Below are 115,343 nucleotides of genomic sequence, written 5' to 3' on the forward strand. Positions count from 1 at the left end.
TAAAAATACACCCCCTAAAATTTTCATCGGATAACCACAAGGGTTTTTCCAATGTCTACTTTAAGGGGTGCACTTCAGGTCGGAGAGGTTTTTTTCATCGAAACCTTATGCAAATTCTGCAACCAGTTTGTCGAAGTCTTCTTGGGACAGACGGATGTCTTGGTTCGCCAAGCCTTCTTCTTTGAAGCCTTTTACGAGCGCTTCGTACGGTTTTTGCTCGGTATTTTGATAGATCAGACCGGTAATCAGGCCTTTGTACTGCATGGAAGTAGACATCGCTTTGATGCGGTCATGCGGATCGTAGCCTTCGATGGTGTCTACCGGCACGATGTTCTCCTTGAACCAGTCGTAGGTGTTCACTTTGTTGTAGGTAACACAAGGGCTGAATACGTTGATCAGGGAGAAGCCTTCGTGTTTGATTCCTTTTTCGATCAGCTCCGTCAAGCCTTTCAGGTCGCTGGAGAACGATTGGGCAACGAAGGTTGCACCAACAGACAGCGCCAACTCCACTGGAGTGATGGAGGACTCGATGGAACCTTGCGGCGTAGACTTGGTCACGAAACCAGTCGCGGAACGCGGGGAGGTTTGACCTTTTGTCAGACCGTAAATTTGGTTGTCCATCACGATGTAGGTGATGTTCATGTTGCGACGGATCGCGTGAACGGTATGACCCATCCCGATCGCGAATCCATCCCCGTCACCGCCAGCCGCGATAACAGTCAGCTCGCGGTTTGCCATTTTCACACCTTGTGCGATTGGCAGGGCACGTCCGTGAATACCGTGGAAACCATAGCAGTTGATGTAGCCGGAAATACGCCCGGAACACCCGATACCAGAAATAACCGCCAGATTCTCAGGCTCCAGACCTACGTTCGCTGCGGCGCGTTGAATCGCCGCCTGGATGGAGAAGTCTCCACAGCCTGGGCACCAGTTAGGCTTTACGTTATTTCGAAACTCTTTCATAGTCGCCATGTTTTACCAGCTCCTTCACTTCAGCATAGATTTCCTTCGGCAGGAATGGGTTACCGTCATATTTCAGCACAGATTGGATTTTTTCAGCGCTTCCTACGTGTTGTTTGATGAGGTTCGTAACTTGTGCCTGGATGTTATGCTCAACAACAATCACTTTTTTCGCTTTGTCCACAAGTGCTTTGATTTGTTCGGTCGGGAATGGATGCAGCAAACGGATTTGTGCATGGTTGACCTTGATTCCCTCTTTTTCCAGACGGCCTTTTGCTTCTTGAATCGTACCGATGGTGGAGTTGATTCCCACTACCAGAACATCCGCATCAGCATGAGGAGCATCGACTGCTACAGGGTTTTTGAACGTTTTCAGAATGCCATCCAGTTTGCGCATACGTTTATCCATTTGTTGGATACGGTTAGCAGCATTCTCGGAAGGACGGCCGGTTTGATCGTGCTCAACCCCTGTTACGTGGTGCAAACCGTATTTTTGACCAGGAATCACGCGTGGAGAAATACCATCTTCGGTTACTTCATAGCGCTTGAACAGGTCGTTTTGCTCTTTTTCCGGCAATTCTTGTCCAGCGAGCAACTTCCCGCGACGGATTTCTACTTTGCTGTAGTCAAATGGCGTAACGGTTTGTTTGCCCAAGGAAAGGGTCAGGTCGGTCATGAGAATAACTGGAAGCTGATATTCTTCCGCAATGTTAAACGCTTCAACCGTATCATAGAAGCACTCTTCTACGGTGCTTGGCGTGATGACGACTTTTGGAATGTCGCCGTGTGTACCATAAATCATCGCATTCACGTCGGATTGCTCGATTTTGGTCGGCATACCGGTGGATGGGCCGCCACGCTGGGTGTTTACGATCACAACCGGCGTTTCCGTAATACCCGCCAGACCGATTGCTTCCATCATCAGAGACAGACCAGGACCTGCAGAAGCTGTCATGGAACGCGCCCCTGCGTAGTTAGCGCCGATTGCCATCGTAATCGCAGCGATCTCATCTTCTGTCTGGATAACGGTTCCGCCGAATTTCGGCAGTTTTTTAATCAGGTATTCCATCACTTCGGAAGCAGGTGTGATCGGATAAGCTGGCATGAAGCGGCAGCCTGCTGCTACAGCACCCAAAGCGATCGCATCGTTCCCGATCATAAACAGTTGTTTTTGCGGGTCAGCCTTTTCCATTTGGAACTCAGGCAGTTGGCCGCCTGTCAGTTCATTTACATAATCAAAACCGCGGCGAATGGCTTCCATGTTCTTTTCGACCACTTTTTCGCCTTTGCGGAGAAACATATCTTCAACGATAGCTCGGTAACTTTCCACTGGAATGCCGAGGATTGCACTGGACGCACCAATCGACACCATGTTTTTCATCAGGGAAGTTCCCAGTTCATCAGCGATCTCAGTTAGTGGTACAGTGAAGAAGCGAACTGGCTTCAACCCGTCCGGCAACTTTGGATTGAATTTCGCATCAGCAATAATGATGCCACCTTCGCGAAGCTCATGCGCGTTAAAATCGATTGTCTCCTGGTCAAATGCTACGAGAATGTCCAGATCGTCGGAGATCGCACGCATTGGCGTTGTACTCACGCGAATCTTGTTGTTCGTGTGTCCACCCTTGATACGGGAAGAGAAGTGACGATAGCTGTACAGATGGTAACCCATCCGGTTCATCGCCATCGAGAAAATTTCACCGGTACTCTCGATGCCTTCCCCTTGCTGTCCTCCAACTTTCCAGGAAAGTTGACTAATCATTCAGATTCCACCCTTTCAGTGACTGTGAGCAAGCTGCCCATCTTATCGGAGAAAGATTGATAAGATGTGACAATTCTGTGCATAGACAGTAACAATTGTAGTCCTGTCCCTGTCAAATTGCAAGTGCTTTTACTCCACTTACTTTTGACCTGAATTTTAATGTTGAACTTGGTACATTAATATCCTCATGTATTATTGTAGCACGTTTCCGAAAACACGCAACCAGTTTCCTTGCACAATTTGCATTGCTTTCGCCGCTTTTTCATCTCTGGGCAGCGCTTATCGCAACCGGGAATGCCTCGCTGCTTCTACAAACAGAATAGCCCCTTTCTTCTCCTTTCATACGCGCTCGTCCCAATCCGCTCTGGTGCAAATCGGGCGGCATAGCTTCGCGCCCCCCTTCTCCTCACACCTCTCGCTCATTCTCGTCTTTTCTAGTATCGTATGAACGCACCGATCATCCGGCATGCGAACGGGAGCAAAACAGGCAAGCACCTGTCTGTCTATCCGATTCCCTCTTTCGCAGTCCGGAAAACCTGCTTGTCGCGCATCGTCTTTTCTATGAAGAAGAAAACAAGGAGCCACGCGTCGGCTTTGGGAAAGCTGGTCCACTCCGGCACCAGCCGCTTCCCAGCTTTTCGCGCCCCGCGTGTGGCCGCCTTTTTTACACACGAAAAAACCTGTTCATTCTTCGAACAAACAGGCAGGCGATTCGTTTGCAGCTTTTATTATCTGGGTTCTACGATTAGCTTGATTGCTGTACGCTCTTCTCCATCAATCACGATGTCCGTAAAGGCTGGAATACAAATGAGGTCAACACCACTCGGCGCTACGAACCCTCGTGCGATTGCTACGGCCTTCACAGCTTGATTAAGCGCCCCAGCGCCAATGGCTTGGATTTCGGCTGCACCGCGTTCCCGCAGAACGCCGGCAAGGGCACCAGCAACGGAATTGGGGTTAGACTTTGCTGAAACTTTTAATACTTCCATCCTTTTTGAACCTCCCGTCTGATAGGAATCCTGTCATCATTAGAATGATATTCGCATAACCCCTAAAAATTCCTCCTAACCCACTTGAAAGATTCAAAAAATTCTAATCTTATGTCCATTATTCCATAAACGGATGGTCTTCGTCAATTCTGATTCGCTCCAATTTTTTCGCATGCCCCGTGGCCTTGTCGAGCGTAATCAGGACGGCGTTCAACTGCGCAGGATCAGGCGCTACTTCAAAACGGACAGGCAGCTGAGTCAAAAATTTGCGGATGACCGCCTCGCGTTCCATCCCGAGAATGCCATTGCGCGGACCGCACATTCCCACATCGCACAAAAATCCGGTCCCTTGTGGCAAAATCCGTTCATCCGCGGTCTGGACGTGCGTGTGTGTACCGACTACAGCCGTGACGCGTCCGTCGAGATACCAGGCCATTGCCTGTTTCTCGGATGTGGCTTCGGCATGGAAGTCGACAAAAATCAGCTTCGTGCGCTTACGGGCCTGTTCCACCAGTTTGTCGGCCATCTGGAATGGGCAGTCGAGCGGCGGAAGAAACGTTCTTCCCATCAAGTTGATGACAGCCAGCTCTCCTTCCGGCTGCTTGATGTATGTAATGCCTTTGCCTGGCGCTCCCGCAGGAAAATTCGCCGGACGAATCAGCCGCGGCTCCCCGTCGATAAAATCGAAAATCTCCCGCTGGTCCCACGCATGGTTTCCCAGCGTAATCGCCTGAACACCGATCTCGAACAGCTCTTTGGTGATCTTCTCGGTAATCCCTCGGCCATGCGCCGCATTTTCCCCGTTGGCGACAAGAAACGTCGGGTTGTATTTTCTTTTCAGCAGCGGCAAGTACGTTTTGACGATTTCCCTGCCGGGCGATCCCATAATGTCTCCGATAAACAAAAGCTTCATGTACGATTCACCTCATTGCTAGTATACACAACTGCTTTGCGATTAGAAAACGTGGCTGCCACGCTTATTGGCGGAGCCCTCATCTGTAGCAGAAAAAAAGTAAAGTGGCCGTCAGCCACTTTACTTTGCATACTCGACCGCCCTTGTTTCACGAATGACTGTCACTTTGATGTGACCAGGGTAGTCCAGTTCATTTTCGATTCGCTTCGTAATCTCCCGTGCCAGACGGGTAGCTTCCGCATCATCAATCTTGTCAGGTTGAACCATTACGCGAATTTCACGTCCTGCTTGAATCGCATAAGACTTTTCTACGCCATCGAACGACTCAGAGATTTCTTCGAGTTTCTCCAAACGTCGGATATAGGTTTCCAAGGTCTCACGGCGTGCTCCCGGGCGTGCTGCAGACAGCGCATCTGCCGCTCCCACGAGCATAGCAATGACGGAAGTTGGTTCGGTATCACCGTGATGAGAAGCAATACTGTTGACAACCACGTGATGCTCGTTGTATTTCTTGGCCAGCTCCACACCGATCTCCACGTGGGAGCCTTCGACTTCATGGTCAATCGCTTTTCCGATATCATGCAGAAGTCCTGCACGTTTGGCCAGCTTCACATCTTCTTTCAGTTCGGCTGCCATCAAGCCGGCAAGATGAGCCACTTCCATCGAGTGCTTCAACACGTTCTGACCATAGCTGGTACGGTAACGCAGTCGTCCCAAAATCTTGATCAGGTCCGGATGCAAGCCGTGCACACCGGTTTCAAATGTCGCTTGCTCTCCGTATTCCCGGATTCGCTCGTCTACTTCCCGGCGTGCTTTTTCCACCATTTCTTCGATACGAGCAGGGTGGATACGACCATCCGCTACGAGCTTATCAAGCGCTGTTTTGGCGATTTCCCGGCGGACCGGATCAAAGCCAGACAGGATGACGGCTTCTGGTGTGTCGTCGATAATCAGATCGATACCGGTTAACGTCTCAAGCGCGCGAATGTTTCGGCCTTCCCGTCCGATAATCCGGCCCTTCATCTCATCGTTTGGCAACGTCACGACAGAAACGGTGGTTTCTGCGACGTGATCGGCTGCACAGCGTTGAATGGAGGTGGTAATGATTTCGCGAGCACGCTTGTCCGCCTCTTCCTTGGCTTGCGTCTCTATTTCTTTAATCATGACGGCCATTTCGTGGCGAACGGTATTTTCCACATCGGTCAGAATGATCGTTTTGGCCTCATCCTGCGTCAACCCGGAAATGCGCTCCAGCTCGGAAACTTGTTCTTTATATAAGTGCTCTACCTTGCTTTGCAATTCTGCGATGGTACGGTCGCGCTCAGCCAGTTCTTCCTCTTTGCGCTCCAACTGTTCCATCTTGCGGTCCAGCGTCTCCTCTTTTTGAAGAATACGCCGTTCCTGACGCTGGATCTCGTTGCGTCTCTCACGCAACTCGATTTCTGCTTCGGAACGAAGCTTGAACACCTCATCCTTCGCTTCCAGCACCTTTTCCTTTTTAACGGCTTCGGCGTCCCGTTTCGCTTCCTCGACGATCTGGCGCGCAGCTTCCTCCGCACTGGAGATCTTTGCTTCCGCAATCGATTTGCGAATGAAGTAGCCAGCACCCAAGCCGATGAGCAGGGCGACGAGCACGATGACAACTGTTACAATTGGATCCATAGGCTTTTTCGTTTCACCTCCTTATGGTAAAAAATCTCCCCGCTTTCCAAGCATTCGTTTTTCATGGAGTGTCGCTTTCGTTTTGCTCTCGCATTCGAACTTTCCCTAAAAAACAAGACCGATTTTACTCGGTCCGCTGAATCCGTACAGCTATCGCACGGTTGTTCAGTTGTTTCATAGGCAACGAGTGAGCAAAGCGCAAAAAGTTATGATACACCAAGTAAATACAAACCTATTTTATTATTTGTGAACAAGAATTGTCAAGATCATGCAAATAGAGTCAATGCTCTCCATCCCTTCTCTGGCGCAATTCTCCCCGAATCTGCTGGACGATGGAATGCGAGAAGCCTTTGCGCATCAGCATGGCCAAGAGTTTTCTCTCCTCGTCAGGAGTCGGCGCGCCCTCGATGCGGCGCGCTTTCTTCTCTACCAAAGCACGCGCCGCTTCCAGTTCAGCCTCTCTGGAAACGCCCTGCACAGCATCCTCTGCGATCGCCTTGTCCACGCCGCGCTGCGCCAGCTCCATCCGCAGCATGTACGAGCTTCGCGGCTTCAGCCGCAGTCTCTCCTCCACCCATTGCTTGGCAAACGCTTCATCGTCTATGTATCCCTGCTCCTCGCAGCGCTGGCAGACTTCATCCGCAACCTGGGCGTCGAAACCTTTTTCCAGCAAGTACGCGTGCAGTTGATGACGCGTACGCGGGCGTATCCCCAAATACTTCAACGCACCCAGATACGCCTTGTGCTTCTCTTCTGCGGCCAGCACCTCGCGATAAAATGCTTCGTCCACCTGCGTACCTTTCAACAGGCTGTACTTTACCAGTATGTCTTCATGTACCGTAAACGCATACTCTCCGTCCACATCTATATGGTAACGCTGCTTTTGCTTGTGATCGCGGTGAACGGCAGTGATTGGGCCGCCCTTCATGGGCTCTCGCTCCTCTCCGACGCTTCCTTTTCAATGTGATAGAACCTGGCAAAACGGCATGGGCTGCAAACGTTTTTTACAGAAAACAGCCTGTCTTATCGACAGGCTGTTGACTTTTCGCTCATCAATCGAGGTCAAATGTTGGCTCTTCCTCTTGCTCCGGATCGAGCACCGGCTCTGCTTCTGGAACCGAACCAGGGTTGAGGCTGAAGTACTCGCGAACTTTTGCCTCAATCTGCGCTGCAATATGCGGGTTTTCTTTGAGGAAGATTTTCGAGTTTTCCCGTCCTTGGCCGAGGCGCTCTTCGTTGAAGGAGTACCACGCACCGCTTTTTTGCACGACGTCGATTTCGGAACCGATATCGAGAATGCTGCCCTCTTTGGAGATCCCTTCCCCGTACATGATATCCACTTCCGCGACCTTGAACGGTGGTGCTACTTTGTTTTTCACGACTTTGATCTTGGTCTTGCTGCCCATGATGTCGTTGCCGACTTTGATCGCTTCGGCTTTGCGGACATCCAGACGCACGCTCGCGTAAAATTTCAAAGCGCGTCCACCAGGCGTCGTTTCCGGGTTGCCGAACATCACGCCTACTTTTTCGCGCAGTTGGTTGATGAAGATGGCGATCGTCTTGGACTTGTTGATCGCACCGGACAGCTTGCGCAGAGCTTGCGACATGAGGCGGGCTTGCAAGCCTACGTGGGAATCTCCCATTTCGCCCTCAATCTCGGCTTTGGGAACGAGCGCCGCTACCGAGTCCACGACAATGATATCGACTGCACCGGAGCGCACCAGCGCCTCGGCAATTTCCAATGCTTGCTCCCCTGTATCCGGCTGGGAGAGCAGCAGTTCATCAATATTCACGCCCAGCTTGGATGCATAGACAGGGTCCAGCGCGTGCTCGGCATCGATGAAGGCTGCTTGTCCGCCTTGTCTTTGCACTTCTGCGATGGCATGCAGAGCTACGGTTGTTTTACCGGATGACTCCGGACCATAGATCTCGACGATCCGACCGCGCGGGAATCCACCTACCCCCAATGCGATATCCAACGCTAACGCACCACTGGAAACGGTAGAAATCTGAACGTTGGACACTTCCCCCAACTTCATGATGGAGCCTTTTCCAAATTGCTTTTCTATTTGACGCAATGCACTTTCCAAAGCTGCGCGACGATCTGACAAATGGTACACACCCTTTCACTTTTCGCATCTCTTTTTGCTTGTCTTCATCATACATCGAGATAGAACCGTTTGCCAAGCATTTTTTACGAACAAATATTCGCATTGAAAAACAGCCATTTCCTGGAGACTTCCAGCGAAATGGCTGTCTGTTTTTCACCTGAAAATGAGAAGCGGCTTAGGAGCGCTTCGCACCGCGCGGTTTTGCCGGCTCCAGGTTGATGCGCTTGCCGTTGATCCGGGTTTGACGGAGCGATTCATAAACGAACGCCGCCACTTCCTCCGGCACTTCCACAAACGTGAAGTTTTCGAAAATGTCGATGCGGCCCACCGCTTTGCCCGGGATGCCTACAGACTCGGAAATCTCGCGAACGAGGTCCTGCGGCTTGATGTTCGCATTGCGGCCTACGTTCAGGAAGAAACGCACCATGCCTTTTGCAGCACCCGTTTCTCCGAAGTTGTACGCTTCTGTCTCCTGCACATGGCCCGCTTCGGTATGGAATGCCAGGTGCAGCGCCGCAGCGGCCACCTTCTCAGCCGGATACTGACCCACGAGCGCTTCCGCTACCTTTTGGTACATATCCGCGATCGCATCGCTTTCCAACAGGCTGGTCAGTTGCTCGCGAAGCTGCTCCTGCTTGCGCTCAGCCACTTCCTCCAGCGACGGAACGTTGCGGGACAGCACTTGTGCTTTGGTCTGCTTCTGGATAAACATCATCTGTCTGACTTCACGCGGAGTCACCAGCGTCATGGCGATTCCCTTGCGTCCGGCCCGGCCTGTACGTCCGATCCGGTGCACGTAGCTCTCCGAGTCTTGCGGAATGTCGTAGTTGATGACGTGGGACACGTTGCCTACGTCGATCCCGCGCGCCGCTACGTCGGTGGCGATCAAAAACTCGATGGAACCTTCGCGGAAAGCGTTCATGACTTTGTCGCGCTGCGCTTGGGAAAGGTCTCCGTGCAAGCCGTCCGCCAAATACCCGCGGGATTGCAGCACTTCGGTCAGCTCATCCACCCCGCGCTTGGTGCGGCAAAAGATGATGCCAAGCTCCACATCCTCGCTGTCGATAATGCGGCACAGGCTCTCTACTTTGTTTCGGTCAAACACTTTGTAATACACCTGTTCGATCAATGGCGCTGTCACTTCCTCGCGGCTGACCGCGATCGTTTGCGGCTGCTTCATGTAGCGGGTAGCCAGGCGCTTGATTTCAGGCGGCATGGTGGCGGAGAAGAGCAGAGTCTGACGCTCTTCCGGCATATGGGTGATGATCGTTTCGATATCTTCGATGAAGCCCATGTCCAGCATTTCGTCCGCTTCATCCAGAACGAGCGTATGTACATGATCCAGCTTCAATGTTTTGCGGCGCAGGTGGTCCATGACGCGGCCAGGCGTCCCCACGACGATCTGTACGCCTTGGCGCAGAGCGCGAATTTGATGGCCGATTGATTGACCGCCGTAGATCGGCAGCGTGCGTACCTTGTTGTATTTGGAAATGCGCAGCAGCTCTCCCGCAACCTGGATGGCAAGCTCGCGCGTCGGAGTCAGCACGATGGCTTGTACCCGGTTGGCCGGAGTAATTTTCTCCACGAGCGGAATCCCGAAGGCCGCAGTTTTCCCGGTTCCGGTTTGTGCCTGACCGATCAGGTCTCCCCCTTCCAGCACTTTCGGGATGCAAGCAGCCTGAATCGGCGATGGCTCTTCGAAGCCCATGTCGTGAATCGCTTGCAAAATGGATTTATGTAAAGGAAAATCAGAAAACATCATCATGAAAACGTCACCTTTCTTTTTGCATTTGCAGCGCGTAAAATAGCGCAAATTTGGCGGCACGCCCCACAATCGCCTGCCGTCTGCCAGCCAGGCGCAATTCTTTTACCACGGTGGGCATCCCTTCTCCCGCAATTCCCACGTAGACAAGGCCAACAGGCTTGCCCTCCGAAGGATCGGGGCCAGCCACACCCGTCACGGACACACCGTATGTGGCTCCCAGCTTCGCCCGCACATTCTCTGCAAGCAGCTGCGCGGTTTGCCGGCTGACCGCGCCGTCCGTATGCAAAACCTCTTCCGGCACGTCAAGCAACTGGTTTTTCACATCGTTTGTGTAGCAGACTACGCCTCCTTGAAAAACAGACGAGCTGCCGGGAACAGACGTAATCAACGAAGCGACCGTGCCGCCTGTACAGCTCTCCGCACATGCGATCGTCTCGTTTCGCTTTTTCAGCTCGCTCACCAATACAGCGTGCAGGGACGAATCCTCTCCCATCCCGTACACATACTCGCCAACACGCTTGCGAATCTCTTCTTCCACCGGCAAAATCAACGCTTCTGCTGCTTCTGCCGTAGCCGCTCTCGCCGTGAGCCTGAGCGTCACTTCAAACTCCTTGGCGTACGGTGCGATCGTCGGGTTGTCCTGCTGTTCGATCAAATCCAGCAGCCGCTCCTCCAGAGCCGATTCCCCGATGCCGTAGAAGCGCAGCACATGGGAATGAAAGACTTGCTTCTCCGGCAACAGGCCCGTCAAGTACGGCATCACATAGCGCTCCACCATCGGGTACAGCTCGCTCGGCGGTCCGGGAAGCAACACGAACGTACAACTGTCATGACGGATCGCCATTCCGGGCGCCATCCCGAAGTCGTTGGAGAAGACATGGCTGCCGGAGAGCACCAGCGCCTGCTTCCGATTGTTCTCCGTCATGACAATCCCACGTTGCAAAAAGAATTGTTCGATTCTCTCCATCGCTTCCTGGTTCGTTTCCAGCCCGACGCCCACGTACGCTGCCACCGTTTCTTTGGTCAAATCATCCTGCGTCGGTCCAAGCCCCCCTGTCAAAATGACGAGATCGGATCGGCCGGATGCGAGCGCAATGACCTGCCGCAATCGCTCTGGGTTATCTCCCACAACCGTATGGAAATAGACTCCCACGCCAATTTCCGCCAGCTTCTGCGAGAGAAACTGGGCATTTGTGTTGGCAATTTGGCCCAGCAAAAGCTCGGTACCTACTGCGATAATCTCCGCTCTCATTTTCCTCATCCATTCTCTTTGAGAGTAGAAAAGCCTCTAACCAAACAGTTTATCACCGATAGTCGCTCCCGAGAAGAGGCTTGTGAAAAAAGAGACCAATACCCGCCATTACGAGTATTGGATGACGTTTCGATTCTTCGCAAAGTAGTCGTACCCGGAATAAAGCGTGATGACAACCATGGCCCACGTGGCCACCTCGTCAAACGGAATCCCGAAAAATTCAAAGGGAAAGTTGCGGATCATGACAGCGGTAATCGCCACAATCTGAACCCATGTCTTCAGTTTACCCAATGCGCTGGCAGCAATTACCTGTCCTTCTGCCGCAGCAACCAGGCGCAAACCTGTTACGGCAAATTCCCTGCTGATGATGACAATCGCGATCCACGCTTCGAGACGCTGCATCTCCACGAGGGAAATCAGCGCTGCCGAGATCAGCAACTTGTCTGCAAGCGGGTCCAGAAATTTCCCCAGATTCGTCACGATCTTGCGTTTGCGAGCGATGTAACCGTCGAGTCCGTCCGTACTGGCTGCTAGGATAAACACCAAAGCCGCAATCAGCTCGTTATACGTCATCGTCAGGCTGCCAATGGAAAATGTCCCGATGTTGTAACGCACCAGCAGAAAAAACATGACTACCGGCACCAGGAAAATCCTGGCGAGGGTGATGCGGTTGGCGAGATTCACCTAGACTACCTCCCCGGCCAAATCGTATTCATAGGAGTGTGTGATCTTGACTTTTACGATAGAGCCTAATTTGCCTTTGAACCCCGATACGAATACCTCCCCGTCAATTTCCGGGGCGTCGTATTGCGTCCGGCCTACATAAATATCGTTGCGTCCCTCGTAGCGTTCAATGAGAACGTCCAGCACCTGGCCGACGAAGCGGCCGTTGCGATCCCCCGCAACCTCGCGCTGAATTTCCATCAGCATGTTCGCGCGCTTTTCCTTGACTGCTTCGTCAACATGATGCGGCAAACGGGAAGCAGGAGTGTCTTCCTCATTGGAATACGTAAACACGCCCAGTCGGTCGAAGCGAATGTCCTTCACAAACTCGCAAAGACGCTCGAAGTCTTCTTCGGTCTCTCCGGGGAAGCCTACGATCAGCGAAGTACGGAGCGCTACATCCGGCACCTGCGCCCGGATTTTCGCCACAAGCTCGCGAATATCCGTTTGTCGGCCCGGACGGCGCATTTTTTTGAGGATATGGTCTTCCGAGTGTTGCAGCGGCATGTCGACGTATTTGCACACTTTTGGATTGGTCGCAAACGTGTGGATCAACTCGTCTGTAAAAAAGCCCGGATAGGCGTAGTGGAGACGAATCCACTCGATTCCATCCACTTCCGCCAGACGGTTCAACAGCTCTGGCAACATCAGCTTTCCATCGTAAATGTCTGTACCGTAGTTCGTGGAATCCTGAGCGATCAGACTCACTTCCACAATCCCCTGTGCAGCCAGATGGCGCGCCTCTTCGACAATGGATTCCATCGTCCGGCTGCGGAAGCCACCGCGCATCAGGGGAATACTACAGAAGGTACAGGCATTGTCACAGCCCTCGGCAATTTTAATGTATGCAGAGTACGTGCCTTTCTTCACCTTCCGCTTTACGACATCTTCGTACGTAAAGATCGGGTTGCCCACAAAAATCGGACGTTTGCCCTCCAGCGATTCCTCGATAATCTCCGTAATCGACATAAAATCGCCTGTTCCGACAATGCCGTCCACTTCGGGAATCTCGTTCAAGATATCCTCTTTGTAGCGTTGCGTGAGACAGCCTGCCACCACAAGCGATTTCAGCTTGCCGGTTTCCTTCAATTCGCCCATTTCCAGAATCTTGTTGACAGATTCCTCTTTGGCCGCATCGATGAAACCACAGGTATTGACGATGACCACGGTTGCTTCTTCCGGATTGTCAACCAGTTCATAGCCTTTTTCATCTATCAGATGAGCCATCATGTCCGAATCGACGAGATTCTTTTCACAGCCCAGCGTAACAATCGCTACTTTTTCTCGCGTACCTACCTTCTCTGCCATCCTTTTTCCTCCAATTGGTCACACCAGCCCATATTACACCTATCCAGTATAATATAAGCCTAAAGGAAGTGTCAAAAGAGACGAAAGTACGAAAGGCAAGCATGATGCTTGCCTACTGCGCTGCTGCTTCTTTCATTTTGATGGTGATGTTCGACGGCATAAACTTCATCTTGGACGTATCGACCACCGCTCCGTTGACCGTCAATTCGACAACGGTCGGCTTTCCGAGACGCACATACGCCGATTTCCCCAATTCAATCGTGATTTCTTCTTTTGCGCCCTTGCGCAGTTCGCCTTCCTCGACGTACTTCTTGCCTTTTCCTTCCGATACCCCGAACCAGCTTCTGTCTTCCTTCACTTTCAGATGAACCGTCATTTTTTCTCCACCCTGCAGAGAGTAATTGTACATGGAACCTTGCTGCGATTCGAACGTGATTGTCGCCTGAGAAGTGCCCTCACCAGGCTCGGGTGTCGTCGTTCCCGGCTCAGGGGGAGGCGTGACAGTAGATGGCGGTTTCGGCTGCTGCGCGATCGGCGAGGTGGAAACCCCTCCACCGTTGTCCGGAGTGACGATTTCCGCTCCAGGAGTGACGGTTCCGCTCGGTACAGGCTGCGTGAAGGTATTACCGTCGTGATTTACCGCTGCGATGTAAATAACGCCGATAATCAAGGCAATGAAGAGCACCAGTAAGGTTTTGGTGACCCATCGTCCCGCCTGCAGCGGATTATTCGCGGATGCCACTCTCCTGCGACGCAGTCTTTCCGCTTGCTCCGTAGGTGGCTGGGCTGGCAAATCGGCCTGAAAATGCGTCAGGATGTGATTCGGGTCGAGACCGACGGCTTCCGCGTAACTTTTTATGAACGCACGCGCGTAAAAGTGGCCAGGAAGTACATGAAAATGACCTCTTTCAATGGCTTCCAAATATCGCCGCTGTATCTTGGTGATTCGTTGGATGTCGTCGAGCGTGATTCCTTTTTCTTCGCGGGCCCTTTGCAGGACTTGACCTAGCTCAGACACAGCTGCCCCTCCTTCATTCATGTCATGTCAAAATTATCAAAGCCGCGATTGTTGATCAGCTCGTATGTAATCTCCTCATCTGGATGGTGGCGAAGTTCAATAATGTAGTGGAAATCAGACATTTCGTACTCCGACTCCCGCACAAAAATATCCGGATGCTCAATGATTTTCGCGGCAGGAAAGTTCATAATCTCCCGAAGCAGGGTGTAATGCTTCTCTGTCGATCGCAGCGTTGAAACAATCCCATCTATCAAATATACATGATCAGGAGACATTTCATCAATGGCTAAGGAGCTACGAACCGTTTGCCGCAACAAGGTCGAGGAAATGAACGTCCAGCGCTTGTTCGCCGAAACACTGGCGGCAATCATCGATTCCGTCTTCCCTACCCGCGGCATTCCCCGGATGCCGATTAACTGATGGCCCTCTTTTTTCAAAATCTCGGCCATGAAGTCTACCAGAAGGCCCAGCTCGTCACGGACGAAGCGGAACGTTTTTTTGTCCTCGCTGTCGCGCTCGATGTACCGGCCATGCCGAACGGCAAGACGGTCGAGCATGGTCGGAGGACGCAGCCTCGTTATGGTTATGTTGTCCATTTTTTGCACAACGTTGCGCAAAACCTCCATCTTTTCATCGTCGTCCGTCAAAAGCAGCATGCCGCGCCGCATCGTATCCACGCCGTTGATCGTCACGATATTGATGTTCAACATCCCCAGAATAGAAGACACGTCCCCCAACAAACCCGGACGGTTGCGGGCAATTTCGTACTCCATGTACCATTCTTTTTTCGCGTCCATATCCAATCCTCTCCGCCACCCAAAATGATCTTCTTCTGTAGTATATCACGTTCGTATCATTCGACAAACGCGAAAAGAAAAATCCCCATGAATAGGGGATTTCAACGTTTAGTTGCCACGATTGACATTATCGGAATTTTGAACGAGCTTCACCATGAGGGAAGCCAGTGCTTGTTGCTGCTGCTGATCGCCCGCGTCCCAAAGCTGCTTCAACAGGCGCTCCTGGTCATTTTTCGGGTCGACCTGCTCTGCCAGATAGCCACCAATCTGGTACGCTACGTTTTCCAGTGTCTGGCTTTCCATACCAGCCTGTTTCGCCTGTTCTACTCGCTCTCCGAGAAACTCTTTCCAGTCGCGAAAGTTGTCCAAAATCGACATTAGGGAATTCCCTCCTTTTTTTCGTTGCGGCAGCGGTCTTCTACCGCCCACACAAGAGGTAGACTTCCACCATTTGTCGGAAATTATTCACGAGCGCGTGAACGGCTCCTAGGTGTACCAGCCGCCGTTCGGACTGATGATCTGGCCTGTCACATAGCTCGCATCTGCGGACAGCAAAAAGCGTACGACAGCCGCCACCTCGCGGGGATCGCCCAAGCGGTTCGCCGGGATTTCGTCGGCGATCATCTCCACCTCGTCCGGGGAAAAGCGCTCCATCATCCCGCCCCGGATCGCTCCGGGGGCAACGGCGTTGACCGTGATGCCGTTTGGCGCCATTTCCTTGGCCAACGCTTTGGTAAACGTGTTGATTGCGCCTTTGGTCAAGGAGTAGAGTACCTCGCAGGAGCCGCCCGTCAGACCCCAGATCGACGAGACATTGACGATCCGCCCGTAGCGCTCGCGCAGCATCGCAGGCAAGGCAGCCTGGCAAACCAAAAAGGCGGAGCGAACGTTCAGCGCCACCAGCTCGTCAAACGTCTCGACAGACACGTCGGTAAACAGGCCGACGTGATCGGCCGAGGCGTTGTTGACAACCAGAAGCGGCGGTGATGGCATCTGGCCGAACATCGCCGCGATTTGCCCCGGATCGCGCAAGTCCGCCTGCAGCTTGACGCAAGGGACAGCGCGTTCCTGGCACAGCTGCACCAGACGATCCAGCTTGTTCTCCGAGCGGTTGTAATGCAGGTACAGGGGCACCCCTGCTTCCGCCAGGCAGGCTGCAATCGCCTGCCCGATCTCTCCAGAGGCCCCCGTCACCAATGCCCAAGGGATGTTTTCCGTCATGCTCATTCCCTACTCCTGCGGCGAAGCGGACCGCACGATGGACACGGCCATCTGCTCCTCCAGAAAATGCTCGTTCAGGCGCGTCTCCACTTCTTCGCGTGTAATCGACTCCAAGGTGGGCACCACGGAAAACAGATCGTTACCGTTGAACTTGAAGCTCGTAAATTGATTCGCGATAAACTCCACCGAGTTGAGGGAACGCAGGAAATGGCCGATTTTTTTCCGCTTGGCCCGCTCGAACTCCTCCTGGCTGATTCCTTTTTGCTTGAGCTGCGCGATTTCTGTCTTGATCGTGGCCACAAGCTTATCCGGGTCAGGCGTATCTCCGCCGATGATCGTATAGGCGTAGTCCTGTTCGCTGCTGTAGTCAAAATCAAAGCTGTCCGTAATCAGTTCATTCTCGTACAGCCGCTCGTAAATGGCTGAGCTGGTGCCAAACGCGATGTCCAATACGAGCTTCGTCGTCAATTCTCTTCGCAGCAACGCTTCTTTCGTCAGCCCGGTTTCCTTTTCCTTGATGCCGATCAGACATTTGGGCAGACCGACCGGGAGAATCGCTTCGATCTTGGCCTCCGCCGGAGCGGCAGGCTCCTCGGGAAATACCCGGGTAATTTGCGGCGCAGGGGGGAATTCCTTCTTTGTCTGGTTCTCGCGGATCAGCTTCATGATCGCCTCCGGTTCAAACGAGCCTACGACCAGAAGCAGCATGTTTGCCGGATGGTAAAACGTTTCATAGCATTGGTAGAGGGATTCTTTGGTGATATGCGAGATGCTTTCGATCGTGCCGGCAATTTCAATGTTGATCGGATATTTTTGGTACATGGCCTTGAGCAGGTTCATGTAGACCTTCCAGTCCGGATTGTCGTCGTACATGGTGATTTCCTGGCCAATGATTCCCTTTTCCTTTTCCACGCTGGCATCCGTGAAGTACGGCTCCTGCACGTAGTCGAGCAGCAGATTCAGGTTGTCGTCCAGCTTGTCTGTGCACGAAAACAGGTACGCGGTACGGTTGAAGCTGGTAAATGCGTTGCAAGAGGCTCCGTTTTTGCTGAACTCGTGCATGACATCGCGGTCTTTTTTCTCAAACATTTTGTGCTCCAGAAAATGGGCGATCCCGTCCGGCACGTTGATCTCTTCGCCGCTGCGCGTTTTGAAATGGCTGTCAATCGAGCCGTAGCGCGTGGTAAATACGGCATACGTCTTGCTGAAGCCTTGTTTGGGCACCAGGAAGACTTGCAGTCCGTTGTCCAGGGTTTCGTGGTAGACGGTTTCGTTTACTTGCTCAAAAACAGTCGTCTGCATGATTACGCCTCTCCCTTCTTGTCGCGAAGCAAGTAAATCGTGTCGATCGCGACCTTGTTTGCTACCCGTTTGATGTCTTCCAGGCTGGTCTGCCGAATCCCGGCAAGGAGTTCATCCAGCTTGCGCTTGCGGCCGCTGATCACGCCGTTGTACGTAAAGTCGATCATGCCGCGGGCGCTGTCCAAAAGCTCGCGAAACTGGTTGGACAGCGTAGCTCGCGTCTGCGTCAGCTCTTCTTCTGAAATGTTGCCGGCCCGCATCTCGTCCAGTTGCTCCTTGATGATCTCTACTGCGCGCTTGTATTTGCCCACGTCGATCCCCGACATAATCATCATGATGCCTTTATGGCTCTCCAGACGCGATACGGCGTAGTAAGCGAGGCTTTCTTTTTCCCGGACATTGACAAACAGCTTGGAGTGCGGGAATCCGCCCAAAATACCGTTGTACAACAGCAAAGCCGGATAGTCGTCATCCTTGTAGGTCACCTGCGTCCGGCAGCCGATATTCAGCTTGGCCTGATTCACGTCGAGGCGATCAATGACTTCTTTTTCTTCCGCCACGGGCTTGGTCGCGCCACCAAGTTGCAGCTCTCCCGCATCTGTGCGCGCAAGCGGGATATGCGTGCGAATGGCATCGGCCACGGTTTGCGGCTCGACATCCCCGACGACGAACATGTTAATCGGGTTGGCCGTAGTGATTTCCTGGAAATAGCGATACAACTCTTCGCCCGTGATCGCCGGCAAGTCTTGTACGCGCCCCTGGACCAGCAGGGAGAACGGCTCTCCCTTGCACATTTCTTCCGTGACGCGCTGATTGGCGTACTTCATCTTGTCGTCAATCAGGCTCTCGATCCGCTTTCGCAGCGCTTCCTTCTCCTGCGTCACGTACTTCTCGGCAAACGCATTGTTTGGCACATGCGGCCGCACCAGCATGTCGCCTACAAACTGAATCGCCTGTTCCAAAAGCGCGTCTTCTTTGGACAGGTACTTTTCGTTCGGCACCTCCATATAGATTTGCAGGATTTGCCGTTCTCCTTTTTTCATCACATCTACATCAAAGATGGCACCGTACAAAAAGTCGAGGTGCGCGCGCAATTGCTTGGTCTCCGGAAACCGGGCGCTTGCCCGCTTCATGACGTTCGCCAGCAGCGCGGTTTTGGTCACGTGTTCCTCCGACAGAGCCTGCTCAATCATCGTTACGATCGTCGTGGTTTTGAATTTGGCGGTCGGAAGAATATGTACGTTCATCCCGTTAATGCGGGAGCTTTGAAACGCGATCTCAAACGCTTGTGCTTTCATGGCAACTTCTCCCTTCTCCATCTGCGTATACTTCTCTATTGTAACCAATTGGCAGGCCATCTTTCATCAGAATCTTCCATTATATTTATTTGCCCTGTTTTCCATCGTATGCGCGTGCAGTCGTCCATAAGACTCCTCGCGTAATCCCTTGCCCCTTGAAAAAAGAAAAGAGCAGGCCCCCTTTTTCAGACGCTTGCTCCCTGCTCCGTACTACAAATCCATATTATCCCAGTCACTCTTGTCATTCGAAATGACATCCTCTTCCACGAACCGACCGCAATCAGCAGACAGGCAAAGCACCCCCGTCAATTGGTCGTCGTGAAACGGCAAGCCGTGATTTCCTCCGCAATACGGACAGACCCACATTGGAAAAGCCCCCTATTTGTCAGGATTCCTCACTGGATAGTCTGCCCCATTTCGCCCACAAGCTTCCCGCTTTCTTTTGTTCTTTTGCTGCACCTCCAGACAAAAAAAGCGCCCGGAAATCCCGGTAGAACGCAAACGGCTGTGCGTACGCAGTCGACCGTTCATGTCTTTCCCTCCCCCGGGCGATCTCCGCAAAAACAGGATCGCGCAGGAAAGGAAACGGGTTCCAGACGCAAAACGATATCCATTTGTCCTTATCGAGAGCCGGTATCGTACGGTTTGCCCAGTGCGGCAGGAGCGTTGGAGCGACCCACCAGACCAGCCATGACCAAAATGGTCAGTACGTACGGCAGCATGAAGATAAACTCGGTCGGAATGAACTTGGTCAGTCCGAAAATCTGTACCAACGACTTGATGGCTTGGGCCACCCCGAAGAACAAGGCCGCTCCCATTGCTCCAGCCGGATGCCATTTTCCGAAAATCAGCGCGGCAATCGCAATAAAGCCTTGGCCGGATACCGTGTTATGGGAAAAGTTGCTCGTCGTCGTCAGCGAGATGGTCGCTCCGCCCAAAGCAGCCAGCGCACCGCTAATCATGACAGCGGTATAGCGCATTTTTTTGACGTTGATCCCGACGGTGTCCGCAGCGCGTGGATGCTCACCGACGGCGCGCAGACGCAATCCGAACGGAGTCTTGAAGATCAAATACCAGGTCAAAGCGACAGCGATGAAGGCCAAATAGCTGGTAGGATACGCTTCAAAAAGCGCATGGCCCAGATACGGAATGTCATGCAAGAGCGGGATTTCCCACTTGCCAAAGACGCTGGTCAAGGTCGTTGTCTGACCAGCCCCGTTAAAGATGATTTTGGTCAGGTACACAGACAGCCCTGCTGCCAAAAAGTTCAAGGCCACGCCGCTGACGGTCTGATCCGCTTTGAAGGTAACGGAAGCGACAGCATGCGGCAGGGCAAAAATCGAACCGGCGATTCCCGCGAGAATAAAGCCGATCCACGGAGCAAGCGCTCCCATCGAATCCTGAAACGCATAGGTAATGACGGCACCCGTGAAGGCACCGATAATCATCATGCCTTCCAGCGCGATATTCACGACACCAGAGCGCTCCGAGTAGAGTCCGCCCAATGCGGCAAAAATCAAGGCAGTGGAAAACACGATGGTATCATGAACGAGGTTGCTAAGAATGACTCCCCAATCCATCAGTTTCCACCTTCCTTTTTCTTCTTCAAGATTGGTTTGACAAAAATTTTCACGATGCCGTGCGCCGCCACAAAAAAGATGACAGAAGCGATGACGACACGGATCAGCTCAACAGGCACGCCAGCGCCAAACTTCATGCCGGCTGCACCAAAGGTGAGAATCCCGAACAAAATGGCGGCAAGTACGACGCCAAGCGGCGTATTTCCGCCGATCAGCGCGACGGCAATCCCGTCGAAGCCATAGCCTGGCTGCGCCGTCATGATCGCCTGGTAATGGAACACGCCCAAAATTTCGCAAGCGCCACCAATACCCGCGAACAGACCCCCGATGAACATCGCTTTGACGACATTTCGGTTTACGTTCATCCCGGCATATTCGGAAGCATGCGGATTGAGACCTACGGCACGCAGCTCGTAGCCCGACTTGGTTTTCCAAAGAATGACATAGAAAAAGATAGCGGCAAGCACAGCAAGCAAGGTTCCCCAGTGCAAGCGGGCACTGTCAAACAGTTGCGAAAGCCAGCTGATCGTAATCATCGAAGATTCCTTAATCATTTCCGAACGCTGTTGTCCGGCCGGGATGAAAAAGGCATTCATGACCCAGTTTGCCAGGTACAGCGCAACCCAGTTCAGCATGATGCTGGTGATAACCTCGTTCACGCCGCGAGCCGCTTTCAAATAACCGGCAATCGAGCCCCACAGGCCGCCTGCTACCGCGCCCGCAATGACAGCGAGAGGCGCGTGAATGTAAGCAGGAAGGTCAAAGGAAACCCCCACGGTCGTAGCAGCAACCATCCCGACAATAAACTGGCCCTCTGCCCCGATGTTAAACAGTCCTGTCCGAAAGGCAAAGGCCACGGAAAGACCCGTAAAGATCAGCGGCGTAATCTGCCGGATCGTTTCCCCGAAGTTGTAGGCGCTTCCGAATACCTTTTCAATCAGCGCCGTGTAAGCCTGAATCGGGTTGAAGCCGCCTGCCAGCATGGCGATCGCTCCGGTCAACAGACCGAGGATAATCGCGACGACAGGAACGAGGAACGATTCTTTTGTAAAGACAGCGATCACTTTATTCATCGTTTCCTCCTCCAGGCATTCGTTTTCCGCCGGACATCATCAAGCCCAGCTCTTGCTCGCTCGTCGATTTGGCATCGACGATTCCTACGATGCTGCCCTCATAAATGACGGCGATCCGGTCAGACAGGTTGATGACCTCATCCAACTCCAGCGAAAGCAGCAAAACCGCCTTCCCTTTGTCGCGCTGTTCGACCAGACGGCGATGAATAAACTCGATCGCCCCTACGTCCAGGCCGCGTGTCGGCTGTGCGGCAATCAACAGATCCGGATTCTTGTCCACTTCACGGGCAATAATCGCCTTTTGCTGATTTCCTCCGGAGAGAGCGCGCGCTGGCGTATAGATAGAAGGCGTACGCACGTCAAACTCCTCAATCAGCTTGGCCGCATGCTTGTCAATCGCGCCATAATCGAGAAAGCCGTTTTTGTTAAACGTCGGGTGGAAATACGTTTCCAACACCATATTCTCGCTCATGGTAAAATCCAGAACCAATCCGCGCTTGTGACGGTCCTCCGGAATGTGCGACAAGCCCGCTTCCGAGATATCCCGTGGAGACTGGTTGGTAATGTCTTTGCCATTGAGAAGGACACGGCCGCTGGTTGCTTTTCGCAACCCGGTCAAGACTTCAATCAGTTCGCTTTGCCCGTTGCCATCGACGCCTGCAATCCCCAAAATTTCGCCCGCGCGCACTTCCAGGCTGAGGTTGTTCAGCGCGTTGACACCGCGGTTGCCCATTGCGGTGAGGTTTTCAATGGCGAGGATCGTTTCCTTCACCTTCGCCTCGGTTTTATCCACGCGGAAATTGACTTCGCGTCCGACCATTTTGGCTGCCAGCTCGTCCGGATTCGTGTCTTTTACCAGCACGGAGTCAATCACTTTCCCGCGACGAATAATGGTGCAAGCATCGCAAACCGCCATGATTTCCTTGAGTTTGTGCGTAATCAGGATGATGGTCTTGCCCTCTTTGACCAAGTTATGCATGATTTCAATAAGTTCATGAATTTCCTGAGGGGTCAGAACAGCCGTCGGCTCGTCAAAAATCAAGATGTCCGCTCCGCGGTAAAGCGTTTTCAAGATCTCTACGCGCTGTTGCATGCCTACGGAGATATCCTGAATCTTGGCTCGCGGATCTACCTTTAGTCCATATTGGTTTGACAGCTTTTCCACCGCTTTTTCGGCGCTTTGGATATCTATTTGCAACCCGTTTTTCGGTTCATTTCCCAATACAATGTTCTCTGTTACCGTAAACGTCTCCACAAGCATAAAATGCTGGTGCACCATCCCGATGCCAAGCTCGTTGGCAACGTTGGGGCTGGTAATCTTCACTGGCTTTTCGTTGATGAGGATTTCGCCTTCGTCAGGCTGATACAGGCCAAACAAAATATTCATTAACGTGGACTTGCCTGCGCCGTTTTCTCCGAGAAGCGCATGAATTTCGCCTTTCTTGACAGAAAGCGTAATGTTGTCGTTTGCCACAATACCGGGGAACCGCTTGGTAATCCCGCGCATCTCCACTACTTTTTTTACCGAACTCAACCTTGCTCACCCCATTTTTTGGGTTTAGTGTGAAGGGAAAGAACAAGGCCAGTTCCTAGAACCAGCCTTGTCCATTTGCCGCTTCATCGTCTTACTTGTCTGGCACTGTGATTTCGCCTTTCACGATTTTCTGCTTGTATTCTTCAACCAGCTTCAGTACGTCTTCTGGAACATTCTTCGTGGAGGTGGAAGCCAAACCTACACCGTCTTCCGCAAGGCCGAGCCATTTGATTTTGCCGCCCTCGAATTTTCCTTCGGCTACATCTTTGGATACACGGTATACAGCTTCATCCACGCGTTTTACCATGGAAGTGAGAGTAATCTCATCGCCGAACGTCAGGGATTGGTCTTTGTCCACGCCGATTACCCAAACGTCCTGGCCTTTTGCTTTGCGGTCTTTTGCTTCGTTAAATACGCCGTCACCTGTACCGCCGGAAGCGTGGAAGATGATATCAGCGCCTTGGTCGTACATTTGGGAAGCTGTCGATTTGCCAAGGTCAGGCTTGTCGAATGCGCCTGTGTACACTTTAATGACTTTTACGCTAGGATCAACCGCTTTTACCCCTGCTTCGAAGCCGACTTCAAAGCGTTTGATCACCGGGATTTCAACGCCACCCACGAAACCGACTGTTTTCGTTTTGGACATCTTCGCTGCCACTATCCCAGCGAGGTAGGAACCTTCGTGCTCCTTGAAGAGAACGGATTCAACGTTTGGCGCGTCAACTTCCGCGTCGATGATCGCAAGCTTTGCATCTTTGTTTTCGTCTGCTACTTTTTTCAGGTGGTCGCCCATCAGGAAGCCGATACCCCAAGTCAGATCCCATTTGTCTTTTACAAATTGAGTCAGGTTAGGTACATACTCAGCGTCACTGGTGGATTGCAGATAGTTAACGCTGTCTTTTGGCAGGTTCATATCGGCTTGGAAACGTTGCAGACCTTCCCAGGCACTTTGGTTGAAGGAGTTGTCGTTTACACCGCCAACGTCCGTCACCATACCAATTCTGATCGCCGTTTTGGCACCGCCTTCAGCGCCGCTGTTGCTTCCGCCATTCTGTGGTTGCGCTTCCTTGCTTCCGCAACCGGCCAGAACAAGCGACAAGCTGAGTGTTGCCACAGAAAGCACGGATAGAACTTTCTTCATCTGAGATTACCCCCTGTTTTTAGTTGATGAAAATTGTTGCGCGAGGTTTCCCCCACGATCACAACCGTCTCCGCACGACATGAAAGTGAATTTTGTCAGCTCTGAAGTAGTTATGGGAGTATAAAACAGGCTTTTCACTTTCGTCGTAATGAATCTGCTTGAGCAAGAGCAATGGTGTCGATTTGTCGCAATGCAGCAGATTGGAAACCTTTTCATTGTAGCCCATGGGTTCAATGTGAGCCACTGCATACGAAATTCGTACTCCTGTAGCGCTCTCCAGCCATTTGAAAATGGATTCCTCACCAGCCGTATAGCCTTCTGGCACCAAGCGCGCAGGAATACGGTCGATACAGTAGACCACAGGTTCGCCGTCAGCCGTCCGTATGCGCTCTACCGTCAGCATACCTTCACCCGGATTTAAGGCCAAACTCTTCCGCTCTTCGTCTCCCGCCTCGCCAAAGGACGTCTTCAGGATCATGGTCCCTGCGGTATATCCTTGACGTTCAATTGCATCCGTCACACTAAAGAGTTCCCCAATTCCGCCCGAAAAAACAGGCTTGGAGTTGATAAAAGTACCCACTCCGTGTCGGCGAATCACAATTTTCTCTTCTTCCAGAAGGCGGAGCGCTTCGCGAAGGGTTGCCCTGCTTACGCCTAACTGCTTGGATAGTTCGGCTTCGGATGGGAGGCGTTCACCGGGACGCAGTCGTCCGGTTTCGATGTCACTCTTGATTTTGTCCATAACCAAGAGGAAAAGTGATCGAACATTCCCTTTGATGCTCATGTCAAATTCACTCCTGTTGTCCTCGAGCCATCCCAACAGGTAGGACGTCAGACCTCTGATTCTCATGAGACGTGATAACAACAATTCCCCTCAATCTGTTAAAAATTTTACATGAGGGTTGTCCATCATGCAAGTCAAATATTTTAAAACGGCAACCAGAAAAAAACGACCTCGCCGGCAGCATTCCACCGGCAAAGTCGCGGGTTTTAGGAAATATTTGATTCAATGGAAGGACGTGGAACACGAACCTCTCGCGGCTTGGAGCCTTCGTACGGGCCAACCACCCCTTGCGCTTCCATCATGTCAATCAGCCGTGCTGCCCGGGTGTAGCCCACCCGCAGACGGCGCTGCAAAAGCGAGGCCGAGGCCGTTTGGGCTTCTGAGACGATCTGCACAGCCTGATCGTACAGTTCGTCATCCACCACAGCCTGCTGCTCCTCCTGTACTTCGCCGGGAATCATTTCTTCGTGGTAGCGCACTTCCTGCTGCTCTTTCACAAAGTGGACGACTTCCTCCACCTCCTTGTCGGAAACGAAAGCGCCCTGCACGCGGATTGGCTTGGAGGCCCCCATCGGCAAGAACAGCATGTCGCCTCTGCCAAGCAGCTTCTCCGCTCCGCCCATATCCAGAATCGTCCGGGAGTCTGCCATGGAAGAGACGCCAAAGGCAATGCGGGAAGGAATGTTCGCTTTGATGACCCCCGTAATGACGTCGACGGAAGGACGCTGAGTGGCAATGATCAAATGAATGCCGGAGGCTCGCGCCATCTGCGCCAGGCGGCAAATCGCATCCTCTACTTCGCCGGGGGCGACCATCATCAGGTCAGCCAGCTCGTCGACGATGACGACAATGTACGGCAGAGGCGTTCCCTGCCCTTGCGCGTTGTACATCTCGATGTTGCGGCTTCCTGTCTTCGCAAACAGATTGTAGCGCCGCTCCATTTCGGCCACGACTTTTTTCAGCGCCACAGAAGCCCGCTTCGGATCGGTCACAACGGGGGCCAGCAAATGCGGAATGCCGTTGTAAACGTTCAGCTCCACCATTTTCGGGTCGACCATCATCAGCTTGACCTCGTCCGGCTTGGCCTTGAACAAAATGCTCATAATCAATCCGTTAATGCAGACCGACTTCCCGCTGCCCGTAGCTCCGGCCACCAGCAAGTGCGGCATTTTCGTCAGATCGGCCACGATCGGCTGCCCCGAAATATCGCGGCCCAAAGCAACGGTCAGTTTGCCTGCCGCGTCCTGATAGGGGGAAGATTCCAGCACCTCGCGAAGCGACACGACGGCTACCTCGGAATTGGGAACCTCGATGCCGATGGCCGACTTCCCCGGAATCGGCGCTTCCATGCGGATGTCTTTGGCCGCCAGCGCCAGCGCCAGGTCATCCGTCAAGCTGACAATCCGGCTTACTTTTACTCCGGTGGCAGGCTGCACCTCGTAACGGGTGACGGCCGGGCCCCGATGCACTTCGGAGACGGTCGCGCTCACCCCAAAGCTTTTCAAGGTTTGCACCAGTTTGAGCGCATTCGAGGTGTGATCCACATCTTTGGCCGTTCCGATTGAACGCGGTCTGGCCAGCATCTGCAAGCTCGGCAGCTCATAGGGCACAGTCGGCTGCTCTTCGCCCGTCTCCAGCGTTCCGAAAATCTCCTCGTCCCCCTCCAGGGCAAACGTAATTTCCTGCTTCGTTTGCGCGGCGGCAGGCTTGGCAGCCGGGTCAGGCGCTGTTGTCGCCTCGTCCTCCATCGCGATTCGTTCGGCAAAATCGTGAATGACCGGGATGACAGGCTGCTCCACCGCTTGCTCGTCGAAGTTCGCCTTGCGCTCTCTCACCGAAATCGCACCCGTGTCCGATTCGTCCGCTCCCGGCAGCTTCTCTTTGCGCTGCGCGTCCGCTTCCTTCGTCTCTTTTTTCCTGCGCTCGCCCTCCTCCTGCAAAAGCTGGACGGAGTCTTTGATCGCTTCCTTCGCTTTGCCGTAGAAGAGCGCGATTTTGTCCCGCCCAAACATCAAAATGTTCACATAAGAAAGATTGAACAGAAACATAAGACCGACGAGAAACAAAAAGACAATCATCAAGCCTGTTCCAATCGTTCCGACGAGGCCGTTGGTGACAGCGAAGAAGAGCGCGCCCACCATGCCTCCGCCCACCCCGGTCGTGGACACCTTTTGACTGTGATCCAGCCAAATTCTGTCCCAGGTCACCCGGATGATGCTCTGCTCGGCGAATTTGCCGTCCGCCGTGATCTGCTTGTACAAGATCAGATGATCCCACGTCAGGATCGCAAGTCCGATCAACGCAATCCCCAGCACACGATAGGTAAGTCGCGGTGGCTGTCGCGTAAACATCATATGGACGGCCATTCCGATCATCAGCACAGGGATGAGAAAATCCCAGGAGCCTGCCATGAAACGGAACAAAAACGCGAGGATATTTTTGCCCAGCCATCCGCTTTCCAGAAGTCCGATCAAGGACAGCACAATGATGAGCAATCCGAGCAGCTCTATTTTGACAACCGAGGCCAATGCCGCTTGGGACCGCTCTCTTTTTCTCCTACTCAATGGCATGCCTCCTTTTTGTGCTTACTACCGCTATGTACAAGAAATGGGAAAAAGGCAGCCGTAGTTTGTTCGGCTGCTGTTCGTACATCCTTAGTATAACACAGGAAATTCATAGAAATACAGGACTTCTTAGACGAGCCATTCCGGGTGGAACTGAACTTTTTGTCCAGGGGCGTAATGGGCTTTCAAATAGTCCTGCGGGTCCGGACTAATCAGCCTGACGATTCGCCCTTCATACGGCCCGGTCCGCTCCACCAGCATGGTCGCATGGCCGTTCGTAATCTCTTCCAGCTCCTGTTTTTCCACCTGGTCCATGTTGGCAAAAACCGTCTCTACCGGGATGATCGAGTAAAAAATCATTGGAGAACCCGCTCCTCCCCATTTCGGGCTTTTTCGATCAGTTCGTTCAGTTTTTTCAGCGCCTTGCCCAGACCGCCGACCTCGTCGATCAGGCCGTACTTGACGGCATCGACGCCGATAACATTCGTTCCGATATCGCGAGTCAACTCGCCTGTACGCATCATCAGCTCCCGAAACTTCTCTTCGGAAATGTTCGAATGGCGGGCGATAAAGCTGACGACGCGATCCTGCATTTTGTCCAAGTATTCAAAGGTTTGCGGAACCCCGATGACGAGCCCTGTCAGCCGAATCGGATGGATGGTCATCGTCGCGGTTTCCGCGATAAACGAGTACGTACCGGCAACGGCAATCGGCACGCCGATGCTGTGGCCGCCGCCGAGAACAAGCGTCACGACGGGCTTGGACATCGAAGCCACCATCTCCGCAATCGCCAGCCCTGCTTCCACGTCTCCGCCTACGGTGTTCAAAATCACGAGCACCCCTTCGATCTTGCTGTTTTGCTCGGCTGCAACCAGCTGCGGGATCAGATGCTCGTACTTGGTGGTCTTGTTCTGCGGGGGCAGTTGAATGTGCCCTTCCACTTGTCCGATGATGGTCATACAATAAATATTGCTTTCCAGCTGCGGTACGGTGGTTTGCCCCAATTGGCTGATGGAGTCCAGGACCCTTTTTTTGGAATCTTCCTGGGCGGGAGCTTCCGCAGGCGGCGAAACAGCAGGCTCCTGTCCATCCGGAGGCGAGGTTTCGGGCGCAGCGCCTTTGTCGTCGTTCGCAAGCGAGCTTGTAAAGGGCGGCTTATTTAAAAATGCGTTGTATGGTTGCTTTGACATGGATGATCCTCCCTCACTTTCCTTTGTAGTATGGTTAGCGAATGGGAAAATCATGCGCCGCCCACGGCCAAAAAAGCCAGGAACCCCCTTCATTCCGGTGGATTCCTGGCTCTTTTTCCTTCCCTTACACTTCCATAATAATCGGCAGGATCATCGGACGGCGACGCGTTTGTTCGTACAGATAACGTCCCAATGATTCCTTTACATTATTTTTCAGGGATGACCATTCATTTACATTTTCTTCCATGCATTTGATAAGTGTTTGGGTCACGATGCGATTCGCTTCATCCAGCAGTTCCTCGGATTCACGCACATAGACGAAACCGCGAGAGATGATGTCTGGGCCAGACAGAATCGTGCCGTTTTGTTTGCTGAGTGTCACGACAACTACCAGTATGCCGTCTTGGGACAGTAATTTGCGATCTCTAAGTACGATGTTTCCAACATCGCCGACACCCAGGCCGTCAATCAGGACGTTGCCTGCGGGGACTTTCGGGCCGTAACGCGCCCGTCCCCCGGAGATTTCCACCGTATCGCCGTTATCCAGCAAAAAGATGTTCTCCTCCGGGATGCCCACCTGCTCTGCCAGCAACGCATGCATTTTCAGCATCCGGTATTCGCCGTGAACAGGAATAAAGTACTTAGGCTTCATTAAATTCAGCATGAGCCGCAGTTCTTCCTGACTGCCATGACCGGAGACGTGGACGGTTCCGTTAGGTCCATGGCCGCCATAAATCACATCGGCACCAATTCTCGAAAGCTGGTCAATCGTGCGCGCGACATACTTTTCGTTCCCCGGAATCGGGGTCGCCGCGATAATGACCGTATCTCCTGGAAGGATGTCAATTTTCCGATGGGCGGATCGGGCCATGCGAGTGAGCGCGGACATTGGCTCTCCTTGGCTTCCAGTAGACAAAATCACGACTTGTTCAGCAGGCAGCTTGTTGATTTCGTCGCTCTCGACAATCAAGCCATCGGGAACGAACAAATAGCCCAGCTCTCTGCTGATATTGATGACGTTTTGCATGCTTCGGCCAACGACCGTCAGCTTGCGGTTGAACTGCACGGCTGCATCCACGACCTGCTGGATGCGGTGCACGTTCGATGCGAAGGTAGAGACGACGATTCGTCCCGTCGCCTTGCTGAAGACGTCTTTGATGGCCAGGCCCACCGAGCGCTCCGATCCGGTAAATCCGGGCCGTTCTGCATTGGTACTGTCAGACAGCAAGCACAGTACGCCGCGATCGCCAATCATGGCCATCTTGGCCAGATCAGCTGCCTGGTTGTTGATCGGCGTTTGATCGAACTTGAAGTCTCCTGTATGGACGACGTAGCCTTCGGGCGTTTCCAGGCAGACTCCCACACAATCCGGAATACTGTGATTCACCCGGAAAAAGGTCGCTTTCATTTTTCCGAGAACGACTTCCGAATCGCTGTGAATCAATACGCGCTTCGTTTCGTTTAGAATACCCGCTTCTTTCAATTTTGCATCAATCAGGCCGAGGGTAAGTTTTGTCGCATAAACCGGGACTTTCAAATGCTTCAGCACATAGCTGAGGCCGCCGATATGATCTTCGTGTCCATGCGTAATGATAATACCCCGAACTTTGTCGCGGTTCTCCTCCAAGTAGGTGATGTCCGGAATCACCATGTCAATTCCCAGCATTTCCTCTTCCGGGAATTTCAATCCGGCATCAATCACTACGATGTCGTCCCCGCTTTGTACCACGTACATATTCTTCCCAATTTCGCCGACTCCGCCCAGGGCGAAAATGAGAACAGAGTGATTCGACTTTGCCAAACGTGTAACCTCCTATATTTAGTTGTCATGTCCACTCAAAAAAACCGCCCCAAATCACTTGTTTTCATTATACCCGAAGTGAAAACCTGAACACAAGGAAAAAGAGCCATCCCGTTGTGGAATGGCTCTTGGACATCTCGTTCTTTTGGTGGGCTAGTCAAGCAATGCGTGTACAAATGCTTTTTCCTGCTCGTTCAACTCTACCAATGGCAGGCGTACTCCCCCCACAGCTACGCCGAGCTTTTCCAGCGCGACTTTGGTTGGTCCTGGACTCGGATAGGCGAACAGTCCTTCGAACACAGGCATCAGCTTGCGGTGGATACACGCTGCTTCTGCGTGTTTTCCCTGGAAGAAGGCGTCCATCATCTCGGTCATTGGCGTCCCGACCACATGGCTCGCCACACTGACAACGCCCACCCCGCCAATCGACAGGACGGGCAACGTCAAACTGTCGTCACCGCTGTACAGCTCGAAGCCTTCCGGCGCATGCTCGATAATTTGCGCCATCTGCCCCAGATTGCCGGACGCTTCCTTGATGCAAACCACGTTGGGCAACTGGGCCAGACGCAACGTCGTCTCTGCCGTCATATTCACAACCGAACGGCCTGGTACGTTGTACAGCATGACAGGGAGATCCGTCGACTCTGCCAGTGCTTTGAAATGAGCGTACAAACCTTCCTGGGACGGCTTGCTGTAGTAAGGAGCGACAACCATGACAGCGTCTACGCCGATGGACTGAACCGCCTGGGTGAACGCGATGCTGGATGCCGTATCGTTGCTGCCCGTTCCCGCGATAATGTGGCATTTGCCTTTCGCATACGCTACTGCGTGGCGAAACAGCTCCAGCTTCTCCTCGCGGGAGAGCGTCGGCGACTCGCCTGTCGTGCCGCTCAGCACGATCCCTGTCGTCCCATTGGCGAGCAGGTGATCGATCAGGCGCTCCGTTTTATCGAAATCAATCTCTAATTGCTCATTAAAAGGCGTTACCATGGCGGTAACCAGCCGACCAAAACGTGCCACTAGCTTTCCCACTCCTCTTGTTGTAGTTCCACAGACATCAAAAATGAAAATAAGAGTGCTCACATATGGTGGGCGTGCAGTTGGAACTGTTGATGCAGGGCGCGTACCGCCCGCACCATGTCTGACTCACGCACCAGTACCCAAATCGTCGTATGGGAGTCCGCCGACTGCAAAATTTGAATATCTTCTTTCGTCAAAGCCTCCACAATCCGCGCCATGACGCCGGGAACTCCGGTCATACCCGCCCCGATGACAGAAACCTTCGCGCAGTGCGGCAAAAGCTGCGGCTCATATCCCATGTCCGTCAGCAGCCGCGCTGCTTTTGCTCCCATCTCGTCATGAACCGTGTAGGCAACCCCCAATGGGTTCACGTTGATGAAATCGACACTGATGTTATTGGTTGCCATCGTTTTGAATACTTGCAGCTGCGTATCGTAGTAGCCTTCCTTGTTGGCCACCTTGATCTGGGTGATGTTTGGCACATGAGCAATCCCCATGACGACCCTGTCCTGTACCGAATATCCCTTTTTGCCGATCTCCAGCATGGTCGTCACCAGTGTACCAGGGTCGTCCGAAAACGTAGAACGAACGCGAATCGGCACGTTCGCCTGCATCGCGATTTCTACCGCTCGCGGATGAATCACTTTTGCTCCCAGATGAGCCATGTTGCAAATCTCGGTGTACGTCACCATGCCGAGCGGCTGTGCTTCTTCGACGATGCGCGGGTCCGCCGTCATGATGCCTTCCACATCCGTAAAAATGTCCACCATCTCGGCTTGCAGGGCAACGCCGAGAGCTGTGGCTGTCGTGTCACTGCCACCGCGTCCCAGCGTCGTAATTTCCCAATCCGCTGTCCGCCCCTGGAAGCCGGGAACGATCACAACCTGGCCTGCTTGCAGGTGCTGCAAAATGCGGCTCGGGTCAATCGAGAGAATTTGGGCGTTGGTAAAATCGTCACTCGTCACGATATTGGCCTGGCCGCCCGTCAGGATGGTAGCCTTGATTCCGCGGGAATTCAGCATGCTGCACATAACGGTAGCGGAAATGATCTCCCCGGTATGCATCAGCATATCCATCTCGCGACGAGGCAGCTGGTTCCCATTGCTGCGAACCAACTGCAAAAGTGTATCGGTTGCGTAAGGATCGCCTTTGCGCCCCATGGCCGATACGACAACGACGAGGGCATACCCTTCGTCGATCGCTTTTTGTATATGGTAGATTGCCCTCATCCGGCAATCTTCCGTCGTCAAGGAAGAACCACCGAACTTCTGGACGAGAATCTTCACAAACCTCTCCCCTATGCTCGTGCTTTGATAAGTTCTTCAGCGATTTGTACGGTATTCCATGCTGCACCTTTGAGAAGGTTGTCAGAAACAATCCACATATGCAGTCCCCGAGGATGATGCAGATCACGACGCAAGCGGCCGACAAATACATCCAGCTTGCCGGTAGCATCCGTAGCCAGAGGATATTGTTGTTCTTGCGGCGCGTCTACCACCACAACGCCCGGGGCGTTCTCCAAGAGAGCTTTTACCTCGTTCAGGTCGTAGTCCTGTTTCAGCTCTACATAGACCGACTCACTGTGTCCGTAAAAAGCCGGGATGCGTACGCATGTAGCAGAAACCTGCACAGTGTCATCGCCGAAGATTTTCTTGGTTTCATTGACCATTTTCATTTCTTCGTACGTAAAGCCGTTGTCGGTAAACACATCAATTTGCGGGATCGCATTGAAGGCAATCGGATGGTGTACAGGCAGCTTGCCTACAGGCAGCACCTGACACACGGGTTCTTTTCCGTCCAGCACATCGCGGCTCTGCTCGCGCAGTTCGTTGATGGCGGACTGGCCGGCCCCAGACACTGCCTGGTAAGTCGAAACGATAATCCGGTCTATTCCAAAACGATCGTACAAGGGTTTCAGAGCGGCCACCATCTGAATGGTAGAGCAGTTCGGGTTCGCGATGATTCCTTTATGGGCGAGAGCGGCGTCCATGTTCACCTCTGGCACAACGAGCGGCACATCCGGGTCCATCCGGAATGCGCTGGTGTTGTCGATCACGACAGCGCCGTGACGCACCGCGTGAGGAGCCAGCTCCTTGCTTACGCCTCCGCCCGCGCTGAACAGGGCAAAATCAATTCCCGCAAAGCTCTCGGGCGTAGCCTCTTCCAGGACAACTTCTTGTCCCTTGAAGGTGACTGTCTTGCCGGCAGAACGTCCGGAAGCAAGCAGCTTGAGCTGTTTGATCGGGAAGTTGCGCTCTTCCAGCAAGCGAATCATTTGTTGTCCGACTGCGCCAGTCGCACCGACTACTGCTACATTGTAAGTCAGTTGGTTAGCCATCTCTTACTCTCCTCCTAATCGCGAAAAGCAGGTGAATTGTTTTTGTGTTTGGTTTAGTAGTTGAATCGTTCGATGAGCAAGGGTTGCAATTGCCTACCTTCCAATGCCGCCTCGCATGTCTCCAGCAACAGGTCCATACGGGCAACGAGCGAGTTTGGCTTTTTGTCCGGAGCATCCTGTCCGAACGGCACGAAATAGATATTCTTCGCCGCCAACAGCTTGGCAATATTGGCAGCGTTTAATCCCAGACCATCATTGGTGGAAATCGCGATGACAAGCGGTCGCAAATTGCGCATGGTCGCCTTGGCCGCCATGAGGACGGCGCTGTCGGTAATGGCATTTGCCAGACGGCTGGTCGAGCTGCCCGTGCAGGGAGCGATCAGCATGACGTCCAACAATTTTGAAGGTCCCAAAGGTTCTGCCTGGGGAATCGTCGAAATCAGTTCCTCCCCTGTCAAATCCTTGAGCTGCTGCTGCCAGCTCTGCGAAGTCCCAAAGCGAGTGTCGGTGGTCATGATCGTATGGGAAACAATCGGGATCACTCTCGCTCCGGCGTCCACAAACCGCTTGATTTGCGGCATGGTTTCTTCAAACGTGCAGTGCGATCCAGACAATCCAAAACCAATGGTCTTTCCCTGCAGCTTACTCATGTTGACTCCCCCCTGGTTTTCCTCTGCTCCGCAATGAGACGCGACAAAGTCTGGGCCAAAATCTGCCCTGCGGTTTTCGGTGCAACGATTCCAGGCAATCCGGGAGCGAGAAGCGCTTTGATGCCGCGTCTTTCGGCGTATCGAAAATCTGTCCCTCCCGGCTTGGAGGCAAGATCGAGAATAAACGCCGATTGCGGCATTTGCGCAATGATCTCTGCCGTGAGGAGCAACTGCGGGACGGTATTAAAAATGAAATCAGCATTCGTGACTTGTTCCTTTAGCTCACTGATCGGGAAGGGAGTCATTCCCATCTCATAGATGCGTGCCAAGTGTTCTTGACGTCTAGCCCCCACTCTCACGCGCGCTCCCAATGCATGCAGGGTCCGGGCCATTGACAAACCTGTTCGACCTAATCCCAACACGATGGACTGCGATCCATGAATCGTGATATCCGTATGTTGAATCGCCATCATGAGCGCTCCTTCCACGGTCGGGATGGAGTTGTAGATGGCTACGTCATCGCGATCCAGCAGCTCCACGAGAGGGATCTGCTTGGATGCCACCAGTTTTTTCAGGTAAGGTTTTGCCATTCCCGTATATACCACGCAATGCTTCGGCAAGCTTTCCACGTGTTGATCCAGAAGCTGCAATTGTTTCGAGCAAAAAATGCTTTCCACAAAGCCTTGGTCATCGGTTCCTACGATGGGCAGGATGAGGGCGTCCACGTCTTTCAACACATCGCATGTTAATGGTCGCTTCGTTGCCCCGGTAAAATTGCTTTCCAGGTTGTCGAAGCCCACTAACGTGACACTGGCGTCCAGTTGAATGCATCGCTTGATGACTTCCAACTGGCGAGCGTCTCCGCCAATGAAGGCAACATGTATGCCCGTTAGCATGCTGCGTTCCCCTTTCCACACATTTTACTGCATTAAATGATCGGAACGCAAAGGTTTTCCTTTTGAAAAAAGATGTCGGAAATCCATGCGGTCTACCCCCATCCTATTCGACTCCCGCTACTTCGGTGACACCCGCGCCTACTTTTGCGTAGCTTGTGTCTCTACCTGCGCAAGCGAGATGATGACCATGTCCGGACCGATTTTCACGATCGAGCTCCACGGGATCACCAGGTCCTCCCGTTTCTTCCCGAAGCCAAAGAAGCTGCCGCCGGGCAAGATGATCGACTGAATGACGCCGTTTTCCGGGTGGATGACGAGGTCGGTGTCGCTGATGACTCCCATTTTTTCCCCGTTGTCCAAGCCGATGATTTCTTTCCCGCCCAATTCGCTAAGCCGCATGGAGAAGCCCCCCTTTGTCCTGTTTGCGTTACTGTTGATATACGCAAAAAAATCCGGGCTATGCCGGATTTTTCCCAAGGGAGAGACTAGAGCAAACTGTCGCTTTTCACATTGGACGGGTATCCATCCAGCGGGCTTACCATCGCCATCGCCAGCTTCGAGCGGAACAGCTGCTGCGCTACAGCCAGGACCGATTCGTGCGAGACACTGTCGATTTTGGCGATGATTTCATCCAGGCTGAGATGGCGCTCCAGCAGCAGCTCGTTTTTACCGAGGCGGCTCATCCGGCTGTTGGTGCTCTCCAGACTGAGCATGAGGCTGCCTTTCAACTGCTCCTTCCCTTTGTTCAACTCCTTGTCGGTGATGCCGTGGTCGGCCACGTCGCGCAGGACGTTTGTCACGATATCGAAAACCTGCCCGACTTGCTCAGGCGCCGTACCCGTATAGATGGTAAACGTGCCCGCTTCCTTGTAGGAGGAATGGTACGAGTACACCGAGTAGGCCAGCCCCCGCTCTTCACGAATTTCCTGGAAGAGACGCGAGCTCATGCTGCCGCCCAGAACGTTGTTCAGCAAAATGAGCGAGTAAATATCCGGATGCCCCACCTGGAAGCCCGGCAACGACAGACAGAGATGCGCTTGCTCTGTCGCCTTGTGATGCGCGATGGTATTCGCCGCAAACGCTGGTTCGGCCAAAGTCGGGAGCTTCCCGGCGCGCTGGAACCCGCTGAAACGCTTTTGAATCTCCTCAATCAGGCTGTCGTCAAAATTGCCGGCAACCGTTACGACTGTATTCGTCGGGAGATAGTGCGCGTCAATGTAGCGAATGAGGTCATCCCGCTTCAGGCTGCGCAGGACGTCTTCCGTTCCCAAAATCGAATAGCCGAGCGGATGCGTACTGTAGGTCGCTTTTGCGATCAAATCGTGGACGAGATCGTCAGGCGTATCTTCGTACATGCTGATTTCTTCGATGACCACGTTTTTTTCCTTCTCCAGCTCCTCCGCATCGAATACGGAGTTGAAATACATATCGGCAAGCACATCCAGCGCGATCGGTGCGTGCTGGTCCAGCACCCGCGCATAGTAGCAGGTATACTCTTTGGAAGTAAAGGCGTTTACGTTTCCGCCGATCTCGTCAAAGGTCTCTGCGATTTCTTTCGCAGACCGTGTACTCGTTCCTTTGAAAAACATATGTTCGAGAAAATGGGAAATCCCGTTGTTTTTCTCGTTTTCGTATTTCGAACCGGTCCCCACCCAGATGCCCAACGCAACAGAGCGAACAGACGGAATACGTTCCGTCACAATTCGAAGACCGTTTTCACAAGTATGACGTTGTATCACACAAATCCTCCTCGGTTAATCATCTCTCTATCCGCCCATTTTCAGGACTTGGTTGTAAACACGTCTAACTATAGCAAACTTCTTTTGTCTCCACAATAAATGAACACGTTTTCGCTTCCCGGCAGCTTCACGGCAGACGTCGACTGGAGAGAAGCTCGGATACCGTGACCGGATGCAATCCCTTCTTTTTGGCAATCGTAAGCAGTTGGTCCAGACTTGCCTCCGAGGCCGCTGTCGGGTGCATCAACACGAGCACGCCATTGCCCATCAAGCCGCTGATCTTTTGGATGACAAAGCTGGGAGAGGGCTTTTTCCAATCGACGGTATCTGCCGTCCACATGATTGTCTTCATCTGGTAAGAAGCGTACGCGATTTCTACGACCTGCCTGTTGAACGAACCGGAAGGCGGGGCAAACAAGACAGGCCTCGTGCCCAGCGTCTTGTAAATGATCTCTTGCGTACGGCTGATCTCCTGGTGGATGCGCTGCGTCCCCAGCGTGCTCATGTCGGGATGCGAGTAGGCATGATTGCCGATTTCATGCCCGCGAGCCGCAATTTTTTTCGCTTCTTCCGGATAGCGTTTGACCCATGAGCCATCGAGAAAAAACGTCGTCTTCACTTGGTGCTTCTCCAATGTATCCAGCATCGAATCCAGGTATTCATTGCCCCAGGCTACGTTAATCATGAAGGAAATGGTCGGCTTTTTCGGATTTCCGCGGTAGATGGGCTGCGCGCCGAGCTGGTCGAGCGAGATCGCTGGCGGGACTTCCTTGTAGACCAGCATTTCCGGCCCTGCCACTCCGGTAGCGAGCATCTTTTCCACCGACGCTTCCACGTCCACAAGGCGCCCGTTGTAGCCGGGAATCGCCTTCCACGTCTGATCCACAACAGCATCGACAGGCGCTTCCTCGCGCCCTTCCTTCCATTTCTCGATCTGGGCGCGCAACCGTTCTTTTTCATCCAGGATTTTTTCCGCGGTCACGACCTGATCGTTTTTGACCAAGCTGATGTATTGGTGAATCGGCTGGTATTGCAGCAGTATCGCCATCGCCCCTGCGACAAAGACCGTCACCCACAGCCTTCTCTTTCTTTCAGCCATCCCGGAGCCAGCCCTCCTCTGTGTACGTACAAGTCTCTCTTTGTCCAATGTATGAGCGAGGGGGATGACTTAGACACGCTGGCCAAAAGAAAAAAGCTTCCGTACACGAATTTCTTCGAGTGACGAAGCCTTTTGTTTGTCGTTTATTCTGCTTGAGTCGGTGCCTTGTCGGCTTGTGCTGCGGCTTGTTCCTTGAGCACGGCTTTGCGGGACAGGTTGATGCGTCCTTGATCGTCGATCTCGGTTACTTTCACTTGTACCTTGTCGCCAATCGCTACGACGTCCTCCGTCTTGGCTACGCGTTCCTCAGCCAGTTGGGAGATATGACACAAGCCTTCCTTGCCAGCAAACAGTTCGATGAACGCTCCATACTTTTCTACGCGCTTGACGGTTCCCAGATAAATCTGGCCGACCGCAACCTCGCGAACCAGGTCCTCGATGATTTGCTTCGCGCGCATGTTCGCTTCGTGGTTGATCGAAGCGATGAACACGCGTCCATCTTGCTCGATGTCGATTTTGACCCCGGTTTCTTCGATGATTTTGTTGATGACGCGACCTTGCGGGCCGATCACATCGCGAATTTTCTCCGGGTTGATGGTCATGGTCAAGATCTTCGGCGCGTAAGGAGACAGCTCTTTGCGCGGCTCGGAGATTGTGCTCATCATGTGCTTGAGGATGTGCAGTCGACCTTCGCGCGCTTGCTCCAGCGCTTGCTCCAGAATGTCCCGGTTGATTCCGGAAATTTTGATGTCCATCTGGATCGCCGTTACGCCAGCCTCGGTACCGGCTACCTTGAAGTCCATATCGCCCAAATGGTCTTCCATGCCCTGAATGTCCGTCAAAATCGAGAAGGACTGTTCATCCTTGCTCATAATGAGTCCCATGGCGATCCCTGCCACCGGAGCCTTGATCGGTACCCCTGCATCCATCAAAGCGAGTACGCTCGCGCAAATGGAAGCTTGCGATGTCGAGCCGTTGGACTCAATGACTTCGGAAACCAGTCGGATGGTGTACGGGAACTCGTGCTCGGATGGAATGATCGGCTCGATGGCACGCTCTCCCAACGCTCCGTGTCCGATTTCACGACGGCCTGGCGGACGCAGCGGACGAGCCTCTCCCACGCTGTACGGCGGGAAGTTGTAATGGTGCATGAATCGTTTCGATTCTTCCAGTCCAAGACCATCGAGAATTTGCACATCGCCCAGCGCGCCCAATGTGCAGACGCTCAACGCCTGTGTTTGCCCACGGGTAAACATGGCCGAACCGTGCGTACGGGCCAAAATGCCGACCTCGCTGGAAAGCGGACGAATCTCGTTCAAAGCTCGTCCATCCGGGCGGACTTTTTCTTCCGTAATGAGACGGCGAACTTCGTCCTTGACGATGTTGCCCAACACTTCGCTAATCATTTTCTCCTGCTCGGGATAAGCTTCCGGATCTTGGGCAGCGAAATGCTCCAGCGTCTCTTGCTTGATCGCGTCAATCGCGTCGTAACGCGCCTGCTTCTCTTCAATCCGAACGGATTCTTTCAGACGTGCTTCGGCGAATGCGCGCACAGCCTGATCGACTTCCGGATCGACTTCATGCAGGATGACTTCCATTTTTTCTTTGCCGATCTCGGCTACAATCTGGTTTTGGAACTCCACCAGCTGCTTGATGACCTCATGGCCAGCCATGATCGCTTCCAGCATCACAGCCTCCGGCACTTGGTCAGCGGCTGCTTCCACCATGTTGATCGCTTTGTGTGTACCGGCGACTACGAGGTGAATATCGCTTTTTTCTGCCTGCTCCACAGTCGGGTTGATGATGAACTCGCCATCAATGCGCCCAACGATGACGCCGGCAATCGGTCCTTCAAACGGAATCTCGGAAACGCAGAGAGCGGCAGACGTACCGATCATCGCGGCGATTTCCGGAGAGCAGTCCTGGTCAACCGACAGAACCGTATTGACAATCTGTACCTCGTTACGGAATCCTTCTGCAAAAAGGGGACGGATCGGGCGGTCGATCAAGCGGCTCGCCAAAATGGCTTTTTCGCTTGGACGACCTTCTCTTTTAATGAAGCCGCCGGGAATTTTTCCGACCGCATAGAGACGTTCCTCGTAGTTGACAGTCAGCGGGAAGAAGTCGAGCGCTTTCGGCTCCTTCGAGACTGTCACTGCAGACAGGATTGCTGTATCGCCGTACCGAACCAGAACCGAGCCGTTCGCCTGTTTGGCCATTTTGCCGAATTCCAGCGTCAGCTTGCGGCCTGCCAGTTCAAAATCATATGTACGGTATTGTTGCTCCATGATGCTAGCAGTCCTCCTTTGCGACAATGTGCATATCTACACTTTGTTTTCTACTTGTATGTATTATTTCCTGCCACCATGAAAATTAAATGGTGAGCGTTGGCAGTCTTTTTGGATAATAAAAAAAGCTTCTGTTGAAGCCAATTCCATCGCGCCTGTATCGCATGCTTTGTAGGATCGTGCAGAGAGCCCGACAGCGAAAAGCGCCAAGCTCTCCTACACGATAGAAAAAGCGGGGAGAACCCGCTTTTACAAAACGCTGACTAGCGGCGCAGACCCAGACGGTCTACTACCGAACGATAGCGTTGAACATCTGCTTCACGCAGGTATGTCAACAGGTTGCGGCGTTGACCTACCATTTTCAACAGACCACGACGGCTGTGGTGATCTTTTTTGTGCGTACGCAAGTGTTCGTTCAGGTTGTTAATGTTTTCGGTCAAGATAGCGATTTGAACTTCCGGGGAACCGGTGTCGTTCTCATGAGTACGGAACTCTTGAATCAGTTGAGTTTTGCGTTCTTGAGACAATGCCATCATGACTCACCTCCTTCTTTTCTATCCCGTTAGCCGAGTCTGCCGTCGGTGAGCATCGGACAGCCAAGCTACGGTTTCTGTACAACGTTATGAATTATAGCATATCCTTTCGGGAAAAGCAAAGAGATTCCCTTACGAGATTCCCTCGGCGAATTTTCGCTTCGCCATGTCCACGTCCCGGCCGATTTGCGCGATCAGCGCCTCCACGCCGCCGAATTTCTGCTCTTCCCTGATATAGAAAAGAAATTCCACTTCGACTTCCTTGTCGTAAATGTCACCAGAGAACTCGAAAATGTGTACTTCCAGCGATTTTTCTTTCTTCTCCAGTTCAAACGTCGGTTTGATGCCGACATTCATCACGCCGAAGTAGCTCGTGGAATCCACCGTGAAGCGCACCCCGTACACGCCGTTCTTGCCGATGAGATAAGGCTGTTCGACCCGGACGTTCGCCGTCGGGAAGCCGATCGTGCGTCCGCGCTTGTCACCGTGAACGACCTTGCCGCGCACCTTGTACGGACGACCCAGCAGATGACGCACCTGCTCGACATTTCCGTGGTGGAGATATTCGCGGATGATCGTGCTGCTCACTTTTTCTCCCAATCGATTGACCGGGCTGATAATGTCCAGTCCATAGCGGCCTTTGCTCATTTCCTGCAAGGTATGGGCGGTTCCCATTCCCCTGTAGCCAAACGTGTAGTCGAAGCCGACCACGACATGCCGGCACCCGAGAGGAAGCATGCACTCGGTAATGAAGTCCTCCGGGTAAACCGCAGCAAACCCGATATCGAACTTCATGACATACGTCGTGTCTACCCCCATTTTCTCAAATTGCTCCAGCTTGTCAGACAGCGGAGTGAGGTAGCTCGTATAGCCGCTTTGCCCAAGAACCTCGCGCGGATGGGGATCAAACGTCAGCACCGTGCTTTCCCATCCGTTCGCTTTTGCGGTATCAATCGCCTTTTGAATCACCCGGCGATGTCCGATATGTACGCCATCGAAATAGCCAAGCGCGATCGCGCATGGCGTCGTTTGCACCTCATTTGGTAGTGGATAGGTCAGGGAGATCGTTTTCACGGTTTACACCTCGGCTGGAAAGACTTTTTCTGCTTTGGCGAAAAGCCCTTTGTCCCCATGGCACACGCGATGAATCCCCAGCAGTTCTTCTCCTGCAAACAGGCAGATCAGACTGCCTACCTCGGCGTTGACTCCTGGCAGCGCAGTGGCCAGTCCATTGCGCACCGCCCGGACTCGCTCCGGTTTGACCTGATAGGACGGCAAAAAGGAAATGGCCTGTGGGATGGAGACAAGATGACGGGAGAGATCCTCGCCGTTCGCAGCCCGCTCCTCCAGTTCCTGAAGAGGAATCGCCTCCCCCTCCACGAACGGACCGCTCTTGATTCGCCGAAGCAGCTTCATATGGGCAGGATAACCCAGAGCGCGACCGAGGTCAACACATAAGGTGCGCATGTATGTCCCTTTCGAGCAGGTGCAGGTGAACGAAATATCGACGCTGTCGCCCTTTGCTGTGATCTCATGAAGCGTCAACTCGTACAGCGTCACGTTGCGCGGCTGGCGTTCGACAACGGTGCCTTCGCGGGCCAGATCGTAGAGGCGCTTTCCCTTTATTTTTACCGCGGAATACATCGGCGGCACCTGCGCGATCTCTCCCAAAAACGATTGCAGCACCTGCTCGACGCGCTCCGTCGTAATCGCGGCTGCGTCTACCGGAGCCTGCTCCAGCACTTCTCCGGATGCATCCTCTGTCGTCGTGGAAGAGCCGAGCCGCATGACTACCTGGTAGCGCTTGGGCAGCTCCTGCAAATACTCGACCAGACGTGTCGCGTTGCCTACGCAAATCGGCAGTACGCCCGTCACATCCGGATCGAGCGTTCCGGTATGCCCCACTTTTTTGGTTCCATACAGCCGACGAATGCGCGCCACGACATCGTGGGAAGTCATGCCCGCCGGCTTGTCGATTACCAGCACGCCGTGTGCGTTACTCATCGTGTTTCACTCCTAATGCCGGTTCCAGTGCGTTCCATATGATTTGCTTTGCTTCCGCGATTGTCCCTTTGATGGTGCAGCCGGCAGCTTTGGCATGCCCGCCGCCGCCCAGCTGTTTCGCAATGGCAGACACGTCCACGCGATCGCGGGCGCGCATGCTTACCTTGACGACTCCGGGCTCCGCCTCCACAAAGGAAACGCCCACCTCGACGCCTTCTATGTTTCGGCAGTAATTGACCAACCCGCCTGCATCCTCCCGCTGCGCCCCTTCCGCGGTGAAATCGGCTGTCGACACGCAAAGAGAAGCGACGAGATTCTGGTGAGACAGCTGTAACGTCTGCAAGGCCCGGCGCAAGACTTTGACATGGGCAAACGTGATTTCCTCCAGGCACCGCTCCGCCACTTCGCCCGGCTTCACCCCGTAGGTCAGCAAACGGGCCGCGATTTCCATGACCCGCGGCGTCGTGTTGGAGTAGCGAAAGCCGCCCGTGTCTGTCAACAGGCCGGTATAGATGCACAAGGCGAGCTCTTCGTTGAACGCGATCCCTGCCACTTCTGCCAGTTCAAACAAAATTTCCGCTGTCGCCGCCGCTTCCGGACGGACCAGGTTGACCGTTCCAAACCCGTCGTTGGTCGGGTGGTGATCGATATTCAGCAAAACAGCGTCCGATGCAAATAAAGGCCGCACATCGCCCATCCGTGACTCATCGGCACAGTCTACGGCGATTACGGCCTCGAAGCTTTCGGTAAGCGGTTGTTCGCGCAGATTGCGCAAGCGGTCAAAACGCGGCAAAAAATCAAACTTGGACGGCGTTTCCCCTTCGTTCACCACCACGTACTCTTTTCCCAGCTGCTCAAGCATGAGCACGACTCCGAGAGCAGAGCCGGTAGCATCGCCGTCTGGATTGACATGGGAAAGAACCAGGAAGCGGTCATGCTCCCGGATAAAGCGGGCCGCTTCCTCTACTGCTGCTCGATTAGGATTCATCCTGTTTCTCTCCTTCTGTGGAGATTTCCCGCAGGATCGACTCAATTTTGGTACCGTAGTCAATCGACTCATCCAGCTTGAAAACGAAGTCGGGAATATGGCGCAGCTTGACGCGTTTGCCGATTTCGGTACGCAGGTAGCCTTTGGCTTTTGCCAGTCCGGCCAGTGAGGCTTTGCGCTCCTCCTCGCTGCCGAAAATGCTGACGAATACTTTTGCAAGCTGGAGATCGCTGCTTACTTCTACATCGGTTACGGTGACAAAGCCGACGCGAGGGTCCTTCAGTCCGCGTTGCAGGACGAGGCTCAGTTCTTTTTTGATTTCTTCGCCAATCCGGCTCATTCGTGTTTTGTTCATCTACTCTCACCTCCGCTGGCTGCCTTATTCGTAGTATTCCGTATCGATTCGAATCAACTCCACGTCGGGATGGTTTTCCACGAATCGCACCACAGCCTGCATTTCTTGTTGCAAAAAAGACATTTCATTGGCAACGGCAGCGATACCCAACACGGTACGCTGCCACTGCTCCAGGTAAGCCATCTCCGCTGCGGACACGTTAAAACGGCTCCGCAGCTTGCCGATGAGACTTTTGACGATGGCCCGTTTTTCTTTCAGATTATGGCAAGCGGGCAGAAACAGTTCCATCTGCACCCCTGCTACCATTATGGCTTCACTTCAACCATGACGAAGGCTTCGATCACGTCGCCGACTTTGAGGTCCTGGAAGCGTTCCAGGGTCAGACCGCACTCGTAGCCTGCGTTTACCTCTTTCGCGTCGTCCTTGAAGCGTTTCAAGGTGTCCAGCTTGCCTTCGTAGATCACGATGCCTTCGCGGATCAGGCGAGCGCCCGCATCGCGGCTCAGTTTTCCTTCGGTTACATAGCAACCGGCGATGTTGCCGACTTTGGATACTTTGAAGACTTCGCGGATTTCTGCCTGACCGATGATGTTTTCTTTATAAACAGGGTCCAGCATGCCTTTCAGGGCTTGCTCGATCTCTTCGATTACCGTGTAGATCACGCGGTGCAGGCGAATGTCGATTTTCTCCTGTTCCGCCATGCTGCGAGCATTTGGCTCAGGGCGCACGTTGAAACCGATGATGATCGCATTCGATGCGTTTGCCAGCGTAACGTCGGACTCGGTGATCGCGCCGACGCCAGTGTGAATGATTTTCACGCGGGTACCGTTGACGTCAATTTTTTCCAGAGAGCCGCGCAGCGCCTCTACAGAGCCTTGTACGTCGCCTTTTACGATCAGGTTCAGCTCTTTGATATCGCCTTCCTGAATGTGCTGGAACAGATCGTCCAACGAGACGCGAGAGCTTTCGCGACGCTCGGATTCACGCTGCTTGGCTGCACGCGCTTCCCCGATCGCACGGGCTTTTTTCTCGTCTTCAAACACGTGGAACTGATCGCCAGCCTGCGGTACATCGTTCAAACCGGTAATTTCCACAGGGGTAGAAGGACCTGCTTCTTTCAGACGGCGCCCTTTGTCGTTGACCATCGCACGTACACGACCGTAGGTAGAGCCGACTACGATCGGATCGCCGACGCGCAGCGTTCCTTGCTGTACCAGGACGGTCGCTACCGGGCCGCGGCCTTTATCCAGCTCGGCTTCCACTACCGTACCGCGCGCACGCTTGTTCGGATTGGCCTTCAGCTCCTGAACCTCTGCGACGAGCAGAATGTACTCCAGCAGCTCTTCGATCCCTATGCGCTGCTTCGCAGACAGTGGAGAGAAAATGGTGTCCCCGCCCCATTCTTCCGCAACGAGTCCGTACTCGGTCAGCTCCTGCTTGATGCGCTCGATGTTGGCTTCCGGTTTATCCACCTTATTGACAGCGACGATGATCGGTACGTTAGCTGCTTTCGCGTGGCTGATCGCTTCTACGGTTTGCGGCATGACGCCGTCATCGGCTGCCACCACAAGGATGGTAATGTCGGTAATTTGCGCCCCGCGCGCACGCATGGTGGTAAACGCCGCGTGACCAGGAGTGTCGAGGAACGTGATTTTCTTGCCTTTGATCTCGACCTGGTAAGCACCGATGTGCTGGGTAATCCCGCCTGCTTCCCCCGCCACTACGTTCGTGGAGCGGATGGCGTCGAGCAGCGTTGTTTTTCCGTGGTCGACGTGACCCATGATGGTGACGACCGGCGGACGTTCGACAAGTGTCTCAGGCGCATCCACTTCTTCCAGCGTTTCGAAGTTCGTTTCGTCGATGATGATTTTTTCTTCGACTTCAACGTTGTAGTCGGCGCAAATCAGTTCAATGGCTTCCCGCTCCAGATATTGGTTGATCGTTGCCATGATCCCCAAATTAAACAACTTTTTGATGATTTCCGCCGGTTCCTTGCGCAGCTTCACAGCCAGCTCGTTCACTGTCAGCGACTCGGTAAACGTAATTTTGCTAGGCGTCTCAAGCACCGGACGCTGTGGCTTTTGTCCGCCGCGCTGCTGGTTGTTGCCGCCGCGTCGGTTGTTGTTGCGGTTGTTGCCGCCGCGGAAAGGCGTGTTCTTTTTATTGTCTTCAAACGTCTTTTGCGTTTGCGGGCCTTTTTTGATCTTCTCGCGTTTTTCCAAACCGACATTGGACGGGAGCTTGACTTTGTCTTCGAACTCGTCACCCGTGCGCACTTCGGTTTGGCTGGCAGCTGCCTGTTGCGGAGGGCGCTGCTGGTTTTGCGGTTTTTGTTGTTGGCTCTGTGGGCGTTGTTGATTTTGCGGCTTGCGGTCAGTCGGTTTTGCTGGTTGACTTCTCATATGGTTTGGTCTTCTCTCCTGATTCTTCCCCTGATTTTTTCCATGTTGAGGACTATGCTGATCGGGCTGTTTTTCACTGGTGCTCGCTGGACGATTGCTGCCGGTAGAAACTCCCCCGCGATCGCGTTCTGCATGCTGCTGGGACTGGGATTGTCCTCTGGGTTCGTTGGGGCGTCGTTGATCTTCCGGTTGTTTCGGTTTGGAATCGCCTGGCGTATGGCGCGCCTCCGGCTTGGAGCCGGCACGCAGTTTGGCCATGTGCTCCTCGATCCGCTTGATCGTCCCTTCTTCCATGATACTCATATGGTTTGCTACTTCTATGTTCAAACGCTTTAGCAAATTGAGGATTTCCTTACTGCTCATGTTGTGCTGTTTGGCATATTCATACACACGTGTCTTCAAATAAACTTCACCCTTTCCAAGTTAGGTGAGCAGACGCTGAATGCTTTCAGCCAACTTCCCATCGGTCACCGCCACGGTAACGCGCCCATCTTTTCCGATTGCGTGTCCCAATGAATATCGGTCGCCTGTGGTTACACATGAGACCCCGTAATAGGAACATTTATCCTTGACTTTTTTGGCTGTATTGTCAGATGCGTCCGATGCGAGCAAAACGAGACGGGCCTGACCATTGCGGATCGCCGCGATGACCAATTCCTCCCCGGTCACGATTTTGCGCGCGCGCATCGCAATTCCGAGCAGCTGAGCTGCCTGTGGGATCATCGTCCCATCATCTCCAGCCATTTCTCGCGGAAAGCATCATACTTCTCTTCGGAGATCGACATATTCAGGGCACGTTCCAGCACTTTTTTCCATTTTCCCGATGCGAACGCGTCCGGCTTCAGACAGCTTTCCTGCCGACATACATAAGTACCGCGTCCCGCCGCCTTTCCCGTCGGATCGATGACAATCTCCTCAGCGGGCGTTCGGACGACGCGGATCAATTCCTTTTTCGGAAACATTCCTTGGCAAACGATGCATTTACGCAAAGGGATCTTTTTTTGCTTCATGACTATTCGTTGTCGACTCCTTCATCGCCCTCTGCTTCTTTCGGGTAGGCGATGCCTTCTTGGTCTGCCTGGGACTCGCTCTTGATGTCGATCTTCCAGCCGGTCAGCTTGGCAGCCAAACGAGCGTTTTGTCCGCGCTTGCCAATCGCGAGCGACAGTTGGTAATCCGGCACGATGACACGGGTTACCTTTTCGGCGAGGTTGACATCTACGTGCAGCACCTTCGCCGGGCTGAGCGCGTTTGCCACGTACTCGGCAGGATCTTCGGACCAACGGACAATGTCGATCTTCTCACCCTTCAGCTCCGTCACGATCGTCTGTACGCGCATGCCTTTTGGACCGACACATGCCCCTACAGGATCGACGTCCGGATTGATGGAATGAACAGCGATTTTGGAGCGATCGCCTGCTTCACGAGCAACGGATTTGATTTCAACCACACCATCGTAAATTTCTGGCACTTCCAATTCAAAGAGGCGCTTCAAAAGTCCCGGATGCGTACGGGAAACGACGATTTGCGGTCCCTTCGTGGTTTTTTCTACTTTAATGATGTATGCCTTCACCCGATCTTGCGACTTGAATTCCTCCGACGGCATTTTCTCGGTGATCGGCATAACCGCTTCCGCCTTGCCCAGATCGATGTAGTAATTGCGGGCATCCATCCGCTGAACGACGCCTGTGACGATATCATCCTCGCGCTCGATGAACTCGCTGTAAATCAGACCGCGCTCCGCTTCGCGAATGCGCTGGGTGACCACCTGCTTGGCCGTTTGCGCAGCGATGCGCCCGAAGTCGCGAGGCGTCACCTCGATTTCCACGATATCGTCCAGTCGATAATTCGGATCAATTTCCTGGGCTGCTTCCTGCGAAATCTCCAGACGCGGGTCCAAAACCTCTTCCACCACGTTTTTGCGTGCGTACACGCGAACCATACCTGAATGACGATTTACATCCACCCGCACATTTTGGGCCGAGTTGAAGTTACGTTTGTATCCAGAGATAAGAGCCGCTTCGATGGCCTCAATCAGCACGTCTTTGGTGATGCCTTTCTCTCTCTCAATGGCTTCTAGAGCCTCGATAAAATCGCCGTTCATGACTTTCGTTGCCTCCTCCTTTACTTACCAGCCGGCCGCAAACATCTAAAAGACGATGGCCATGCGTGCCGTGTCAATTTGCTCCTGGGAAATCACGTACGTTTTTTTCGCTTCCTTGACAGTCAATTTGCCGTCTTCGTACGCTATCAGTTCGCCCTCGAACAGGCTTGCTCCTTCTATCGGCTCCTTGGTTGTAATGTGAACATGTTTGCCGACAGCTTTCGTAAAGTCCTTATCCTTGCGCAGCGGACGCTCAGCGCCCGGCGAAGATACCTCCAAAAAGTATGCAGTCGGAATCGGATCTACTTCGTCAAGTTTCTGACTCAGCTTCTCGCTGACAAGGCTGCAGTCATCGATGTCGATGTTGCCAGTTTCATTGTCGATAAACACGCGAAGAAACCAGTTGCTGCCTTCCTTTTTGTACTCGATGTCAACCAGTTCCAAGCCCAATTCGTCAACAATGGGCGTGACCAGTTCGGTGACGATGCCCGTTACCTTGCTCAAGCAAGTACCTCCTTTACGTTTGAACCATGAGGTGCAGCCAGAAAGAAAGAGTGGGTTTCCCCACTCTCGATCTGTCCTGCGTATAAAACCAGTATTTCCAAAAAAATTATAGCATAACAGCCCTCCGTTGACAACCTTTGGATCAGGCTGCCCTGCTGCACGGGCCTAAAACAGCGACAACTGGTTCGATTCCGGCAGACCTTTCAGTGCGCCCTGCTCCTCCAGATACTCCAGAATCGTCTTGGAGATCCGCGAGCGGGACAGCAGGTCTTCCTTGGACAAAAACTCGCCTTCCTCCCGCGCCTGTACGATGCTGATCGCAGCGTTCGTCCCGAGGCCCGGCAAGGCATTGAACGGCGCAATCAGCGAGTCGCCTTTGATCAGGAAGCGGGTAGCATCCGATTCGTACAGATCGACATTGGCAAAGCGGAAGCCGCGCTCCACCATCTCCAGGGCCATTTCCAGCACGGTGAGCAACGCTTTTTCCTTCGGCTGCGCATCGTGGCCCTTGCCTTCAATTTCTTCGATTTTTTGTCGAATCGCTGACGCCCCTTTGACCATCAGCGGGATATCGAAGTCGTCGGCACGGACGGTAAAGTACGTCGCGTAAAATTCAAGCGGGTAATGCACCTTGAAGTAGGCAATCCGCACAGCCATCATCACGTACGCCGTGGCGTGCGCCTTGGGGAACATGTATTTGATGCGCTGGCAAGACTGGATGTACCATTCCGGCACATTGTTCTTGCGCATTTCTTCCTGATCCTCTTCCGGCACGCCCTTCCCTTTGCGCACCGACTCCATGATTTTGAAGGCACGGGACGGCTCCAAGCCTTTGTAGATCAAATACACCATGATGTCGTCCCGGCATCCGATCACATCAGGCAGTTTGCAAATGCCGTTGCGAATCAAGTCCTGCGCGTTGTTCAACCATACATCCGTACCGTGGGACAGACCGGAAATCTGCACAAGCTCGGCAAACGTCGTCGGCTTCGTGTCTTCGAGCATCTGCCGAACGAACTTGGTTCCGAACTCGGGAATGCCAAGCGTGCCCATGTTCGTGCGGATTTGCTCCGGCGTGACGCCCAATGCTTCCGTCGAACTGAAGATGGACATCGTCTTTTTGTCGTCGAGCGGAATCGTTTTCGGGTCGATGCCGGTCAAGTCCTGCAACATGCGAATGACGGTCGGGTCGTCGTGTCCGAGAATATCCAGCTTCAGCAGGTTGTCGTGAATCGAATGGAAGTCGAAATGCGTCGTTCGCCACTCGGACTCACTGTCATCTGCCGGGAACTGGATCGGACAGAAGTCTTCAATTTCCATGTAGTCCGGAACAACAATAATCCCGCCCGGGTGCTGTCCCGTTGTTCGTTTTACCCCGGTGCAACCGTTGACGATCCGGGAAATTTCCGCGTTGCGCAGCGTCAGTCCGCGCTCGTCGGCGTACTTTCTGACGTAGCCGTACGCCGTTTTTTCCGCGACGGTTCCAATCGTTCCCGCCCGATATACGTAGTCCACGCCGAAAAGCTCCTGCGTATACTTGTGCGCCCGCGGCTGGTAGTCGCCGGAGAAGTTCAAGTCAATATCGGGAACCTTGTCCCCCTTGAAGCCGAGGAATGTCTCGAACGGAATGTCTTGCCCGTCTTTCGCATAGCTCGTACCGCACTGCGGGCATTCCTTGTCGGGCAAGTCGAAGCCGGAGGCAATCGAGCCATCCGTAATAAACTCGCTGTGCTTGCAATTCGGGCAGCGATAGTGCGGCGGCAGCGGATTGACCTCGGTGATCTCGGACATCGTCGCGACAAAGGAAGAACCGACCGATCCGCGCGAACCGACCAGGTATCCGTCCTGTAGCGACTTCGTTACCAGTCGCTGCGAGATCAAGTAGATCACCCCGAAGCCGTGCGTGATAATGCTGTTCAGTTCTTTTTCCAAGCGCTTTTCCACCAACTCCGGCAGCGGATCGCCATAGAGCTGCTTGGCCTTGTTGTAGCACATTTCCCGCAGCTCATCGTCTGCGCCCGGAATGATCGGGGTGTACAGCTTGTCCGGAATCGGACTGACGTCGTCGATCATGTCTGCGATCGCATTTGTGTTCGTCACGACAATTTCTTTTGCCACGTCTTCGCCCAGATAGGAGAAAGCCTCCAGCATTTCATCCGTCGTGCGCAAATAGAGCGGCGGCTGATTCCCGGCACTCGGGTCGCCTTTTGACAGCAGGAACACATCGCGGAAAATCTCATCCTGCGGGTTGAGAAAATGAACGTCTCCTGTCGCTACGACGAGCTTGCCCATTTCCTTGCCCATTTCCACGATCATCCGATGGTAGCCTTTCATCGTCTCCAGCGAGGGAATTTCTTCATTGCGAAGCAGCGGCGCGTAATGGTCGAGCGGCTGAATCTCCAGAAAATCGTAAAAGGCAGCGACTTCCCTCAGCTCTTCCTGCGACTTGCCGCGCAGGATCGACTGCATCAGCTCGCCTTCCTTGCACGCCGTGCCAATCAGCAAGCCTTCGCGGAATTTGCTCAACTGACTGCGCTGAATGCGCGGCCAACGGAAGAACGTCTCCACATGCGAACGGCTGACGAGCTTGTACAAATTTTTCAGCCCGGCCTTGTTCTTCACGAGAATGGTCGCATGGAACGGACGGCTGCTCTTGTAATCGGCTTCTTCGTTGCTCTTCTCGTTCAGCTCGGCCAGCGTCTTGATTTCTGCTTCCTTGATGTCTTTGAGCATGTGCTGGAACACGTGGGCGAGCGCGACTGTATCGTCCAACGCACGGTGCGCATTGATCAGCTCGACGTTGAACTTTTTGGCGAGCGAGCCCAAGCGGTAGTTGCGCATTCCTTTGTACAACATCCGCGCCAGGGGAAGCGTGTCCAGAAACGGATTGTTCCAAGGCTCCATGCCAATCCGCTTGGCGCAAGCATTGATGAACGCCTTGTCGAACTCCGCGTTATGTGCGACGAGCACGGCATTTCCGGTGAACTCCTTGAACTTGCGCAGCACGATGTCGAGCGTGTCTTTGCCGCGAAGCATGTCGTTCGTGATCCCGGTGATTTCCGTTGTCTTCGGACCGATCTCCAGTTGCGGGTCAATCAGCTCGGTCCACTGATCGACGATTTCTGCCCCTTTCATTTTCACGGCAGCAATCTCGATAATCGTATGCTCGGCGGCGTTCAACCCCGTCGTCTCCGTATCGAAGACAACGTATTCGGTCGTCTCGTCAATCGGCACGTTGTTCTCGGCATTCAGGTTGTAGACGATGTCGATGCCGTCCTCCACGACGTAGGCCTCCATGCCGAGAATGCACTTCATGTTGTGCTTCTTCGCAATCGAGTACGCCTCGGGAAACGCCTGCACCACTCCATGATCGGTGATGGCAATCGCCTTGTGTCCCCATTTGGACGCGGTGGAGATCAGCGATTTGACCGAAGCCACCGCATCGAGCGCACTCATCGGGGTATGGCAATGCAGTTCGACGCGCTTTTCTTCAGCCTGGTCTTTGCGAATGACCTGCTCGATCTGGTTCAGGTCGTTGGCGTTCATCACCAGCTCGCGCATAAAGGTGTCATGCTGCACGCTGCCGCGCACCTTGACCCACATGCCGTCTTTGAGCGCCTCCAGCATTTTGACGTCTTCCTTGTCGCGGGAGAACATCTTCACCGTCAGCGAGTCGGTGTAGTCGGACACGTTGAAGGTCAGAAGATGGCGTCCGCTACGCAACTCTTTGACCTCCACGTTGAAGACAGTCCCCTGGATGACGACCCGGCGCTCTTCCTCCTGAATCTCGCAGATCGGAACCGGCGCGTCTTTGATTTCGTAGCCGATCATCAAATTGGTGATCGCTTCGGTCTTTTCCGAACCTTTGCTTTCCTGGGCAGCGGCTGTCATGACGACTTCAATCAGTGCGCGCTCTTCCTCGCTGCGCTGCTCGACAAACGCCTGATACGCTTCATCGCTCTCCTCGCCATGGAAGGAAAAGCGCATGGAGCAATCCGTCGCTTTTTGAAAGGCAGCAAGAAGCTCGTGGTCTGCCCGTTTGCGCTTGGCGACTTCTACCGTCATCTCTGTCGGCAAAAACACCTTCACTTCCTGCTGCTCGACCTGCTTTCTGGCAGAACGGAGCGTAACCGCGAGCGAATTGAGGGTCGGCTCCAAACCGGCGACCAAGAGATCCCAATACTGCTGCACCACAAAGTCAAGCTCAGGCTTCTGCCGGTAGCGGAATCTGGCGTCGACTTTGGCCAGGTGGGAAAACGTTTGCGTCAGGCGCTTCGTGAACGCTGCATAGGCTTCTGCGGGCAACAGCTTGGGCAAGGTAAAATGAAAGACCCATTCCTTGTTTTGCTTGTAAAGTTCGAGCTTGTCAATCTGCCCGTCAAGAAAATAACGGTTGATCCATTCGTCAGGCACTTCCATTTGCTTGAGCAACAGAGAGAAGCGCTGTTTTTGCTCTTGTGTCCGGTCCACGGTATTCCACCCTCCCCCAACAAGAAAAAGAGGTACTCCATTGTTTCCAGGGGAGTACCCCGTAAAATTCGACAAAATCTTCCTTCTATCCTGCAACGGACTCGTTGCCAAACAGGGCTGCCCCGGTCTGGTCGACACGAGCTAACATCGCCTTCACTTCGGATACAAGGTTCTCCAGCTTCACGTTCACGGTTTCCCCGTTTCTGCGAACGCGAACTTCGACAGTGCCTTCTTGCACGGCTTTGTCCGATACGGTAATGCGTAGCGGCAGACCGATCAGATCAGCATCCTTGAACTTCACGCCGACGCGCTCAGGGCGATCATCGAACAAAACTTCCACGCCGGCTTTTTGTAAAGCTTCCGCGATTTGTTCGCTGACCTGGCGCTGCTCCTCTACTTTCACGTTGACCGGAATCACATGTACATGGAAAGGAGCGATGGACACAGGCCAAATGATGCCGTTCTCATCGTTGTTTTGTTCAATGACAGCCGCAATCGTCCGCGAGACGCCAATTCCGTAGCAGCCCATGATCATCGGCTGGCTGCGGCCGTTCTCATCCAGGAAGGTGGCCCCGATCGCTGTCGAGTACTTCGTTCCGAGCTTGAACACATGGCCGACTTCCACGCCGCGCGCAAACTTGATCGCGCCGCCCGTGCGCGGGCATTCGTCGCCTTCTGTGATATTGCGCAAATCAGCAAAACGCGAAACGGCAAAGTCGCGGCCCGGCACAACGTGAATCAGGTGGTAGTCGGTCTCGTTTGCTCCCACGATGCCGTCGTACACATCCTGAACGTAGTTGTCCGCGATGATTTCCACTTTTTCGCCGTCAATGCCGACAGGGCCGACAAATCCGGCAGGCGCTCCCGTTACGGAAACGATATCCGTTTCCGTTGCCAGACCGACAAAGGTCGCGTCATACAGATTTTTCAGCTTCACTTCATTCAGCTCGTGGTCTCCGCGCACAAGCACCATTACCAGCTTGTCATCGACACGGTAGAGGAGACTCTTGATAATCTGTTTGGCTTCGATTTTCAGGAACGAAACGAGTTGATCTATGGTTTTGATCCCCGGCGTATGTACTTTTTCACGCGCTGGAGCTTCTTCTGACGGCTTCGCGGATGGTTTGTACACGACTTCCGCCTTTTCCAGGTTCGCCGCGAAATCGCCTTCCTCGGAGTAAGCAATCGTGTCTTCGCCGATCTCACACAGAGCCATGAACTCGTACGTGCCTTTTCCGCCAATCGCGCCTGCGTCCGCTTCGACCGCGCGGAAATTCAGGCCGACACGGGTGAAAATATTGGTGTAGGCGTCGTACATCGCCTGGAAGTTGCGATCCAAGCCTTCCTGGGTCGTATCGAAGGAATACGCATCCTTCATGATGAATTCACGGCAACGAATCAGACCGAAGCGCGGACGCACTTCATCGCGAAACTTCGTCTGGATTTGATACAGATTGATCGGAAGCTTTTTGTACGAATTAATCTCGTCGCGCACCAGGCTGGTAATGACCTCTTCGTGAGTCGGACCGAGCGCAAAGGAGCGGTCGTGACGGTCGCGCAGACGAACCAGCTCGGGACCGTACACATCCCAGCGGCCTGTCTGATGCCACAGCTCGGCTGGCTGCATGGCTGGCATCAGCAGCTCCTGTGCGCCCGCCTTGTTCATCTCTTCACGCACAATGGCCTGGATTTTGTGCAGGGTACGCAGCGCCAATGGCAGGTACGTATAAATACCGGAAGCCAGTTGGCGGGCCATGCCGGCGCGGAGAAGCAGCTTATGGCTGGCAATCTCCGCATCCGCAGGCACTTCCCGCAAGGTAGGAATCAACATTTGACTTTGCTTCAACACGTGCGTGTCCTCCTTATGCCTCGTCAGCAATCAACGATCATCAACCTACTTCGGTTGGATTCTTTTTCTCGTTGACCATTTCGTTAATTTCCTTCATCAGTTCTTCAAACAGTTCGTTTTCTTTTACTTTCCGAACAATGACACCATTGCGGAAAATCAAACCTTCGCCGTTGCCGCCCGCAACGCCGACATCCGCTTCGCGCGCTTCTCCCGGCCCGTTTACCGCGCAGCCCATGACCGCTACTTTCAACGGCACCTTCAAACTGGAGACGGCATCCTCCACTTTTGTGGCAAGGCCGATCAAATCGATCGCGCAACGGCCGCAGGACGGGCATGAGATGACGACAGGATCGTTGTTGACGATATCGAGGCTGCGGAGAATTTGCTTCGCCACCTTGACTTCTTCGACCGGGTCTGCTGTCAGCGATACACGGATCGTGTCGCCGATGCCCATGGACAGCACGGTACCGATCCCGACGGAAGACTTGATCGTGCCCGAAAACTTCGTTCCCGCCTCTGTCACCCCTACGTGCAGCGGATAGTTGCGTTTTTGCGCCATCAACGAATACGTCTGGATCATGGTCGGCACGTCGGAAGACTTCAGGGAGATGACGATATTATCGTAATTCAAGTCCTCCAAAATTTCCACGTGGTCCATCGCGCTCTCCACAATCGCTTCCGGCGAAGGGTAGCCGTACTTCTCCAGGAGCCTTCTTTCGACGGAGCCGGAGTTCACGCCGATGCGAATGGGGACATTGCGCTCGCGGCAAGCTTCGACCACGCGCTTGGTTTTTTCCTTGGAACCGATGTTTCCGGGATTGATCCGGATTTTATCAATGCCGCTTTCCAGCGCAATCAGTGCCAGCCTGTGGTCGAAATGGATGTCGGCAACAAGCGGCAGCGGGGAGCGCTCCTTGATTTTTTTGATGGCGCGGGCTGCGTCTTCATTGATGACGGCCAGGCGGACAATTTGGCAACCGGCATCGTGAAGTCTTTGAATCTCGGCCAGTGTCTTCTCTACATCACGCGTGTCTGCTGTCGTCATCGATTGGATTACTACGCTTTTTTGGCCACCGATTTGCACGCCTCCCACAAAAACCGGTTTCGTCTCCTCGCGCTTGTACATTTTGCACCATCCTTTAATTTGTCTGTTTTCCATTCCACATGAATGTACGTTATTGAGAGAACAATCGTTGCAGATCGTTCCAGGTTACGACCAAAATCAACAGCATCAAAAAGGCGAAGCCGAGAAAATGCACCATGCCTTCCTTGTGCGGATCAACAGGACGTCCGCGCAGCGCTTCGACCGCGAGAAAAGCCAGTCGACCGCCGTCCAGGGCCGGAAGCGGCAGCAGATTGAACAGACCCAGGTTGATGGAAAGAACGGCCGCCCATTTCATCAAAATGGCCATCCCTTGCTGGGCGAACTCTCCCGTCATCTTGAAAATCCCCACGGGACCGCTCAGGTCGTTCAGCCCTACAGCGCCGGTAAAGAGCATCCCCAAGCTTTTCAAGATCATCGCCGTGAATTCATAGGTGGACACCGCACCGTATTTCAACACTTCTCCCGGTGCATACGTCACCGGGTTCGTCACCATGATTTTTCCGACGTTGTTCTCGTCTTTTGCTACTTTGACCAAAACGGTGCTGCGCTGTCCGTTTCGCTCGTATTCCACCTTCATTTCCTTGTCTGGCGATTGGCTGATGATCTGGACGATTTCCTTCCAGGAAGCCACTGGCTGCCCTTGGATGGAAATAATTTTGTCTCCTTGCATCAGACCCGCCTCGGCGGCCGGACCGTTTGCGATGACCTCGCCCAGATACGGGATGTTTTTGGGCACCCCGTACAGCAGCCCGATCGCGATGAACAGGACAAACGCCAGCAGGAAGTTGGCAAACGGCCCGGCAAAAATGGCCCAGAAGCGCTGTGAAACCGTCTTGCCTTTGAACTGTCTGTTCAGCGGCGCGATCTGCACCTCTTGTCCATCCTTAACCAGTTGCGCCTGGGGATGAACAGCAAACTGGCGCTCTTCCCCGGCCACCTCCACGACGATATACAAATCCTTCTCCAGGTCAAACCGCACGACCGTACCTGTAATGGCGCGCGGAGAAGCGTTCCTCGGCCCATCCAGCAAAAAATGGGTTACCTTTCCTAATGCATCCCGCTCCAGGCTTACTTCCATGTGCGGCTTCAACATATCCATCTCGGGGTCTTCGCCGGCCATGCGGACCATCCCCCCGATCGGCAGGAGGCGTAGCGTGTATTCCGTCTCTCCCCGCTTCACGCGAAAAATTTTTGGGCCCATTCCCAGCGCAAATTCGCGGCACAAAATCCCTGCTCTTTTTGCCAAAAGAAAATGTCCCAGCTCATGCACGAAAACGAGCGCACCAAGAACGACGACGATCGCGAGAATTGATTCAACGGAATCCATGTTGGGAAAAGGCAAGTGAACAGCCACCTTTCATTGGAGTGTCTAGATCCAGTTTTCTTATACGGTCGTAAGCGCATGCGTGCGCGCCCACCGATCAGCTGCAAAAATTTCTTCCAGGTCGGGAGTATGTACGCCCTTATGAGCCTCGCACGTCTGTCTGACGACCTTTTCGATATCGAGGAAGGCAATCGCTCCCTTGAGGAAAAGATCGACAGCCACTTCATTGGCCGCGTTCAGGACAGCGGGATACGTTCCTCCCGCCTTCCCGCACTCATATGCCAATTGTAGCAGAGGATAGCGCTCAAAATCCATCGCTGCAAAATGAAGCGAGCCGATTTTGACCAGGTCAAGCGGTTCTGTACGCAGATTTTTTCTGCCGGGATAGCTCAGGGCGTACTGGATCGGCACTTTCATATCCGGTGTGCCCAGTTGTGCCATCACGGCCCGGTCTTTGTATTCTACCATAGAGTGAATAATACTTTCATAATGCAGCACGCAGTCAATTTTTTCATAGGGCAAACCGAACAGCCAGTGGGCCTCGATGACCTCGAAGCCTTTGTTCATCATCGTAGCGGAATCAATGGTGATTTTGGCGCCCATGCTCCAGTTCGGATGCGCGAGCGCCTGCTCTACCGTCACTTGTTGCAGCTCCTCGCGGCTCAAATGGCGAAAAGAGCCGCCTGATGCCGTCAAAATGACGCGCGCCACATCTTCGGCCCGCTCTCCCTGCAAACATTGAAAAACCGCGGAATGCTCGCTGTCCACGGGGATGATGGCCACGCCCTTTTCCTTCGCCCGCTTCATGACGACCGGGCCTGCGCTCACCAGCGTTTCCTTGTTCGCAAGCCCGATTGTTTTTCCTGCGTCGATCGCAGCGAGCGTGGGCGCCACCCCTACACTGCCGACCACAGCAGTCATGACCAGGCTGGCAGCTTCATGGCGAGCTACCAGTTCAAGTCCCTCTCGTCCGCACACAATCTCCGGCTTGTATCCGCTCCCCAGTCGTTCCCGAAGCTGGACGGCCGCCTGCTCGTTCCCCACCGAAACAAGCTCAGGGCGAAACGTTTCAACCTGCCGGGCGAATAGCTCCACATTCGTCCCTGCCGCCATGGCAACGACAGAAAATTCCTCGGGATGCTGTTCCACCACTTCCAGCGTGCTTGTTCCAATCGAGCCGGTTGAACCCAAGAGCGCTATTTTTTTCACTGATTTCACCCTCTATATCTCTTCTATATGCACCAGGTTTCAGACGATACCTAGCAGATGCAAAATCGGAAAGACAAGCAAAAAACTGTCAAAACGATCTAGCACGCCGCCATGTCCGGGAATGAGCTGTCCGGAATCTTTTACGTGAAAATGGCGCTTCAACGCCGACTCTATCAGGTCGCCCAGCTGCCCGCCAATCCCGGCTACCAGCGCGATCAGAAGCGCCTGGCCGAATGGCAAGCTGCCGATGCTTGCGTTGATGACGATGACGACCAGTATGGCCGCTCCCAAGCCGCCCAGCGCGCCTTCGACCGTTTTGTTGGGACTGATTTCCGGCCACAGCTTGCGCTTGCCGATCGCTTTCCCGACAAAATAGGCCCCCGTATCCGTCGACCAGATCGCTGCGATCACCAGCGCGGTGAGCATCAGTCCGTCGGGCAGATTGCGGACTGCGGCCATGTATGTAAAACCGAAGCCTATGTATAACGCCCCCACCAGCGTAAGGGCGACGTGTTCGATGTGAAACTGATTTTTCCGCAAAACGGAGTAAATCAACAAAAGCAGGAGGACAGGCAGCATCAGATCCGGCATGCTGATGCCAAGCCATTCCGAAAACGCGAGCGACGGCCAGAGCAAGCTGACCACGAGCGCGTAGCCGAGTATTCCTGCCACATGGAACGGCTGAATCCCAGCCATCCGCATAAATTCAAAATGGCCTATGACGGCCAGCAAAAACACCAATAGTGAGTACCAGGCTCCACCAAGGTAGATCAAAAAGAGAAAAGCCGCTCCACCAATCAAGCCTGTTATGATTCGTTGCTTCAACTGATTCCACCTCTCGGCTATACCGCCCCGTAGCGACGAGCTCGGCCTTGGTATTCCACAATCGCTTGATAAAAGTGTTCACGGGTAAAATCAGGCCAGAGCACTTCCGTAAACCACAATTCCGTGTAAGCCAACTGCCAAAGCATAAAGTTACTCAAGCGAATCTCTCCACTGGTGCGTATCAAGAGGTCAGGGTCCGGAATATCGCTTGTATACAAATAACGGGAAACGGCTGCTTCATCCAGATCTTCCGGATTCAGCTCCCCCGCTTTTACTTTCGATGCCAGCGCGGAAAACGCTTTGACGATTTCGTCGCGGCCTCCGTAATTCAAGGCAAAACACAATTGAAGACCTTGATTCCCCTGCGTGCGTTCCTCTGCCTCTTGCAGAGCCGCCAACGTATGCGCCGGCAGCTTTTCCTTGCTGCCGAGCATGCGAATGCGCACGTCTCGTTCGATCAATTCATCCAATTCTGTCGACAAAAATTCCTGCGGAAGCTTCATGAGAAAATCGACTTCTTCCCGTGGGCGCTTCCAATTTTCCGTAGAAAACGCGTACATGGTCATGTAGCGCACGCCGATCTCGTCAGCAGCCTTGACGACTTCCTTTACCGTTTTCATGCCTGCTCGATGCCCGGCGACCCGGGGTAAATTGCGCATATTGGCCCAACGACCGTTGCCGTCCATAATCACCGCGACATGCTGCGGGACTTTTCCGGAACGATCCAACTCGGCTGGTACCGATTGTTTTTCCTTGCGGCTCCATTTGCGCGCCAGATGTTCTAACATAAAGTGTTCCCCCGTAATGAGAGATATAGACGTACATCCCCCTCAAATGAGGGGGATCGTCCTAAAATTATACTTCCAGGATGTCTTTCTCTTTGTCTTTTACGATCTTGTCGACTTCCGCAATGAACTTGTCCGTCGTTTTTTGGATAGTTTCCTGATAACGGCGGGATTCATCCTCGGAAATGGTCGCAGCCTTTTCCAGCTTCTTGATTTCATCATTCGCGTCGCGGCGGATGTTGCGGATGGCCACCTTCGCTTCTTCGCCACCTTTTCCAGCCAGCTTCACGAGCTCTTTGCGGCGCTCTTCGGTCAGCGGCGGAATGACCAGACGGATAATCACCCCGTCGTTGGATGGAGAAATTCCCAGATCAGACTGTTGCAGCGCACGGTCAATTTCCTTCAGCGCCGTTTTGTCCCACGGCTGGATGGTCAGCATGCGCGGCTCCGGAACGCTGATGTTCGCAAGCTGGCTGATCGGGGTTGGCGTACCGTAGTAATCCACCAGGACACGATCCAGCATCGCCGGATTGGCACGGCCTGCGCGAAGGCTGGACAAGTCTTTTTTCAAAGCGAGGATCGCTTTATTCATCCGATCTTCCATGTCTTTCAACACTGTTTGTGGCATGATTATTCCCCCTTCACTAGAGTACCGATTTTATCGCCCATTACTGCCCGGCGAATATTGCCTTCTTCGGAAATGTTAAACACGATGAGTGGAATGCTGTTATCCATGCACAAGCTCGATGCCGTCGAATCCATCACGCCCAGCCCTTTGTTGAGGACTTCCAGGAACGTCAGCTTGTCGTATTTCTGCGCATTCGGATCCAGGCTCGGGTCAGCGGAATAGACCCCATCGACCTTGTTCTTCGCCATCAGGATGACCTCTGCTTCGATTTCAGCAGCACGCAGGGCAGCCGTTGTATCTGTAGAAAAATAAGGGTTACCCGTTCCGGCGGCGAAAATAACCACGCGCATTTTTTCCAAATGGCGAATGGCGCGTCGGCGTATGTATGGCTCCGCCACCTGTCGCATTTCAATCGAGGTTTGTACACGAGTCGGGACGTTCACTTTTTCCAACCCATCCTGCAAGGCGAGTGAGTTCATAATCGTGGCCAACATCCCCATGTAGTCGGCAGTAGCCCGATCCATTCCTTTGGAGCTTCCGGAAAGTCCGCGCCAGATGTTGCCCCCGCCGACGACTACGGCGACTTGTACACCCAATTCTACGATTTCTTTGATCTGGTTCGCTATGGAGAAGATTACCTTCGGGTCGATTCCGTACCCGAGGTCCCCCGCCAGTGCTTCCCCACTCAACTTTAACACAACCCGTTTATAGGCAGGAAGTGGCATGTGAAACGGCCTCCATTCATGAATCATTCTCTGTGCCTCGTCTGCATTCCTTCTGAAAAGCTTCGGCACACATTGCTTTTTACGTGCAGGAGAGTTTCACATGTCGTGAAACTCTCGCTTTGAAAATAGGGAACACGAAGGTGTTCCCTATACCTTTATTACTGCTTATTCACTTGAGCCATTACTTCGGCTGCAAAGTCTTCTTGCTTCTTCTCGATTCCTTCGCCTACCTGGAAGCGAGCGAATTCTTTCAGCGTAGCTCCTGCTTCTTTCAGCAGAGCGGATACTTTCTTGTCCGGATCTTTTACGAATGGCTGCTCAACCAGCACGTATTCTTCGAAGAATTTGGAGAGGCGGCCTTCCACCATTTTCTCCACGATGTTAGCAGGCTTGCCTTCCGCCAGTGCCTGGTTTTTCAAAACTTCGCGCTCGCGATCGATCTCTTCTTGGGAAACCTCTTCACGGTTGGCGAAGCGAGGGTTGGAAGCCGCTGCGTGCATACCCAGATCTCTTGCCAGCGCTTCGTTTTGTGTGCCTTCCAGCGTTACCAGCACGCCGATTTTACCGCCCATGTGCAGGTAGGTACCGAATACGCCGTTGTCGGATTTCTCGGATACGGCAAAACGACGCAGGGAGATGTTTTCGCCGATCGTTGCGATTTTTTCGTTGATGACATGTGCCAGTGTGTCGCCAGCACCTTTGAACGGTTGCTCCAGCGCTTCTTCTACCGTTGCAGGACGTTGCGATACAACGTGCTCAGCAATGTCTTTGACGAGCTCTTGGAATTCAGGGTTTTTCGCAACGAAGTCTGTTTCGCAGTTTACTTCTACTACTGCCGCCACATTACCAGCAATCGCTGTCGCTGTCAAACCTTCCGCTGCAATACGGCCGGATTTTTTCGCCGCTTTTGCGATACCGCGCTCACGGAGCAGGTCAATCGCTTTTTCCATATCGCCTGCTGTTTCTTCCAGCGCGCGTTTGCAATCCATCATACCTGCGCCTGTACGCTCACGCAGTTCTTTAACCGCTTGTGCACTAATTGCCATTGAGTGAAACCTCCTTGGAAAGTTACAATCTACAAACTCCAAATGTCTTTTGAAGAAAAAAAGGGTGGACGGGGGCTCTGACACCCTCAGTCCACCCTTTTACACACTTGCTTACGCAGTTGTTGTGGCTTGTTGCTCTGTGCCTTGGTTGCCTTCCAAGAGAGCGTCTGCCATTTTGGCAGTGAGCAGTTTGACAGCGCGAATGGCGTCATCGTTACCTGGGATCACGTAGTCGATCTCATCCGGATCGCAGTTAGTATCTACGATTGCAACGATTGGGATACCCAATTTGCGAGCTTCTGCAACAGCGATGCGCTCTTTGCGAGGATCGATAACAAACAGAGCGTCTGGCAATTTATCCATGTGAGCGATACCGCCGAGGAATTTTTCCAGGCGTTCCATTTCTTTGCGCAGAACGATAACTTCTTTCTTAGGCAATACTTCAAAAGTACCGTCGTTTTCCATGCGTTTCAGCTCAGCCAGGCGAGCGGTACGTTTTTTAATGGTTGTGAAGTTTGTCAGCGTACCACCCAACCAGCGTTGGTTGATGTAGTAGTGACCTGTGCGTTCAGCTTCTTCTTTTACGGATTCTTGTGCTTGTTTCTTCGTACCAACGAAGAGCACTTTTCCGCCTTCTTGCGCGAGTTCACGCACGAAGTTGTACGCTTCCTCTACTTTTTTTACGGTTTTTTGCAGGTCGATAATGTAGATGCCGTTACGTTCGGTGAAGATATAGCGAGCCATTTTCGGGTTCCAACGGCGAGTTTGGTGACCGAAGTGCACACCAGCCTCGAGCAGTTGTTTCATCGAAATTACTGCCATATTTCACACCTCCTTCAAAAAGTGGTTTTTTTGATGCCTACCTCCGCCTCACCGCATCTTCCAAGCAATTCTGCCAGTGGCAGCACCATTGCCGGAATTGGTAGACGTGCGATTTCAACACCGTAAATGAATATATCATATGGGTGTTTCAATTGCAACAAACGAATTCCATTATTTTTTGCAAAAAATACCGCCTTATTTTTTCGGCGGTGTCGTGATAAGCTGGGCGATCTCCTTCTCCGAGACAGGCAGCGAAACTTGGTAAGTCCCTACCCGGATGCGGTTCAGCTTGTCCATGGCCCGCAGCTGCTCCACAAACTTGTTGTTTTCCGGCAAAATGCCTTCCTTGACGAGCGTTGCGGCCACTCCTTCCGCCGTCGCCTTGTACGGCACGGTAAAGGAGAGGGTTTTCTTCGCAGGCTCGGCAGCAGGCGATTGTGGCGCAACAGCCTTGGCTGGCGGTGCTGCTGGCGCGACACTCTGGCTGGACGGCTCAGCGGCAGGAGCAGGCTGTGCTGTGCTCTCCCCGCTCGGAGCTGTCGCTTTGCTTGTCGCAGTCGCTTTTGGCGGGTCGGTCAGCGGCGTTTTCGTCTGCTGGACCTCAGGCGATGTCGGAGCTGTCGGAGCCTTGGGAGCGCCCGGTGCAGGCTGGATGTCGACCTTTTTTTCTTCCTGCCATTGCTTGTATTCCTCCGGCGTGAGGACGACCATTTGCAGAGCGGTTGCCGCCCGCTTGATTTCTTCTTCGCTGAGCGCTGCCTGTGGCGCCTCGTTTTTCGGTACGATCAGACCGATGATCGAAGCAGCCACAAGCAAGCCTGCCCCGAACCCGAATAACAGTTCTCGTCTACGCATCGGCAAGACCTCGCTCGTTTTTGTGCGCCAGCGCGAAAATCAGGTCGATTTCCCCTCTGCCAGCGCCCAGTCGTTTGGCGATCTCGTCAGGAGAAAGTCCCTCCCGGCTCAACTCGAACACGCGTCGATAGCGCTCGCGCAGAGCCAGCATATCAATCTCCTCTTCCGCAGGCTGCGCTCCGCTGGCCTGCGGTTGTTTGCCAGCGACGGCCGCTTGCGCGCTTGCGCTCCCTTGTTGTTCCAACTGCTCGACCCTCTTTTTCAGAGATTCGATTTCGCGAAGCAAATCAGCCCTTGCTTCTTGCCATTCGGCAGAAAGAAGGGCGGTCTCCTGCTTGACCTGCTTGCTTAACCGTTGCAGGCATTTTTTTGTCTCTGCCTGGTCTGCCAGTCGCTGAGCCGGCAGGGCGGCAGCATCGTCCGGCGACTTTCTTTGCAGGAAAAAAGCAAGCAACATGATGATGATTCCTGCTCCGATCAGAATGAGATACACGTGCTCCATAGTGGCCACCTTTACTTCTGGCTTGTCTGTCTTTTCCTATTTATAAGGAAATATCAATAAAGCGCCCGCGCATGGGATCTCGCATGAAGACAGCGGAAGGGGAGCTGTGCTCGTTGGCCGCGGCGTTTTTGGCTTCGGCAGACGCGCTGTGCGCTGCTTCTTCCTGCTTCTGCTGTTGCCGCTGCTCGCGCCCGCGAATCTGATTTTCCTGCGTCTCATCGACATTCGCCGGACGCTGGCGCATATGGGCGTCCAGGTCTTTGCGCTGTTCGATCATCGCCTGTGTTTCGTGCATGGATCGCTGTAGCTGTTGTTCCTGAATGCGACTGACCTCTACCGTGCGCGGCAACGCCACTTGCAATTCAACCGCTTTCAAACTCATCCAGCCCCACTCCCTTCCTCGTCTTCCGAATCAAAACGCGGCTTTTAGATGAGGGTTGCCGTACTGATTTCCCCATCGAGAACGATAAATCGCGTCCGTGCGTACTCGTGCTTGATGAAATGCACCAGCTTGCCGAAGGTCATCTTGATCCCCGGGTACATGACATGGTACGCCTCCACGGCGGCAGGCCCTTCCCCTTTCAGTTCGTTCTCCAGGTCCTTCCGCCTTGCTTCGAGCTGCTTGCATTCCTTTTCCAGGACGATTCGCGTATTGGTCAGCTTGATTTGCATCATCCGCTTCTCGGCTGTCAGTTCCTTGCCCGTCTGCAAAAGTTGATTGATTACGCTCAGGCCCTGATCGGTTTTGCGTAAATTTTCATACACGTGTTGCAGCTCTTTCTGAATGTTGGCAAGCTCCTGACGCAACTCCGGCTTCACGCCTACCTCCAAAACGGTAGGCGTTGCACTGCTGTTGCCGAACACGCGAGCGACAATTTTTTCTCCCGCCTGCAAGACTCCTCCGATGATAATGCCTTTCGGGCCTTTGCAAATAATTTGCTTCCCTGCCCGCACGGTAGAAAACATGATGCTTTGTGACACGATCACCTGATGGCCGGCCGTCACGTTCGCATTCTGGATAAACGAGGTGCGAATGTCCTTCCCTGCGACGATCACGCCTTTGTCCTGGGCCACGATACCGCTTTTGATCTCAATCGACCCGTCCGCGTACAGTTCGGCTCCTTCCACGCTTCCCAACACGCGAATATCGCCAGATGCCTTGACCCGAAATCCATTCAATACGTTCCCGCGAATGACCACCGTTCCCACAAAATCAATGTTGCCTACACCAAAATCGACATCCCCGTTCACTTCAAAAACGGGAAAGACGTTCAGTCTGTCCTGGTCAGTAAAGGAAACTTGTCCATCAATGGCAGCGTAAACCATCGTACGCTCCTTGTTGTGCACGACATTTTTGCCGGGCTTGATGTTGATTTCCTTGCCTGCTTTGGGAGCGATGGGCTCTCCGGTAACTGCCGTCCCTGGCGTTCCAGGGGTAGCTGGCGTTTTGCGGGCCAAAAGCTGTCCTTTTGCGACATTCGGTATACTGGTGATATTATAATAATCGACTCGGCCGTCTTCCATCTCTTTTGGCCCGTCCGTGGCAGCAACGGTTTCCAAATAGGGGTACTCGATAAAAGCATCGGTTCCGTCAACCGGAGCCACGCCTCGCGCAATCGTGACGCGAGCGTTCGCGTACTTCGCAGGGAATGTACATAGCTCCCGCACGACTTCACTGAGGATGCCCACCTTTACGTTGCTCGCTTGCAGCGCCGTGTAGACGTCCGCTTCCGTAAGGACAATGTTGTCTAGGTCTTCTTCCCCCACTTTGAGCACGATTTCTGCCTCTAGTTTATCTGCTGAGATTTTTACCTCTAGTCTTGCATTCCCGATCCCTTCCATACATTCTACCCCTCTCAAGCTTGGGTACTTTACGTTTCCATCAATTGCGACTTCCATCTCGACAAAGCGGAACGAAGCCGGAACAGCGCCTTGGAATGAAGCTGGGAAATCCGTGAAGGCGATAAGCTCATGATTTCAGCAATTTCGGACAGCGTCATCTCCTCGAAGTAAAACAAGGAGACCACGAGCCTTTCCTTCTCGGGGAGCTTGTCGATTACACCGACTAACACTTCTTTCAAGCTGCCAACTTCGGCTACCGTTTCCGGCCGCGGAGTCAGTTCGTCCACAATGTAGGAATGTCTTGCCGTCTTTTGCTCATCCTCTTCCCCTACTGCCTCGTCAATCGAAACCATACTGGCCAAAGAGGTTTCCACAAACACCTGCTGCAACTCTTTTTCGCTTATTCCAAGATAGTCGGAAACTTCCTGATCGGTTGGCATTCGCAGCATTTTTTGTTCCAAAGCGGTGTACGCTTCTTCGATTTTTTTGGCCTTGTCCCGAACCGTGCGAGGGATCCAGTCATTTTCACGCAGGCCATCAATCATGGCTCCGCGAATGCGCCACATGGCATAGGTTTCGAATTGCAGTCCCCGCGTATGATCGAATTTGGCCAAAGCATCCAGCAACCCAAATCGTCCGTAGCTGATTAAGTCATCCTTGTCCACATTCGCCGGCAGATTGATGGCCAGCCGATTGGCCACCTTGTCCACCAACGGCAAAAATTTTGTGATGAGATCAACTTCCGCCTCGCGACTGCCCTCTTGCTTCCACATGACCCATTTATCGAACTCTTTTGCTTTTTCTTGACTGGTTAGCCGTGCCACGAATTAGTCACCAACCTTTACTCATCTGTTAAGCGTCTAACGACCTCTGCAACGGTGGCTGGATTCTCTGTAGGAGGTACCGTCTCCAGCTTGGTGAAGGAGAGCGGACTAAACGCTTCGTCCGCCGCTTTTTCAACCGCTTGTTCTGTTTTCGTCTCCGCCTCGCCCTCCGCCAAAGGCGCGCTGGACGGCTTCGGTCCTTCGATTACAGAGGAGCCTGCTGGCTGTGTGACGAGTCCCAGAACAAAGCGGACCGGAAAAGCGGCCAGGAAGAAGATCACAAAAGCAATGCCGGCCCGCTCCAAGGAGACCAGCCAAACATTACTCGCAAGCGCCGTGCAAAATGTGATGACAAACGCGAGCAACCCCATGCCTGCATTGATCCAAATGGTTCCCAACATTCTTATACTTCCTTCACACCTTGATTTACCGTACGGATTTGAAGAACTCCATTGGTGGCATCCATCTCTATCGTCCGACCGCAGTTTCCCCCTGTATCTTCTGCCACGATTCGAATGTGAGCTTCCTTCAAAGCCTGTTTGCAAGCCTCGACATTTCTAGGCCCAATCCGCATCGTGTCGCTGTTCCCCAAAAAAGCGAACATTTGCGCTCCGCCCGCCAATTTGGCAACGATATTCCGGGTTTGGGCACCCGCTTTTTCCATTAACTCGATCAGGTGGGGAATCGCTGTATCCGCGTATTTCCCGACCGTCACCTCCCCGCTTTTCGCCAGCGAGGACTCCGGGAGCATAACATGTGCCATCCCGGCAATTTTATGGATATGATCGTAGAGGACAACCCCTACGCAAGAACCTAGACCCGTAGTTCGTAGCTTGCTCGGTGGCTTTGCCACACCGAGGTCGGCCATGCCTATCTTAATGATCTCCATCGAACGGAACCCCTAATGAACGAAATAGAATAGGAAGCGATTCAGGATCAGGGATCAGGAAAAAGTTCCCTTTGACTTTTTCGTTGCCTTCGAAAAAGGCTGTGTCAATCGTGAGGGCAAAGTCACCCGCTTGACCCAACGCTATCAGTCCGTAGCTGAGAATCGCTCCAGCCATATCCACAGCGAGCGCAGGTACCGAAGGCTGCAGGTTGAGCTGCGTGAAATCTGCCAATGAGGAGAGATAGGACCCGGTCAAAATATTGCCGATCTCGTGAAGAGCTGAGACTTCCAGCTCTTCCCATTCGTAGACATCCTTGTCGATCCCCGTAATTTGTTGCAGCAGATGTCTTGCAGAATCCAGATCGAGAATGAAAAACATGTTTCCCGGGCAATCGCCTTCCACTCGTAAAAAGACGGTAACGACCACCGCTTCCGCGCCACCGACACAATCCGCCACTTCGTCAAACGGGATAATGCTGACCTGCGGCACTTTCATGTCGATCTCTTTTTGCGTCAGCTTGGAGAGAGCCGTTGCAGCATGTCCTGCACCGATGTTCCCGATTTCTCGCAGCACATCAAATTGGAAATCCCCAAACTTTGTGAAATAGCCCATCTCGCTTACCCCTCAATTGAGTCTAGCTGTTTGATTTCCTCTGTGCTCAATACTTTATCGAGATTCAACAAAATCAAAAGTCGTTTGTCCAGCTTCGCTACTCCGCGCAGATAAGCGGCTTCTACGCCTCCCACCACTTCCGGCGGCGGCTCAATCGCATTGACCGGGATGTCAATGACATCGTTGGCTGCATCGACAATCAGGCCGACTTCCAGTTCGCCTACGGCAACGATAATGATGCGGGTCGATTCGGAGTAAAGGCTTTCCTCCAACCCGAACCGATTGCGAAGGTCAATGATTGGGGTGACCACTCCGCGCAGGTTGATAACTCCCTTGACGAACGCAGGCGTGCGCGGAACACGGGTGATGTGTTCCAGCTTTTCGATCGATTTCACCTGGTTGACTTCTACCCCGTACTCTTCGTCCTTCAACCGAAACACAATCACTTTGACTTCGCTTACGATTTCTTTTTGATCGAGCATGTGGCTGCCCCTCCCTCTACTTAATCAGTGCGTTGCAATCAATGATGAGAGCGACCTGTCCGTCTCCCAGGATTGTTGCACCCGAAATGGCAAAGACGTTGACCAGGTACTTGCCAAGCGATTTGAGGACGATTTCCTGTTGCCCGATAAAGGAATCCACAACAAGCCCGGCCATTTTTTCCCCTTTGCGAACGATGACAACTGCTACTTCATCGTCTTGCTCCGATCCGTTGTCCGGTACCTGGAAAATGTCCTGCAAGGAAACAAGCGGAACGACGCGGCCCCTGAAGTCGATCACCTTCTGACGATGCGCCATCATAATCTGGTCTTTCTTGAACACAGCCGTTTCAATAATGGAGGAAAGCGGCACCGCGTACTTCTCGTCTTTCACCTGCACGAGCATGGCGGAAATGATCGAGAGCGTCAACGGAAGCTGAATCAGGAAAGTCGTTCCTTGGCCGGGAACCGATTCTACCCCGACGCTGCCGCCAAGCGATTCGATCTTGGATTTGACGACATCCAGCCCGACTCCGCGGCCGGAAATATCCGAGACCACTTCAGCGGTACTAAAACCAGCAGCGAACAAAAGCTCGTGGATCTGCTTGTCCGACAAGCTATCCGCATTGGCCGGATTCACAATGCCCCGCTCGATCGCTTTCTTCAGTACTTTTTCCTTGTTGATGCCCGCACCGTCGTCTTTTACCTCGATGAAGACATGGTTGCCGCTGTGGAACGCACGCAGCACGATCGTGCCTTCCTCCGGCTTTCCGGCTTTTTTCCGGTCCGCCGGCGACTCGATACCGTGGTCGAGCGAGTTGCGCAGCAAGTGATTGAGCGGGTCGCCGATCTCGTCGATGACGGTGCGATCCAGCTCTGTCTCCGCCCCGATAATCTCCAGGTTTACTTTTTTATGTAGATCCTTTTGCAAATCGCGAATCATGCGCGGGAAGCGATTGAAAACCTGCTCCACCGGAACCATGCGCATCGTCAGGATGATGTTTTGCAAATCTCCACTGATGCGGCTCATATGCTCTACCGTTTCCTGCAGCTCGCTTTTGCCGATTTCGCGAGCCAGCTGCTCCAGCCGTCCGCGGTCGATGACCAGCTCGCTGAACAGGTTCATCAAAATATCCAGACGGTCAATGTCCACACGGATCGTTTTACCGCCAGCGGTCGTTTTCTTGGCGGTAGCTGCCTGGGCATTGTCTGGCGCTTTTTTCTCCACGGGAGCGGCTGCCTCCGTCACGACAGGCGCAGGCGGCGTTTCCTTTTTCAATTGAATCGGATCAATCGAAACGTCCTGTATCTCCGAAATGTTGAGAATTGTACTGCGGACTTTCTCAGCCGATTGCATGGTGATGTAGGCGATCTCAAAAGACTGCTCGAAGCGCTCATTTTCAATATCCTCCACCGACGGCTTCGTCTTGATGACTTCCCCCATCGATTCCAGTTGGTCAAACACCATGTAGGCACGCGCCGCTTTCAGCAGGCAATTTTCATTCAGCGTAACCTTGATCCACATCAGGTTGTTGCCAAGCTCCTTGGACTGCTTCAGCACCATCAGCGCATAGTCATCCAGTTCGTGCGCCTCGACAGGCGTCCCGGCCGCTTGCGCCGGCTCGATCGCTTTCTCCTCTGTTACGGCAGTGGCAGCAGCCGCCACTTCCTGTTCGGCGGAATAATCGCCGGCGACGATCGCTCTCAGCTTTTTGACCGGAACCGATACGTCGGCTGAGCCATCTCCGCCCTCGGTAATATCGATCACCATGCTTTCGATCAGGTCCACGCTCTGAAAGATGACATCCATAATGTCGCTCGTGATCGTCAGCTTTTGGTTGCGAATCAGATCGAGCACGTTTTCCGTTTCGTGTGTCAGGGTGGCCATATCTTCAAAGCCCATGGTCGCCGACATCCCTTTCAAGGTGTGCGCCGAGCGAAAAATTTCCTTGACGTGCCCGATGTTCCCCGGATCGCTTTCCAAGAGCAACAAGTTGGCGTTGATTGCTTGCAGGTGTTCTTTTGATTCCTCAATAAACATGTCCAAATACTGATTCATATCCATCGGTGATCCACCTCCCAAAATCAGTGCAAGAGCTTGCACAACAGCTCTGGAATTTTTTCTAATGGGGCCACATGATCTGCCACTCCGGCCTGAATCGCCGCTCGCGGCATCCCGAAGACGACACAACTCGACTCGTCTTCGACAATGCTGGTAACAGGCCCAAGCTCCTTCATCTGCTTTAGACCTTTGGTCCCATCATTTCCCATGCCTGTCATGATAATTGCCCATTTGTCTACATTTGTCAATCGACTGGCGGATTCAAAAAGGACGTCGACAGAAGGTCTGTGACCTCCCCGTGGCTCTTGCTGGTGCAGGTGGGCTTGCAGCTTTCCGTTCGCCTGATGCACCTCGAAGTGATACCCGCCCGGTGCAATATAGGCTGTGCCCGGCTCAAGCCATTCCCCGTCCATGACTTCCTTCACCCGTATCCGGCACAGGGAATCAAGCCGTTGCGCCAGCGATTTCGTAAAACCAGCCGGCATGTGCTGCACAATCGCAATCGCCGCCGGAAAGTCGGCCGGGATTGCCGTCAGGACATTTTGCAGCGCCTTGGGGCCGCCTGTCGACGTTCCCAGTACGACCAGCCTTGCTTTTCCGCTGCTTGGGAGTCGCGACAAAACAGTCGGCACAGGCTGTACCGCTCGCAGCGGAGCGGCAGCAGGCGCAGGAGTTTGCTGCACGGGCGCCGGGTCTGGTGCGGCAGGTCTATTCGGTCGCAGCGTCCGGCGCATGCGCCCTTTCGCGGCCGCCGCCGCTTTGACCCGCTCAATCAGCCGATCCGCGACTTTGTGAATGTCGAGGGAAATCGGGCCAGACGGCTTGGCAATAAAGTCAAATGCCCCCAATTCCAACGCTTGAATCGTTGCCTCCGCTCCCTCGCGCGTCAGGCTGCTGAGCATGACCACTGGCACCGGACAGTCTGCCATGAGCTTTTCCAAGGCTTCCAGGCCGTTCATGACCGGCATCTCGATATCCAGCGTGAGGACATCCGGACTGAGTTGCTTGCACTTTTCGATACATTCGAGTCCATTCCTAGCTCGGTCAATCACTTCAATCGCAGGGTCGCTTGATAAAATGTCGCTAATTACTTTACGCATGAATGCAGAATCATCTGTGACCAGAACTCGAATTTTGCTCAATCGAATGTCACTCCTTTCCTACCTGGTAGCCTTATCGTATGAAGTGTTTCAGCCTCGCAAGAAATCCTTTCAGCCCGCTCGTCTTAGCAGCATCGGCCGGGGTCTCCAAATACCGATCAACCAGATGCCGAATGCTTTTTGCGGCTTGCGATTGCGGATATGTAAGTAGAAAAGGACGCTGCTGCTTCACAGCCTTGGATACGTGAGGGTCTTCAAAAACAGATCCGAGCGAATGAATGTCCATGTCCAGAAAGCGTTTGGCGACCATCGCCAGCTTGTCTGCCGTCATCTTGCCTTCTCTTTCCGAGGAAGCGCGATTGATGACCAGGCGGATGACAATGGCAGGGTTGCGGGCGTGGAGCATTTTGATCACGGCGTACGCATCGGTGATCGCAGGCGGCTCCGGCGTCGTCACCAGAATGACTTCATCTGACGAGAGCATGAAGCGAAGCGACTCCTTCGCCAGGCCAGCCCCTGTATCAAAAATGATCGTATCCGCGTAGCCCTGCAGCGGATTCAGGCGAGTAAACAGACGATCCAGCTTCGGCTCGTCCAGCTGCATGATCTGGGTAAAGCCGGACCCTCCAGCAATGAATTCCAGTCCGCCCGGCCCTCGCTCCATGATCTCCCAAACATCGGTGTCCGGCTCAAGCAGGTGGAACAAGTGCTTCTTCGGCGTAATCCCCATCAACACATCGAGGTTGGCAAGGCCCAGATCTACGTCGAACAATACCGCTTTATGCCCCCGTTCGAGCAAGCCAAGTCCAAAATTCAAGCTGAAGTTGGACTTGCCCACCCCGCCTTTTCCACTGGTCACGGTCACCAGCCGGGTCGTCTTTTCTCTGGCTCCGGATTGCTGCATACGCAAGCGAAGTTGTTCTGCCTGGTCTCTCATGTACGTCAATCTCCCATAATCATCGTCGCCACCAGTTCTGGCGAAGCAGCGACGATATCGTCTGGCACATTTTGTCCCGTCGTGAGGTAAGAGAGGTCAAGCTTGCTCTCCTGACACAGGTTCAAGATGGAGCCATAGCTGTTCGTTTCGTCTGCCTTGGTAAAAATCACCTGCTTGGCAGGAACCTCCGCAAAGTTTTCCACGATCATTTTCATGTCGTTGTACTTCGAGCCGAGACTGAGCACGAGGTAGTTCACGCTGTTTTTTCCATGCTCCACCAGCTCGCGAATCCCTTGCACGTATTCATCGTTGCGGAAATTGCGGCCAGCCGTGTCGACAAAAATGAGGTCGCAGTCGCCGAGGCGCTCCATAGCCGGGGCCATTTCCTTCGGAGAGAACACAACCTCCAGCGGTACATTCAGGATGTTGGCGTATGTCTTCAACTGCTCCACAGCCGCCATCCGGTACGTATCTGCCGTAATAAAGCCGATTCTGCGCTTTTCCTTCAGCATGCTGCTGGCTGCCAGCTTGGCGATCGTGGTCGTCTTCCCTACGCCCGTAGGCCCGAAAAAGAAGGCGTACTGGACATTTCGCGGGATGCCTGCTGACTTTGGCGCATACGGCGCAAGCATGGATGCAATCAGCTTTCGCGTCTCACGAAAAGCCGTCTCCTCGCTCCACCCCTCCTGGGGCTCTCTTTGCTCCATCAGCCTGCGGATGATTTCCGCCGTCACCTCTTCTGCCGTCTCCTGCCGTACCAGTCGATTGCGCACCTCCTGTACAGCGGGCGGAAGCTGATGGCTCCAATCGTTGACCAACAGCTTCTGGAACATCTGACGCATGTCGCGCACTTCATTCGCGAGAGCATCATGCGGCGTGCTGCTGCCAGCTGTCGCGCTTTCCTTTGCCGGAGCGGCATGCCCTTTGGTAGCGGCCTCTCCCTGCTTGCTGGCCGGCGGTGCTTCCGCCTCTGGGCGCGTTGCCACAGCAGCCGGGGCAGATGCCGGGTTGTCCGGCGTCCTCGGCTCAGCGTGTGGCGGCGCTACTCGCTCGCCTGCCTGTTTCGCCTGATTGGCTCTCTGATAAGCCTGTTGAGCCGTGTAGGTGCCCGTCTGTCTGTTGGAGAAAACGTCCTGCGACCGATGCTCGTTTGCGACGGCAGCCTTTTCGCGCTCCGTTGCCTTTTCATCGACGGCAGCGATTACTTCGATTTTCTGTTTGCCAAACATACCGAACAATCCGCCTGTCTTGACCGCTTTGGAGTTCAGGATCACTGCGTCTATTCCCAGATCGAGCCTGATTTTTTCCATCGCCTCTGGCATCGAATCGACAATGTAACGTTTTACCCTCACGAAATGTTCACCATCCCTACGCTTTGCACTTCGACATTAGGCTCCAGCTCGCTGTACGACAATACCGGAACATCAGGCATCATCCGCTCCACCAGCTGACGCAGGTACATGCGGATGGCCGGGGACGAGAGGATGATCGGCTGCTGTCCGGAGTTGATCATTTTGCTTACTTCCGCCGACATGCTTTGGAAAATCCGTTGCGATGTCTCTGGGTCCATCGCGAGATAGCTTCCTTGCTCAGACTGTTCCACGCGCTCGGAGATTGCTTTTTCCAAACCGGCGCCTGCCGTCAGCACTCGCAGCGGCTGTCCGGGCTCTGTAAACTGCAGCGTAATTTGTCGGGACATCGCCTGTCTCACATACTCGGTCAGCACGTCCGGGTCTTTGGTAAACATGGCGTGATCCGCCAACGCTTCGAGAATGACTTGCAGATTGCGAATGGACACTTTTTCGCGCAACAGCTTCTGCAGCACCTTCTGCACATCGCCAATCGACAACAGTCCGGGAATGAGCTCGTCCACCAGTACCGGCGCCACTTCTCGCACGTTGTCGATGAGCGCCCGCGTTTCTTGTCGGCCAAGCAGCTCGTGCGCGTGGCGTTTGACCACTTCGGTAAGGTGCGTGGCCACTACAGATGGCGGGTCGACGACCGTGTAGCCAGACAGCTCGGCAATCTCCTTATTTTCTTCTGTTACCCATAATGCAGGCAATCCAAACGCAGGTTCCACGGTTTCAATCCCGACAACGGAATCATCTTCAATGCCCGGGCTCATGGCCAGGTAGTGATCGAGCAAGATTTCCCCTTTGGCCACCTGGTTGCCTTTGATTTTGATTATGTATTCGTTTGGCCGCAGTTGAATATTGTCGCGGATGCGAATGACCGGGACGACAATCCCGAGTTCGAGCGCAATCTGTCTGCGAATCATGATGACGCGATCCAAGAGGTCTCCGCCTTGCTTCACGTCAGCGAGCGGAATGAGGCCGTAGCCAAATTCGAACTCGATCGGGTCCACCTGCAAGAGATTGACCACGCTTTCCGGACTGCGCACTTCTTCGATTTGTTGCTCCTCCACCTTGTCTGCGGATTCCTTGATTTCGATTTTCTGCTTGCGCTCCATACGCCATGCCGCGAAGCCCATGATCCCGGACACCGGCAGCACGGGCAAGAGCCCGATTGGCGTAAACAGGCCAAGCAAAAGCATGCAGCCCGCTACAATGTACAAAAGACGCGGGAAGGAGAACATTTGCCGGGTGATATCTTCGCCCAGCCCTTCCCCGGAGGTGGAGCGCGTGACAATGATACCGGCTGCGGTCGAGATCAAGAGCGCAGGAATCTGGCTGACCAGGGCGTCCCCCACCGACATGGTGGTATAGCGGGAAGCGGATTCCTGAAAGCTGAAGCCATGAACGAGCATCCCGATGATAAATCCGCCGATGATGTTCACAATAAAAATGATAATTCCGGCGATAGCGTCCCCTTTGACGAATTTGCTGGCACCATCCATGGCCCCGTAAAAATCCGCCTCATTTTCGATCTTTTTTCTCCGCACACGGGCTTCTGCTTCTGTAATCATCCCTGCGTTCAGGTCGGCGTCGATACTCATTTGCTTCCCTGGCATCGCGTCGAGCGTAAAACGTGCGGCGACTTCCGCGACACGCTCGGAACCTTTCGTAATAACGATGAACTGAATGATGATCAAAATCAGAAATACGACGAATCCGACCACCTGGTTCCCGCCGACGACAAAGCTACCGAACGTCTCGATGACTTGTCCGCCTTCCCCGTGGGACAAAATGTTCCGCGTGGTGGACACGTTCAGGGCGAGCCGGAACAATGTGGTAATCAGCAGCACTGTCGGAAAAATGGAGAACTCCAGCGTTTCTTTTGTGTACATCGACACAAGCAAAATGGTCAACGCAAGGGAGATGTTCAAAATGAGCAGCAGATCCAGAAGCCCAGAAGGGAGTGGGATTACCATCATGACCACAATGCTTATCACAAAGAGAATCGTACCAATTTCCTTGAATCGAAATCCCACTGTTCATCCTCCTTCCACGTTATTTCACTTTCCCTTGCAACTTGTAGACGTACGCGAGAACCTCCGCGACCGCTTTAAACATCTCTTCGGGAATTTGTTGTCCAATTTCGACTTGACTATAGAGAGCCCGGGCCAGGGGCTTGTTTTCCATCGTAACAATCCGGTGCTTTTTGGCCACCTCTCTGATTTTCAGCGCCAGGTAATCCTGGCCTTTTGCCACTACCGTAGGGGCACTCATTGCACTGGCATCGTAGCGGATCGCGACGGCAAAGTGGGTCGGGTTCGTAATGATGACGTCCGCTTTCGGCAGCTCCTGCATCATCCGGCGCAATGCCATGCTCCGCTGCCTCTCGCGAATTTTCCCCTTGATTAACGGGTCCCCTTCCGCCTGCTTGTGCTCGTCTTTAATGTCCTGTTTGGACATCCGCAAATTCTTTTCATGTTCATACCGTTGATAGACGTAATCCATCACAGCCAAAATGAACAGCAGCAAGCCGATATAAATTCCAAGCTTGGTGACTTCGCTTCCGGTAAAAGACAGGATGCTCCCCAGCGAGAGCAAGGAAAGCTGGGTGACTTGTTCTTTCGCGTTCCATAGAATGACGTAAGCCACGTACATGCACGCACTGATTTTCAATAGCGATTTCAGCAATTCGACGATGGAACGCATGGAAAAAATGCGTTTGGCTCCTTTGATCGGGTCCAGCTTCTCCAGCTTCATTTGCAGCGGCTCTGTACTGATCATCCAGCCCACCTGCATGTAATTGACGGCGAAGGCCACCAAAAAGGCCAGCCCCAGTACAGGCCCCACGATTTTTATGCCCTCGAAGGCCATCGACATGACAATGACTTTGAGATTCTCTTCGGTCAACTGCCAGCTCGTAAATGTCGTGAGCGCTTCTCGCATCAGATTCTGAAACGTCTGGAACATGGAAGGACCGAGCAGGATCAGCAAAAGAAAGAACGAGGTCAGCACGATGGCAGGAGAGAGATCCTGGCTTTTCGCCACCTGCCCCTTTTTTCGGGCATCCTCTTTTTTCTTGGGAGTCGCCTTCTCCGTTTTTTCGCCGCTAAAAAATTGCAGGTCTACGGGGTAAAGGAACCTCATCTGCGTCATGGTGATCCTCCGAGCGATTTCATCATTTCCGCGAGTGCCCGGAACATGTTGTCAAACAGTCCGTTTAGCGTCAGCAAAAAAGCGGGCATAACCACGATCAAAAGCAGGAAGCTGGCAAGCAGCTTGATCGGCAAGCCGACCACAAAAATATTAAACTGCGGGACAGATTTGGCGATAATACCAAGAGAGAGATCGACGAGAAACAGCGCGACCACGATTGGCGCGGCCATCAGAAACGCGCTCAAAAACATGTTTTGAAATACCTTGACCGCTGTCATCATCGCACTTTCACTGCCAAAAGCGGCCCACATGCGATCCACCGGAATCGCCTGATAGCTGCTCATGATCCCGCGCAGCAGCATATGATGTCCATTGATGCTGAAAAAATACAAAATCGCCAGGATGTTCTTGAAGTTCCCTGTCACAGGGATGTAGGCGCCCGTTTTCGGGTCGATCACGTTTGCCATGGCCAGACCCATTTGCATGTCCATCAGCCCGCCGGCAACCTGAACCGCGACAAACATCAACTCGCATATATAGCCCAGAATCACGCCTACGAGCGCTTCCTTAATCACGTAGAGCATAAACGTCAAATCCAGCGGTATCTGTTCCTGAACCGGCAACGCTTGAAAGCTGATCAGGGCGACGATGAAGGCAAGCCCGACTTTGAACTGGGCCGGCACGCCCCTGATCGAGAAAAAGGGTGCCGCTACAAAAAAGGCGCTCATTCTGACAAACACCAGCAAGAAAACAGGCAAGTACGTAAGATACAGACTCATACGCTATCCGACAAAACGATGCAGGTTTCCGAAGATCCCCATCGTAAAATCAAGCATAACGCGCAGCATCCACGGTCCCACCGCCAAAATGACAACAAAAACGGCGACGATCTTCGGAATGAATGCGAGCGTCTGCTCTTGAATTTGCGTGGTTGCCTGAAAAACACTGACCATCAACCCGACCAGCAAGGCGATCCCGAGCGCGGGCGCCGAAACCAGCAGGATGGTGTAAACAGAGCTTTGGGCGATATGCATCAGTAATTCCTGGGTCATGCTCGAACCTCCTGGTCTCTTCGGATGTCGCTAAAAACTGGTCAACAGAGATTTCACTACCAAGTACCAGCCGTCTACCATAATGAACAGCAAAATTTTGAACGGGAGCGAAATCATGACCGGCGGCAACATCATCATCCCCATCCCCATCAAGATGCTGGAGATAATCATGTCGATCACCAGAAACGGGATGAAGATCATGAAGCCGATCTGAAAGGCCGTTTTCAGTTCGCTGATCGCATAGGCGGGTACGAGAACGGTAAGCGGAATATCCTGAATCGTCTTCGGCCTCTCCGCTTTGGTGAATTCCAAAAACAGGGCCAAATCCTTTTCGCGCGTCTGCTTGGCCATAAATTCCTTGAACGGAATCACAGCCGCATCAAACGCCTGCTGTTGGGTCAGCTTGCCTTGCATGAATGGCTGCACAGCGGTTTCATTCACTTTGCCCAAAGTCGGCGCCATGATGAAAAACGTCAGGAACAAAGCAAGCGCCACCAGCACCTGATTGGGTGGCATTTGCTGCGTCGCCAAGGCATTTCGCACAAACGACAGGACAATGACAATGCGCGTAAAACTCGTCATCAACAACAAAATGGCTGGTGCTACAGAAAGCACAGTCAAAATCAGCAGGAGCTGAATGGCGGAAGATGTCTCCTGCGGTGTCCCATTGCCACCGCCGATTTGCAAATCAATGCTCGGAATGAGCGGTGATCCTCCTGGTGCAGCTGCCGCCATCTCCGGTACGGCCAGCACCGCGGCGACAAGCACAAGCACCTGTAAAAAGTATTTCATTTTTGGTCCCCTCTGTCGGAAGCTTCCTCTTTGTCCCACACGTCGGAGTGGAGTGGTCGTTTTTTCACATGGTCCCATTGCCCTCTCAGCAATTCCTGAAAGGTTTTCCCGTCCACCTCGGAAGAAAACAGCAATTCTTCGTCAGCCTGCTTCTTTTTGCGAAACGGCAGCCAGTCGAGCGATAACGGATTTTGGAGGGGCCGGATTTCCGCTTCGGACAAGATCAGGTCTACTTCTTCCCCCGGCTCGATTCGCCGAAGCAGTTGGACATTCTCTCCCACTCCCACAATGTACAAGGACTCTCCGATCATGACCACCTGCAGCGTCTTCCCGTTGCCGAGGGCTGCCGCACTGATAATTTTGATCGGTCCCTGGCTCTGCCCGACTTGGCGTCGCCCGAGAAAGCGGAGCAGGAAAAAGATCAGCACCGCGATAAAGCCTAGCGAAAAAATGACTTGAACCAAATAACCGATCATGCTGCCTGTTCCGCTGCCCGGAATGGCCGCCGGCTGTTCGCCGCCGGCGGGCGCATTGCTCTTTTCCGTGTTCCCCTGGTTGTAGGCATCGGCTACAGTACCTTCTGCCTGGACGGCAATGGGCAGGGCGGAGACAACCAGCACGAGGATCAGGCAGAAGATCGCCAAAAGCCTGGTCCCTGCATTCCGGATCTTCCGCATTAGCTCAACGTCTTTTTGATCGCTTCCAGCACGCGATCTGCCTGGAATGGTTTCACGATGAAGTCTTTTGCGCCCGCCTGAATGGCGTCAATGACCATGGCCTGTTGTCCCATCGCGGAGCACATGATCACACGTGCGTTCGGGTCCAGCTTTTTGATTTCCTTCAGGGCAGTAATGCCATCCATTTCCGGCATGGTAATGTCCATCGTCACCAAATCCGGTCCCAATTCCTTGTACTTCTCCACCGCTTGTGCCCCATCGCTTGCTTCTCCTACGACGCTGTAGCCGTTTTTGGATAAAATTTCCTTGATCATCATACGCATGAATGCTGCATCGTCAACGATTAATACTTTGTTCGACATGAATAGATCCTCCCCGTACTTGCGCTTGATTTGTGGTTTATTGCAATTTTTGAACGCGATCAAACTGGCTGATGATATCGGTTACGCGGACACCGAAATTCTCGTCGATGACGACAACCTCGCCTTTGGCAATCAGCTTGTTGTTGACCAGGATGTCTACATGCTCCCCTGCCAGCTTGTCCAACTGTATGATGGATCCAGCTGACAAGTCAAGAATTTCTCGAATCAGCTTTTTCGTCCGTCCCAGTTCCACGGTTACTTGCAGCGGAATGTCTTGCAAGAGATTCAGGTTTTGCAGTTCGCCTGTGTACATCGGCGACGAGCCAAGCGGCGCAAATTGAGCCGGCACGACATGGGCCTGATTGGCTGTCGGACCTCCGAAATGCTGCGGCGCCGGCGGAGCCATCGGCGGCTGCTGGTAAGCGCCAGGATACGGCACATACCCAGGCGGCATCGCATACGGCGCGTATGGGTCGGGATACATCGGCTGCCCTGGATACCCCATCGGCGCAGCGTGTCCCGGTGGCTGCTGCTGCATTGGCTGCTGGGCAGGCGGCGGCGCGACAGGCGGTACCTGACTCTGTGCAGGCTGGGCTTGTTGTGGAGCTGAGGCGCTTTGTGCCGGAATCGCAGGCATTTCTGCCTCGGCTACAACCGCTGCGGCCGCCTCGTCGTCCGAGCCTCCCACCAGTCGGTCGATCATCTTCTTCGCAAACGAAAGCGGCAAGAGCTGCATGATATTCGAATCGATCAGCTCGCCATGTTCGCCAACCTTCAAGCGGAAGGAGACTTTCACCAACGGACTGTCATCGTCGGAGAAGCTGTCCCCGCCTTTGCCCTGCGACAAGTCCATCACATCGATTCCCGGAGGTGTAATATTGATGAACTGGTTAAAGATCGTGGACATGGATGTCGCCGCAGAGCCCATCATCTGGTTCATCGCTTCCTGAACTGCGCTGATGTGCAGCTCGGACATTTCCGTATTGGCAGGCTTGCCGTCTCCTCCCATCATCAGGTCTGCGATGACCGCGGCATCCTCCATCCGAATGACCAGCAGGTTGATCCCTTTAAAGCCGTCTGTATACTCGACATGAACCGCCACATGCGGAATAGGAAACTCGTTTTCCAATTCATTCACGTTGATAACAGAAACGGTCGGCGTGGTAATATCGACTTTTTGGCTTAACAAAGTGGATAACGCCGTGGCTGCACTGCCGAAGGAAATATTGCCGATTTCGCCAAGCGCATCCTGCTCAAACGGGGAAAGAAAATCAGCCACATCCTGACTCTCCGCGGGCCCTGCTTCCTCTTCGTCCTCCACCAAGTTGTTCGCGCGAAGCAGCGCGTCAATCTCGTCTTGAGAAAGCATATCTCTACTCATTTTGTTCCTCCCCCTCCTCTATGACTTCATCAATCTGCACGGCCATTCTGCCTTTGAGCGTACCCGGTTGCCCGAGAAACTTCACCTGATCGCCGATCTTGATCTTCAACTTGCTGTCGAGCGACTGATCCAGCTGAATGACATCGCCTTTTTGCAGTTGCAGAAAATCGGCGACAGTAATCGTCGCGGTTCCCATCTCCGCGATGATGGGCAGTTTGGCCACCTTTACTCGTTCTTCGACACGCAGGCGTTCATCTTCATCCCGGGTCTTTTTCTGCTTGGAGAACCAGTACTGACCGGAAAGCTTGGCCATGATCGGCTCCAGTACAACGTGAGGCAGACAAAGGTTAATCATCCCTGTCGTGTCCCCGATTTTCGTACTGAACGAGATTACGACGACAATCTCGTTTGGCGAGACAATCTGCATGAACTGGGGATTCATTTCCAGTCCTTCCTGGTACGGATCAAGCTCAATAATTTGCTTCCATGCCTCGTGGAATGTATCCAGCGCCTTGCCGAATACTCGCTCCATCACCGTTGTTTCAATTTCCGTAAGTGCACCCATTTTTTCCGGGATCGCACCCTGGCCACCAAGAAGCCGATCCAGCATGGTATAGGCGATGTTTGGATTGACCTCCAAGACCATTCGTCCTTCCAAGGGAGGAGCTTCGAAGATGTTCAAGATGGTCATCTTCGGAATGGAGCGGATAAATTCGTCATACGGCAATTGATCGACGGAGGCAACCGTAATTTGCACGAAGGTACGGAGCTGAGCTGAAAAATAAGTCGTCAACAGCCTCGCATAGTTCTCATGGATTCGTGTCAAGCCACGGATCTGGTCTTTGGAGAACCGCAACGCGCGTTTGAAATCGTACACTTTGACTTTGCGCTCAGTCTCTTCTTTTTTCAGCTCGTTGGCATCCATCTCACCAGATGATAGAGCGGCCAACAACGCGTCAATCTCACTTTGTGAGAGAACCTCGGCCATATGTCGTCACCTCCTTGCTATGTATCCGTGTGATCGTTTTCCCTACGACAAGACGCGCTTGGTCGTCACGACTTGTACGATCCGGCCTTCTTGCATCAGGGAACTGATTTCATTCATGATTTTCGCTTCCAGCTTGTTTACGCCTTCCGTTCCTTTGATGTCTTCCGGCGTCAGGCCCGCGAGCGTTTTGATGATCACCTGATTGACCTGCGGCAATCGTTGCTCCAACTCCGCCTTGGCATCCGAGCTGTCCGCTGTAATGCTGAAGCGCACAATCATGTAGTTGTTCGTCAGCAAATTGGTCGTAATTTCGCCCGTATCTACGGAATACTCCTGGATTTCTTTCGCCGACAAAGGCTTCATTTCTGTTTCTGCGGAGCTGGCCGTTTGCACGGTCGGAGAGAGATACGTTTGCCAGAGCACAAACGAGATGACTCCCAGCAGCGAAATCGCGATGATGATGATGAGAGCCATGTTAAACAATCGATTTTGAAACATCGCAATGCCTCCCGCTATTCATTTAGGTCGTCCGGCAGTTTGGGTGCAGTCGCTGTCGGATGAGCGTTTCGATAAAAAGCCTGAACACGTTCAGCGATGGACTCTACGGAATCCTTCACGATGTACTTCCTGTCGTTGAACAACGTAATCACGGTGTCGGGCGTTGCTTCAACCGTCTCAATGTGAGTAATGTTCAGATAAAACGTCGTGCCGTTAAAACGGGTCAGTTTAATCATCGTATGCTCCCCCCGGGATGGAACAGGGGAAAGGAATCTTTCACTTCCCCTCCCTCATCCCCTGCAAGAAGTTATCGTTTCAGGTTCACCAGTTCCTCAAGAACGGAGTCGGATGTGGTGATGATCCGCGAGTTGGCCTGGAAGCCGCGCTGTGCCACGATCATTTCCGTGAACTCTTCGGAGAGGTCAACGTTGGACATTTCCAGTTGTCCGGCAATGATGCTCACCTTCGCCTCTGTCGGTACAACCGGCTCACCAGCCCCGGCATTCACTGTATTTTCATAGAGAGAATTGCCGACTTTTTTCAGGCCGCCCGGGTTGTTGAATTTTACAACGCCAATCGTGATGTCGCTGGTCAAAGCGCCGGCATCATCTACTGTGGTAATGACGCCATCCTTGCCGATCGAGTAGGAAACAACGCCGTCCTCCTGGCTGATCTGAATTGGAGTCGAATCACTGCTCAACAGCTTCAGTCCTTGCGGGTTGACCAGGAAGCCCTGGGAGTCGCGGGTGAAGTTGCCTGCGCGCGTGTAGTAGATCGTCGCGCCTTCATCCGGGCTCACCATGAAAAAGGCGTCGCCTTCAATGGAAAGGTCTGTTGGCAGGTTTGTGGTCATCGGGCTTCCCGCCGAAAATACGGTATCAATCGAGGCGATCGAGGAGCCAAGACCGATCTGGAGCGGGTTGGTACCGCCTTTTCCGCCGTCCGTCGGCGCGCTGGCGCCTTGCACATTTTGGCTCAAAATATCTTGGAACATGACACGGCCTTTTTTGAAGCCAACCGTATTGACGTTCGCAATGTTGTTCCCAATGACATCAAGCTTTGTTTGAAAGCCGCGCATACCTGAGATACCTGAATACATGGAACGAAGCATGATTGATTTCCTCCTCTGCTCTCTCGCTAGACTAGATTACCTCTGTCGTTCGGTAACCCATGGGCTTCCTCCGGGGAGGTCCAGCCCGCACGTACAGGCCCTCTCATACGAAGATGGCACTGTCGATGTTGGTAAAGACATTGTCCTTCATGCTGCCATCGTCCACAGCGGTAATGATTTTCCGATTTACGATGCTCACGACATAAGCCACGTTATCCATCATGATGAGAGATTCTCTGGCCCCTTTGGAGGCTGCCTTTTGAACCGCTGACTCCAAACGTTCCAACTGCTGTCCTTCAAGCGCAATGCCACGCTGCTGCAAGCGGCTCATGGCATGCTGACTGAACGAAAGTGGCTGTGTCTTTCCAGCCGAAGCTGTCGATTCCTTCAAATACTGTTGAAACGTTTTGCTGGCTCCTGGAGCTGTCTGGGCAGCCGCTTTGGTGACGTGATTCGGTTTCGGAGGGAAATAGGGCTGCGCGACACGAAAATGGTTCATGTTGCTTCCTCCTTCCTTCCATTCCTAGACGAGATCATCCACTCCACGGGCGGACTCCCGCAGGCGATTCCAGAGCGACTCGCTCGTTTCACTGCTGTCTACGAACGCCTCTAGCGCAAACTCTTGTTCATCCTGTTTCTGTTGTTGCTGATTTTCTCGCTGTTGTCCGGCTTGCTCACGCTGCTGCTGGAAGCTGAACGCGGTGTCCTGCTGCTGATTGACCTCCAGACGATCAACCTGCAAGCCTTGCTGTGTCAAGGCCAACCGCAATTGCGGAAGCTGATTGTCGAGCAAGTCTTTTCCGGCCTGCGTCTCCGCATGGAACTGGGCGGTAATGACCCCGTTGTGCGAGGTAATCGTCACGTCCACCTGTCCGAGCGACTGCGGATTCAAAATCAGTCTGGCTTCGTGCAGGCCGTTTTGCCCGCTGAACTGCAGCTTGGAAACAAAAAGCTGTGTGAGCTGCTGGGGCAATTGGTTCGCGTTCACATGATGCGGCTGTCCGACTGGCTGCTGAAAGCTTGCCACGCTTTGCGTCTGAGGCGCTTGCTGCGCGACAATCGGCTGCTGACTGGCTGTGGTCGGAATCGATTCCTCCGGATTTCCTTCCTGATTCAACAGGCTGCCGGAAAGCATCAGCTGGACCGGTTGGGAAGACACTCCCGCCTCCATCTTGTAAGCAGCCAGGCCGAGGTTCATACGCAACGGCGCGATCGCCTTGAACGCCTCCTGCTGAGATGCGTTCACAGGGAGAAACGTTTCGGAACGCAGGGGCAAAGCACCCTGCTTCGGCTTGCTTTCGCTCCCTTTTTGTTGCTTCAGGGCTTCGAGAAGAGTGGCCAGCTTGCCCAGCTCCTCTGGAGAGGCTTCCTGTTGCGACAGCTTGGACAAAAGCTGCTTCCACTCTTCCCCGACCCGCGGGGAAAGCTCCAGACCTTGTCCGGTCCCTTTGCCCAAAAGCTGCTCCAGCGCTGCCGCCTTTTCGTCTACTTGCACGTTCAGCTCTTCATTTCCTTGTTGTCCTGCGGCGAGCAACTGTGCGATCAGCGCCATCAGTTCATCCAGCAATTGCTGGTCTTCCCCCGACAAGCCGCCTGGAGCAGCATCTGCGCCTTTCGCGTCCAGTATCGTTTCAAAGCTTTGCAGCATTTGCATCGAAAACAACTGCCCCAAGCCAACGTCTCCATTACCTGTGACAGCACTGGCAGCGGGAACACTTGCGACTGAACCTGTCGGCGGAGTCAGATTGGCTACATTCATCTCGTTCACCTCCTCTTTGTAGATTTGTTGCTTATGGTAACGACAACGAAAAGCAGGGCCTTTGTTATCGAAGCAACTCTTCCGTAATGCGTGCCGCCAGATTGTCCTTCTCTTTTTTGTCTTCTTTGGCGATCGCAGAGAGAGTCTGTGCCCGCTTGTCCGCAGGCATGTCCCTTAACAGCGCCAGCGCTCTGCTCTTGTTCGTACTCATGAGTGAGCGAATGACGGCGGCAGAGTCTTCTGCCGGCATTTGCGCGAACGTGTCGCTCAGCACCTGATCGCTTGCCCCGGAGGAAGCGCCGCTGCGCGTTTCGCTGAGAGCCTTTGTCAGCGCCTGAATCCGCTGTTGCAAGGCCGCAATGTCATCGTCCTTGTTTACAACCGAATCTTTCAGCAGAATGGAAATATCCGCCGCTTTTTTCGGGTCCATTTTGGCCAAAATGTCCGCGCGCTGATTGGGCTTCATTTTGGTCATGACCGCAACAGATTCATCCAGGCTCAAATTTTCGATGATAGCTGCGGCATTTTTCGCCGACATGGTCGTGTACACCTTGGCGAGATCAGCAAACTGCTTTTGCCGCTCCTCTTCGCTGGCTCTTTGTTGCTCCATGAGCCTGTTCAAATCTTGCACCTGCTTTTCCAGCGCTTGAATCGTCGCGTCTTTTTTCGCTGCTTCTTCTTTCAGCGCGGTAATTTGCTGCTGATTTCTCGCCTGGTCCTGCTGCAGGATCGCCACTTGCTTCTCCGTGTCCGGTACATTCTGTGCTGGAGCGGACACCGTGTCGTATTCGTCCGGGACGAGTTTTTCCACGTACGGTATGGAGTTAGCCCAGTGGAGAACATTCCCTAGCACGTTGACTCCCATCAAGCTCAGGAGCAAACCGCCAAGGAGGCTGGCAAACAGGGCAGGAATGGCGATCATGTAAAAGAACCATTCCCACCTGCCGTATTCCCGTTCTTCTTGGATTTCTTCCATCTGGTACCTCCCTTAGTTGCTGCGGCGAAGATAGAGCTGCGTGCCGATCTCATCCATTTCTTTTTGTTCACGCTGTCTCTGCTCGTCGAGATATTGATGGAGAGATTTTTCCCGCAATTTCTGCCACAGCTGGGACTCTTTCATTCTCTCGGTCAAATGGGACTGGCAGCGCTCCACGTCCTGCTCGCACCCGCGCAAGGTCCGTTGCTGCCTGGTGATCGAACGAGCCACCGATTGCTGGTACTGCGCGATGGAAATAAGCTGTGCCGCACTGCACGTCTGCATCTGCGCTTCCGCAAGCATATGGGTCACCTCATCATGCTGCTCGGTCAATCGCACGAGTTTCCACTCTTCTTCGTTTTTGCGCTGAACCGATTTCCCGAATGCCCACTCTGCCTGCTCCTTCTCTTTTTGTTTCAGATCCAGCACTTTTTGGAGATGAAACTGAAACACTTTCACTACTGGTTCACTCCTCCGAAATGGGCTAACAGCGCCTTGACTGCGCTTTGCAGTGTCGAGGGCTCATGTGTGCCTTGGGCTGTAAATTCCGAAATGATATCCTTGTAGCGGATCGCCGCATCGATATCGCGGTTTGATCCGGGCTTGTACGCTCCGATGTTAATCAGGTCTTCCGCTTCCCGAAAAGTAGCCAGATGCTTTTTCAACTGTCTGGCCGCTTCCTTGTGCTCGTCGGTGACGATTTCCGACATGACGCGGCTGACGCTTGCCATCACATCAATGGCGGGAAAGTGACCTTTTTGCGCGATTTTCCGGTCGAGAACAATATGGCCGTCCAAAATCCCCCGCGCCGTATCCGCAATCGGATCGTTCATGTCATCCGAATCGACGAGCACCGTGTAAAACGCCGTGATACTGCCTTTGTCCGCCGTTCCTGCCCGCTCCATCAGCTTCGGCATCAGAGCGAATACGGACGGGGTATACCCGCGGGTGGCAGGAGGCTCGCCGATGGCCAGTCCCACTTCCCGCTGCGCCATGGCAAACCGGGTCACGGAATCCATCATCAGCATCACATTCAACCCGCGATCGCGGAAGTATTCCGCAATCGAGGTCGCAATCAAGGCTCCCTTGATCCGGATCATCGCTGGCTGATCGGAGGTGGCAACCACCACCACGGATCTCTTTAGACCTTCTTCCCCCAGATCGCGCTCGATAAACTCCATGACTTCACGACCGCGCTCTCCAATCAGTCCGATGACGTTAATGTCCGCCGTCGTATTGCGGGCGATCATGCCCATCAAGGTGCTCTTTCCTACCCCTGATCCGGCAAAAATACCGACGCGCTGCCCTTTTCCGACAGTCAACAGGCCGTCTATGGCACGTACCCCCACACTGAGCGGCTCCTTGATGCGCGGTCGCAGGATCGGGTTGGGCGGCAGGTTGTTCGTCGGATAGGAGGTCAATCCGGGCGGGAGCGTTCCCTGAAACGGTCTGCCCAGTCCATCCAGCACCGATCCGAGTATCTCCGGTCCAACTTTGACTTCCAGGGATCGTCCCGTCGCCACAACGTCGCAGCCCGGTCCGATGGCCGTCAGTTCGCCAAGCGGCATCAGCAGCACCTTGTTTTCGCGAAACCCGACTACTTCGGCGATAATCGGCTCCTTGCTGTTTGTCGGATACAGATGGCAAATCTCGCCGAGCTTCACTTCTGGGCCTTGCGACTCGATGGTCAGGCCGACCACCTGTGTTACTTTTCCGTTTACGCGCACCGGATCGAGCTCGTGCAACGCCTGTCTGTACTTGGATAGGTCCAGGATACTCATGGGGTCTCCCTTCCTCCGGCAATCGCAAGCAAAGCCTGTTTGATCTCTTCCAGCTGTGTATCCACGCGTGCATCCACGCTCCCCAGTTGCGTGCGGATGACGCAGCCGCCATCTGCTATCGTGTAGTCCGGATAGATGGAAAGCTCCGCCTGTCCTTCCAGCAGCGCCAGCAGTTGGGCGCGCTGCTCGGAAACGTAATGGAAGTAGCTGTGATGAACGCAGATCGTGATCTCGCCGTGAACGCGAGAGCGCCGCAGCGCTTTTTTGGCGATTTCCAGCACCTGCTCGGGATTTTGCTGCAATTCCTGTCCGATCACTTTTTTGGCGATTTCCAGAGCCAGCTCCACCAAAAACGGCTCTGCTTCCGCGATAATCTGCTGCTTGCTGCGGTATGCCTGCTCCAAGATCGCGCGCGCCTCGGAGAGGGCTTGTCCCTCCTCCTCGTACGCTTGACGCTTGCCGTCCGCAAAGCCCTTTTCGTGTCCTTCCGCAGCCGCTTGCTCCTGCGTCGCACGGAACAGCTCGGAAGCCTCCTGCTGCTTCTGTTCCCACCATTGCTCGATTTCCAGCGCGGCTTGCTGCTTCAGTCGCTCGGCCTCTTCTGTCGCTTGGCGGAGAATGGATTGGGCGGTTTCTTCCGCATCGGTAAGGATTGTTTTGGCTTCTATCTCAGCTTGATGTAAAATTTGTAGATTTTCTTGCAACCTTTCGGGATCATTTTCCGTCTTAAGTGGTGCAGGCGTCACCGAGAGGAGGAGAGCATCCTCCGAAGGCCGATAATTCGCCACTTTAATGATCCTAGACAATGATATCATCTCCTCCCCCACGGGCGATGATGATCTCACCAGCCTCCTCTAAGCGACGGATAATCGCAACGATACGAGATTGGGCTTCTTCTACGTCGCGCAGACGAACTGGTCCCATAAACTCCATTTCCTCCTTGAAGGTGTCCGCCATCCGCTTGGACATGTTGCGGAAAATCACTTCGCGAACTTCTTCGCTGGACACTTTGAGAGAGAGTTGCAGATCCGCACTTTCCACGTCGCGGATCACGCGCTGAATGGAACGGTTGTCCAATGTGGCGATATCTTCGAATACAAACATGCGCTTCTTGATTTCTTCGGCCAATTCGGGGTCCTGAATTTCGAGAGAATCCAGAATCGTGCGCTCCGTCCCGCGATCCACGCCATTGAGAACAGCCACGATAGCTTCGATCCCGCCAGCTTGCGTATAATCCTGTGTCACTGTTGCCGAGAGCTTCTGCTCAAGCACTTGCTCGACCTGGGCTATCACTTCCGGAGAAGTGCTGTCCATCGTCGCAATTCGCTTGGCGACCTCCGCCTGGCGTTCTTGCGGCAGAGCCGACAAAATCATCGCAGCCTGCTGCGGTTCGAGGTACGAAAGCACCAATGCAATCGTTTGCGGATGCTCGTTTTGGATAAAGTTTAAAATTTGGCCAGGATCTGCCTTTCGGGCAAAATCAAACGGCCGCACTTGCAGGTTGGCGGTCAAGCGATTGATAATATCCATCGCTTTCGTCTCGCCCAACGCTTTTTGCAAAATTTCTTTTGCGTACGTAATGCCGCCTTGCGAAATGACCTCCTTCGCTACGGCAATCTGATGAAATTCAGCCAAGATTTTTTCTTTTTCATCGGTATCTACTTTTCGCACATTGGCGATTTCCAATGTGAGCTGCTCGATCTCATCCTCGCGCAAATGCTTGAACACCTGGGCAGAGATTTCCGGCCCTAGTGAGATGAGGAGGATAGCCGCCTTCTGTCTTCCCGACAACTCTTTAGCGCCGCGAGCCATATCTTTCACTCCTTAATCTTCTGCTAGCCAAGTACGAAGCAGAACAACAAATTCATCCGGCTTGCTTCGCGCCAATTTTTCAAGCTGTTTTCTGACCACGACCTGGTCGCCGTCTTCCTGGTAGATCAAGTCTGGGATTTCGGTAGGTTGGGTAGGAGCCAGCAAGTCTGACATCTCTTCTTCCTGTTGCTGCTTCGCTTGATTGCGTCTGCGGATGATGAGGAAGGCAACAGCGGCGAGAGCCAGCACGGCAATACCACCAACGGTCCACAATACAGCCGGGCTGAGTGCGCTGGAATCTTCGACAGCCACTTTGCCAGAAAATTGACGTGGGAGAACGGAAATGTGCTTGTCCAGTTCTTCTTCGCTCAAATCGGTCGCTTTGTCGCTTAGTGTCACGCGGACGACATTGCGCAGGACCTGCTTGATACTTTCGATGGTAGCGGCATCTAGTTCACCGCCATTTGGTGGTTCTACCCCTACGTTGATCGTCAGGTCCTCGATTTTGTAAGGGCTTAGCGTTACATTTCGTGTAATTCGATTGACTTCGCGGTTAATCGTGTCATTTAACTCTTCATACTGACTGTTGCTGCCCTGCGGATTGTTCCCCGGGTAATTGGGGACTGCATTCGCGCCTGTTCCGGCTATGCCTCCCGGCGGTTGGCCTTGACCCGAGAATGCCTTCGATAATTTTTGGGAAGAGATGATAAGTCCTTCGTTGTTCTCTTTGTCAGGCGCCTCCACGAGATTCTCTACGCGATTTTCCTTATCAAAGTTCATTTTGATAAACGCGTGGACAATCACCTTGTCTCGGCCCATGATCGTTCCAAGCAGGTTGTACAGATTTTGTTGAATCTTCTTCTCAACCTCGGACTTGATGGCTTCTTGCTGCTTAAAGCTGCTCAATGTTCCTTCTGCTTCGTTGCCTTCGGCGCGTTCCAGCGGGTTCGAGTACTGGTCCGTAATCGCGATGGCGTCCATCGGCAATTTCGGAACGCTTCGGGAGACGAGCAAATACAAGGCGTTGATCTGCTTTTGCTCCAGCGTCGTGCCCGGCTCCACCTCGACGATGACCGATGCCGTTGCCGTATCAGGCGTTTCCGTGACCCAAACACTTTCCTGCGGCAGCGTAATCATCACTTGTGCCGAACGCACGCCTTTCACGCGTTCGAGCATTTTGCGCAGTTCTTGTTGCAGCGCTTCTTTTTTCATCACATCGAATTGTCTGTCGGTAACACCGAGCGTATTGGAAAAAATTTCGGAGTTGATGCCGGCCTGGCTGGGAATGCCTTGGGCGGCCAGATCGACGATCACATCCTGCGCCATGGTTTGCGGCACTTCAATGCCCGTCCCATTCCCCGTAATCCGGTACGGAATCTGCTGGGCATCCAGTTCTTTTTTGATCGCGCCGATTTCTTGTTCGCTCAGTCTCTGATCGTAGAGTGGCTTGTAGACCGGCTGAGAAGCAATGTATATGTATAAGCCCAACGAAATCAACAGAAAAAGCGAGATTCCGGCAATCATCCATTTTTGCTTTCGGGAAAACTGGTTCCATTTAGACGCAAGCTGATTTCTGTATAAAGCTAAACGTTCGTTCATGTTTCACCTCTCACTGGATAAAACGACAATCAAATCGACATTCGCATGATTTCTTGGTAAGACTCGATGATTTTATTCCGGACTTGCATCGTCATTTGCAGCATCACAGAAGCTTTTTGCCCGGCGACGGTCAATTGATGCACATCTGTAATTTCTCCGGCAGCGAATCGATCTGCGAGATTGGCCGATTCTACTTGCGCCTGATTCACCTGGTTTAGCGCGTCCGACAAGTACGAGGTAAAGTCCTTCGTCACTTCGGCAGGTGTCGGCAATTGGTTGGCGACTGGCGTCCGAATCGGAGCCGTTTGGGAAAGCGCGTTTATGTCCATTTATGTTTGTTCACCCGCTTTATTTGATTTCCAAAGCTTTCAGCATCATCGCCTTGCCCGCGTTCAAAGCTGTCACGTTGGCCTCGTAGGAACGCGATGCCGAGATCAGGTCGACCATTTCCTTCATCGGATCGACATTCGGCAACAGCACGTACCCCTCTTGATCCGCATCGGGATGAGCAGGATCGTATACGCGTTTAAACGGCGTGTTGTCCTCCTGAATGGCCGTGACTCTCACCCCTTGCTCTTCGACCCGGCCCGTAGCTATTCCTACTGCCGCTTGCAGAAAATTGTCGAATGATTGTGTCGACCGCGGTGACAATTCGACCATTTTCCGGCGATACGGCTGCCACTTGCCATCCACAAAATTTGCGCGTGTCGTTTCGGCGTTGGCAATATTCGACGCGATCGTATCCAGTCGCAAGCGGTTGGCAGTCAATGCAGAAGCACTCGTATTAATCCCTTGAAACAAGCTCATCGTTATTTCCCTCCACCCTCAATGACACTGCGCAATTTCTGGAAATGTCCTGCTGTCAGCTGTGTTAGGCCGCTGTACCAGATCTGGTTTTTTGCCAACTCGGTTGTCTCGGTTTCCAGATCCACATCATTCCCGCTGTTCTGCACGTAGTTATTCGGATTGGAAACGACTTGGGGCATGGCAAACCCGCCAGTATTGCCAAACGGAATGTGGCGCTGATCGGTTCGATAGGCCTCAAGCTTCCCCTTTCCTATTTTCCCATTTAGTTCCTCTTGCAGATAGCCCTCAAAAATTACCTGTTGACTTTTGAATTGAGGGGTATCGATATTGGCAAGATTGTTCGCGATCGTCCGATGCCGCAGCGTCGCGGCATTCATCGCTCTCTCCAGGACCTGCAGATGATAACTCTCCAGCATGTAGCCTTCTCCCCCAATATGTGTCAATTCATTTCCACAAATCTGCCTATAATTCCTGTTATTTCGACACCGAATTTACGATTCAATCATAGCAAAATCGTAATAGTGAAAAAAGCCCCTATTGATGTTGTTTTTCAAAATGATTCAATGGCACTAAATCCCTGTTTTTTTACTGGTTTTGACATGCAATCCATATTCCATGCACCGTGGATAGACTGTCGCACAAAAATCAATAGATAATTTTTGGAAGTGACCCTAGTCGCCGTTATCGGCGTTGGGCAAAAGTACCCATGAAAAAAGGTATAGCAACGAGTGTTGCTATACCTTGAATTTCACTTTCACGAAACTTTTTATGCCAATTTGCCTTAGGAGGTTTTCAGCTTTTCCAGCTCAGGCAACAGTTTTTCGTTCAATACTTTGATGAAGGTTCCTTTCATTCCCAAAGAACGGGATTCAATCACACCCGCACTCTCCAGCTTCCGCAGCGCGTTGACAATCACGGAACGGGTAATGCCTACGCGATCCGCAATTTTCGACGCGACGAGCAAACCTTCCTTGCCTTCAAGCTCTTCGAAAATGTGCTCGACAGCTTCCAGCTCGCTGTAGGACAAAGAGCCGATCGCCATTTGCACGACAGCCTTGCTGCGCGCTTCTTCCTCAATCGCTTCCGAACGCTCGCGCAAGATCTCCATTCCGACTACGGTCGCGCCCACTTCTGCGAGGATCAGGTCGTCGTCCACAAATTGATCGTTGATGCGTCCGAGAATCAGCGTACCCAAACGATCGCCGCCCCCCATGATCGGAACGAGCGTCGTCCAGCCGGAACGGAATACATCTTTCATCTCCACCGGGAAAATGGTATACGGACTCTCTACGTCCAGGTTTGCCGACGTTTCTTCCACTTTCAAGAGACCTTGGCTATACTCCTCTGGAAAGCGGCGCTCTTCCAGCATCTTGCGCATGCGGCTGTTGTCCATCTCCTGGTGGATGGCAAAGCCAAGCAGCTTGCCTTTGCGGCTTACGACAAATGTATTCGCTTCAATCACATCGCTCAGTACTTGCGCCATTTCATTAAAATTAACAGCATGGCCGGCAGATTTTTGCAACAAGCGGTTAATTCTTCTTGTTTTCGACAGTAGATCCATCTGTGTTTTCCTCCCAAATGTATGTGTCCTACCTACCCAATAACTATAAAATGTATTGACTCAAATCTTTGTTCCCCGCGATCGATCCCAGCTTTTGCCGAACGTAGTCAGGGGTGATTTGCACAACCTCTAGATGAATTTCCGGGGCTTCAAACGAAAGATCCTCCAGCAACTTTTCCAGCATGGTGTGCAAGCGTCTCGCTCCAATGTTATCGGTACTCTGATTGACTTCCGCAGCCATTTTGGCAATCTCTTCGATCGCTTCCTGGGTGAATTCTACCCGCACGCCTTCCGTTTCCAGCAAGGCGACGTACTGCTTGAGCAGCGCATTTTTCGGTTCTGTCAAAATTCGCACAAAATCCTCGACGCGCAAGCTCGTCAACTCTACCCGAATCGGAAAGCGTCCTTGCAACTCCGGAATCAAATCAGACGGTTTGGCCATATGAAACGCTCCAGCCGCGATAAACAGGACGTAATCCGTTTTCACCGGACCGTATTTCGTCATGACTGTGGAGCCTTCCACGATCGGCAAAATATCGCGTTGCACGCCTTCGCGGGATACATCCGGCCCACGGCCATCCTTGCCCGCAATCTTGTCGATTTCGTCGATAAAGATGATGCCATGCTGCTCGGCCCGACGAATCGATTCCTGCGTCACTTCGTCCATATCCACCAGTTTTTGCGCTTCCTGCTGAATTAATACCTTTCGGGCATCTTTAATTCGCAATTTTCGCTTCTTCGTCCGTTTGGGTATCAGGCTGCCGAGCATATCCTGCATTTGCATCCCCATTTGTTCTGTACCCGGAACCTGGAACATGTCAAACATGGTTGGCGATTGATCTTCTACATCAATCTCGATCATTTGTTCTTCCAGTTGTCCATTCGCAAGCTGCCAAGCCACCTGTCTGCGCTGTTGCTGAACGGAAGCTTCTTCCTGATCGTGCGACTCCTGTTGCTGCTGCTGTCCGCCGAACAGCATTTCCAGCGGATTTTTGAACGAGCTTTGCTGTTTGCGGGATGGAACCAGTGCGTTTACGATCGCCTCGTTGGCGAGCTTTTCCGCTTTTTCTTTTACCGCTTCCATTTTTTCCTGCTTCACAGTTCGGATGGAGGCTTCCACCAAATCCCGCACCATCGACTCTACATCTCTTCCTACATACCCAACCTCGGTGAATTTGGTCGCTTCTACCTTGATGAACGGCGCCCCGGTAAGCTTGGCAATTCGGCGGGCAATCTCGGTTTTCCCCACCCCGGTCGGTCCGATCATCAAAATATTTTTAGGAACTACCTCGTCAATCATCTGCTCCGGCAACAGACTCCGGCGATAGCGATTGCGAAGCGCCACAGCGATGGCTTTCTTGGCTTGGGCCTGCCCGACGATGTATTTGTCCAAATGCTCTACGATCTTCCGCGGAGTTAATTGCTCAAGATTCAGCACAGAAGTTCCTCCCTTTTCGCTCAATTCAACTCATCCACCACAAGATTGTTGTTCGTGAACACACAAATCTCGGCAGCGGTTCGAAGCGATGCTTCTGCAATTTCTCGGGCACTCAGATGCGGCGCGTATGTTTTCAAAGCACGGCCGGCCGCCAAAGCAAAGCTGCCGCCGGAGCCGATTGCGAGAATGCCGTCATCCGGCTCGATGAGCTCTCCGTTGCCGGAGATCAGCAACAGATGCTCCTTGTTCGCCACAATCATCATCGCTTCCAGACGGTGCAAGACTTTGTCCATACGCCACTCCTTCGCCAGCTCGACTGCCGCCCGTTGAAGGTTTCCGTGGTATTCCTCAAGCTTGCCTTCGAACTTTTCAAACAGGGTAATGGCATCGGCAACGGAGCCTGCAAATCCTGCCAAAACTTCTCCGCGATAGAGCCTTCTTACTTTTTTGGCACCATGCTTCATCACCATGCTGTTTCCAAAGGTAACCTGACCGTCTCCGGCCATCGCGGTTGCCCCGTTATGCGAAATCGCGAATATAGTTGTTGCGTGAAACTGTTCCATCACTGATTCCTCCCGTTATGTCCGATTGGCGGAACCTGTATCATTCGGGTTAGCCCGCGGATGAGCGGTGTCATATACATGGCGAAGCCGCTCCTTGGTCACATGCGTGTATACCTGCGTCGTGGAGACATTGACATGTCCCAGCAGTTCTTGAACCGTCCGGAGGTCAGCCCCTCCATTCAACATATGGGTCGCAAACGTGTGACGAAAGGTGTGAGGAGAAACACGCAAATGAGAAGCGCACCTATCTACGTATTTGTCTACAATCCGGCGAACGCTGCGGTCGGACAATGGCTCTCCGCGATAGTTAACCAGCAGGTTGCCGTGATCTGCTCGACCGGCCAACAGTTTTTCTCTTCCATACTCTAGGTATTGCCTAAGAACGGCGCAGGCATAACTTCCGACAGGCACATACCGCTCTTTTGCCCCTTTTCCATAAACAAGCGCCACGCCCATGCCCGGATTCACATCATCGACTGACAAGGTAACCAGTTCGGAAACCCGCATGCCGCTGGCGTACAACAGCTCGAATATCAGCCGATCCCGTATGCCCAGGGGCGTGGATGTATCTGGCAGATCAAAAAACGCTTGAATCTCTTGTGGATACAAAAAGGAAGGGAGTTTCTTCTCCATTTTTGGAGTGGAAACGAGTTGGAATGGATTTTGCTCCAGCAGGCCTTCACGCAACAAAAAACGATACAAGCTTCGCAAGCTGGAGAGCTTGCGCGCAATACTTCGGCGGGATAACCCCCTGCCCGCCAAATGCGCGAGAAAGGAGCGACCATGCAAATAAGAAACAGCAGCAAATGCAAAGATTTGGTGCTGTTCCATAAAGGAGACAAATTCGCTGATATCTGCCATATACTGCTTTACCGTATGAGGAGAGGCGTTTTTTTCAACTCGCAAATAACGGGTAAACATCGCAAGCTCCGCAGAAATTTGTTGCGACATGTCCATACGGGATGCACCCTCCTCGAAGCACCTATATAGTAACACAGACGAAATTCGGATATCAACGTTAATTGTGTCGTTATTGTGTAAAATTCTGAATTGTATCTAGCGCTCGCTCAGCGAGCTTTTCGTTTTTCTCACGCTTGTTCCGAATCCGCTCCGGCCACTCGGGAACCAGTCCAAAATTCGCATTCATCGGCTGAAAATGTTTGGGGTCCGCTGTCGTAATGTACCGCGCCATGCTGCCCATGATCGTTTCCGGAGGGAGCACGATCAGCTCCTCGCCTTTTGCCAGACGCGCTGCATTGATGCCCGCGAGCAGGCCGGACGCGGCAGATTCCACATATCCTTCTACCCCTGTCATTTGGCCCGCAAAGAACAGCGTGTCGCGTTCCTTGTACTGGTACGTAGGTCGCAAAAGCTTCGGCGAATTGATAAACGTATTGCGGTGCATGACACCGTAACGGACGATCTCGCAGTTTTCCAGGCCCGGAATCAACGAGAATACCCGTTTTTGCTCCGGCCATTTCAGATGCGTCTGGAAGCCGACGATGTTGTACAAGGTAGCCGCACCGTTGTCCTGGCGAAGCTGAACGACGGCATACGGTTTTTTGCCTGTGCGCGGGTCCGTCAGACCGACCGGCTTCAGCGGACCGAACAGCATCGTTTGGCGTCCGCGCTTGGCCATGACCTCGATCGGCATGCAGCCCTCGAAGAAGATTTCTTTTTCGAATTCCTTCAACGGGACGGCTTCGGCGGCAATCAGCTCCTCGTAGAAGCGATTGAATTCTTCCTCCGTCATCGGGCAGTTCAGGTACGCCGCCTCGCCTTTATCGTACCGGGAAGCCACGAATACTTTATTCATGTCGATCGAGTCTTTTTCGATAATCGGCGCTGCCGCATCATAGAAGTATAAGTATTCTTCTCCCGTCAGCTCCTTGAGCTTCTGGGAAAGCGCCGGCGATGTCAGCGGTCCTGTTGCGATGACGACGATTCCGTCCGCAGGAATGTCGGTGATTTCATCCGTGATGACCTCGATCAGCGGATGATTTTTCACCGCATCGGTGACATAGCCAGCAAACTCATGCCGGTCTACCGCAAGCGCTCCCCCTGCGGGAACCGCGCAACGGTCAGCAGCCTCGATAATAACCGAGCCCAGCCGACGCATTTCTTCCTTTAATACACCAACGGCATTGGTCAAGGAGTTCGCGCGCAAGGAGTTGCTGCAGACCAGTTCTGCGAATTTGTCGGTATGATGGGCAGGCGTCTGGGTTTTGGGCCGCATTTCGTACAGCCTGACGGGAATGCCTGCCTTGGCGATTTGCCAGGCAGCCTCGCTTCCGGCCAAACCGGCGCCTACTACGGTAATCAGTGGTGTTGTCATGCTGTTTCGTCCTCCAAGCTACAAATTCTGCCTCGTCCCATCAGGAGTCTGCTTCTTCCTGATAGTCGCATTTGGTGCAGACAACGCTAACCCCTTGCTTCTTGCGCTTCTTTTCTACCAGGAGGCTTGCACATTTCGGGCAAGGACGGGCAATCGGTTTGTCCCACGATACAAAATCGCATTCCGGATATCGGTTACAGCCGTAAAAAATCCGGCTCTTTTTAGATTTACGTTCGATAATCTGTCCGGTTTCACACTGCGGGCACTTTACTCCCGTTTCTTTGACGATCGGCTTCGTATTGCGGCATTCCGGGAAGCCGGAACAAGCGAGGAACTTGCCGAAGCGTCCAAGCTTGTAAACCATCACGCGCCCGCAAAGCTCGCAGGTCTCATCAGACTCTTCGTCCTTCAGCTCTACTTCCTTCATCTCTTCTTCGGCTACCGCCACCCGTTTGGCAAAGTCCCCGTAAAACGCATCGAGAATCTGCACCCAGTTCGCTTTTCCTTCCTCGATTTCGTCCAGATCGGACTCCATGTTGGCGGTAAACTCCGCGTTGAGAATCTCCGGAAAGAATTCCTCGATCAGCGTAATGACGATTTCCCCCAGCTCTGTCGGGATAAACCGCTTTTCCTCCAGTGCGACATAGCCTCGCTTCTGAATGGTTTCCAGTGTCGGCGCGTACGTGGAGGGACGGCCAATGCCTCCTTCTTCGAGCGTCTTGATGAGACGGGCTTCCGAGTAACGCGGCGGCGGCTGGGTAAAGTGCTGCGCCGGCGTTATGTCTTTTTGTTCAAGAATCTGCCCTTCGTCGATTGGCGGCAGGAAGCTTTCTTCCTCGGTGTCATCATCATTTCCTTCTATATAAACCTTCATGAATCCGGGGAATTTCACTTTCGAGCCAGTCGCTCGGAACATGACGCCCCCGGCATCTATGTCCACACTCATCGTATCGAGGACAGCGGAAGACATCTGGCTCGCCAGAAACCGCTCCCAAATGAGTCGATACAAACGCAGCTGATCTCGTGACAGAAATTCCTTGATCTCATCCGGCGTACGAGCCACCGACGTTGGGCGGATCGCCTCATGCGCATCCTGTGCGTTTTCTTTTTTGACCTGGACACGCGGTTCGGCTGGTATGTAGTCCGCGCCAAATTTTTCTTGTATGTATTCTTTCGCTTCATTTTGCGCGGTTTCGGATACGCGGGTCGAGTCCGTACGCATATACGTAATCAAACCGACTGCGCCTTCCTTGTTGCCGACATCGATCCCCTCATACAATTCCTGCGCGATCCTCATCGTCTTGGCCGTGCGGAAATTGAGCTTGCGCGCCGCCTCCTGCTGCAGGGAGCTGGTGATAAACGGCGGTGCAGGATTGCGTTTGCGCTCGCGCTTCGTTACCTTGCGCACGACAAACGACTGATCCTTCAGTTTGTCCAGCACGCGCTTGACGTCTTCTTCCGATTTCAGTTCGACTTTTTCATCTTCGTAGCCGTAAAACTTCGCTTCAAACTCTTTGCCATTGCTTGCGAGCTTGGTGGCAATCGTCCAATACTCCTCGGGAATAAATTGCTGAATTTCGCGTTCCCGGTCCATGATCAGCTTGACGGTAACGGACTGGACGCGTCCGGCACTCAAGCCCTTGCGCACTTTTTTCCACAGGATCGGGCTGATGTTGTAGCCGACCAGCCGGTCCAAAATACGTCGCGCCTGCTGGGCATTCACCAAATCCATGTTGATGTGGCGCGGATGCTTGAACGCTTCCTTGATCGCGTCTTTGGTAATCTCGTTGAACACCACGCGGAGCGGCTGGCTCAAATCGAGACCGAGATATTGGGCCAGATGCCAGGCAATGGCTTCCCCTTCGCGATCCGGGTCGGCTGCCAGATAGACTTTCTTCACTTTTTTGGCGGCATCCTTCAGGCCCTTGAGTACATCGCCCTTGCCGCGAATGGTTATGTATTTGGGTTCAAAGCCATGATTGACATCTACCCCCATCTGACTTTTCGGGAGGTCACGCACATGTCCCATGGACGCTTTCACGATATATTTGCTACCCAGATATTTTCCAATCGTCTTCGCTTTCGCAGGGGATTCTACGATTACGAGCGTATCAGCCATTTTTTCCTCCCCTTTTCGTAAGGAATCTTCCCTATTATTAAATATGCGAATCCGATTTGTCAAACACTTGCAAGCTGTAGGGGACTCCCGAAAAGGGGCAAGCATGCCTTACCGCCGCGCAAAATACCCCCCTGGCAGTGCAGCAAGAATTCCTTTTGCCTCCAGTCTGATCAGAAGCTGATGGACGTTTTTGCGTCGGTCCGGTTCCAGACGCTGCACAAGCTCGTCAACATGTACCCCTTCGTATGTGATCGCCTCCACAATCGCGCTTTCCTCTGCGGTAAGCGCACTGTTGCGGCCGTTTTTTCCGTTCGCGGGATGGGACTCGCCGCCGCTCGTCACTGTCAGCGGCCATTCCTCCAAAATATCATGGATGCTTGTTACTAGCTTTGCTCCTTGTTTGAGCAAGTTATGCGGCCCTGCGCTCATCGCGGAAAAAATGGGGCCTGGAATGGCAAATACATCGCGTCCTTGCTCCAACGCACAGTCTGCCGTAATCAGCGATCCGCTTTTTTCAGCCGCCTCTACGACTACGACGCCTAGACTGAGTCCGCTGATAATGCGGTTTCGTTCGGGGAACAGCCCCGGGATCGGCGGAGTATCTGGCGGATATTCGGACAAAAGTAGTCCGAAAGATTCAATTTTTTCATAGAGCCCACGATGTCTCGGCGGATATACGTGATTCAGCCCGCAGCCCAATACCGCGATCGTCTTCCCTCCTGCCGAAAGCGCCGCCTGGTGCGCTTCGCCATCAATGCCGTAGGCCAGACCGGATACAATCGCAAGACCCGCCTGCGCCAGCTCCTTCACCAAATAGGCGCAGCTCGCCCGCCCGTACGGCGTCGGCTTGCGCGACCCGACCACTCCGATGGCAGGTGCGTTGAGCAGCTTGCGATCCCCTCGACAAAACAGCGTCAGCGGCTGGTCGGGAATATGCCGGAGCAAATCGGGATAGTCTTCGTCCAGGATGCAGAGAAAATGGGCCCGACTCGCTTCTCTTTTTTCCAACAGCCGCGTCACGGCATCGGCGTTTGTTTGCCTGTCGAGTTGTTGCATCAGCGTGTCGGAAAAACCCAGCTCTTCTCCGATCCATCGCCAATGATCGACAGCACGCTGAAACGTCCCTGCCATTTCGTGCAATTTCCTGATTTTTTGACGTCCCAAGCCTGGCGTCATCGTCAGTACATACAGCCAATCTCGCTCCCTGATACTCGGTTTGCCCATTCATGCACCCTCCTTGCCATTCCTGGCGCAGCCTTGGACAGCTTCGAGTGCCATTATAGCGAAAGACAGCGGCCTGCTTCAAAAAAAGAAAAAGCGGACAAGCCTCTGCCTGTCCACTTCTTGAAGCAAAACAATTACTTGTTCAAAACCTTTTCCAGCATGCCGCGCTCTTTCAACACTTCTACCAGTGTTTCCCCGATCACAGCCGGCGTTTTCGCTACGCGTACGCCGCACTCTTCGAGCTTCGCGATTTTCTCGGCAGCTGTACCTTTACCGCCGGAGATGATGGCACCAGCGTGTCCCATGCGTTTTCCTGGAGGAGCCGTTTGTCCGCCAATGAAGCCGACTACCGGTTTTTTCATGTTCGCCGCGATCCATTCAGCTGCTTCTTCTTCCGCTGTACCGCCGATTTCCCCGATCATGATCACAGCTTCTGTGTCTGGGTCTTCGTTGAACAGTTTCAGTACATCGATGAACTCCATTCCTTTTACAGGGTCGCCACCGATACCGACAGCAGTGGACTGGCCGATGCCGCGAGTCGTGGTTTGATGTACCGCTTCATACGTCAAGGTACCGGAGCGGGATACGATTCCCACTTTACCAGGAGTGTGAATGTAGCCTGGCATGATACCGATTTTGCACTCGCCCGGAGTGATAACGCCAGGGCAGTTCGGTCCGATCAGTTTGGTTTTCTTGCCTTCCATGTAACGTTTTACTTTTACCATGTCGAGGACAGGAATGCCTTCTGTGATGCAGATCACGAGGTCCAGCTCCGCATCAACCGCTTCCATGATCGCGTCAGCCGCGAACGGAGGAGCAACGTAGATAACGGAAGCATTTGCGCCTGTTTTTTCTACTGCTTCTGCCACGGTGTTGAAAATCGGAATACCGTCCACTTCGGTGCCGCCTTTACCAGGAGTGACACCGCCAACCATTTGTGTACCGTATTCAACGGCTCCGCGAGTGTGGAACAAACCTGTTGCACCGGTAATCCCTTGTGTAATTACTTTTGTATGTTTGTTAACGAGAATACTCATCGCGTTTTTTCCCACCTTTTTTTACGTATCTACTCGCACTTGCTTACTTTACCAAGGATACGATTTTCTCAGCGCCATCTGCCATGGATTCAGCCGCAACGATGTTCAGACCGGATTCATTCAGGATTTTCTTGCCGAGGTCTACGTTTGTACCTTCGAGACGTACAACGAGTGGTTTGTCCAGCTTGATTTGTTTTGCTGCATTCACGACGCCGTTTGCAATCACGTCACATTTCATGATACCGCCGAAAATGTTAACGAAAATGCCTTTTACTTTTTCGTCGCGCAAAATGATTTTGAACGCTTCGGTTACTTTTTCTTCGGTAGCACCGCCGCCTACATCGAGGAAGTTGGCAGGATCTCCACCGTAAAACTTCACGATGTCCATGGTTGCCATGGCAAGACCCGCACCGTTTACCATGCAGCCGATGTTGCCATCGAGTGCGATGTAGGACAGATCGTATTTGGACGCTTCGATTTCTTTCTCGTCTTCTTCGTCCAGGTCGCGCAGAGCGACAACGTCAGGATGACGATAGAGAGCGTTGCTGTCGAAGTTCAGTTTGGCATCGAGCGCCATAACTTCACCGTCGCCAGTAACAACGAGCGGGTTGATTTCCGCGATAGAGCAGTCTTTTTCCACGAAGGCTTGGTACAGGCTCATCATGAATTTCGCTGCTTTGTTGATGAGTTCTTTCGGGATATTGATCGCATAGGCCAGACGGCGTGCCTGGAATGCGTTCAGACCTGTTACCGGATCGATGACTTCTTTGAAGATTTTTTCCGGAGTTTTCGCTGCTACTTCCTCGATCTCCGTACCGCCCTCTTCCGAAGCCATCATCACAACGCTACCGGTCGCACGGTCCACAACGACACCCACGTAGTATTCTTTTTTAATATCGCAGCCTTGCTCGATCAAGAGGCGTTTTACTTCTTTGCCTTCCGGACCTGTTTGATGAGTTACCAGCACTTTGCCAAGAATTTCACTGGCATATGTACGAACTTCATCCAGGTTTTTCGCCACTTTTACACCGCCAGCTTTACCGCGGCCACCAGCATGGATTTGCGCTTTCACGACAACAACCTGGGTGCCCAGCTCTTTCGCTGCTTCCACAGCTTCTTCCACTGTGAACGCTACGCGACCTTCGGGAACTTTTACACCGTACTGCTTAAGTATCTCTTTGCCTTGATACTCATGAATGTTCATTCTCCATCCTCCTATGGCAGATAAAGATCGGCAAGCTTTTAGACCGGTTCGAAGACATCGGTCTTCTTCCGGCCAACAGCCTCCACTATCAGTGCAACGTAACTATTCTACGACAAAAAATGCAAAAGTGGTAGTAATATGTTCTCTTTAGCGTGACCATAACGACGAAACTTCATGAGGAAAACCCATCATTTTCTAAGACTTTGCAACAATTTCCACTGCGCTTCGGCGATTTCATTATGAGCGAACCATTTTGCATCCAATTGAAAATGCGCTGCATAAAAAATGACTTCGCGCTCTTTCCCGTTCACGGTGACGAATAAGCGATACTGTTCCGGTCCTGGGTCTTTTGGTGCGCTTTTCAGCCCTTCTGCCGTTTGCAAAAGGCGCACGGTCTGGTGCGCAACCCCCTGCTCCACAGTCGTTTTCCTGACTTCCCATTCCAGGTTCTCCACAGCCATGGCACCTGTCCGTGCAATCCGGATCTTGCTCGCCTTGAAGAGCTGCTCCAGCTCGTTTTCTTCCTGGTCCGTTGGAGGAATCCATCCTGTCAGCTTGGAAAAGAGGCCGCTGTCCACATGAAACGCATGGGTTTCTTTTCCAAACGGCACGCTGATCAAGGTAGGGGTCAACACGGTCACTTCCAGCGGCTTTTCTGCTGAATTGATGCGCAAACGATAGTTCGGATAGAGCGGATACTGCTTTTGGCTGGCCGCCGTCTCCGGTACAGCCGTTGCCAACGCCTTCCGGATAGCTTCCATCTCCGGCTCCCCAAGCACCCGCGTCCTGGCGAGATCCTCGGCCGAGAGCAGGACCGTGTTCATTTTTTGCGACAGCAAGCCTTTTCCCGTCAGCTTTTGAATCCAGTGATAAAAAGCGACAGCGCCTGCACCGCGGTATGTATTTTCGCCAAACTGGCTAGCCCCTTCTCCGACTGCAACGACGAGAGGGGCTGATTTTTTCCGGTATAAGACGAGCGTGAACCGAACGTCTTCCTGCTGCAAGGCTGTCTCTGAGAGCTGCAAATCGTTGCCCTGACCAGGCAATTCTTGCTTGAAGGTTGGCAAATCCAGCATGACTTCCTGCCCATCTGTCGACATGACCGTTACTTTTTCTACCGCGTCCAGCTCTTTCTCGATACGGTCACTCAAGTCGACTGGCGCCTTGTCGGACTGCGCACAACCGGAAATCACCATACTTGCGATCATCACAATGAACAGGTAAGCACGCAAAGACGATACCATGCAGCACCCTCCCTCTAGGATCAGTCCTGCCCGATGATTCTACAAAAGTCCCAATCGTCGGCTGATCTCACTGCCAAGCTTTCGTTTGACGTAAATCTCTCCGATCTGATGCGGGTCTTTGACCACAACCGAGCGATTGTTCGTGCGGATGACAACGTACTTTTCACTGTTTTTATCCAGCCCGCAAATCAGTTCGGAGGAAACCTCCACGAAAATCGCGACGACATGCTTGCCGTCCACTTTTTTCAGGGTGATCTTCGGAAAAGGAGTTAATAATGGCGATGTCTTGTCCTGGATGTACTGCGTAATGGCTAGAATGTATTTATCAGCGTCGCCGTATTGCTCGATCTCGTGATCGATGCCGCAAATGGTGCCTTCATCCGTAATCCCCAGAAAAAGATTGCCGTTGTTCGAATTGGCGAATGCTACGATTGTTTTAATAATTCCGCCTTTGGACAGCAAAAAGTCGCGCTTGAATTCGATCATGTCGTTTTCGCCGAGCGAAGCCGCCACAAGCGGGTCGTCTACCCTTCCGAGATAGCGAAACCTGCTGATCGCCCCCAAGCGATACACGTACTCTTCAAAGATATCGGCCGGCAAAGACAGGTCTTCCAGACTCGCATCTGTATTCTGCCATAATTTATACGTCTGAGGAGCGAAGCACATGTCAAACAATACATTCCCGCCGAGCGATCGGATGTTCATTCCGATAGCGGCAGACTTGGTGATTCCCGGCTGATAAGGGGGGTCGTTCTCCACCTCCAGGACACCGGAATGGAGCAAATAGTCAAAATAGTGCCGAGGCAGCTGGGCATTTTGCCTGAGAAGCTCTCGGTCATTTGTGGCTCTGCGAATCTCGTGGTACAAGTCAAAACGAACAGATTTTTCTGTCAGTTCGTGGACGACGGCGACTAAGGAACAAATATAGCGCATGTTTTCCCTCGTTCTTTTCTTTGGAATCCTTGTCATGGTTTGGTCATATTTTAACGCAACTATTTGGAGATTGACCAGTTTTTTTATCGGATCAACGGGTAAACGACGGCGGATCGACCGGAAAACCGGGCAGTCTGTCGTCTAGCTCCCTTCCTTTTCCAGCGGGGACTGGTAGGCGTACAAGAGCGTCTGAAGCTTCAAGGATAGCCCCATGTCTCCTTTTATTTTCAGCTTGCCCGTCACAAGTGCTGCGACCGGATTGAGTGTACCGCGGACAAGCTTGATGAAATGATCAGCGGACAGTTCCAGGGTGCACCCCGCCTGTTCGGTCATCCCGAGGCGATAGGTCGCTTCGTCGTTGGCAAATTTGATCTCGTACGTGCCTTCCTCTCTTCCGGAAAGCACAAGATGATAGACGGCAGCAAAGCTGCGAATCGGCTGCGGATTCGCTTTGACCTTTTGCGCCAGCTCTTCCAATGTTTCGTGTACAGACATGTTCATCCCCCTTTTTGTCGCCCTTTCCGGATACTAAAAAAGAAAGCCGGGCACTTTGCCGGCTTATTTGACTCGAACGGCAGTTCCGGTCGCAATGACCATCATCATGCCTTCTCGCAGCGTCTCGAAGTCGAGGTCGACCCCGACAACTGCATTTGCACCGAGGGCGCGCGCTTTTTCCTTCATTTCTTGCAGCGCCATTTCGCGTCCTTCCGCCAGTTTGCTCTCGTAGGAACCGCTTCTGCCACCGATGATATCGGTGATTCCAGCCAAAAAGTCGCGGACCACGTTGGCTCCCATAATGACTTCTCCGCTGACAATATCCAGATAGGCTTCAATTTCTTTTCCTTGCAACGTGCTGGTTGTGGTAATGATCATGGAAAAAGCCCCCCTCTTACCGAATTCATTTTACTCCGACACTAGAGAATACGATTGAATGCGGCTTCGGTTTCAAGCGCCATCTTGCGCGCAGCCGTTCCTCGTACCTGTCAGGATCGCGGCGAGGCCGTCTTCTGTGCTTTGATAGCGGAAGAGGCCAAACTTGCCTGCGCGATCAGATCCCGCCAGGAGCGTGCGAAAAAATCAGGCTCCGTGTAGCCGTTCACATGGCCGACTGCTGCGGAAACCGTGATGCCAAGGACGTCGATCGGACGCGAAATCCACTCGATGTACTGCGCGATCAGCGCGTCAGAAGCAGTAGAGATCAAGACGAATTCATCCCCTGCGTAGCGGCTCAGATGATCTCCCTGATCCGCAGCGATCGAGGACAGCACGGCCGAATAGGTTCGAATGACGTCATCGCCGAACGGATGCCCGTACTGCTTATTGATTCTGCCGAAATCGTTCACATCGATAAACAGGAGATGGAACGGAATTCTTTTCTGCAAATAGCCCTCCCCGATGAACTGGATATAAGGCGCCCGATACAGTCCGGACAACGAGTCTTTATATTGGGCCATTTGCATTTCTACGATTTCTTTTGTAATCATCCCGCTTACTTGCTCGCCGTTCAGGATGAGCGCCAGTCTGGCATTTTCTTGGAGAAAGTAGTGATGCGCCTCCCAAATGTTTTGATTCGCCGAAAGATAATGCACCTGTTGACACATCGCGTCGGCGACAATCCGGTTGGGATGCGCAGCGAGGACATCTCGAAAAGTCACTACACCTACGACCTCACCACCGTCCATGACGACCAACGAATCCGTCTGCTGCTGGTTCATGAGCCTTGCCGCATGCGAGACGGATTTGTCGGAGGAAATGGAATGGATCGTCGGGGTCATGATTTCGGAGATGTTCATAACAAATCCACCTCTCGCTGCACAGACAACGCAATTTTCAGTTCGGACCGCAGTACCATCGATTCGCTAATCATCCGCTCTGCTTCCTCAAGAATAATTTTCATCAGCACTTTTTCGTCCATCATCTGCAGGATCGAGTTTCTCAACAACACCGCCTCGATCTTCGGATGATCGATTTTCAGCAGGGTAAATTGCTCCGGGGACAGTGCCTCTGCCATTCTCCGTACCGCTTCCGGTCCGATGGGCGCTTTTCTGCCGATAATCAGCATGTCCTGCATCGGAGGGACTTCAAACTCGGATATTTTTAAGGAAAGGGTGGCTTTCCTTGAAACGCTGCTATCACCAATCATCAGTCATTCCTCCAATTCTGCTCTCCCCTCTTATTCTTCTCGCAGGCGAACCGGTTTTCCCAAAAGGTATCCTTGTCCCATTGCAATTCCCAAGGAAGAAGCACAGGCAAAATCCTCTTCTTCTTCCACTCCTTCAAGAATGAGTTGAGGCTCACACTTGCAAAAGTCGACAAACAGCTTGACGACGGTTTGTTTTTCTTCCGAAGACGAAAGCTCCTTGGAATAGAAGCGATCAATTTTGATGAAATCAGGCGAAAGATCCGTAATTTTACGGAAAATATTCGCTGCATCCCCGACATCATCCAGCGCGATCAAAAATCCCATTTTTTTCAATTCGCCAATACGATTCGTAAAAACGGGTTCATGCCAACAATCCCCTTCCATGATCGATTCGTTGATTTCCAGGACGATTCTCGTCAAATACGGAAAAAAGGCTTGCCGGATCTCCTCGATGAAGCGTGGAAACGAATCCTCCACGATTGTGGAAGGAAAAAGATTGACAAACAAGAGCTCCTGGGTGTGTTCGGTGGATGAACGAAAAAACGACAAAAGCGCATGCCGAAACGACTGGGTATCCAGCTCCGGCAGCTTTCTTTTTTGCTTGGCTAGCGAAAACAGCAGCTCCGGGTTTAGTCCCGCTTTACTGCGGAGCAGCACCTCATACCCGATTCTTCTTTTGTCAGGGAGTTGGCATATCGGCTGAAACGCATGGTAATACTCTCTTTTCTCGAATAATTCCGCAATGCTTTCCATCAATTTTCCTTTCCCTTTCCTAGCATATATAACAGAGAGAAAGCTTCCCAAAATGTGGGGCATAGGATGGACGCCCGATTCATTTGGAAATGCCGGGAAATTTTAACGACCAGTAAGACTGCAAACCCTAAAAACTTTGGCGGAAAATAGGTAAAAAAGATCACAAAATCTCCCGTACATTCGACGGATTGTGTCTTTATTCCTAGTTATTCGCCATTGTTTTGCATATCCCTTTCCAAATCATACTAAATTTCTGCTGAAAAAAAAGCAGCTTTTGGATGGAGCGGGATATTTTTCAGCGCCGCTTGGCGTGCTGTTTGCTCTTTTTTCGTTTTGCTTGGGCACTTTGCCGATTTTTTCATACAGTATCGGGTAAGGTGTTTGGCAAAAGAAAGGGAGGAAGAAAATGGCGATGATCTCGACCTATACGCTTCAGGTACAGAGCGGCCAGCTGTTTGCGGTCACGCTCGATGCAAATCCGACGACGGGGTACCAGTGGGCACTGTCCAATCCGGTGGACGAGACGTTTCTCTTTTTGCAATCCAGTGAATTTGTTCCGCCTTCGCAGCCCGACCGGATTGGGCAAGGCGGTCAGCAGCGCTTCACTTTTCGGGCGCAACGACGCGGCGTGACTTCGCTCTCGTTCAAGTACTGTCGTCCGTGGGAGCCGTCTGATTGTGCCAACTTTGTGTTTTATGTCGTTACGGTTGTGTGAGTGGTATTCGCTGGTGCGGGGTAAGTGAAGCCGGATTTTCGCATGACGCAGAAAAGGCGATTGGTCAAAAGCTTGGGCTAGGTAAGCCGATGGGCTTGCGTGTGTTTTACAGAGAGGGGCTTGTGGCAGATGCTGGAAAAAGCATCTATCCGTAATGGAAGCGAGAGGGAAACGTGTATTAATAATGCTTACACACTTTGGACGAATGTCTCTGCAAGCCTTTGTCTGGATGTTTTCAAAATCGTGCTTTGATATCGCAGATAGAATCCATAGAGCTTGCCCTTATCGTACATGTTTTTCGTTTTTGTAACTTTTTTGTAACCCCCACCGCAATCGTGTAGTTTAGAGTGAAGAAGGAGGCGATTCCCATCCGAAAAACTACGCGTTTTCTTGGCTATTTCAGTTATATGATTCTTGTTTATTTCTTCATGGATGTTCTCATGCTCTATGAGCTTACATTAGTTGAACGAACGAGGCAAACATACGATTCTTTTCCATCAAACTTGTACAGCTCACTTTATCCCATTTTGATCGGCTTCCTGTTCGCTCTTCCGAATTTTGTTCGATACATTCGATCAGAGGGGCGCTGGCGCTTTGATTAGGTAAGAAGCGTGGCTATTGGAATACCGACACTTTTCGGAACTACCGTTTTCCTCATCTACTTCTCTCCTGTCGGAAGCTATTTCCCTTCCTTGTCGATTCTCGCGAATGGAACAAGTTTTCGACGATTTGCGGTATCGTTTTTGGAAACTCCCTTCTCTCCAGTTTTCAAAAAGTCAACTAGCAAACCGTGACTTGGCGCCATATGGTGCCTGTTTATTTATTTTTGAGCTATGTGATTATGTAATTTCATACAGCACCGGGATGCCCTCGCAGTCTGGCTGGATTGGGAGAAGCACTTAACCGCACTTGCCCACCTACTTGCACGCGATCAAATCGGCACCCCTCTGTCCAGCGCCCTGTACCGAATCGCCTCCGCGACGTGCGCTGCCTCAATCTTCGCCGCTCCCTCCAAATCTGCAATCGTGCGCGCGACCTTGACGATTCGGTCGTAAGCCCGTGCGCTCAGGCCCAGCGTTTCAAAAGCAAGCTGTAGCATTTCTTGTCCTTCCTTGTCCAGCTTGGCGTAGTGGCGCAGCTCTTCGGCGTTCATCATGCTGTTGAACGGGCTGGCGGGGCGATGCCGATAGCGGTCGCATTGAATGGCGCGTGCCTCTTCTACTCGCGCCTGGATGTCGCGCGACGATTCCTCCATGGCCCGGTCGTGCAGCAATTGCACAGGCACACGTGGAACTTCGATATGCAGGTCAATCCGGTCCAAAAGTGGCCCGGACAGCTTGGAGCGGTATTTGTCTATTTGCTGCGGCGAGCAGGAGCACGTCTGCTTCTCGCGGGTGCCGAAAAATCCGCACGGACACGGATTACACGAGCCGATCAGCAAGAATCTTGCGGGAAAGGAAAACACCTGCTTGGCGCGGCCAATCGTCACAATCCCCGCTTCCAGCGGCTGGCGCAGCACCTCAAGGACGTGGCGGGAAAACTCGGGCATCTCGTCCAAAAACAAAATCCCGCCATGCGAGAGGCTGCATTCACCCGGTCGGGGAATTTGTGCCCCTCCCCCGATCAGAGCTGTCGCTGTAATCGTATGATGCGGAGCGCGAAACGGCCGCTCTTGGATAAGTCCGCCCGCGCGCTTCAGATGTCCGGCGATGCTGTATATTTTCGTGACCTCGTACGATTCGTCCATCGTCATCTTTGGCATGATGCCGGGGAGACAAGTGGCCAGCAGCGTCTTGCCACAGCCGGGCGGACCGACCAAAATGACATTGTGAAAACCGGCTGCCGCGATCTCCAGCCCGCGTTTGACGAAGTGCTGGCCGTACACATGCGAAAAATCGGGCGCTTGGGAGGCTGCAAGAGCATGGCCCAGCCTTGCTGATGCAGACGCCGCAGATTGCGGCTTTTTGGGCTGCAGCCCTTCTTTCCAATACTGCACCGCTTCCGTCAAATGGGCGGCGGGCAAGACGGCAATCTCGACCAGATGCGCTTCCGCGGCGTTTGCCTCGGGTAAAATGACGTGGGTAAAGCCTGCCTTCGTCGCTTCCAGCAGGATGGGGAGAACTCCCGTCACAGGACGCAGGGAACCATCGAGGGCCAGCTCTCCGAGGATCAGAATTCGCTCTGGACGGGGCAGCATTTGCTTGGAGGCGATCAATATGCCAAAGGCGATGGCAAGGTCAAAGCCAGAGCCTTCCTTGCGCTGGTCCGCTGGCGCCAGATTGACCGTAATTCGCTGCATCGGGTAATCGTAGCCCGCATTGCGCAAGGCAGCACGAACGCGATCCCTCGCTTCCTTCACGGCGGAGCCGCCCAGCCCGACCAGGTCGAACTGCGGCAATCCATTGGCAATGTCTGTTTCCACGCTGACCATCATCCCGTCTATGCCGAGAACAGTCCCGGAATAGCTGCATGCGTACATATTCTCTCCCCCTTTGCTAGTAGCGTAGGAAAAGATAACGGGGGTGTGCAAGTTTATTGGAGGGGGCGAGAGGAGAGACTGCGGCAAAGCAAGTGTGGAGAACTGCAACGTGGGTTGAATTAGCATCAAATGACGGACAACGAACAACAGCCACCGTTCCTTATACGGTGGCCTGTAATCACTCCATTACCGTTGAGTGATAAGCGTCTAATAAATACTTCCCAATTCATTCCAATAGTAGAGTAGTGTTCGAAGTCCTTTATCGAAATTATTCAAACAGAAGTACTCGTTTGGCGCATGTACGTTTGCTTCTGGCAGCCCAAATCCCATTAGAATAACCGGTATTTGATACAGATTCGAAAAGGTTTCCACAATGGGAATGGAACCGCCTGCCCGTATAAATGCAACCTCCGCATCGTAGGCATGCTGGTAAGCTTTAGCTGCTGCTTGGATTGCTTTATGATGGATAGGGGTTACATACGGTAATGCATATTCCTTCATGATCAGAGATGAGGTAACACCTTGAGGAGTATACTTCCGAACATGTTTTTCCATGTTTTCGCATATTTCCAGGGGATTCTGGCTAGATACTAACCGGCAAGTAATTTGGGCAATGGCCTCAGAAGGAATGATGGTTTTAAAGCCCGCTTTACTGTATCCGCTATGTATCCCGTTTATTTCTAATGTAGGGCGTGTCCACATCCGTTCTAATGTCGTATATCCTTTTTCTCCATAAAGTTCTGATATCCCTAATTTGTTGCACAATTGTTGATCATCATGCTGCAAAGAAAGTATAGCCTCTTTCTCTTCTTCACTACTCTCATGCACATCATCATAGAATCCCTCGATAGCAACCTTGCCATCCTCATTATGCATACTGGCTATGATCTTCGCCATCGCATGAATAGGGTTCGGAACAGCCCCTCCATATAG

Annotated in this window: 113 protein-coding genes (1 of these 113 running past the window's edge); 1 reads left to right on the top strand and 112 read right to left on the bottom strand. The window is 53.0% G+C overall.

Features of this window, described 5'->3' with window-relative positions; all coding sequences use genetic code 11:
* Positions 1 to 105: 105 nt before the first annotated feature.
* The 110 genes from ACTHO6_RS09165 to ACTHO6_RS09710 form a co-directional block, all read right to left on the bottom strand.
* Positions 106 to 972, bottom strand: coding sequence for a 2-oxoacid:ferredoxin oxidoreductase subunit beta (locus ACTHO6_RS09165; protein ID WP_005835614.1), 867 nt, complete (start codon positions 970 to 972; stop codon positions 106 to 108).
* A complete protein-coding gene (locus tag ACTHO6_RS09170; RefSeq protein WP_440241235.1) occupies positions 944 to 2,722 on the bottom strand; it encodes a 2-oxoacid:acceptor oxidoreductase subunit alpha in 1,779 nt (592 codons plus the stop codon). Before ACTHO6_RS09170 ends, ACTHO6_RS09165 begins: the two co-directional genes overlap by 29 nt.
* Positions 2,723 to 3,450: 728 nt before the next feature.
* Complete coding sequence (spoVS, locus tag ACTHO6_RS09175; protein WP_003385776.1) at positions 3,451 to 3,711, bottom strand: stage V sporulation protein SpoVS; 261 nt, start codon at positions 3,709 to 3,711, stop codon at positions 3,451 to 3,453.
* A gap of 118 nt (positions 3,712 to 3,829) precedes the next feature.
* The gene (locus tag ACTHO6_RS09180) at positions 3,830 to 4,624 is read right to left on the bottom strand and encodes a TIGR00282 family metallophosphoesterase (RefSeq protein WP_440241236.1); all 795 of its coding nucleotides are present in this window, start codon (positions 4,622 to 4,624) and stop codon (positions 3,830 to 3,832) included.
* Between the two features lie 120 nt (positions 4,625 to 4,744).
* A complete protein-coding gene (gene rny, locus ACTHO6_RS09185; RefSeq protein WP_440241237.1) occupies positions 4,745 to 6,286 on the bottom strand; it encodes a ribonuclease Y in 1,542 nt (513 codons plus the stop codon).
* Positions 6,287 to 6,566: 280 nt separating this feature from the next.
* A complete protein-coding gene (locus ACTHO6_RS09190) occupies positions 6,567 to 7,214 on the bottom strand; it encodes a RecX family transcriptional regulator (RefSeq protein WP_440241238.1) in 648 nt (215 codons plus the stop codon).
* 124 nt (positions 7,215 to 7,338) lie between these two features.
* Complete coding sequence (gene recA, locus ACTHO6_RS09195; protein ID WP_440241239.1) at positions 7,339 to 8,397, bottom strand: recombinase RecA; 1,059 nt, start codon at positions 8,395 to 8,397, stop codon at positions 7,339 to 7,341.
* 175 nt (positions 8,398 to 8,572) lie between these two features.
* Positions 8,573 to 10,162, bottom strand: a complete 1,590-nt coding sequence (locus tag ACTHO6_RS09200; protein ID WP_440241240.1) for a DEAD/DEAH box helicase — start codon at positions 10,160 to 10,162, stop codon at positions 8,573 to 8,575.
* 7 nt (positions 10,163 to 10,169) lie between these two features.
* Positions 10,170 to 11,414 (bottom strand): competence/damage-inducible protein A, encoded by a 1,245-nt coding sequence (locus tag ACTHO6_RS09205; protein ID WP_440241410.1) that lies wholly within the window; start codon positions 11,412 to 11,414, stop codon positions 10,170 to 10,172.
* A gap of 108 nt (positions 11,415 to 11,522) precedes the next feature.
* Positions 11,523 to 12,098 carry a CDP-diacylglycerol--glycerol-3-phosphate 3-phosphatidyltransferase gene (gene pgsA / locus ACTHO6_RS09210; RefSeq protein WP_005834099.1) on the bottom strand — a complete coding sequence of 192 codons (576 nt, stop codon included), beginning with the start codon at positions 12,096 to 12,098 and terminating at the stop codon, positions 11,523 to 11,525.
* Positions 12,099 to 13,445 (bottom strand): 30S ribosomal protein S12 methylthiotransferase RimO, encoded by a 1,347-nt coding sequence (rimO, locus tag ACTHO6_RS09215; protein WP_440241241.1) that lies wholly within the window; start codon positions 13,443 to 13,445, stop codon positions 12,099 to 12,101.
* Positions 13,446 to 13,557: 112 nt separating this feature from the next.
* Positions 13,558 to 14,463 carry a helix-turn-helix domain-containing protein gene (locus tag ACTHO6_RS09220; RefSeq protein ID WP_440241242.1) on the bottom strand — a complete coding sequence of 302 codons (906 nt, stop codon included), beginning with the start codon at positions 14,461 to 14,463 and terminating at the stop codon, positions 13,558 to 13,560.
* Between the two features lie 17 nt (positions 14,464 to 14,480).
* Positions 14,481 to 15,260 (bottom strand): DUF3388 domain-containing protein, encoded by a 780-nt coding sequence (locus tag ACTHO6_RS09225; RefSeq protein ID WP_440241243.1) that lies wholly within the window; start codon positions 15,258 to 15,260, stop codon positions 14,481 to 14,483.
* A gap of 108 nt (positions 15,261 to 15,368) precedes the next feature.
* Positions 15,369 to 15,638, bottom strand: coding sequence for a DUF3243 domain-containing protein (locus tag ACTHO6_RS09230; RefSeq protein ID WP_440241244.1), 270 nt, complete (start codon positions 15,636 to 15,638; stop codon positions 15,369 to 15,371).
* A gap of 108 nt (positions 15,639 to 15,746) precedes the next feature.
* Complete coding sequence (gene ymfI / locus ACTHO6_RS09235; RefSeq protein WP_440241411.1) at positions 15,747 to 16,481, bottom strand: elongation factor P 5-aminopentanone reductase; 735 nt, start codon at positions 16,479 to 16,481, stop codon at positions 15,747 to 15,749.
* A 9-nt stretch (positions 16,482 to 16,490) separates the two neighbouring features.
* A complete protein-coding gene (gene yfmH, locus ACTHO6_RS09240) occupies positions 16,491 to 17,783 on the bottom strand; it encodes an EF-P 5-aminopentanol modification-associated protein YfmH (RefSeq protein ID WP_440241245.1) in 1,293 nt (430 codons plus the stop codon).
* 2 nt (positions 17,784 to 17,785) lie between these two features.
* Entirely contained in the window at positions 17,786 to 19,081 is a 1,296-nt protein-coding gene (gene yfmF / locus ACTHO6_RS09245; protein ID WP_440241246.1) for an EF-P 5-aminopentanol modification-associated protein YfmF, read from the bottom strand.
* 210 nt (positions 19,082 to 19,291) lie between these two features.
* On the bottom strand, positions 19,292 to 19,447 hold the full coding sequence (locus ACTHO6_RS09250; protein ID WP_440241247.1) for a hypothetical protein: 156 nt from the start codon (positions 19,445 to 19,447) through the stop codon (positions 19,292 to 19,294).
* A gap of 254 nt (positions 19,448 to 19,701) precedes the next feature.
* Positions 19,702 to 20,661 carry an ABC transporter permease gene (locus tag ACTHO6_RS09255; protein ID WP_440241248.1) on the bottom strand — a complete coding sequence of 320 codons (960 nt, stop codon included), beginning with the start codon at positions 20,659 to 20,661 and terminating at the stop codon, positions 19,702 to 19,704.
* Positions 20,661 to 21,734 (bottom strand): ABC transporter permease, encoded by a 1,074-nt coding sequence (locus ACTHO6_RS09260; RefSeq protein WP_440241249.1) that lies wholly within the window; start codon positions 21,732 to 21,734, stop codon positions 20,661 to 20,663. Before ACTHO6_RS09260 ends, ACTHO6_RS09255 begins: the two co-directional genes overlap by 1 nt.
* Positions 21,727 to 23,241 (bottom strand): ABC transporter ATP-binding protein, encoded by a 1,515-nt coding sequence (locus ACTHO6_RS09265; protein ID WP_440241412.1) that lies wholly within the window; start codon positions 23,239 to 23,241, stop codon positions 21,727 to 21,729. Before ACTHO6_RS09265 ends, ACTHO6_RS09260 begins: the two co-directional genes overlap by 8 nt.
* A 118-nt stretch (positions 23,242 to 23,359) precedes the next feature.
* Complete coding sequence (locus ACTHO6_RS09270; protein ID WP_440241250.1) at positions 23,360 to 24,409, bottom strand: BMP family lipoprotein; 1,050 nt, start codon at positions 24,407 to 24,409, stop codon at positions 23,360 to 23,362.
* A gap of 58 nt (positions 24,410 to 24,467) precedes the next feature.
* Complete coding sequence (locus tag ACTHO6_RS09275; protein ID WP_440241251.1) at positions 24,468 to 25,193, bottom strand: GntR family transcriptional regulator; 726 nt, start codon at positions 25,191 to 25,193, stop codon at positions 24,468 to 24,470.
* Positions 25,194 to 25,399: 206 nt separating this feature from the next.
* Positions 25,400 to 27,763 carry a DNA translocase FtsK gene (locus ACTHO6_RS09280; protein ID WP_440241252.1) on the bottom strand — a complete coding sequence of 788 codons (2,364 nt, stop codon included), beginning with the start codon at positions 27,761 to 27,763 and terminating at the stop codon, positions 25,400 to 25,402.
* A 123-nt stretch (positions 27,764 to 27,886) separates the two neighbouring features.
* Positions 27,887 to 28,117, bottom strand: a complete 231-nt coding sequence (locus tag ACTHO6_RS09285) for a YlzJ-like family protein (RefSeq protein ID WP_440241253.1) — start codon at positions 28,115 to 28,117, stop codon at positions 27,887 to 27,889.
* The gene (locus ACTHO6_RS09290; RefSeq protein ID WP_440241254.1) at positions 28,114 to 28,947 is read right to left on the bottom strand and encodes a ClpP family protease; all 834 of its coding nucleotides are present in this window, start codon (positions 28,945 to 28,947) and stop codon (positions 28,114 to 28,116) included. Before ACTHO6_RS09290 ends, ACTHO6_RS09285 begins: the two co-directional genes overlap by 4 nt.
* 124 nt (positions 28,948 to 29,071) lie before the next feature.
* Positions 29,072 to 30,748 carry a ribonuclease J gene (locus ACTHO6_RS09295; protein ID WP_440241255.1) on the bottom strand — a complete coding sequence of 559 codons (1,677 nt, stop codon included), beginning with the start codon at positions 30,746 to 30,748 and terminating at the stop codon, positions 29,072 to 29,074.
* Positions 30,749 to 30,901: 153 nt separating this feature from the next.
* A complete protein-coding gene (gene dapA, locus ACTHO6_RS09300; protein ID WP_440241256.1) occupies positions 30,902 to 31,768 on the bottom strand; it encodes a 4-hydroxy-tetrahydrodipicolinate synthase in 867 nt (288 codons plus the stop codon).
* Between the two features lie 59 nt (positions 31,769 to 31,827).
* Positions 31,828 to 33,054 (bottom strand): aspartate kinase, encoded by a 1,227-nt coding sequence (gene dapG / locus ACTHO6_RS09305; protein WP_440241257.1) that lies wholly within the window; start codon positions 33,052 to 33,054, stop codon positions 31,828 to 31,830.
* An 11-nt stretch (positions 33,055 to 33,065) separates the two neighbouring features.
* Complete coding sequence (locus tag ACTHO6_RS09310; RefSeq protein WP_440241258.1) at positions 33,066 to 34,106, bottom strand: aspartate-semialdehyde dehydrogenase; 1,041 nt, start codon at positions 34,104 to 34,106, stop codon at positions 33,066 to 33,068.
* A gap of 53 nt (positions 34,107 to 34,159) precedes the next feature.
* Positions 34,160 to 34,756 carry a dipicolinate synthase subunit B gene (locus ACTHO6_RS09315; RefSeq protein WP_440241259.1) on the bottom strand — a complete coding sequence of 199 codons (597 nt, stop codon included), beginning with the start codon at positions 34,754 to 34,756 and terminating at the stop codon, positions 34,160 to 34,162.
* The gene (gene dpsA / locus ACTHO6_RS09320) at positions 34,753 to 35,652 is read right to left on the bottom strand and encodes a dipicolinate synthase subunit DpsA (RefSeq protein WP_440241260.1); all 900 of its coding nucleotides are present in this window, start codon (positions 35,650 to 35,652) and stop codon (positions 34,753 to 34,755) included. The genes ACTHO6_RS09315 and dpsA overlap by 4 nt, the downstream gene beginning before the upstream one ends.
* A gap of 138 nt (positions 35,653 to 35,790) precedes the next feature.
* Positions 35,791 to 36,051 carry a YlmC/YmxH family sporulation protein gene (locus ACTHO6_RS09325; RefSeq protein WP_440241261.1) on the bottom strand — a complete coding sequence of 87 codons (261 nt, stop codon included), beginning with the start codon at positions 36,049 to 36,051 and terminating at the stop codon, positions 35,791 to 35,793.
* An 86-nt stretch (positions 36,052 to 36,137) separates the two neighbouring features.
* Positions 36,138 to 37,391, bottom strand: a complete 1,254-nt coding sequence (locus tag ACTHO6_RS09330) for a M16 family metallopeptidase (protein ID WP_440241262.1) — start codon at positions 37,389 to 37,391, stop codon at positions 36,138 to 36,140.
* Between the two features lie 127 nt (positions 37,392 to 37,518).
* Positions 37,519 to 38,490 (bottom strand): polysaccharide deacetylase family protein, encoded by a 972-nt coding sequence (locus ACTHO6_RS09335; RefSeq protein ID WP_440241263.1) that lies wholly within the window; start codon positions 38,488 to 38,490, stop codon positions 37,519 to 37,521.
* A 143-nt stretch (positions 38,491 to 38,633) separates the two neighbouring features.
* Positions 38,634 to 40,778: a polyribonucleotide nucleotidyltransferase gene (pnp, locus tag ACTHO6_RS09340; RefSeq protein WP_440241264.1), complete on the bottom strand. Its 2,145-nt coding sequence runs from the start codon at positions 40,776 to 40,778 to the stop codon at positions 38,634 to 38,636.
* Between the two features lie 263 nt (positions 40,779 to 41,041).
* Positions 41,042 to 41,311, bottom strand: a complete 270-nt coding sequence (gene rpsO, locus ACTHO6_RS09345) for a 30S ribosomal protein S15 (RefSeq protein ID WP_122903510.1) — start codon at positions 41,309 to 41,311, stop codon at positions 41,042 to 41,044.
* 132 nt (positions 41,312 to 41,443) lie between these two features.
* Positions 41,444 to 42,385, bottom strand: a complete 942-nt coding sequence (locus ACTHO6_RS09350; protein WP_440241265.1) for a bifunctional riboflavin kinase/FAD synthetase — start codon at positions 42,383 to 42,385, stop codon at positions 41,444 to 41,446.
* A gap of 3 nt (positions 42,386 to 42,388) precedes the next feature.
* Positions 42,389 to 43,315: a tRNA pseudouridine(55) synthase TruB gene (truB, locus tag ACTHO6_RS09355; protein WP_440241266.1), complete on the bottom strand. Its 927-nt coding sequence runs from the start codon at positions 43,313 to 43,315 to the stop codon at positions 42,389 to 42,391.
* On the bottom strand, positions 43,308 to 44,303 hold the full coding sequence (locus ACTHO6_RS09360) for a DHH family phosphoesterase (RefSeq protein WP_440241267.1): 996 nt from the start codon (positions 44,301 to 44,303) through the stop codon (positions 43,308 to 43,310). The genes truB and ACTHO6_RS09360 overlap by 8 nt, the downstream gene beginning before the upstream one ends.
* Positions 44,293 to 44,658 (bottom strand): 30S ribosome-binding factor RbfA, encoded by a 366-nt coding sequence (gene rbfA, locus ACTHO6_RS09365; protein WP_440241268.1) that lies wholly within the window; start codon positions 44,656 to 44,658, stop codon positions 44,293 to 44,295. Before rbfA ends, ACTHO6_RS09360 begins: the two co-directional genes overlap by 11 nt.
* Before the next feature lie 24 nt (positions 44,659 to 44,682).
* Complete coding sequence (locus ACTHO6_RS09370) at positions 44,683 to 44,964, bottom strand: DUF503 domain-containing protein (protein WP_440241269.1); 282 nt, start codon at positions 44,962 to 44,964, stop codon at positions 44,683 to 44,685.
* The gene (infB, locus tag ACTHO6_RS09375) at positions 44,964 to 47,462 is read right to left on the bottom strand and encodes a translation initiation factor IF-2 (protein ID WP_440241270.1); all 2,499 of its coding nucleotides are present in this window, start codon (positions 47,460 to 47,462) and stop codon (positions 44,964 to 44,966) included. The genes ACTHO6_RS09370 and infB overlap by 1 nt, the downstream gene beginning before the upstream one ends.
* 21 nt (positions 47,463 to 47,483) lie before the next feature.
* Positions 47,484 to 47,783, bottom strand: coding sequence for a YlxQ family RNA-binding protein (locus tag ACTHO6_RS09380; RefSeq protein ID WP_440241271.1), 300 nt, complete (start codon positions 47,781 to 47,783; stop codon positions 47,484 to 47,486).
* A complete protein-coding gene (rnpM, locus tag ACTHO6_RS09385) occupies positions 47,780 to 48,070 on the bottom strand; it encodes an RNase P modulator RnpM (RefSeq protein ID WP_440241272.1) in 291 nt (96 codons plus the stop codon). Before rnpM ends, ACTHO6_RS09380 begins: the two co-directional genes overlap by 4 nt.
* A 2-nt stretch (positions 48,071 to 48,072) precedes the next feature.
* Positions 48,073 to 49,164: a transcription termination factor NusA gene (gene nusA, locus ACTHO6_RS09390; RefSeq protein WP_440241273.1), complete on the bottom strand. Its 1,092-nt coding sequence runs from the start codon at positions 49,162 to 49,164 to the stop codon at positions 48,073 to 48,075.
* Between the two features lie 45 nt (positions 49,165 to 49,209).
* Positions 49,210 to 49,668, bottom strand: a complete 459-nt coding sequence (gene rimP / locus ACTHO6_RS09395) for a ribosome maturation factor RimP (RefSeq protein ID WP_440241274.1) — start codon at positions 49,666 to 49,668, stop codon at positions 49,210 to 49,212.
* Between the two features lie 165 nt (positions 49,669 to 49,833).
* On the bottom strand, positions 49,834 to 54,138 hold the full coding sequence (locus tag ACTHO6_RS09400; RefSeq protein WP_440241275.1) for a PolC-type DNA polymerase III: 4,305 nt from the start codon (positions 54,136 to 54,138) through the stop codon (positions 49,834 to 49,836).
* A gap of 85 nt (positions 54,139 to 54,223) precedes the next feature.
* Positions 54,224 to 55,984: a proline--tRNA ligase gene (locus ACTHO6_RS09405; protein WP_440241413.1), complete on the bottom strand. Its 1,761-nt coding sequence runs from the start codon at positions 55,982 to 55,984 to the stop codon at positions 54,224 to 54,226.
* Positions 55,985 to 56,027: 43 nt separating this feature from the next.
* The gene (gene ispG, locus ACTHO6_RS09410) at positions 56,028 to 57,113 is read right to left on the bottom strand and encodes a flavodoxin-dependent (E)-4-hydroxy-3-methylbut-2-enyl-diphosphate synthase (protein WP_440241276.1); all 1,086 of its coding nucleotides are present in this window, start codon (positions 57,111 to 57,113) and stop codon (positions 56,028 to 56,030) included.
* 49 nt (positions 57,114 to 57,162) lie between these two features.
* Positions 57,163 to 58,434: an RIP metalloprotease RseP gene (gene rseP, locus ACTHO6_RS09415; protein WP_440241277.1), complete on the bottom strand. Its 1,272-nt coding sequence runs from the start codon at positions 58,432 to 58,434 to the stop codon at positions 57,163 to 57,165.
* 42 nt (positions 58,435 to 58,476) lie between these two features.
* Complete coding sequence (locus ACTHO6_RS09420) at positions 58,477 to 59,625, bottom strand: 1-deoxy-D-xylulose-5-phosphate reductoisomerase (RefSeq protein ID WP_440241414.1); 1,149 nt, start codon at positions 59,623 to 59,625, stop codon at positions 58,477 to 58,479.
* 39 nt (positions 59,626 to 59,664) lie between these two features.
* Positions 59,665 to 60,450: a phosphatidate cytidylyltransferase gene (locus ACTHO6_RS09425; RefSeq protein WP_440241278.1), complete on the bottom strand. Its 786-nt coding sequence runs from the start codon at positions 60,448 to 60,450 to the stop codon at positions 59,665 to 59,667.
* Positions 60,451 to 60,467: 17 nt separating this feature from the next.
* Entirely contained in the window at positions 60,468 to 61,238 is a 771-nt protein-coding gene (locus ACTHO6_RS09430) for an isoprenyl transferase (protein ID WP_440241279.1), read from the bottom strand.
* A gap of 67 nt (positions 61,239 to 61,305) precedes the next feature.
* On the bottom strand, positions 61,306 to 61,863 hold the full coding sequence (frr, locus tag ACTHO6_RS09435; RefSeq protein ID WP_440241280.1) for a ribosome recycling factor: 558 nt from the start codon (positions 61,861 to 61,863) through the stop codon (positions 61,306 to 61,308).
* Positions 61,864 to 61,865: 2 nt separating this feature from the next.
* Positions 61,866 to 62,588: a UMP kinase gene (pyrH, locus tag ACTHO6_RS09440; protein ID WP_440241415.1), complete on the bottom strand. Its 723-nt coding sequence runs from the start codon at positions 62,586 to 62,588 to the stop codon at positions 61,866 to 61,868.
* A gap of 158 nt (positions 62,589 to 62,746) precedes the next feature.
* The gene (tsf, locus tag ACTHO6_RS09445) at positions 62,747 to 63,634 is read right to left on the bottom strand and encodes a translation elongation factor Ts (protein WP_440241281.1); all 888 of its coding nucleotides are present in this window, start codon (positions 63,632 to 63,634) and stop codon (positions 62,747 to 62,749) included.
* A gap of 111 nt (positions 63,635 to 63,745) precedes the next feature.
* Entirely contained in the window at positions 63,746 to 64,456 is a 711-nt protein-coding gene (gene rpsB, locus ACTHO6_RS09450) for a 30S ribosomal protein S2 (RefSeq protein WP_440241282.1), read from the bottom strand.
* 195 nt (positions 64,457 to 64,651) lie between these two features.
* Complete coding sequence (locus ACTHO6_RS09455) at positions 64,652 to 65,311, bottom strand: DNA polymerase III subunit gamma/tau (protein WP_440241283.1); 660 nt, start codon at positions 65,309 to 65,311, stop codon at positions 64,652 to 64,654.
* On the bottom strand, positions 65,304 to 65,813 hold the full coding sequence (locus ACTHO6_RS09460; protein WP_440241284.1) for a DUF6115 domain-containing protein: 510 nt from the start codon (positions 65,811 to 65,813) through the stop codon (positions 65,304 to 65,306). Before ACTHO6_RS09460 ends, ACTHO6_RS09455 begins: the two co-directional genes overlap by 8 nt.
* Before the next feature lie 40 nt (positions 65,814 to 65,853).
* Positions 65,854 to 66,195, bottom strand: coding sequence for a hypothetical protein (locus tag ACTHO6_RS09465; RefSeq protein WP_440241285.1), 342 nt, complete (start codon positions 66,193 to 66,195; stop codon positions 65,854 to 65,856).
* A gap of 44 nt (positions 66,196 to 66,239) precedes the next feature.
* Positions 66,240 to 67,655 (bottom strand): FapA family protein, encoded by a 1,416-nt coding sequence (locus tag ACTHO6_RS09470; RefSeq protein WP_440241286.1) that lies wholly within the window; start codon positions 67,653 to 67,655, stop codon positions 66,240 to 66,242.
* A gap of 29 nt (positions 67,656 to 67,684) precedes the next feature.
* Positions 67,685 to 68,479: a FliA/WhiG family RNA polymerase sigma factor gene (locus ACTHO6_RS09475; RefSeq protein ID WP_440241287.1), complete on the bottom strand. Its 795-nt coding sequence runs from the start codon at positions 68,477 to 68,479 to the stop codon at positions 67,685 to 67,687.
* Positions 68,480 to 68,496: 17 nt separating this feature from the next.
* Positions 68,497 to 68,880, bottom strand: coding sequence for a hypothetical protein (locus ACTHO6_RS09480; RefSeq protein WP_440241288.1), 384 nt, complete (start codon positions 68,878 to 68,880; stop codon positions 68,497 to 68,499).
* Positions 68,881 to 68,882: 2 nt separating this feature from the next.
* Positions 68,883 to 69,368 carry a chemotaxis protein CheD gene (locus tag ACTHO6_RS09485; RefSeq protein ID WP_440241289.1) on the bottom strand — a complete coding sequence of 162 codons (486 nt, stop codon included), beginning with the start codon at positions 69,366 to 69,368 and terminating at the stop codon, positions 68,883 to 68,885.
* Positions 69,355 to 69,981: a chemotaxis protein CheC gene (locus ACTHO6_RS09490; protein ID WP_440241290.1), complete on the bottom strand. Its 627-nt coding sequence runs from the start codon at positions 69,979 to 69,981 to the stop codon at positions 69,355 to 69,357. Before ACTHO6_RS09490 ends, ACTHO6_RS09485 begins: the two co-directional genes overlap by 14 nt.
* A gap of 5 nt (positions 69,982 to 69,986) precedes the next feature.
* Positions 69,987 to 70,463, bottom strand: coding sequence for a chemotaxis protein CheW (locus ACTHO6_RS09495; RefSeq protein WP_440241291.1), 477 nt, complete (start codon positions 70,461 to 70,463; stop codon positions 69,987 to 69,989).
* A gap of 16 nt (positions 70,464 to 70,479) precedes the next feature.
* Complete coding sequence (locus ACTHO6_RS09500) at positions 70,480 to 72,525, bottom strand: chemotaxis protein CheW (protein WP_440241292.1); 2,046 nt, start codon at positions 72,523 to 72,525, stop codon at positions 70,480 to 70,482.
* Positions 72,526 to 72,545: 20 nt separating this feature from the next.
* Positions 72,546 to 73,664, bottom strand: coding sequence for a protein-glutamate methylesterase/protein-glutamine glutaminase (locus ACTHO6_RS09505; protein WP_440241293.1), 1,119 nt, complete (start codon positions 73,662 to 73,664; stop codon positions 72,546 to 72,548).
* Positions 73,665 to 73,695: 31 nt separating this feature from the next.
* Entirely contained in the window at positions 73,696 to 74,559 is an 864-nt protein-coding gene (locus ACTHO6_RS09510; RefSeq protein WP_440241294.1) for a MinD/ParA family protein, read from the bottom strand.
* Positions 74,560 to 74,564: 5 nt separating this feature from the next.
* On the bottom strand, positions 74,565 to 75,911 hold the full coding sequence (flhF, locus tag ACTHO6_RS09515) for a flagellar biosynthesis protein FlhF (RefSeq protein ID WP_440241295.1): 1,347 nt from the start codon (positions 75,909 to 75,911) through the stop codon (positions 74,565 to 74,567).
* Positions 75,908 to 77,950, bottom strand: a complete 2,043-nt coding sequence (gene flhA / locus ACTHO6_RS09520; protein WP_440241296.1) for a flagellar biosynthesis protein FlhA — start codon at positions 77,948 to 77,950, stop codon at positions 75,908 to 75,910. Before flhA ends, flhF begins: the two co-directional genes overlap by 4 nt.
* Positions 77,951 to 77,969: 19 nt before the next feature.
* Positions 77,970 to 79,067, bottom strand: a complete 1,098-nt coding sequence (flhB, locus tag ACTHO6_RS09525; RefSeq protein ID WP_440241297.1) for a flagellar biosynthesis protein FlhB — start codon at positions 79,065 to 79,067, stop codon at positions 77,970 to 77,972.
* The gene (gene fliR, locus ACTHO6_RS09530) at positions 79,064 to 79,846 is read right to left on the bottom strand and encodes a flagellar biosynthetic protein FliR (protein ID WP_440241298.1); all 783 of its coding nucleotides are present in this window, start codon (positions 79,844 to 79,846) and stop codon (positions 79,064 to 79,066) included. The genes flhB and fliR overlap by 4 nt, the downstream gene beginning before the upstream one ends.
* Positions 79,847 to 79,849: 3 nt before the next feature.
* Positions 79,850 to 80,119: a flagellar biosynthesis protein FliQ gene (gene fliQ, locus ACTHO6_RS09535; protein WP_440241299.1), complete on the bottom strand. Its 270-nt coding sequence runs from the start codon at positions 80,117 to 80,119 to the stop codon at positions 79,850 to 79,852.
* 30 nt (positions 80,120 to 80,149) lie between these two features.
* Positions 80,150 to 80,911 (bottom strand): flagellar type III secretion system pore protein FliP, encoded by a 762-nt coding sequence (gene fliP, locus ACTHO6_RS09540; RefSeq protein WP_440241300.1) that lies wholly within the window; start codon positions 80,909 to 80,911, stop codon positions 80,150 to 80,152.
* A complete protein-coding gene (locus ACTHO6_RS09545; protein ID WP_440241301.1) occupies positions 80,908 to 81,588 on the bottom strand; it encodes a flagellar biosynthetic protein FliO in 681 nt (226 codons plus the stop codon). The genes fliP and ACTHO6_RS09545 overlap by 4 nt, the downstream gene beginning before the upstream one ends.
* The gene (locus ACTHO6_RS09550) at positions 81,588 to 81,950 is read right to left on the bottom strand and encodes a response regulator (protein WP_122903382.1); all 363 of its coding nucleotides are present in this window, start codon (positions 81,948 to 81,950) and stop codon (positions 81,588 to 81,590) included. The genes ACTHO6_RS09545 and ACTHO6_RS09550 overlap by 1 nt, the downstream gene beginning before the upstream one ends.
* Positions 81,951 to 81,987: 37 nt before the next feature.
* Entirely contained in the window at positions 81,988 to 83,331 is a 1,344-nt protein-coding gene (gene fliY / locus ACTHO6_RS09555) for a flagellar motor switch phosphatase FliY (protein ID WP_440241302.1), read from the bottom strand.
* Positions 83,324 to 84,319, bottom strand: coding sequence for a flagellar motor switch protein FliM (gene fliM, locus ACTHO6_RS09560; protein ID WP_440241303.1), 996 nt, complete (start codon positions 84,317 to 84,319; stop codon positions 83,324 to 83,326). Before fliM ends, fliY begins: the two co-directional genes overlap by 8 nt.
* Before the next feature lie 42 nt (positions 84,320 to 84,361).
* Entirely contained in the window at positions 84,362 to 84,817 is a 456-nt protein-coding gene (locus ACTHO6_RS09565) for a flagellar basal body-associated FliL family protein (protein WP_440241304.1), read from the bottom strand.
* 14 nt (positions 84,818 to 84,831) lie between these two features.
* Positions 84,832 to 85,053: a flagellar FlbD family protein gene (locus ACTHO6_RS09570; RefSeq protein ID WP_440241305.1), complete on the bottom strand. Its 222-nt coding sequence runs from the start codon at positions 85,051 to 85,053 to the stop codon at positions 84,832 to 84,834.
* 71 nt (positions 85,054 to 85,124) lie between these two features.
* Entirely contained in the window at positions 85,125 to 85,928 is an 804-nt protein-coding gene (gene flgG, locus ACTHO6_RS09575; protein WP_440241306.1) for a flagellar basal body rod protein FlgG, read from the bottom strand.
* A gap of 103 nt (positions 85,929 to 86,031) precedes the next feature.
* Entirely contained in the window at positions 86,032 to 86,427 is a 396-nt protein-coding gene (locus ACTHO6_RS09580) for a TIGR02530 family flagellar biosynthesis protein (protein WP_440241307.1), read from the bottom strand.
* Positions 86,428 to 86,451: 24 nt separating this feature from the next.
* Complete coding sequence (locus tag ACTHO6_RS09585) at positions 86,452 to 87,687, bottom strand: flagellar hook-length control protein FliK (protein WP_440241308.1); 1,236 nt, start codon at positions 87,685 to 87,687, stop codon at positions 86,452 to 86,454.
* Positions 87,688 to 87,751: 64 nt separating this feature from the next.
* Positions 87,752 to 88,663, bottom strand: coding sequence for a MotE family protein (locus ACTHO6_RS09590; RefSeq protein ID WP_440241309.1), 912 nt, complete (start codon positions 88,661 to 88,663; stop codon positions 87,752 to 87,754).
* Positions 88,664 to 88,675: 12 nt separating this feature from the next.
* Positions 88,676 to 89,122 (bottom strand): flagellar export protein FliJ, encoded by a 447-nt coding sequence (gene fliJ / locus ACTHO6_RS09595; RefSeq protein ID WP_440241310.1) that lies wholly within the window; start codon positions 89,120 to 89,122, stop codon positions 88,676 to 88,678.
* The gene (fliI, locus tag ACTHO6_RS09600) at positions 89,122 to 90,444 is read right to left on the bottom strand and encodes a flagellar protein export ATPase FliI (protein WP_440241311.1); all 1,323 of its coding nucleotides are present in this window, start codon (positions 90,442 to 90,444) and stop codon (positions 89,122 to 89,124) included. Before fliI ends, fliJ begins: the two co-directional genes overlap by 1 nt.
* The gene (gene fliH, locus ACTHO6_RS09605) at positions 90,441 to 91,259 is read right to left on the bottom strand and encodes a flagellar assembly protein FliH (RefSeq protein ID WP_440241312.1); all 819 of its coding nucleotides are present in this window, start codon (positions 91,257 to 91,259) and stop codon (positions 90,441 to 90,443) included. The genes fliI and fliH overlap by 4 nt, the downstream gene beginning before the upstream one ends.
* Positions 91,243 to 92,256, bottom strand: a complete 1,014-nt coding sequence (gene fliG / locus ACTHO6_RS09610) for a flagellar motor switch protein FliG (RefSeq protein ID WP_440241313.1) — start codon at positions 92,254 to 92,256, stop codon at positions 91,243 to 91,245. The genes fliH and fliG overlap by 17 nt, the downstream gene beginning before the upstream one ends.
* A 12-nt stretch (positions 92,257 to 92,268) precedes the next feature.
* Positions 92,269 to 93,855, bottom strand: a complete 1,587-nt coding sequence (gene fliF / locus ACTHO6_RS09615) for a flagellar basal-body MS-ring/collar protein FliF (RefSeq protein WP_440241314.1) — start codon at positions 93,853 to 93,855, stop codon at positions 92,269 to 92,271.
* 29 nt (positions 93,856 to 93,884) lie between these two features.
* Positions 93,885 to 94,184, bottom strand: a complete 300-nt coding sequence (gene fliE, locus ACTHO6_RS09620) for a flagellar hook-basal body complex protein FliE (RefSeq protein WP_440241315.1) — start codon at positions 94,182 to 94,184, stop codon at positions 93,885 to 93,887.
* Between the two features lie 19 nt (positions 94,185 to 94,203).
* On the bottom strand, positions 94,204 to 94,662 hold the full coding sequence (gene flgC / locus ACTHO6_RS09625; protein WP_440241316.1) for a flagellar basal body rod protein FlgC: 459 nt from the start codon (positions 94,660 to 94,662) through the stop codon (positions 94,204 to 94,206).
* A gap of 2 nt (positions 94,663 to 94,664) precedes the next feature.
* Positions 94,665 to 95,078 carry a flagellar basal body rod protein FlgB gene (flgB, locus tag ACTHO6_RS09630; RefSeq protein ID WP_440241317.1) on the bottom strand — a complete coding sequence of 138 codons (414 nt, stop codon included), beginning with the start codon at positions 95,076 to 95,078 and terminating at the stop codon, positions 94,665 to 94,667.
* Between the two features lie 365 nt (positions 95,079 to 95,443).
* Positions 95,444 to 96,223, bottom strand: a complete 780-nt coding sequence (gene codY, locus ACTHO6_RS09635; protein WP_440241318.1) for a GTP-sensing pleiotropic transcriptional regulator CodY — start codon at positions 96,221 to 96,223, stop codon at positions 95,444 to 95,446.
* A 43-nt stretch (positions 96,224 to 96,266) separates the two neighbouring features.
* Positions 96,267 to 97,661, bottom strand: coding sequence for an ATP-dependent protease ATPase subunit HslU (hslU, locus tag ACTHO6_RS09640; protein ID WP_440241319.1), 1,395 nt, complete (start codon positions 97,659 to 97,661; stop codon positions 96,267 to 96,269).
* A gap of 20 nt (positions 97,662 to 97,681) precedes the next feature.
* Entirely contained in the window at positions 97,682 to 98,224 is a 543-nt protein-coding gene (gene hslV / locus ACTHO6_RS09645) for an ATP-dependent protease subunit HslV (RefSeq protein ID WP_440241320.1), read from the bottom strand.
* A 15-nt stretch (positions 98,225 to 98,239) separates the two neighbouring features.
* Positions 98,240 to 99,181, bottom strand: coding sequence for a tyrosine recombinase XerC (gene xerC / locus ACTHO6_RS09650; protein WP_440241321.1), 942 nt, complete (start codon positions 99,179 to 99,181; stop codon positions 98,240 to 98,242).
* A 73-nt stretch (positions 99,182 to 99,254) separates the two neighbouring features.
* Positions 99,255 to 100,559 (bottom strand): FADH(2)-oxidizing methylenetetrahydrofolate--tRNA-(uracil(54)-C(5))-methyltransferase TrmFO, encoded by a 1,305-nt coding sequence (trmFO, locus tag ACTHO6_RS09655; protein WP_440241322.1) that lies wholly within the window; start codon positions 100,557 to 100,559, stop codon positions 99,255 to 99,257.
* Positions 100,560 to 100,599: 40 nt separating this feature from the next.
* Complete coding sequence (topA, locus tag ACTHO6_RS09660; protein WP_440241323.1) at positions 100,600 to 102,678, bottom strand: type I DNA topoisomerase; 2,079 nt, start codon at positions 102,676 to 102,678, stop codon at positions 100,600 to 100,602.
* A gap of 108 nt (positions 102,679 to 102,786) precedes the next feature.
* Complete coding sequence (dprA, locus tag ACTHO6_RS09665; RefSeq protein WP_440241324.1) at positions 102,787 to 103,902, bottom strand: DNA-processing protein DprA; 1,116 nt, start codon at positions 103,900 to 103,902, stop codon at positions 102,787 to 102,789.
* A gap of 134 nt (positions 103,903 to 104,036) precedes the next feature.
* Positions 104,037 to 104,939: a succinate--CoA ligase subunit alpha gene (gene sucD / locus ACTHO6_RS09670; RefSeq protein WP_440241325.1), complete on the bottom strand. Its 903-nt coding sequence runs from the start codon at positions 104,937 to 104,939 to the stop codon at positions 104,037 to 104,039.
* Between the two features lie 43 nt (positions 104,940 to 104,982).
* Positions 104,983 to 106,143 (bottom strand): ADP-forming succinate--CoA ligase subunit beta, encoded by a 1,161-nt coding sequence (gene sucC, locus ACTHO6_RS09675; protein ID WP_440241326.1) that lies wholly within the window; start codon positions 106,141 to 106,143, stop codon positions 104,983 to 104,985.
* Positions 106,144 to 106,331: 188 nt separating this feature from the next.
* A complete protein-coding gene (locus tag ACTHO6_RS09680; protein WP_440241327.1) occupies positions 106,332 to 107,387 on the bottom strand; it encodes a hypothetical protein in 1,056 nt (351 codons plus the stop codon).
* Between the two features lie 39 nt (positions 107,388 to 107,426).
* Positions 107,427 to 108,320, bottom strand: a complete 894-nt coding sequence (locus tag ACTHO6_RS09685) for an AlbA family DNA-binding domain-containing protein (protein WP_440241328.1) — start codon at positions 108,318 to 108,320, stop codon at positions 107,427 to 107,429.
* A 141-nt stretch (positions 108,321 to 108,461) separates the two neighbouring features.
* The gene (locus ACTHO6_RS09690; RefSeq protein ID WP_440241329.1) at positions 108,462 to 108,815 is read right to left on the bottom strand and encodes an SCP2 sterol-binding domain-containing protein; all 354 of its coding nucleotides are present in this window, start codon (positions 108,813 to 108,815) and stop codon (positions 108,462 to 108,464) included.
* A gap of 63 nt (positions 108,816 to 108,878) precedes the next feature.
* The gene (locus tag ACTHO6_RS09695; protein WP_005834287.1) at positions 108,879 to 109,193 is read right to left on the bottom strand and encodes a YbjQ family protein; all 315 of its coding nucleotides are present in this window, start codon (positions 109,191 to 109,193) and stop codon (positions 108,879 to 108,881) included.
* Positions 109,194 to 109,303: 110 nt separating this feature from the next.
* A complete protein-coding gene (locus ACTHO6_RS09700) occupies positions 109,304 to 110,113 on the bottom strand; it encodes a GGDEF domain-containing protein (protein ID WP_440241330.1) in 810 nt (269 codons plus the stop codon).
* Positions 110,110 to 110,391, bottom strand: a complete 282-nt coding sequence (locus ACTHO6_RS09705) for a hypothetical protein (protein WP_440241331.1) — start codon at positions 110,389 to 110,391, stop codon at positions 110,110 to 110,112. The genes ACTHO6_RS09700 and ACTHO6_RS09705 overlap by 4 nt, the downstream gene beginning before the upstream one ends.
* 102 nt (positions 110,392 to 110,493) lie before the next feature.
* Positions 110,494 to 111,216 carry an EAL domain-containing protein gene (locus ACTHO6_RS09710; protein ID WP_440241332.1) on the bottom strand — a complete coding sequence of 241 codons (723 nt, stop codon included), beginning with the start codon at positions 111,214 to 111,216 and terminating at the stop codon, positions 110,494 to 110,496.
* A gap of 406 nt (positions 111,217 to 111,622) precedes the next feature.
* Between ACTHO6_RS09710 and ACTHO6_RS09715 the strand changes: the two genes are divergently transcribed.
* Positions 111,623 to 111,931, top strand: a complete 309-nt coding sequence (locus tag ACTHO6_RS09715) for a protease inhibitor I42 family protein (RefSeq protein ID WP_440241333.1) — start codon at positions 111,623 to 111,625, stop codon at positions 111,929 to 111,931.
* A gap of 931 nt (positions 111,932 to 112,862) precedes the next feature.
* On the opposite strand, the gene ACTHO6_RS09720 is transcribed toward ACTHO6_RS09715, so the two are convergent.
* Both ACTHO6_RS09720 and ACTHO6_RS09725 read right to left on the bottom strand, forming a co-directional pair.
* The gene (locus ACTHO6_RS09720) at positions 112,863 to 114,410 is read right to left on the bottom strand and encodes a YifB family Mg chelatase-like AAA ATPase (RefSeq protein ID WP_440241334.1); all 1,548 of its coding nucleotides are present in this window, start codon (positions 114,408 to 114,410) and stop codon (positions 112,863 to 112,865) included.
* Positions 114,411 to 114,617: 207 nt separating this feature from the next.
* A protein-coding gene (locus ACTHO6_RS09725; protein WP_440241335.1) for a dipeptidase crosses the window boundary here: on the bottom strand, positions 114,618 to 115,343 show its 3' portion. Its footprint extends 648 nt past the window's final position; only the last 726 of its 1,374 coding nucleotides appear in the window; the start codon falls outside the window, past its right edge; it ends in the stop codon at positions 114,618 to 114,620.

The organism is Brevibacillus sp. SAFN-007a (assembly GCF_051967035.1).
Taxonomy (GTDB): domain Bacteria; phylum Bacillota; class Bacilli; order Brevibacillales; family Brevibacillaceae; genus Brevibacillus.

What these genes read in the sequence shown, in the direction of transcription:
- ACTHO6_RS09165 (WP_005835614.1), bottom strand. Translation starts at nt 972, where the DNA reads ATGGCGACTATGAAAGAGTTTCGAAATAACGTAAAGCCTAACTGGTGC.
- ACTHO6_RS09170 (WP_440241235.1), bottom strand. Translation starts at nt 2,722, where the DNA reads ATGATTAGTCAACTTTCCTGGAAAGTTGGAGGACAGCAAGGGGAAGGC.
- spoVS (WP_003385776.1), bottom strand. Translation starts at nt 3,711, where the DNA reads ATGGAAGTATTAAAAGTTTCAGCAAAGTCTAACCCCAATTCCGTTGCT.
- ACTHO6_RS09180 (WP_440241236.1), bottom strand. Translation starts at nt 4,624, where the DNA reads ATGAAGCTTTTGTTTATCGGAGACATTATGGGATCGCCCGGCAGGGAA.
- rny (WP_440241237.1), bottom strand. Translation starts at nt 6,286, where the DNA reads ATGGATCCAATTGTAACAGTTGTCATCGTGCTCGTCGCCCTGCTCATC.
- ACTHO6_RS09190 (WP_440241238.1), bottom strand. Translation starts at nt 7,214, where the DNA reads ATGAAGGGCGGCCCAATCACTGCCGTTCACCGCGATCACAAGCAAAAG.
- ACTHO6_RS09200 (WP_440241240.1), bottom strand. Translation starts at nt 10,162, where the DNA reads ATGATGATGTTTTCTGATTTTCCTTTACATAAATCCATTTTGCAAGCG.
- ACTHO6_RS09205 (WP_440241410.1), bottom strand. Translation starts at nt 11,414, where the DNA reads ATGAGAGCGGAGATTATCGCAGTAGGTACCGAGCTTTTGCTGGGCCAA.
- rimO (WP_440241241.1), bottom strand. Translation starts at nt 13,445, where the DNA reads ATGGCAGAGAAGGTAGGTACGCGAGAAAAAGTAGCGATTGTTACGCTG.
- ACTHO6_RS09225 (WP_440241243.1), bottom strand. Translation starts at nt 15,260, where the DNA reads ATGGACGCGAAAAAAGAATGGTACATGGAGTACGAAATTGCCCGCAAC.
- ACTHO6_RS09230 (WP_440241244.1), bottom strand. Translation starts at nt 15,638, where the DNA reads ATGTCGATTTTGGACAACTTTCGCGACTGGAAAGAGTTTCTCGGAGAG.
- ymfI (WP_440241411.1), bottom strand. Translation starts at nt 16,481, where the DNA reads ATGACGGAAAACATCCCTTGGGCATTGGTGACGGGGGCCTCTGGAGAG.
- yfmH (WP_440241245.1), bottom strand. Translation starts at nt 17,783, where the DNA reads ATGCAGACGACTGTTTTTGAGCAAGTAAACGAAACCGTCTACCACGAA.
- yfmF (WP_440241246.1), bottom strand. Translation starts at nt 19,081, where the DNA reads ATGAAAGCACAAGCGTTTGAGATCGCGTTTCAAAGCTCCCGCATTAAC.
- ACTHO6_RS09250 (WP_440241247.1), bottom strand. Translation starts at nt 19,447, where the DNA reads ATGTGGGTCTGTCCGTATTGCGGAGGAAATCACGGCTTGCCGTTTCAC.
- ACTHO6_RS09255 (WP_440241248.1), bottom strand. Translation starts at nt 20,661, where the DNA reads ATGGATTGGGGAGTCATTCTTAGCAACCTCGTTCATGATACCATCGTG.
- ACTHO6_RS09260 (WP_440241249.1), bottom strand. Translation starts at nt 21,734, where the DNA reads ATGAATAAAGTGATCGCTGTCTTTACAAAAGAATCGTTCCTCGTTCCT.
- ACTHO6_RS09265 (WP_440241412.1), bottom strand. Translation starts at nt 23,241, where the DNA reads ATGCGCGGGATTACCAAGCGGTTCCCCGGTATTGTGGCAAACGACAAC.
- ACTHO6_RS09270 (WP_440241250.1), bottom strand. Translation starts at nt 24,409, where the DNA reads ATGAAGAAAGTTCTATCCGTGCTTTCTGTGGCAACACTCAGCTTGTCG.
- ACTHO6_RS09275 (WP_440241251.1), bottom strand. Translation starts at nt 25,193, where the DNA reads ATGAGCATCAAAGGGAATGTTCGATCACTTTTCCTCTTGGTTATGGAC.
- ACTHO6_RS09280 (WP_440241252.1), bottom strand. Translation starts at nt 27,763, where the DNA reads ATGCCATTGAGTAGGAGAAAAAGAGAGCGGTCCCAAGCGGCATTGGCC.
- ACTHO6_RS09285 (WP_440241253.1), bottom strand. Translation starts at nt 28,117, where the DNA reads ATGATTTTTTACTCGATCATCCCGGTAGAGACGGTTTTTGCCAACATG.
- ACTHO6_RS09290 (WP_440241254.1), bottom strand. Translation starts at nt 28,947, where the DNA reads ATGTCAAAGCAACCATACAACGCATTTTTAAATAAGCCGCCCTTTACA.
- ACTHO6_RS09310 (WP_440241258.1), bottom strand. Translation starts at nt 34,106, where the DNA reads ATGGCTAACCAACTGACTTACAATGTAGCAGTAGTCGGTGCGACTGGC.
- ACTHO6_RS09315 (WP_440241259.1), bottom strand. Translation starts at nt 34,756, where the DNA reads ATGAGTAAGCTGCAGGGAAAGACCATTGGTTTTGGATTGTCTGGATCG.
- dpsA (WP_440241260.1), bottom strand. Translation starts at nt 35,652, where the DNA reads ATGCTAACGGGCATACATGTTGCCTTCATTGGCGGAGACGCTCGCCAG.
- ACTHO6_RS09325 (WP_440241261.1), bottom strand. Translation starts at nt 36,051, where the DNA reads ATGCGGCTTAGCGAATTGGGCGGGAAAGAAATCATCGGCTTGGACAAC.
- ACTHO6_RS09335 (WP_440241263.1), bottom strand. Translation starts at nt 38,490, where the DNA reads ATGGCTGAAAGAAAGAGAAGGCTGTGGGTGACGGTCTTTGTCGCAGGG.
- pnp (WP_440241264.1), bottom strand. Translation starts at nt 40,778, where the DNA reads ATGGAGCAACAATACCGTACATATGATTTTGAACTGGCAGGCCGCAAG.
- rpsO (WP_122903510.1), bottom strand. Translation starts at nt 41,311, where the DNA reads ATGGCATTGTCTCAAGAACGCAAAACTCAACTGATTCAAGAGTTCCGT.
- truB (WP_440241266.1), bottom strand. Translation starts at nt 43,315, where the DNA reads ATGAGTAACGCACACGGCGTGCTGGTAATCGACAAGCCGGCGGGCATG.
- ACTHO6_RS09360 (WP_440241267.1), bottom strand. Translation starts at nt 44,303, where the DNA reads ATGAATCCTAATCGAGCAGCAGTAGAGGAAGCGGCCCGCTTTATCCGG.
- rbfA (WP_440241268.1), bottom strand. Translation starts at nt 44,658, where the DNA reads ATGAACAAAACACGAATGAGCCGGATTGGCGAAGAAATCAAAAAAGAA.
- ACTHO6_RS09370 (WP_440241269.1), bottom strand. Translation starts at nt 44,964, where the DNA reads ATGGTAGCAGGGGTGCAGATGGAACTGTTTCTGCCCGCTTGCCATAAT.
- ACTHO6_RS09380 (WP_440241271.1), bottom strand. Translation starts at nt 47,783, where the DNA reads ATGATCCCACAGGCAGCTCAGCTGCTCGGAATTGCGATGCGCGCGCGC.
- rnpM (WP_440241272.1), bottom strand. Translation starts at nt 48,070, where the DNA reads ATGAAGCAAAAAAAGATCCCTTTGCGTAAATGCATCGTTTGCCAAGGA.
- nusA (WP_440241273.1), bottom strand. Translation starts at nt 49,164, where the DNA reads ATGAACGGCGATTTTATCGAGGCTCTAGAAGCCATTGAGAGAGAGAAA.
- ispG (WP_440241276.1), bottom strand. Translation starts at nt 57,113, where the DNA reads ATGTACAAGCGCGAGGAGACGAAACCGGTTTTTGTGGGAGGCGTGCAA.
- ACTHO6_RS09430 (WP_440241279.1), bottom strand. Translation starts at nt 61,238, where the DNA reads ATGTTAGAACATCTGGCGCGCAAATGGAGCCGCAAGGAAAAACAATCG.
- frr (WP_440241280.1), bottom strand. Translation starts at nt 61,863, where the DNA reads ATGCCACAAACAGTGTTGAAAGACATGGAAGATCGGATGAATAAAGCG.
- pyrH (WP_440241415.1), bottom strand. Translation starts at nt 62,588, where the DNA reads ATGCCACTTCCTGCCTATAAACGGGTTGTGTTAAAGTTGAGTGGGGAA.
- tsf (WP_440241281.1), bottom strand. Translation starts at nt 63,634, where the DNA reads ATGGCAATTAGTGCACAAGCGGTTAAAGAACTGCGTGAGCGTACAGGC.
- rpsB (WP_440241282.1), bottom strand. Translation starts at nt 64,456, where the DNA reads ATGGCAGTAATTTCGATGAAACAACTGCTCGAGGCTGGTGTGCACTTC.
- ACTHO6_RS09455 (WP_440241283.1), bottom strand. Translation starts at nt 65,311, where the DNA reads ATGCGTAGACGAGAACTGTTATTCGGGTTCGGGGCAGGCTTGCTTGTG.
- ACTHO6_RS09460 (WP_440241284.1), bottom strand. Translation starts at nt 65,813, where the DNA reads ATGGAGCACGTGTATCTCATTCTGATCGGAGCAGGAATCATCATCATG.
- ACTHO6_RS09465 (WP_440241285.1), bottom strand. Translation starts at nt 66,195, where the DNA reads ATGAGTTTGAAAGCGGTTGAATTGCAAGTGGCGTTGCCGCGCACGGTA.
- ACTHO6_RS09470 (WP_440241286.1), bottom strand. Translation starts at nt 67,655, where the DNA reads ATGGAAGGGATCGGGAATGCAAGACTAGAGGTAAAAATCTCAGCAGAT.
- ACTHO6_RS09480 (WP_440241288.1), bottom strand. Translation starts at nt 68,880, where the DNA reads ATGTTGGGAACCATTTGGATCAATGCAGGCATGGGGTTGCTCGCGTTT.
- ACTHO6_RS09485 (WP_440241289.1), bottom strand. Translation starts at nt 69,368, where the DNA reads ATGGAGATCATTAAGATAGGCATGGCCGACCTCGGTGTGGCAAAGCCA.
- ACTHO6_RS09490 (WP_440241290.1), bottom strand. Translation starts at nt 69,981, where the DNA reads ATGGGCTATTTCACAAAGTTTGGGGATTTCCAATTTGATGTGCTGCGA.
- ACTHO6_RS09495 (WP_440241291.1), bottom strand. Translation starts at nt 70,463, where the DNA reads ATGCTCGATCAAAAAGAAATCGTAAGCGAAGTCAAAGTGATTGTGTTT.
- ACTHO6_RS09500 (WP_440241292.1), bottom strand. Translation starts at nt 72,525, where the DNA reads ATGGATATGAATCAGTATTTGGACATGTTTATTGAGGAATCAAAAGAA.
- ACTHO6_RS09510 (WP_440241294.1), bottom strand. Translation starts at nt 74,559, where the DNA reads ATGAGAGACCAGGCAGAACAACTTCGCTTGCGTATGCAGCAATCCGGA.
- flhB (WP_440241297.1), bottom strand. Translation starts at nt 79,067, where the DNA reads ATGACGCAGATGAGGTTCCTTTACCCCGTAGACCTGCAATTTTTTAGC.
- fliR (WP_440241298.1), bottom strand. Translation starts at nt 79,846, where the DNA reads ATGAGTCTGTATCTTACGTACTTGCCTGTTTTCTTGCTGGTGTTTGTC.
- fliQ (WP_440241299.1), bottom strand. Translation starts at nt 80,119, where the DNA reads ATGACCCAGGAATTACTGATGCATATCGCCCAAAGCTCTGTTTACACC.
- fliP (WP_440241300.1), bottom strand. Translation starts at nt 80,911, where the DNA reads ATGAAATACTTTTTACAGGTGCTTGTGCTTGTCGCCGCGGTGCTGGCC.
- ACTHO6_RS09545 (WP_440241301.1), bottom strand. Translation starts at nt 81,588, where the DNA reads ATGCGGAAGATCCGGAATGCAGGGACCAGGCTTTTGGCGATCTTCTGC.
- ACTHO6_RS09550 (WP_122903382.1), bottom strand. Translation starts at nt 81,950, where the DNA reads ATGTCGAACAAAGTATTAATCGTTGACGATGCAGCATTCATGCGTATG.
- fliY (WP_440241302.1), bottom strand. Translation starts at nt 83,331, where the DNA reads ATGAGTAGAGATATGCTTTCTCAAGACGAGATTGACGCGCTGCTTCGC.
- fliM (WP_440241303.1), bottom strand. Translation starts at nt 84,319, where the DNA reads ATGGCCGAGGTTCTCTCACAAAGTGAGATTGACGCGTTGTTGGCCGCT.
- ACTHO6_RS09565 (WP_440241304.1), bottom strand. Translation starts at nt 84,817, where the DNA reads ATGTTTCAAAATCGATTGTTTAACATGGCTCTCATCATCATCATCGCG.
- ACTHO6_RS09570 (WP_440241305.1), bottom strand. Translation starts at nt 85,053, where the DNA reads ATGATTAAACTGACCCGTTTTAACGGCACGACGTTTTATCTGAACATT.
- flgG (WP_440241306.1), bottom strand. Translation starts at nt 85,928, where the DNA reads ATGCTTCGTTCCATGTATTCAGGTATCTCAGGTATGCGCGGCTTTCAA.
- ACTHO6_RS09580 (WP_440241307.1), bottom strand. Translation starts at nt 86,427, where the DNA reads ATGAACCATTTTCGTGTCGCGCAGCCCTATTTCCCTCCGAAACCGAAT.
- ACTHO6_RS09585 (WP_440241308.1), bottom strand. Translation starts at nt 87,687, where the DNA reads ATGAATGTAGCCAATCTGACTCCGCCGACAGGTTCAGTCGCAAGTGTT.
- ACTHO6_RS09590 (WP_440241309.1), bottom strand. Translation starts at nt 88,663, where the DNA reads ATGGAAGAAATCCAAGAAGAACGGGAATACGGCAGGTGGGAATGGTTC.
- fliI (WP_440241311.1), bottom strand. Translation starts at nt 90,444, where the DNA reads ATGAGTATCCTGGACCTATCCAAGTACAGACAGGCGTTGCACGAGCTC.
- fliH (WP_440241312.1), bottom strand. Translation starts at nt 91,259, where the DNA reads ATGATATCATTGTCTAGGATCATTAAAGTGGCGAATTATCGGCCTTCG.
- fliG (WP_440241313.1), bottom strand. Translation starts at nt 92,256, where the DNA reads ATGGCTCGCGGCGCTAAAGAGTTGTCGGGAAGACAGAAGGCGGCTATC.
- fliF (WP_440241314.1), bottom strand. Translation starts at nt 93,855, where the DNA reads ATGAACGAACGTTTAGCTTTATACAGAAATCAGCTTGCGTCTAAATGG.
- fliE (WP_440241315.1), bottom strand. Translation starts at nt 94,184, where the DNA reads ATGGACATAAACGCGCTTTCCCAAACGGCTCCGATTCGGACGCCAGTC.
- flgC (WP_440241316.1), bottom strand. Translation starts at nt 94,662, where the DNA reads ATGAGCTTGTTTCAAGGGATTAATACGAGTGCTTCTGCATTGACTGCC.
- flgB (WP_440241317.1), bottom strand. Translation starts at nt 95,078, where the DNA reads ATGCTGGAGAGTTATCATCTGCAGGTCCTGGAGAGAGCGATGAATGCC.
- codY (WP_440241318.1), bottom strand. Translation starts at nt 96,223, where the DNA reads ATGGATCTACTGTCGAAAACAAGAAGAATTAACCGCTTGTTGCAAAAA.
- hslV (WP_440241320.1), bottom strand. Translation starts at nt 98,224, where the DNA reads ATGGAACAGTTTCACGCAACAACTATATTCGCGATTTCGCATAACGGG.
- xerC (WP_440241321.1), bottom strand. Translation starts at nt 99,181, where the DNA reads ATGGACATGTCGCAACAAATTTCTGCGGAGCTTGCGATGTTTACCCGT.
- trmFO (WP_440241322.1), bottom strand. Translation starts at nt 100,559, where the DNA reads ATGACAACACCACTGATTACCGTAGTAGGCGCCGGTTTGGCCGGAAGC.
- topA (WP_440241323.1), bottom strand. Translation starts at nt 102,678, where the DNA reads ATGGCTGATACGCTCGTAATCGTAGAATCCCCTGCGAAAGCGAAGACG.
- dprA (WP_440241324.1), bottom strand. Translation starts at nt 103,902, where the DNA reads ATGGGCAAACCGAGTATCAGGGAGCGAGATTGGCTGTATGTACTGACG.
- sucD (WP_440241325.1), bottom strand. Translation starts at nt 104,939, where the DNA reads ATGAGTATTCTCGTTAACAAACATACAAAAGTAATTACACAAGGGATT.
- sucC (WP_440241326.1), bottom strand. Translation starts at nt 106,143, where the DNA reads ATGAACATTCATGAGTATCAAGGCAAAGAGATACTTAAGCAGTACGGT.
- ACTHO6_RS09680 (WP_440241327.1), bottom strand. Translation starts at nt 107,387, where the DNA reads ATGGTATCGTCTTTGCGTGCTTACCTGTTCATTGTGATGATCGCAAGT.
- ACTHO6_RS09685 (WP_440241328.1), bottom strand. Translation starts at nt 108,320, where the DNA reads ATGCGCTATATTTGTTCCTTAGTCGCCGTCGTCCACGAACTGACAGAA.
- ACTHO6_RS09690 (WP_440241329.1), bottom strand. Translation starts at nt 108,815, where the DNA reads ATGTCTGTACACGAAACATTGGAAGAGCTGGCGCAAAAGGTCAAAGCG.
- ACTHO6_RS09695 (WP_005834287.1), bottom strand. Translation starts at nt 109,193, where the DNA reads ATGATCATTACCACAACCAGCACGTTGCAAGGAAAAGAAATTGAAGCC.
- ACTHO6_RS09700 (WP_440241330.1), bottom strand. Translation starts at nt 110,113, where the DNA reads ATGAACATCTCCGAAATCATGACCCCGACGATCCATTCCATTTCCTCC.
- ACTHO6_RS09705 (WP_440241331.1), bottom strand. Translation starts at nt 110,391, where the DNA reads ATGCAGGACATGCTGATTATCGGCAGAAAAGCGCCCATCGGACCGGAA.
- ACTHO6_RS09710 (WP_440241332.1), bottom strand. Translation starts at nt 111,216, where the DNA reads ATGGAAAGCATTGCGGAATTATTCGAGAAAAGAGAGTATTACCATGCG.
- ACTHO6_RS09715 (WP_440241333.1), top strand. Translation starts at nt 111,623, where the DNA reads ATGGCGATGATCTCGACCTATACGCTTCAGGTACAGAGCGGCCAGCTG.
- ACTHO6_RS09720 (WP_440241334.1), bottom strand. Translation starts at nt 114,410, where the DNA reads ATGTACGCATGCAGCTATTCCGGGACTGTTCTCGGCATAGACGGGATG.